The sequence below is a fragment of the Streptomyces sp. NPDC019531 genome (assembly GCF_044903305.1).
Taxonomy (GTDB): domain Bacteria; phylum Actinomycetota; class Actinomycetes; order Streptomycetales; family Streptomycetaceae; genus Streptomyces.
Window position 1 is genome coordinate 163,781 of sequence record NZ_JBJDQL010000003.1, and the last position, 114,360, is coordinate 278,140.

Sequence of the window (114,360 nt, forward strand, 5' to 3'; positions counted from 1 at the left end):
TCACCGGCGATCACCCGCAGCAGCGCACCACCGTCCGGCGAGGTCAGAAGCTGGACCTGGCCACCACGGATGTCCTGGTAGCGCGGGTCCTTCATCTTGTCCTTGGCCGGCAGGTTCACCCACAGCTGGAGGCCGTGGAAGAGACCGCCGGACTTCACGAGCGACTCAGGCGGGGTCTCGATGTGCAGCAGGCCGGAGCCCGCCGTCATCCACTGGGTGTCCCCGTTCGTGATGGTGCCGCCACCGCCGTTGGAGTCCTGGTGGATGAACGTGCCGTCAATGATGTACGTGACGGTCTCGAAGCCACGGTGAGGATGCCAGGGGGTCCCCTTCGGGGCGCCCGCCGGATAGTCGACCTCCCCCATCTGATCCATCATGATGAACGGATCCAGATGCCGGTAATGGATCCCGGCGAACGCCCGGCGTACCGGGAATCCCTCCCCCTCGAAGCCACTCGGCGCGGTCGTCACGCCGAGGACGGGACGGGCCACCGCATCTGCCGTCGCGGCCACGCGAGGCAGGGTCAGCGGGTTGTCGACGGTCACTGCAGGCATGTCGGTACCTCCTTGTGCTTCGAGTTTAGTTGAGCGTTGAACTTTCTGCTACCCCTAACAGCAGAAGCCCGGAGGGCATTCCCTCCAGGCTTCCCTGAGATCGCGCAACTCCTGAAGAGGTCAGGCGGCGAGCTCCGGTTCCCGATCGTTCGCCTTCTCCGGTGTGCGCCGGTCCTCCCTCATCACCAGCGTGGCGAGCAGCGCCGCCGCCAGAACACCGATCGCGCTGACCGTGAAGGTCATGGACATCGAGGCCGTGAAGGCGTCCCGTGCCGCCGCCGTCAGGCGGCTGTCCCCGAGGGCCATCACCCCGGCGATGGAGTGCTTCGCCTGTTCCGGTGCCCCCTCGGGCATCCGGTGCGCGAAGCCGCTCGACAGGAGCGAGCCGAGGATCGCGATGCCCAGCGCGGTGCCGACCTGCTGGACGGTGTCGTTCAGGGCCGAGCCGACGCCCGCCTTGTCCTCGGGGATGGTACTCATCAGCGCCGTCACGGCGGCCGGCATCGCCAGACCCGCGCCGAGCCCGAGGAGACCGAGCGCCACCGCCGGGACGGTGAAGCCGGAGTGCGCCGAGACCGTGGTCAGCAGGGCGAAGCAGGCCACCATCACCAGCATGCCCGCGAGGATCACCCACCGGTTGCCGTACCTCGCGGCGAGCTTGACGCCCACGCCGTTGCCGAGCAGGGCTGTGACGGCCAGCGGCAGGAAGGCCAGGCCGGCCTTGATCGGCGAGTAGCCGAGGACGAACTGCAGGTACTGGGTGAGGACCAGCAGCAGACCGCCGTTGCCTATCTGGACCAGGGCCAGTGAGAGCGAACCGCCGCTGAAGTTGCGGTGCTTGAAGAGGACCAGCGGGACCATGGGGGACTTGGTGACGTTCTCCCAGGTCACGAAGCCGGTCAGGGAGACGAGGGCCACGGGCAGGGCGGCCGTCCACACGCCGTGCTGCGGGAGTTCGATGATCCACCAGACCAGGGCGGTCATCCCGGCCGCCGACAGCAGCGCGCCCAGCGGGTCGGCCTTCTGCCAGGGCGCCCTGGACTCCGGCATCAGCGTGAGACCGGCGGTGATCGCGAGGGCCACGACCGGCACGTTGAGCAGGAAGATCGACTGCCAGGAGAAGTGCTCGATGAGGATGCCGCCCAGGATGGGGCTGCCGACCAGGCCGAGCATCGACACCGAGCTCCAGGTCGCCATCGCCTTGCCGCGTTCGTCCTCGTCGAAGACGGTGATGAGGATCGAGAGGGTGGACGGCATGATCAGCGCGCCGCCGACTCCCATCGCGACACGTACGGCTATCACCTCGCCGGGAGCGGTGCACCAGGTCGCGGCCAGTGAGGCGGCCCCGAAGAGCAGGAGGCCGATCAGCATCACCTTGCGGCGGCCGAACCGGTCGCCGAGGCTGCCGGAGGTGAGCAGGAGGCCGGCGAAGACCAGGAGGTAGGAGTCCAGGATCCACTGGGTGTCCTGGGCGTTCGCCCCGATCTCCTCGGTCATGACCGGCACCGCGACGGTCAGCGCCATGCTGTCGACGACCAGCACCAGGCTGCTGAGGCACAGCACGATCAGGATCCACCAGCGGCGTGGATCACGGGTTTCCAAGGTGTCCATGACAGTTCCCCTCCGGCTGTGCGAGCACCGCTCCTTCGATGCGAACACTGTACGCACTACGGAACACTGTTCGCAACCCCTGATTGCTGTACGCTCAATGCGAACGATGTACGCAGAGGAGGGGCGCGGCAGATCGGGCCCGCGTCAGAAGGAGTGCCGATGTCGACGAAGCCGAGCCCCATCCCCTCCGTCTGGGCTCGCCCCCAGCGCGAGTCCGACCAGCCCGCGCTCAGTCGTACCGCGATCGTGCGCGAGGCGATCGTCATGCTGGACGCGGAGGGCGTCGAGGCGCTGAGCATGCGCAAGCTCGCCAACCGGCTGAACGCCGGGGCGGCCTCCCTGTACCGGCATGTGGCCACCAAGGACGAGCTGATGGAGCTGGCGGTGGACGAGGTCGCCGCGGAGATCCACGTGCCGCGGGCGGACGGCCCGGACTGGCGGGCGGCCGTCACGGACGCGGCCCGTTCCTTCCGTACGACGGCCCTGCGGCACCCGTGGCTGCCCCCGGTGCTTGGCCAGGCGGGCCTCGCCTATCTCGGCCCCAACCTGATGTCGTACTCGGAGCGGCTGGCGGCCCTGTTCACGGCCGCGGGATTCCCGGACCCCGGTACGGCGATCGACGCGGTGCTGTCGTACGTGATCGGCATGAGCACCACGGAGGCCGCCTGGCTCACCACGGTCGCGCGCTCCGGCGACTCCGAGTCGGCCCTCATCGCCCGTCTCCTCCCCGCGGTTCAGGAGGCCACGGCCCCCCACACCCACCTGTCCCGGGGCTACGCAGACACCGAGGAAGCGGTCGCCACGGACCCGGCGGCCCTGAGGGAGGCGAAGTTCACGGCGGCTCTGGACGTCGTACTGGACGGTCTGTCGCTACGGCTGAAGAAGTAAGGCCCAGCCAAGGTGAAGGCACCCCAGCCAAGGTGAGGGCCTGGCCAAGGTGAGGAACCGGCCGAGGTCAGGACCCGGCCAAGGTGAGGACCCGGCCAAGGTGAGGACCCGGCCGAGGTCGTGACCTAGCCGTACATGCGCCGCATCGCGAACTCGACCATCTGCTCCACGGCCTTCGCGTCGAACACGATCCGGTGCTCGCCCTCCATGTCGAGGACGAAGCCGTACCCGGTCGGCAGCAGGTCGAGGACCTCCGCGCCGGTGATCACGAAGTACTTGGACTCCTTGCCCGCGTACCGCCGCAGCTCCTTGAGCGTGGTGAACATGGGGATCACCGGCTGCTGGGTGTTGTGCAGGGCGAGGAACCCGGGGTTGTCGCCGCGCGGGCAGTAGACCTTGGACGTGGCGAAGACCTGCTGGAAGTCCTCGGCCGACATCTGGCCGGTGGTGAAGGCCCGCACCGCGTCCGCGAGCGAGGGCGGGGACGGCTCGGGGTACAGCGGCGGCTGCTGGCCGTATCCGCCCGCGCCGCCGGCCATGGGCTGCTGCGGCGGGACGCCGTACTGCTGCTGGGCACCAGCGCTCTGGTCGTAGCCGTACATGGCACAAAGAGTACTGACCCCGCACGAGGGCTCGGTCACAGATGGCCGGATCTGGGTTGCGACTTATTACCGGCGGGTAGCATCATCGTAGCTACTTGTTGGTATGTGAACTAGCGCGAGGATCGAAGTGCCTCGCCGAACTCTTAACGGAGCCGTCGCCATGGGGCACTACAAGTCGAATCTGCGCGACATCGAGTTCAACCTCTTCGAAGTACTCGGACGCGACAAGCTGTACGGCACGGGCCCGTTCGGGGAGATGGACGTCGAGACCGCGAAGAGCATCCTGGAGGAGCTGACCCGCCTCTCCGAGAACGAGCTCGCGGAGTCCTTCACGGACGCCGACCGCAACCCGCCGGTCTTCGACCCGGAGACCAACACCGCGCCGGTCCCGGCATCCTTCAAGAAGAGCTACAAGGCCTTCATGGACTCCGAGTACTGGCGGCTCGGCCTGCCCGAGGAGATCGGCGGCACGACGGCCCCGCCGTCCCTGATCTGGTCGTACGCGGAGCTGATCCTCGGTGCGAACCCGGCCGTGTGGATGTACTCCTCCGGTCCGGCGTTCGCCGGGATCCTCCACGACGAGGGCAACGACGTACAGAAGCACATCGCGAAGATCGCCGTGGAGCGGACCTGGGGTTCGACCATGGTGCTGACCGAGCCGGACGCCGGTTCGGACGTCGGCGCCGGGCGTACCAAGGCGATCCAGCAGGAGGACGGCTCCTGGCACATCGAGGGCGTCAAGCGCTTCATCACGTCCGGTGAGCACGACATGGAGGAGAACATCCTTCACTACGTGCTCGCGCGGCCGGAAGGTGCCGGTCCGGGCACCAAGGGGCTGTCGCTCTTCCTCGTCCCGAAGTACCTCTTCGACTTCGAGACCGGCGAGCTGGGCGAGCGCAACGGCGTCTACGCGACGAACGTCGAGCACAAGATGGGCCTCAAGGCCTCCAACACCTGCGAGATGACCTTCGGCGACCGGCACCCCGCCAAGGGCTGGCTGATCGGCGACAAGCACGACGGCATCCGCCAGATGTTCCGCATCATCGAGTTCGCGCGGATGATGGTCGGCACGAAGGCGATCTCCACGCTGTCCACCGGCTACCTCAACGCCCTTGAGTACGCCAAGGAGCGCGTCCAGGGTTCCGACCTGGCGGCCTTCGGCGACAAGACCGCGCCCAAGGTCACCATCACCCACCACCCCGATGTGCGCCGCTCGCTGATCACGCAGAAGGCGTACGCGGAGGGCATGCGCGCCCTCGTCCTCTACACCGCCTCCATCCAGGACGCGATCGCCGTCAAGGAGGCCGCGGGCGAGGACGCCAAGGCCGAGCACGCGCTGAACGACCTGCTCCTGCCGATCGTCAAGGGCTACGGCTCCGAGAAGGGCTACGAGCAGCTCGCCCAGTCGCTGCAGACCTTCGGCGGCTCCGGCTTCCTGCAGGAGTACCCGATCGAGCAGTACATCCGGGACGCCAAGATCGACACCCTGTACGAGGGCACCACCGCGATCCAGGGCCAGGACTTCTTCTTCCGGAAGATCGTCCGCAACCAGGGCGCGGCCCTCAACTCCCTCGCCGAGGACATCAAGAAGTTCCTGGCGCTGGGCACGGGCGGCGAAGAGCTCGCGGGCGCCCGTGAGCACCTGGCCAAGGCGGCCGTCGAGCTGGAGGCGATCGTCGGTCTGATGCTGACCGACCTCGCGGCCACCGAGCAGGACGTCAAGAACATCTACAAGGTGGGCCTCAACACCACCCGCCTGCTGCTCGTCTCCGGTGACGTGGTCGTCGGCTACCTGCTCCTCAAGGGCGCCGCGATCGCCGCCGAGAAGCTGGAGACGGCGGCGGCCAAGGACAAGGCCTTCTACACCGGCAAGATCGCGGCGGCGAAGTTCTTCGCGGCCAACGTCCTGCCCGGCGTGACCCTGGCCCGCAAGGTCGCCGAGGGCGTCGAGCTCGACCTGATGGAGCTGGACGAGGACGCGTTCTAGGACACATCTGTACAGCTGCACACGTCCTCCCGAGGGCCCGCTCCCCATCGCCGGGAGCGGGCCCTCGTACGTCGTTATGGTGAACCCATGAGCGCACCCCACCGCCTCGACCGCGGCCACACCGACGACCTCATGACCTTCCTGGCGGCGAGCCCCACGCCGTATCACGCGGTGGCGAACGCCGCCGAGCGGCTGGAGAAGGCCGGCTTCCGCCAGGTCTCGGAGACGGACGCCTGGGAGGGGTCGAGCGGCGGCAAGTACGTGCTGCGCGGCGGCGCGATCATCGCCTGGTACGTCCCCGAGGGCGCGGCGCCCCACACGCCGTACCGAATTGTGGGCGCGCACACCGACTCGCCCAATCTGCGGGTCAAGCCGCTGCCCGACACCGGCGGACACGGCTGGCGCCAGGTGGCCGTGGAGATCTACGGCGGTCCGCTGATGAACTCCTGGCTGGACCGTGACCTGGGGCTGGCCGGCCGGCTGACCCTGCGGGACGGTTCGACGCGGCTGGTGAACGTGGACCGGCCGCTGCTGAGGGTGCCCCAGCTCGCCATCCATCTGGACCGCGCGGTGTCCTCCGAGGGTCTCAAGCTGGACAAGCAGCGGCATCTGCAGCCGATCTGGGGGCTCGGCGACGATGTGCGCGACGGTGACCTGATCGCCTTCCTGGAGGAGGAACTGGGGCTCGGCGCGGGCGAGGTGGCCGGCTGGGACCTGATGACGCACTCCGTGGAGGCGCCCGCCTACCTGGGCCGGGACAAGGACCTGCTGGCAGGACCGCGCATGGACAACCTGCTGTCGGTGCACGCGGGCGTGGCCGCCCTGGCCGCGGTCGCGGGCGGCCCGGAGCCGTCGTACATCCCCGTCCTCGCCGCCTTCGACCACGAGGAGAACGGTTCGCAGTCGGACACCGGCGCGGACGGGCCGCTGCTCGGCGGGGTCCTGGAGCGCTCGGTGTTCGCGCGCGGCGGGTCGTACGAGGACCGGGCGCGGGCCTTCGCGGGGACGGTCTGTCTGTCCTCCGACACCGGGCACGCCGTGCACCCCAACTACGCGGAGCGGCACGACCCGACGCACCACCCGCGTGTCAACGGCGGGCCGATCCTCAAGGTCAACGTCAACAACCGCTACGCCACGGACGGTTCGGGCCGGGCCGTGTGGGCCGCGGCCTGCGAGCGGGCCGGTGTGCCCTTCCAGTCCTTCGTCTCCAACAACTCCATGCCCTGCGGTACGACGATCGGGCCGATCACCGCGGCCCGGCACGGCATCAAGACCGTCGACATCGGTGTGGCGATCCTGTCGATGCACAGCGTCCGGGAGTTGTGCGGCGCGGACGACCCGCATCTGCTGGCGAACGCACTGGTGGCGTTCCTGGAGGGGTAGTTCACGCGGAGTGGGGGTACTCGCGAGTCCGGACCGGAACTACCGGACCGGACAGGGAGGCGACACTCATGGGCCTGGGCGGATGCATCATCCTCATCGCCGTGGGAGCCATCCTCACGTTCGCCACCGACTGGCACATGAACGGGGTCAACCTCGACCTGGTCGGGGTCATTCTGATGATCGTGGGGCTGATCGGTGTGACGACGTTCAGCAGCATCGCGCGGCGGCGGCGTGTGGTGATGCCACCCACGACGCCGACCGTCATCGAGGAGGAGCGGCACGGGCGCCGGGACGGATACTCCGACGGATACGGCGTGTAAGCCGGATACGGCACACAAGTCGGATACACAGGCAACCGTGAGCAATCTGTGATCCGGGTTGACTTGTCTGGTTGTGTGGAAATAGTGAAAACTCGGGATCCTTGAGAGCCCGGGGGGTCTGCAGTGCCGGGCGTGAACCATCAGCACACCCGGGGGCTTTCCCGTGCTCCACTCCACGACGGCCGTCGCGGCACCCGTTCCGGGATCACCGCGCCCCCACCGGCACGCGGCGCGCCGCGCCCACGCCGCACCCGACGAACTCGACGTCCCGCTGCGCCTGGTGGCGCTGATCCCGGCCCACAACGAACAGGACCGCATCGCCGACGCGATACAGGGCCTGTGGCGGCAGGTCCGGCGCCCCGATCTGATCGTCGTGGTCGCGGACAACTGCACCGACGCCACCGCCGAGATCGCCGTCGCGCACGGCGCCCAGGTCTTCGCCACCGAGGGCAACACACACAAGAAGGCCGGTGCCCTCAACCAGGCCATCGCCTGGGTGCTGCCTCATCTGGAGGACCGCGACCTGCTGTTGGTGCAGGACGCCGACACCGTGCTCGACCCGTCGTTCAGCGAGACGGCGATCGGCACCTTCAACCGCAAGGTCGGCGCCGTCGGCGGGGTCTTCTACGGCGAGGACGGCGGCGGCCTGCTCGGTCTGCTCCAGCGCATGGAGTTCCACCGCTACGCCTGGGAGCTGGAGCGCACCGGCGGCAAGGCCCAGGTGCTCACCGGCACCGGCACCATGTTCCGCGCCCGCGTCCTGCGCGAGGTGCGGGCCGCCCGCCGCGACGGAGTGCTCGGCGGCGGCATCGGCTACTACAGTCTCGCCTCGCTCACCGAGGACGACGAGATGACCAAGGCGGTCAAGACCCTCGGCTATCGGGCCATGTCCCCGGCCGGCTGCGCGGTCACCACCGAGGTCATGCCCACCCTGGGCAAGTTGTGGCACCAGCGGCTGCGGTGGCAGCGCGGGGCGCTGGAGAACCTGCGCGACTACGGCTGGACCCGGGTCACCGCCCGCTACTTCGCGCAGCAGTTCCTCATGGGGTTCGGAGCGCTGTCGTTCCTGGTCTATCTGACCTACATGGTCACGTACACCACGCTGTACGGCTGGCCCGGCTTCTCGCCCTTCTGGACCGCGATCGGTCTGATCTTCATGGTCGAGAAGACGGTCTCGGTGCGCCGCGCCGGACCGCGAGCCGTGCTGGTGGCGGCGCTGATGATCCCCGAGATGCTCTACGACCTTTTTCAGCACGCCGTCTACTTCTCCTCGCTGTGGGGGCTGTTGCGCCGCAGCGAGGAGAAGTGGGTGGCTACGTAACCCTCATGGAAACCAACACAGGAGAAGCGCGATGTACGGAAGAGTGATCGGGGCCGGTACCACCGGGACCGGAGGCGCCACGCTGGCGGCGACCGGCCTGTGGCTGAACAGCATGGCGATGGTGGTGGCCGCCACGACGTTGATGGCGGCGGGAGTCGCCTTGTTCAAGCTCGCCCCGCGCAAGCGGTAACAGCTCGCCGCTCGTTCGCGAGGGGCAGTCGGGCGGGTCACCGGTGCAGCGCGTGGCCCGTCGTCACGTCCACATGGGCCGGGATCTCGTCGTGGCGGTCGCCGACGGTGGAGGTGCGAGACCGGACTCAGCCCGTCGGCCTACCGGCGGCGTTTCGGGGCGGGCGCCGGGGAAGCGGTAACGGCATGAGATTCCTCGTACGCGACCGGCTCCTCGGCATCGGTGACGACTACTGGATCGAGGACGACCACGGCAACAAGGTCTTCCTCGTCGACGGCAAGGCCATGCGGATCAGGGACACCTTCGAGCTGAAGGACACCCGCGGGCGGGTCCTGATCGACATCCACCAGAAGATGTTCGCCCTGCGGGACACGATGGTCATCGAGCGGGACGGCGAGCCGCTGGCCACGATCAGGCGCAAACGCCTGTCGCTGCTGCGCAACCACTACCGGGTGGCACTCGCCGACGGCGGCACCGAACTCGACGTCAGCGGCAAGATCCTCGACCGTGAGTTCGCCGTCGAGTACGACGGTGAGCTGCTCGCCGTGGTCTCGCGGCGGTGGCTGCACGTCCGCGAGACCTATGGCGTCGACATCGTCCGCGACGACGCGGACCCGGCACTGCTCATCGCGGTGGCGGTGTGCGTGATCCACCTCGCGGAGAAGGATCGGGAGGAGGACTGAGCGGGAGGACGGCTGATCCTCTGGGCGTCAGAGCACCCGGTCCTTCAGGGCCGGGAACTGCTCCCTGGTCACGGCCACCTTCCCCGGGTCGAACTCCACCGTGAGGATCTCCTCGTCGGCACCCGCCTCCGCCAGCACCTCGCCCCATGGATCCACCACGATCGAGTGACCGGCCTGCGGAACTCCCGCATGCGTCCCGGCCGTTCCACAGGCAAGCACGAACGCCTGGTTCTCGACCGCCCGCGCCTGGGCCAGCAGCGTCCAGTGCGCCCGGCGGCGCTCCGGCCAGCCCGCCGGGATCACCAGGGTCTCGGCACCCGCGTCGACGAGACCGCGGAAGAGTTCGGGGAAACGGAGGTCGTAGCAGGTGGCGACGCCCACGGTCGTCCCGGGCAGACGGACCGTCACCAGGTCCTCGCCCCGGCCCATCAGCACGGCCTCGCCCTTGTCGAAGCCGAAGCGGTGGATCTTGCGGTAGGTGGCGGCCAGGTCTCCCGAAGGGGAGAAGAAGAGGGAGGTGTTGTAGAGGGTGCCATCAGGGGCCCGCTCGGGAATCGAGCCCGCGTGCAACCACACGCCCGCGTCCATCGCCGCCTTCGCCATGGCCTCGTACGTCGGCCCTGCCAGCGGCTCGGCCTCGCGCCCGAACTCCTCGAAGGCGAACGCCCCCGTGCTCCACAGTTCCGGCAGCACGACGAGGTCGGACCCGGCCTGATCGCGTACCAGCGACGCCATCCGACGCCGACGCGATTCAACCGATTCGCCCTCATTCACGGCGATCTGGATCAGAGAGGCGCGCACACTACCACCGTCCTGGCATTCGAGCCGTCCATTACGGGCCTACGATCGTCACACGAAAGCACTGCCGGGGTGCCTCACGGCAGCGTAACTTAGCGTTCCAAGACACCCGCCGACAGCCACCATCTCCACTGGCAACGCCGCCATCACCAGCCCGTGCTCCGACCGCCGAGGGGTCCCGTTCCGTGAGTCTGCATCCCACCCTCCAGCCCTACGCCGACGCCTGGACCCACTCCATCGACGCGATATCCGAGCTGGTGACCCCGCTTGTGGAGGGGGAGTGGAACCGGCGTACCCCGTGCCCCGGCTGGTCGGTCCGGGACGTCGTGTCCCACGTCATCGGCCTGGACTGCGAGATGCTCGGCGACCCGCGCCCCATCCACACCCTCCCCCGCGACCTCTTCCACGTCACCAACGAATACCAGCGGTACACGGAGATGCAGGTCGACGTCCGCCGCCACCACACGGCGCCCGAGATGACCTCCGAGCTGGAATACGTCATCATCCGCCGCAACCGTCAGCTGCGGAACGAGTCCCGCGATCCCGGCGCGAAGGTGCGGGGCCCGCTGAGCACCGAAGTGACGCTCGCGGAGTCCATGCGCCAGCATGCCTTCGACGTCTGGGTGCACGAACAGGACCTGCGCACCGCCCTCGGCCGGCCCGGCAACCTCGACTCCCCCGGCGCGCACATCGCCCGTGACGTCCTCCTCGCCGCGCTCCCCGACATAGTGGCCGGCAAGGCGAACGCGCCCCGCAGCTCCGCGATCGTCTTCGACGTCCACGGTCCCATCGAGTTCCTGCGCACGATAAGGGTCGACATCCAGGGCCGCGGCACGCTGGAGACGGCCCCCGCGCTCGGCCCCGCCGCCACCCTCACCCTCGACTGGGAGACCTACGTCCGCCTGGCCTGCGGCCGCGTGACCCTGGAGTCGGTGGCGGACCGCGTGAAGGCGGAGGGCGACCCGGAACTGACGTCGGCGATTCTGCGGAACTTCACGGTGACGCAGTAGGCACGACTCCGCCAACAGCCGGGCGGACAAGGCCGACGGCCCGCCCCGGCTCACCCGGCTGACCTTTCACGGCCCGCTGTCCGAGGCCCGGGCGGATGCCCTCGTACGGCGGCTCGGCCTCGCGGGGCCCGCGACCGTGCTCGACCTCGTGTCCGGCTGGGGCGAGTTGATGCTGCCGGTCCTGGCGGCCGTCCCCGGGGCGACGGGCACCGGTGTCGATGTCAGCGCCGAGGACCTGGCCCGTGGCCGGCGTAGAGCCGAGGCGCTGGGGCTCGCGGACCGGGCGGGGTTCGTGGAGGAGTCCGGCGCCGACTCCGCGCGGGGCCCCGTCGGCCTGGTCCTGTGCGTCGGTTCACGTCACGTCCTCACCACGACCTGGCCGCCGCGCCACCTCCCTCAGGCCCTGCGGGAACCGCGTCGGTCCCGACCCCCGCCGAGCTGTCCGGAATGTGGCCGGGGGCTTCCGCGGGCGACCATCCCGATCTGGTGAGCCTCGTCGACCTCGCCGTGGCGGCGGGGGTCCGGCCAAAGTGGGTGGAGACGGCGAGCCTCGCGGAGTGGGAGGAGTTCGAGTCGGGCTACCAGGCGGACGCCGAGGCGTGGCTCGCCGATCACGGTGACCATCCGCCGGCCGCCGCGACCTGCGAGCGCCTGGACCGGCATCGCACCCAGTGGATGCGGTACCGGCGTCTCCTGGGACTCGCGTACCTCACCCTCGTTCCCGCGCGCTGACGTCCGTTCAGGCCGGGACGTGCACCGTCTCCACGCGGCTGGCCACCAGCCGTTCCCGCTCCCGGCGCGCCGCCCGGCTCCGCAGCCGCAGGATCTGGCTGATCCCGAGGGCCTGGAGCACGAAGACGGACGAGAAGGCGACGCTGTAGTTGCCGTCCGTCGCGTCCAGGAGGACGCCGACGGCGAACAGGGTGGTCATCGAGGCGACGAAGCCGCCCATGTTCGTGATGCCGGACGCGGTGCCCTGCCGTTCCGGCGGGTTCGCCGGGCGCGCGAAGTCGAAGCCGAGCATCGACGCGGGTCCGCACGAGCCGAGTACCACGCACAGCACGATCAGCAGCCACATCGGCGCGTGTTCGCCGGGGTAGGCAAGCGTGCTCGCCCACAGCAGCGCCGTGGTGGCCACGGTGCCGAGCGCGAGCGGCAGCCGCGCCGCGTGGTGCCGGGCGACGACCTGGCCGTAGACCAGGCCGCAGGCCATGTTGGACAGCACGACGAGAGTGAGCAGTTCGCCCGCCGTCGCCCGGGACAGTCCCTGCGCCTCGACAAGGAACGGGAGCCCCCACAGCAGCAGGAACACCATCGCCGGGAACTGCGTCGTGAAGTGCACCCACAGCCCGAGTCGGGTGCCCGGCTCCCGCCAGGACGCGGCGATCTGGCGCCGTACGAAGGCGGCTCCCCGGTGCGGGAACGGCTCCGGCTCATGCCCCTCGGGGTGGTCCTTGAGGAACAGGAGCATCAGGACCAGCACCACGACACCCGCGAGCGAGCTGCCCGCGAACGCGGCCGTCCAGCCGATGCCGTGCAGCAGCCGGGCCAGGACCAGTGTGGAGATCAGGTTGCCGGCCATGCCGGCGAGCCCGGCGAGCTGTGCGACCAGCGGTCCGCGCCGGGCCGGGAACCAGCGGGTGCCGAGGCGCAGCACGCTGATGAAGGTCATCGCGTCGCCGCAGCCGAGCAGGGCGCGGGAGGCGAGGGCGGTGCCGTACGACGGTGAGAACGCGAAGCCGAGCTGTCCCGCCGTGAACAGCACCACGCCCAGGGTCAGCACCTTCTTGGTGCCGAGCCGGTCGACGAGCAGGCCGACGGGTATCTGCATGCCGGCGTAGACGAGGAGCTGGAGGATCGAGAAGGTCGACAGGGCCGAGGCGTTCACATGGAACCGCTCGGCCGCGTCGAGGCCGGCGACCCCGAGGGACGTACGGAAGATGACCGCGACGAAGTAGACGGAGACGCCGATGCCCCACACGGCCATCGCGCGCCGACCGCCCGGAGGGTCGCCGGGAAGTGCGGAGCGGCTCATCGGACCTCTCCCCGCGCCAGGTGGGAGAACCACTCGACATGCCCGTGGATCAGTCCTACGACCGCCTCCGCGTCGCCGGAGCGCAGTGCCTGGAGGATCTGCTCGTGCTCGGTGAGGGTCTTGGTGATGCGGTCCGGGTGGGTGTGCATCACGGCGACGCCCATCCTGAGCTGACGGTCGCGGAGCTGGTCGTAGAGCCGGCTGAGGATCTCGTTGCCGCCGCTGCGGACGATCTCGGCGTGGAAGCAGCGGTCGGTGACGGCGGCACCGGCCAGGTCCCCGGCGGCGGCCTGCTCCTTCTGCCGTGCGAGCAGTTCCTCCAGGCGCGCGATGAGCTGCGGGGACGCCGGTACGGCCTTGCGGGCGGTGTGCCCCTCGACGAGCTGCCGGGTCTCGACGACATCCGCGATCTCCTGCGCGGAGACGGGCAGGACCAGTGCTCCCTTTTTCGGGTAGAGCTTGATCAGCCCCTCGACCTCAAGGCGCAGCAGCGCCTCCCGCACCGGTGTGCGGGACACCCCGACGGCCTCGGCGAGTTCGCCCTCGGTGAGCAGGCTCCCACCCTCGTAGCGACGGTCCAGGACGCCCTGCTTGATGTGGGCGTAGACACGGTCGGCGGCAGGGGGCTGTTTCACGGCCAAGCTCATGCCCACAGCATAGATACAACACGTACGCATGATGAGTCCCGTCCAGCATGCGGACCCTCGGACGCCACTCTCACCGCGGAAAGCGACACCCGCCCCAGTGACTGCACAACCTTCCGTGCTATCTACGTGTCAGACATGTGCGGCCCCCACCTCTTCCCCTCCAACTCGGCCGCACTTCAGGGGCATTCGACGTATTCGGGGTATTTCAGTTGATTACCGCCACCAAGGGCCTCCGCGTCCGCAGAGCCGCAGCCGTCGCCATCACGACCGGCGCAGTACTCGCCACCGGAGCTCTCACCGCGGCACCCGCGCAGGCGCTCACGACGCCGACCATCACCGCCAAGGGCGGGTTCCTGATGAACAGCGCGACCGGCACGACCCTCTACAGCAAGGCGCCGAACACGAAGCGGCTCACCGCTTCCACCACGAAGATCATGACCGCGAAGGTCGTGCTCTCGCAGTCGAACCTGAACCTGGACGCCAAGGTCACCATCAAGAAGGCGTACAGCGACTACATCGTCTCCAAGGGCGCCTCCTCCGCCCACCTGATCGTCGGCGACAAGGTCACCGTCCGTCAGCTGCTCTACGGGATGATGCTGCCGTCCGGCTGTGACGCCGCGATGGCCCTCGCCGACAAGTTCGGCTCCGGCTCGACGGTTTCCGCGCGCACCAAGTCGTTCATCGCGAAGATGAACACGACGGCCAAGAACCTCGGCATGACGAACACCAAGTTCGACTCGTTCGACGGAATAAGCAATGGTTCGAACGCCTCGACGCCGAAGGACCTCACGCTGCTCGCTCGCAACGTGATGAAGAGCTCGACCTTCAAGGCGGTCGTGAAGACCAAGTCGTACACGGCCAAGACGATCACCAAGACCGGCAGCACCCGCACCATGGCCGCCTGGACGAACACCAACACCCTGCTCGGCTGGAACGGCACGCTCGGCATCAAGACCGGCTCGGGCACCGACTCCAAGTACTGCCTCGTCTTCGCCGCCACGAAGAACGGCGAGTCCGTCATCGGCGCGGTCCTGACCTCCTCCTCGGCGGCCAACCGCACGACTGACGTGAAGAAGCTCATCAACTACGGCTACGCGAAGATCAGCTGACGTACCCGCACCCCACACCACCCGGGCCCGCCGTGCTTCCTGCGGCGGGCCCGTTGCGTCGGCAAGCGGAAACGGTGATCTTCCCTCGGATTGATGAATATCGTCATGTGAATTCGCATATTCGAATTTCTTCGCTCTAGGTTCCGCTGCGGAGGTGGTTCACATGAACGAACCCAGCCAGCGGCCCGAGGCGGGCAAGCGCTATGAAGCGATCGACGTCGGTGACTTCGTCTACGCGGCTACGGGAGATCGCGTCCGGAGGCTGACCATGCCGGACGGAACTCACTGGTTCCCGGCGGTGGATGTCTGCAAGAACCTGGGGTACACCACGCCCCGCAAGGCACTCATCGATCACGTCCCGGAGGAGCATCGAGACAATCTCGAGACAGTGACTGGAAGTCACTGTCTCAGCATTCCTGCAGGTAGGACATGGCGTCGAGACTTGCAGCTGATTGATCTGCAGGGTCTCATCCTCCTCGTCAACGCCTGTACCAAACCAGACTGCGCGCCCTTCAAACAGTGGGCCGCCGAAGTGATCGAGACCGTTCAGCGAGAAGGGTCCTACACCCTCGAAGAGGCCGAGGTGCAGCCTTCCCAGCCGGGTGCCCCCATCGCCTACGCCCTGCCGGAGCAGATCGCCGAGGCCATCGTCCGGCTAGAGGAGCGCAATCTCCACGCGGACGAACAACTCGCCGTCGCCCAGCACAGGTCGATCGCGTTGCAGGAGCAGATCCTGGAGACGCAGAGGGAGATGCTGAGTACGCAGCACGCCACCCTCGCCGCGCAGCAAGCCATCGCCCTGGCCATGGAACGCATCGCGGACCGGCTCGACGCCTTGGCCCTCGAACGCCCTGCACCCACCGCCGACTTGTCCACTCCGCCGACGACGGAGTCCGTTCTGGCCGACTGGCGCCGCCGGTTGTCCGTGACGGAGGACGTCTGGACCGTGGCCGTCGTCATCGCGCCAGTACTCGTCGAGGAGGGTGAGCTCCGGCGGCCGCTCGAATCGATCGCGGCTCGGACGGGACTGTCCGTGCACCGCGTCAACGAATGCCTGCGGCTGTTGCGCAAGCACGCCTGTATCCGCTCGCAGGGCGCTTCGGAGGACGGCGCCCCGGTGTATGTGCTCAACCGGTCCTGACCGACCCCGTGAATGACTGAAGGGGCGGCCGCAAACCAAACTTGCGGCCGTCCCTTCACGGTTGAACAACCTAATCCCTCGGGACAGGTCACGCCCAGGTGATGAGTTTCTTCGGTTGTTCCAGGATCGCCGCCGCGTCGGCCAGCACCTTGGAGCCCAGCTCCCCGTCCACCAGGCGGTGGTCGAAGCTCAGGGCGAGGGTGGTGACCTGACGGGGCTTGACCTTGCCCTTGTGGACCCACGGCTGGAGTTTGATCGCGCCGACGGCGAGGATCGCGGACTCGCCGGGCGGGAGGATCGGCGTGCCGGTGTCGACGCCGAAGACGCCGACGTTGGTGATGGTCACCGTGCCGCCCTGCATCGCGGCCGGGCTGGTCCTGCCCTCCTTCGCAGTGGACACCAACTCGCCCAGTGCCTCGGCCAGTTGCGGCAGCGTCTTCGCGTGGGCGTCCTTGATGTTCGGGACGATCAGGCCGCGAGGGGTGGCCGCCGCGATGCCCAGGTTGACGTAGTGCTTGAGCACGATCTCCTGGTTCGCCTCGTCCCAGGACGCGTTGATGTCCGGGTTGCGCCTGATCGCCACCAGCAGGGCCTTGGCGATCAGCAGCAGGGGGTTCACCCGCAGCCCCGCGAACTCCTTGTCCTGCTTCAGCTCCTCGACCAGCTTCAGGGTGCGCGTCACGTCCACCGTCACGAACTCCGTGACATGCGGGGCCGTGAACGCCGAGCCGACCATCGCCAGTGCTGTGGCCTTGCGGACGCCCTTGACCGGGACACGGGTCTCGCGGACCGAGTCGTACGACGCCGCGGGAGCGGCGGGCACAGGGGTCGGTACCTCCACGGCGGGTGCGGGCACGGGTGCCTCGGTCGCGGTGACCGCCGCGTGGACGTCCTCGCGGGTGATGATGCCGTCCGGGCCGGACGGGACCACCGTGGTGAGGTCGACGCCCAGGTCCTTGGCGAGCTTGCGCACCGGAGGCTTGGCCAGCGGGCGGGACTCCGCCACGGAAGCCACGGGAGCCACGGCAGCCGGCCCGTGGCCGTTCAGCTCGGTCTGGATGGCCACCGAGGCCTGCTGGACCGGGACCTCGACCCCCTTGCGGGGGCGGCGCTTGGTCGAGGAGACGGCCACGCCGTAGCCGACCAGGACCGGCTGACGGCCCTGCGGCTTCTCCTCGGGAGCGGCGTCGGCCACGGTGGCCGCGGGGGCTTCCGGCGCCTCGGACGGCGCCTCCGCGGGGGCCCCGCCCGACACGTCCACCGCGATGATCGACGTGCCCACGTCGACCGTGGTGCCCTCGGGGAAATGCAGAGCGCGCACCACCCCGTCGTAGGGAATGGGCAGTTCGACGGCCGCCTTGGCCGTCTCCACCTCGCACACCACCTGCCCGTCGGTGACGGTGTCCCCGGGCTGGACATACCACTTGAGGATCTCCGCCTCGGTGAGCCCCTCGCCCACGTCGGGCATCTTGAACTCGCGTACGGACGCCTGCGTCATCGTCGTCACGACCCTCTCCTCAGTACGCCAGCGAGCGGTCGACGGCGTCGAGCACCCGGTCCAGGCCCGGCAGGTACTCCTCCTCCAGGCGGGCCGGCGGGTAGGGGGCGTGGTAGCCGCCGACCCTGAGCACCGGGGCCTCCAGGTGGTAGAAGCAGCGCTCCGTGATCCGGGCCGCGATCTCCGCGCCCGAGCCGAAGAACACCGGCGCCTCGTGGACCACCACAAGGCGGCCGGTCTTCTCCACCGAGGTCTGGATCGCGTCGAAGTCCAGCGGGGAGACCGAGCGGAGGTCCAGGACCTCCAGCGACTTGCCCTCCTCGGCGGCCGCGTCGGCGACCTCCTTGCAGAGCTTGACCATCGGACCGTAGGCGACCAGCGTCAGGTCGGTGCCCTCGCGGACCACCTGGGCCTTGTGCAGCGGGCCGGGAATGGCCTCGGTGTTGACCTCGCCCTTGTCCCAGTAGCGCCGCTTGGGCTCGAAGAAGATCACCGGGTCGTCGCTCTGGATGGCCTGCTGCATCATCCAGTACGCGTCCGACGCGTTCGACGGAGACACCACCTTCAGGCCCGCCACGTGCGCGAACAGTGCCTCGGGGGACTCGCTGTGGTGCTCGACCGCGCCGATGCCGCCGCCGTAGGGGATGCGCACGACGACCGGCATCTTGACCTTGCCCAGCGACCGCGCGTGCATCTTCGCCAGCTGCGTGACGATCTGGTCGTAGGCCGGGAAGACGAAGCCGTCGAACTGGATCTCCACCACCGGCCGGTAGCCACGCAGTGCCAGACCGATCGCGGTGCCCACGATGCCCGACTCCGCGAGGGGGGTGTCGACGACGCGGCTCTCGCCGAAGTCCTTCTGCAGGCCGTCGGTGACCCGGAAGACACCGCCGAGCTTGCCGACGTCCTCGCCCATGACCAGGACCTTGGGGTCGGTGTCCAGGGCGCGCCGCAGCGACTCGTTGATCGCCTTGGCCAGTGCCATCGTTTCCGCTGCCATGATCAGGCCCCTTCCCCGTCGGCGAACGACGCCTGGTAGGCGGCGAACCCGGCCCGCTCCTCGTCGACGAGCGCGTGCCCGTCCGCGTACGCGTGCTCGAAGATGGCGAAACGGTCCGGGTCCGGCATGGCACGGACCGCCTCACGCACTCGCCTGCCCAACGCCTCGGACTCGGCGTCCAGTTCCGCGAAAAATCCCTCGTCCGCGTGGTTTGAGGACTCCAGGTACCGGCGGAGGCGCAGGATCGGGTCCTTCGCCTCCCACGCCTCGCGCTCCTCGTCGGCCCGGTACTTGCTCGGGTCGTCGGAGGTGGTGTGGGCGCCCATCCGGTAGGTGTACGCCTCGACGAGGGTCGGGCCCTCACCGCCACGGGCCCGCTCAAGGGCCCACTTGGTGACGGCCAGCGACGCGAGGACGTCGTTGCCGTCGACCCGTACGCCGGGAAAGCCGAAGCCCTGCGCGCGCTGGTAGAGCGGGACGCGGGTCTGCTTCTCGGTCGGCTCGGAGATCGCCCACTGGTTGTTCTGGCAGAAGAACACCACCGGGGCGTTGTAGACCGCGGAGAAGGTGAACGATTCGGCCACGTCACCCTGGCTGGAGGCGCCGTCGCCGAAGTAGGCGATGACCGCCGAGTCGGCGCCGTCCTTGGCGACGCCCATCGCGTAGCCGGTGGCGTGCAGCGTCTGGGAGCCGATGACGATCGTGTAGAGGTGGAAGTTGTTGCCGTTCGGGTCCCAGCCGCCGTTGTTGACGCCACGGAACATGCCGAGCAGGTTGGTCGGGTCGACCCCGCGGCACCAGGCCACGCCGTGCTCGCGGTAGGTCGGGAAGACGTAGTCGTCGTCGCGCAGCGCCCGTCCGGAACCGATCTGGGCGGCCTCCTGGCCGAGCAGCGAGGCCCACAGACCCAGCTCGCCCTGGCGCTGCAGGGAGGTGGCCTCGGCGTCGAAGCGGCGGGTGAGCACCATGTCGCGGTACAGGCCGCGGAGCTCTTCGGGGGTGATGTCCGCTACGTACTTGTCGTAGGCGGCGTTCTTGACGCGCTTGCCCTCGGGCGTCAGCAACTGAACCAGTTCGGGCTTGGTGCTCGGGGACTTCCTCGTCCCGGCGCTGCGTCGCGGCTTGCGCGCGGCAGTGCTCTCCACGGTCACGTGTGCTCCTCCGTCGGTCCGGCCCCCCGGGGTTGCCGGGTACCAGTGCGGCTCACCTGTTTCCCGGCTCCCGTGCACGGGGTGGGTGCAACTCGGCCGGAACAGGCGTGACAGGTGCCCCGGCGAGCGCCCTGCAAGAATCACGTTACCCAGTGCTCCACATTTCTGTGAAACCCCCTTTGACCTGCGATTTTGCTTGGATTTCCAAGTAAATCGGAAAAGGTTTGAAGGGGCGCTGGTCACAGCCTTGCAGCAGGCCGGAGCAACGGCACGTTATCCCGTCTACCCAGGTCACCGGAAGACTTTCCGTGCTTGACTTACCGAGCGCGCCAAGATGGAGAAATCGGGGTATTTCTTCTCGCCGACCATGAGGTCCGTCCGGCGTGGCGTCCATGAACTCCTCTCGTTGGAGGAGGACATCGGGGTGGTCGGCGGAGACGGGTACGGCCGCCGACGCGCTGGTACGGATTCCGGCCACCCCGCCCGACGTGGCGGTCCTCGACGACCGGCCCCGGACGGCAGCGGGGTCGAGGTGTGCCGGGAGATCCGCTCGCGGGACGACTCCGTGCGGCGCCCGATGCTGACCTCGTTCGCCGACAGGTCCCTGCTGGACCCGGTGGGAGCGCCGGATCCTCGACCCCGTCGGCGAGGGCCTCGCTTTCTGTGGGCGCCCGGCACCCTTCACGCACAGTTCCTGTATGCCCACCGCCGAACAGCTCGCCGCCGACCTGCTCGCCCGCCACCGCTACGGCCGCGTCGCGACCAGCATGCGCGCCCAGCGAGCCCGTCCGTCCGGCCGTCGAGCCACAGTTCGGGACCGTGCATCCGACGGACGGCGGCCTGGAACGCCACTTCGAGTACACACCGTGAACGAGTACGACTATCTGTGACAACGCCCAGCTCACAGCCTCGGCTGGTGCCCTAGCATCTGGCGCGTGCCGCGCTCTCCTGTACCACCCCTGATGCCTCACGCGCCCCCGCTGGGCGCCCTCCTCCGCCAGTACGCCGCCGGATCCGCCCTCGCCTGCGACCCCGTCGACCAGGGGCTCCTCAACCGCGGCTACCGGCTTCGCACGACCCGCGGCCACTACTTCCTCAAGCACCACTTCGACCCGGAGACGGCCGCCCCGGAGGCGATCGCCCGCCAGCACCGGGCCACCCAGCGCCTCGCCGACCTCGGCGTCCCGGTGGCCCCGCCGCTCCCCGGCCACGACGGCCGCACGGTCGCGGTCGTCGGCGGCCACGCCTACGCCCTCCACCCCTGGATCGACGGCCGCCACCGCCACGGCACTCAGCTCACCTCCGACCAGTGCGAGCGGCTGGGGGCACTGCTGGGAGTGGTGCACGCGAGCCTGGAACGGGTGATGCCGGGTGGCGAAGGTGTCATACCGGCACACCGAACCCCCGCCCACGCGGAAGCGCCGGCCACCGAGGGCACGCCCGCCCGGAACGCCGGGGCCGACCCCGCCGCCACCTTCGCCCTCATCGACGACCTCCTCGCGCGCGTGCGCCGGCACCGTCCCGCCGACTCCTTCGACGAGCTGGCCCGGCACCGGCTCCTGGAGCGGCGCGCACTGCTCGAACAGCACCTGGGCCGGCGGCCTCCGCACGGTGGGCCGGTGGGCTGGGTGCACGGGGACTTCCACCCCTTCAACCTGCTCTACCGGGGCGAGACGCCCGCCGCGATCGTCGACTGGGACCGGCTCGGCGTGAAGCCCCGCGCCGAGGAGGCCGTACGCGCCGCCGTGATCTTCTTCGTACGGCCCACGGGGACGCTCGAACTGCCGAAGGTGCGGGCGTACGCGCGCGCGTACCGCCGTACCGCGGGAGCCACGCCCTCGGAACTCGCGGCGGCGGTGCACCGCGTCTGGTGGGAACGCCTCAATGACTTCTGGATGCTGCGCTGGCACTACGAGCGCGGCGACACCCGCGCGGACCCCCAGTTCCCGGCGGCCTCGGCGCTGGTGGTGTGGTGGACGCGGTGTGCGACGCGTTCGTGGGGTGACGCGGGGGCCGTACGGCTACGCAAACGGCACGCGCGCGTGGAGCCCGCTCTCGGGGTCCCACGCGCGCGAAGGTCGGGGCTCGGTCAGGAGTCGGCGCCTCCGGTGCTGCCCTCCGTGAGGCTGCCGCCGAGGGCACCGCCGTCGCTCGGATCGCCCGTGTCGCTCGGCTCGGCCGTGTCGCTCGGCTCAGCCGTCTCCGACTCCGTAGCCGTCTCGGTCGGCTCGGTCGCCGTGGCCGAAGGCGTGTACGACGGCGTGTACGACGGCGTATAGGACGGTGTGTAGCCGGAGCTGCCCGAGCTGCCGCTGTCGTCCGTGGACGTGTCGGTCTCCTGGTCCGTCGCCTCCTCGCTCGGCGTCTCGCTGGCCGACGGGTCGTCGGTGGTCTGCGAGGTGGTCGCCGTCGGCGTGGTGTCGGTGCTTGCGCCGCCCCCGCCGCCGTTGTTGAGCGCCAGGGCGACACCCGCGGCGATGGCGATCACCGCGAGGACGGCGAGGATCCACAGCTTGCCGCGGCCGCTGCCCCGGTTGCCATGCCCCTCGAAACCGCCGTCGTCCCCGCCTCCGTAGCCGCCCGGCAGGATCGGCTGCGGGATCTGGGTGGTGCCGGACGCGGCGCCGGGGTGCGGAAGCACGCTGGTGCTCGCGAAGCCCGCGGCGGGCGTGCCGCGGCCGTCGTGCGCCGTCACCGGGCCGGTGTTCCATGTGCCGGTGTGGCCGCCCTGGTCGTACAGCATCTGGAGGCCGTACTGGACGAGCCCGCGCATCTCCTCGGCGGTCTGGAAGCGGTCGTCCGGCTCCTTGGCGAGCGAGCGCATGACCAGGCCGTCGAGCTCCGGCGGGACCGCTTCGGAGACCGCCGACGGGGGCGTCGGGATGTCCTGGACATGCTGGTAGACGACGGAGAGCGGGGTCTCACCCGTGAACGGCGGCCGCAGCGCGAGGAGTTCGTACAGCAGACAACCCGTGGCGTACAGGTCGGAGCGGTAGTCGACCGCCTTGCCGAGGGCCTGTTCCGGGGAGAGGTACTGCGGGGTGCCCATGACCATGCCGGTCTGCGTCATCGTCGTGGACGCGCCGTGCAGGGCGCGGGCGATGCCGAAGTCCATCACCTTGACCGCGCCGTTGTGCGTGATGATCACGTTCGCCGGCTTGATGTCGCGGTGCACGATGCCGTGCTGGTGCGAGTAGGCGAGTGCCTCCAGGACCCCGGAGACGATGATCAGGGCCTGCTCGGGCCCGGGCGCCTCGGCGTTGAGCAGCAGGTCACGGATCGTCCGTCCCTCGACGATCTCCATGACGATGTACGGCACCGACTGGCCGCCCACGAAGTCCTCGCCGGAGTCGTACACGGCGACGATCGCGTGGTGGTTGAGGCCGGCCACGGACTGGGCCTCGCGTGTGAAGCGGGCCTTGGAGGTCGGGTCCTCGGCGAGGTCGGCCCGGAGCAGCTTGACCGCCACGGTGCGGCCGAGCCGTACGTCCTCGGCCGCGAACACCTCGGCCATACCGCCCCGGCCGAGTCTGCGGGTCAGCCGATATCGGCCGTCCCCCACCAGTCCGCCGTTACCCCACAGCTCCGGCGCATCTGACATTCCGCCGCCAGTCGCCTCGGGGTCGGACGGGCCCTGAGCGCGCTGCTGCTGTGCCATCGGTCCTCGCCGTCGTTTCTGCCCGCGGTGCGCGCGGTGTTGTTACGGTCTCCGTCGGCCACGCTACAGCCTTCGCGCAAGCCGCCGGTCCGGGATGAACCCGGGGGCCGGCCCGAGACGGACCGGTCATCAAACCTGTACTACGTCTCGGCGTGCAAATCCTGTGTACCGGCCGTGGGGCAGGTGTAACGCCCGCGCGACCTTTCTTTCGCTTTCGGTCATGGAACGGGCACCGTGCCCGACGCGTCGGCGGACGTCTCCGGACCGGGATTGCGTGGCCAAGGTCACGCTCGTCGGTATCGCCGGGGCGCCGAAGAAAAACCCGAACGAGCGTGTCCCGCAGGCGAAGTGAAGGGCCCGGCAGCATCGGCTGCCGGGCCCTTTGTGGGTCAAGGGGGTCTGACGGGCTCTACAGGTACGGTCCGCCCGAGCGGCCGCCCGGGCGCGGGTCGACGCCGTCCTCGTGGCCGCCGACGCCCGGCGGGAGCGCACGGCGCATCTGCTCCAGCTGGGCCCGCGCGGCCATCTGCTGGGCGAACAGGGTGGTCTGGATCCCGTGGAAAAGACCCTCGAGCCAGCCCACCAGCTGGGCCTGCGCGATGCGCAGTTCCGCGTCGCTCGGAGTCGCGTCGTCGTTGAAGGGCAGCGAGAGCCGCTCCAGCTCCTCCACGAGTTCGGGGGCCAGGCCGTCCTCCAGCTCCTTCACCGAGCTGGAGTGGATCTCCTTGAGCCGGGCCCGGCTGGCCTCGTCGAGAGGAGCCGCGCGCACCTCTTCGAGCAGCTGCTTGATCATGCTGCCGATCCGCATGACCTTCGCGGGCTGCTCGACCATCTCCGTGACCGGCACCTCCCGGGAGTCCTCGTCACCCCCGCCACCCAGCGCCATCCCGTCCTGGCCCACGACCAGGATCTGGGGGCTTTCCGGCGAACCTTCGTTCCTCGGCATCTCCATGCCGCCATTCTCTCGCACCCGTACACCTCACCGCCGGGGTGCCCCCGGTGAGCGCTGATCCACCGTTCACAGAGCAGACCAACGCCAGGGAGCAACCCGGAATGCCGGTATCCACCCGAAGTGCCAGTCTTGTTCCGTGACTCCCTGGCTACGGATGGCGGTACTGGCGCTCGTGGCGGGGGCGAGCACGGCCGTGTTGCCGCAGGGGGGATGGGCCTACGGGGCGGAGCAGGCGTACGCGAGCCAGCCGCGCCCCCTTGTCTCCGCGAGCACGTCGACCTCCCCGGCCGGCATGCCGATGCCGACTCACCGGTCACCGCGCGCGACCGGGGGGCGGTACGGCATCCGGATCCCGCCGAGCACCGCCCCGAACGCATCGGCCTTCCCCCGGGCCGAACGGCCGCCGGGCCTCGTGCCGGCTCACGGGCCCCTGCGCGGCGCCCCGAGGACGGACGCCGTCACCCCCCGGCCGAGCAGCACTCCGAGCACGTCGGCTGCTCGATCCGGTCCCCCGGCCGGCCCGCTGCCGACTCATGGGCCGCCGTATGCCACCGCAAGCCCGCCCCACTTCCCGCCCGGCCGCCCCCCGGGTCCCTCGGCGGCCCGTGGTCCGCTCCGCGGCTCCCCCTCGGCCTCCGTCGCCCCCTCCCCCTCGGCCTCCGTCGCCCCCTCCCCGTCCGCCGCCACGCCCTCCCGGGCCGGGAGCCGGGCCGGTGAGGGGCGGGAGCGGCCGGGGCGCCGGGAGAAACCGGTGGCGGAGGACGCGGACGCCTCCGGTACCGACTCCGCCACCGCCGACTCGACCGGCACCGACTCCGGAGACGGTGACCTCACCGTCGTATCGGAGCCGCCCCGGGAGACCGCCGTCGCAACGCCCGCACCACCGTCACACCCCGCGGAGCGGCCCGTGGCCGGGCCCAGGGTGTTCATCCTGCCGCTCGGCACCGGGCTCATGCTGGTCGGGCTTGGGCTCGGGCTAGGCCTGTTCGCGCTGCGGGTACGACGCGGTTAGGGCGGTACCGGAGCAGCTACCGCGCGACCAGCAGGACCTTGCCGACGTGGCCGCTCTCCTCGACCACCCGGTGCGCGGCCGCGGCCTCGCTCATCGGGAGTTCGCGGTCGACGACGGGACGGATGTGCCCGGCGTCCAGAAGCGGCCACACATGCTCGCGTACGGCCGCCACGATCGCCCTCTTCTCCGCCGGCGGCCGTGCCCGCAGCGAGGTCGCGCTGATCGCGGCCCGCTTGTTCAGCAGCGTGGCGATGTTCAGCTCGCCCTTGATGCCGCCCTGCATGCCGATGATCGCGAGCCGCCCGTTGACGGCGAGCGCCTTCACGTTGCGGTCCAGGTACTTCGCGCCCATGTTGTCGAGGATGACGTCGGCGCCCGCCCCGTCGGTGGCCTTGGCGACCTCCTCGACGAAGTCCTGCTCGCGGTAGTTGACCAGGATGTCCGCGCCCAGTTCGGCGCAGCGGTCCAGCTTCTCCCGCGTGCCCGCGGTCACGGCGACCTTGGCGCCCACGGCCTTGGCGAGCTGGATCGCCATCGTGCCGATGCCGCTGGAGCCGCCGTGCACCAGGAGGGTCTCGCCGGGGCGCAGGTGGGAGACCATGAAGACGTTCGACCAGACCGTGCAGACCACCTCGGGCAGCGCGGCCGCCCGCCGCACGTCGATGCCCTCGGGCACGGGCAGCAGCTGCCCGGCCGGTACGGCGACCTTCTCGGCGTAACCGCCGCCCGCGAGCAGCGCGCACACCTCGTCGCCGACGGTCCAGCCGGAGACACCGGGGCCGACCGCGGCGATCCGCCCGGAGCATTCCAGGCCGGGGTAGGGGGAGGCGCCGGGCGGGGGGTTGTAGAAGCCCTGCCGCTGCAGGATGTCGGCACGGTTGACGGCACCGGCCACCACCTCGACCAGCACCTCGCCCTCACCGGCCACGGGATCCGGCACCTCACTCCAGACCAGCGCCTCGGGCCCACCGGGTTCGGGAATCGTGATCGCATGCATGGGCCGACGCTACTCCCCGGTCTCCGGTCGCAGTTGTCCCCGCCCTTGGACCGGTCCTGCCGAAAATCCCTGTGCACGACCGATGAGTTTGCGCGACGGTAAAGGTCTCCCCATGCGTAGCCCAAGTACGCGGAAGGAAACCCACACATGAGCCAGCACACGTCAGCCCTGGCCATCGAGACCGCGGGCCTGGTCAAGACGTTCGGTGAGACCAGGGCGGTCGACGGAGTCGACCTCGCGGTGCCGGCCGGCACGGTCTACGGCGTCCTCGGCCCGAACGGCGCCGGCAAGACCACCACCGTGAAGATGCTCGCCACCCTGCTGCGACCCGACGGCGGCGAGGCCCACGTCTTCGGCCACGACGTCGTCCGCGAGGCCGACGAGGTCCGCGGCCGGGTCAGCCTCACCGGCCAGTACGCCTCCGTCGACGAGGACCTCACCGGCAGCGAGAACCTGGTCCTGCTGGGCCGTCTCCTCGGCCACCACAAGAAGGCCGCACGCGTGCGCGCCGGGCAGCTCCTGGAGGCCTTCGGGCTCACGGAGGCGGCCGGAAAGCAGGTCAAGCACTACTCGGGCGGCATGCGACGCCGTATCGACATCGCCGCGTCCATCCTCAACACCCCCGACCTGCTCTTTCTCGACGAGCCGACCACCGGCCTCGACCCGCGCAGCCGCAACCAGGTCTGGGACATCGTGCGGGCGGTCGTCGCCCAGGGCACCACCGTGCTGCTGACCACCCAGTACCTGGACGAGGCCGACCAGCTGGCCTCCCGGATCGCCGTCATCGACCACGGCCGGGTGATCGCCGAGGGCACCAAGGGCGAGCTGAAGGCCTCCGTGGGCGCCGGGACCGTACATCTGCGCCTTCGGGACGGCGGACAGCGGCCCGAGGCGGCGGAGATCCTACGGCGGTCCCTGGACGCGCAGGTGCAGCTGGAACCGGACCCGGTCGCGCTGACGGCCCGGCTCGCGTCGGAGGCCGGTGACACCGCCGCCGAACAGGCCTCCCGGGCGCTGGCCGAACTGGCCCGCACCGGCATCACCGTCGACAACTTCTCGCTGGGCCAGCCCAGCCTGGACGAGGTGTTCCTCGCCCTCACCGGACACCCCACCCAGGACGCCGAGGAGATGGCCGCATGAGCACCGTGACCCAGACCGAGACCAAGGACCTCGCCCCCGTCAGCGCCGAGTCACTGGCCGCGCTGCTGGTCGCCGGGGAGCGGCCGCCGCGCCCGAGCGCGTTCTCGGCCTCGCTCACCTTCGGCTGGCGGGCCATCCTCAAGATCAAACACGTGCCGGAGCAGCTCTTCGACGTCACCGCGTTCCCGATCATGATGGTGCTGATGTACACGTACTTGTTCGGGGGCGCCCTGGCCGGGTCCCCGAAGGAGTACATCCAGTTCCTGCTGCCCGGCATCATGGTGATGTCGGTCGTGATGATCACGATGTACACGGGCGTCTCGGTCAACACCGACATCGAGAAGGGCGTCTTCGACCGGTTCCGCAGTCTGCCCATCTGGCGGCCGTCGACGATGGTCGGCTATCTGCTCGGCGACGCCCTGCGCTACACGATCGCGTCCGTGGTGATGCTCACCGTCGGTCTGATCCTCGGCTACCGCCCGGACGGCGGGGTCGGTGGCGTGCTCGCCGGGGTCGCGCTCCTGGTCGCCTTCTCGTTCGCGTTCTCGTGGATCTGGACGATGTTCGGGCTGCTGCTGCGCACCGAGAAGTCGGTGATGGGCGTCAGCATGATGGTGATGTTCCCGCTGACCTTCCTGTCCAACATCTTCGTCGACCCGAAGACCATGCCGGGCTGGCTCCAGGCCTTCGTCAACAACAGCCCGATCACCCATCTGTCCTCGGCGGTGCGCGAGCTGATGGCGGGCGACTGGCCCGCCGACGAGATCGCCTGGTCGCTGGGGTGGGCGGGCCTGTTCGTCGCGGTCTTCGGGCCGGTCACCATGCGGCTCTACAACCGCAAGTGATCAGGCGGGCGGCAAGGGGCGGACGTCGGGTGCCACCTGGGTGCCCGGCGTCGCCCGCACGATGGTGATCAGCCGGTCCGTCAGTTCCAGCGTCCCGACGGCCGGATCGTCGTAGCCGAGCACCCGGTGCCCGCGCAGAACGCTCACCACCAGGTCGTCCGTCTCCCTCGGCTTCCGTCCCACCTCGGCCTTTATGACCGGCCGTTCGACGATGTCGAGCCCGCTGCCCTGCTGGATCAGGTCCTCCATCACCATGCCGGCCGCGGGGCTCAGCACCGACAGACCGAGGAGCCGGCCGGCCGCGCTGGCGCTGGTGATGACGGCGTCGGCGCCGGACTGCTTGAGCAGCGGCGCGTTCTCCTCCTCGCGCACGGCGGCGACGATCTTGGCGCCCTTGTTGAGCTGCCGGGCGGTCAGCGTCACGAGGACCGCCGTGTCGTCGCGCTGTGTGGCGATGATGATCTTCCGTGCCCTGTGCACTTCGGCGCGCTTGAGCACCTCGCTGCGGGTGGCGTCCCCGATGATCCCGGCATAGCCGTCGGCGGTCGCGGCGTCGATCGCCTGGGCGCTGGGGTCGACCACCACGACCTGCTCCCTCTTCAGCCCCGTCGCGCAGACGGTCTGGATCGCGGACCGGCCCTTGGTACCGAAGCCGATGACGACGGTGTGGTCGCGCAAGATGGACCTCCAGCGGTTGAGTCGCCATTCCTCCCGGGTGCGTTCGGTGAGAACTTCGAGCGTCGTGCCGACCAGGATGATCAGGAACAGCACGCGCAGGGGCGTGATGACGAAGATGTTGGTGAGCCGGGCGGCATCGCTGACCGGCGTGATGTCGCCGTATCCGGTGGTGGAGAGGGTGACGGTCGCGTAGTACCAGGCGTCGAGGAAGTCGACGCCGGTGTCGGAGTTGTCGTTGTAGCCGTCGCGGTCGGCGTAGACGATCAGGGCGGTCGCCGCGAGGACCAGCAGGGCCACCAGCACCCGTTTGGCGACCTGCCGGAACGGGTGCTCCACCACCTTGCGCGGCAGCTTCACCTTGTGGGTCACGAGATGCTCGTCCGCCTGGCGGGCGATGGCGTCATGGCCCGGAAGTTTCACGTGAAACACACCCCGATCCCGGCGGACGCCCAGGGCAGATCGAGCAGTTCGGCCTCCTGCCCCGGCCGGGAGCCTCCGGGCGGTACGACGGCGAGGGCGTCGGCGGCCGCGATGCCCCGCAGCATCGCCGGGCCGTTGTAGTGCAGCGGGATCGCACTGTCACCGCGCAGGACCACCGGGACGAGCCGGGTGTCGTACGGGTGACCGTGGGCCTCGTCCCGCAGAGGCAGTGTGTACGGCTCCGGGGCCGGGCGTGCGGCCAGGGTGCGCAGCAGCGGCTCGGCGAGCGTGAGCAGGCCGGAGACGGCGGCCAGAGGGTTGCCCGGCAGACCGACGAGGTGCTGGTTCTCCTTGGTGCGGGCCAGCAGCATGGGGTGGCCCGGGCGCACCTTGACGCCGTCGACGAGGAGTTCGGCGCCGATGCGCTGGAGCGTGGGGTGGACGTGGTCCACGGGTCCGGACGCGGTGCCGCCGGTCGTGACGATCACCTCGGCCTCGGAGGCGGTGACCGCCTTGTGCAGGGCCTCGGCGGAGTCGCCCAGCCGGCGTACGGAGAGGACCTCGGCGCCGAGTGCGCGCAGCCAGGGCGGCAGCATCGGGCCGAGCGCGTCCCGGATCAGGCCGCCCTTCGGGGTGCCCTCGGTGAGGAGCTCGTCGCCGAGGACGAGGACGTCGACGCGGGGGCGGGGGACTGCGGTGAGGGTGTCGTATCCGGCGGCCGCGGCGAGTCCGAGGACGGCCGGGGTGACGAGGGTGCCGGGGGGCAGCAGCTGGTCGCCGCTGCGGCACTCCTGTCCGCGCGGGCGGATGTCCTGGCCGGGCACGACCTCCCGGGTGGCGTGCAGTCGGCCCTTCTCGTCGGTCTGCCCGTGCTCGCTGCGCAGCACGGCGGTGGTGTCCGGGGGGATGCGGGCGCCGGTGGCGATCCGGGCCGCCTCGCCGTCGGTGAGGGGCGCGGGCTCGGCGTGTCCGGCCAGTACGTCCTCGTCCCGCACCTCCCAGGGGCCGGGGCCCGCGACCGCCCAGCCGTCCATGGCCGAGGTGTCGAAGGAGGGGAGGTCGGTGAGGGCGTCGAGGGGAGCGGCCAGGGTGAGGCCGAGAGCGTCGTCGAGCCGTACGGAGATCGGGGCACGGCGCGCGCTCCGGGTGACCACGCGGGCGGCTCGGGCGGCGGTCGCGCGGGCCTCGGGCCACGGGGTGGCCCGGTGGTGGGCGTCCGGGCGGGGCCCGGCGCCGTGCCGGACCCCGTGCTCCGGGGCCGGGGCGCCCGGCGCGGGCACCTGGTCACCCGGGGTGCGGTCGTGGTCTTCCCTCACGAGGGCCAGCGCCTCCTCGACGTCGAGCTCGTCGGCGTCCTCGGCCGGCCCGGCGTGCTCGCCGGTACGCAGCGACCGGGCGGTCATCCGGCGTCCGGGCGGGCGTCGGGGGCCCCGTCGGGTGTGGCGCCGGTGTCCTTGCCGTCCTTGCCGTCCTCGTCGGCCCAGCGCAGGGCCAGGGCGGCGGCCTTGCGGGAGGCTTCGGCGACCGCCTCCGGAGTGCCGCCCGCCTGTGCGGCGGCGTAGCCGACGAGGAAGGTGGTCAGCGGTGCCGCGGGCCTGGCCACGCCGTGCGCGGCGTCACGGGCGAGGTCGAGCAGTACGCCGGTGTCGACGTCGAGGTCGATGCCCAGCTCGTCCTTGACTGCGGAAATCCATTCATCCAACACGTGCCCATGCTCCCTGATACGTGCCCTGGCGGCGGCGATGTCGTCCCAGGTGTCGCAGTCGAAGGACGCGACGGGGTCGGGGACGCGGGTGAGGTCGAGCGCGGCGGTCAGCCGGCGCAGGGGGAGGCCGGTGAGGGTGCCGTGCTCCTTCGTGAGCGCGTTGAGCTCGTGGCGCAGTGAGGGGGCGCGGTACGCGGCCACCAGCGGCTGGTCCCGGCCGTCGGCGTCGGTGAGCAGCACGCCGTCGGCGCCGCCCGTGCGCAGGACGGTCACCAGCAGCCGTACGGTGCCCTCCTGGAGGAAGGGCAGGTCGGCGGAGAACACGAGGACGTACGGTGCCGTGGTGTGCCTCAGTCCGGCGTCGAGGGCGGCCAGCGGACCGCCGCCGGGCGGGTCCTCGCGGGCCCAGGTCACCGGCCGGGATGTGGGGCGGGGGTCGGCGACGACGACCGTGGTGCGGGCGTCGGGGCAGGCGGCGAGGACCCGGTCGAGCAGGGGGCGTCCCCCGACGCGCACGCCGGGCTTGTCGGCACCGCCGAGCCGCCGGGCGGCACCTCCGGCGAGCACGACGACGTCGTATGCGGTCACCCCCCGAGTATGCGTGCCGCCACGATCACAGGGAACGTGCGGGCGGCGCCGCGATCACAGGGGGAGCGGCGGGACCGTTCACGGCGTGCGCGGCGGGACGGTCACAGGGTGCGCAGCAGGACCGCCGGCTGTTCCACGCAGTCCGCCACGTACCGCAGGAAGCCGCCCGCCGTGCCGCCGTCGCACACCCGGTGGTCGAAGGTGAGCGAGAGCTGGACGACCTGGCGCACCGCCAGCTCGCCCTCGTGCACCCAGGGCCTGGGGATGATGCGGCCGACGCCGAGCATGGCCGCCTCGGGGTGGTTGATGATCGGCGTGGAGCCGTCGACGCCGAACACGCCGTAGTTGTTCAACGTGAAGGTGCCGCCGGTGAGTTCCGCGGGGGTGAGGGTCCCGGTGCGGGCCGCCTCGGTCAGCCGGGCGAACTCCGCGGACAGCGACTCGGCGTCGCGCGCGTGCGCGTCCTTCACGACCGGTACGACCAGTCCCCGCTCGGTCTGCGCGGCGAACCCCAGATGCACGGCGTCCAGCCGCACGATCTCCCTGGCCGCCATGTCCACGCTGGAGTTGAGCTCGGGGAACCGGGCGAGGGCGGCGGTGCAGATCCGGGCGAGCAGAGCAAGCAGGGAGATCTTCGGTCCCCCGGAGGTGTTCATGGCGGTACGCGCCCGCATCAGCTCCGTCACGTCGGCGTCCACCCAGCAGGTGGCGTCGGGGATCTCGCTCCGGCTGCGGGAGAGCTTGTCGGCCACCGCGCCTCGGACGCCCTTGAGGGGGATACGGGTCTCTCCGGGCGTTGTCGCGGGGGCTGTCGTCGGAGTGGCGGCAGTTTCGGGCGCCGTACGCCTCGGGACGGCTGCGGCCCGCAGGGCGTACTCGACGTCGGCCCGCAGGATCAGTCCGTCGGGTCCTGAACCGGTGAGCTCCCTGAGGTCGAGGCCGTTCTCGCGCGCGAGCCGGCGCACCAGGGGCGAGATCACGGGGACCGGCCCGTCCACCACGGCCTCGTGCGCACCGGCCCGCCCGATCGCGGTCCCCGCGGACCCGTCGGCCCGTCCCGTCGCCACCGCCCCGGACGTGTCCCGTCCGGCCGTCTCCGCCGGGTTCCCGTCGTCCTGCTCCCCCATCGGCTCGGCGGTGATGCTCCGGCCGTTCGTGGCCGCGGGCACGGCGGGTGTCGGCCGTACCCTCCGTCGCCGCGCGGGTGCCTCGGAAGTGCCGTACCCGACCAGTACGTTCCCCGAGCCCTTGGCCTGCGAGTCCTCCGTCGAATCGCCGGAGGCCGCCGCTCCGACCGCGACCGTGATCAGCGGCGCCCCCACGGGAAGCTCGCTGCCCTCCTCGCCGTAGCGGGCCGTGACGACGCCGGCGTAGGGACAGGGGACGTCGATCATCGCCTTGGCCGTCTCGACCTCGACGATCGGCTGGTCGACCGCGACGACGTCGCCGACCTCCACCAGCCAGCGGACGATCTCCGCCCCGGTCAGGCCCTCGCCGAGATCCGGCAGCCTGAACTCCAGCACCTGGGCCATCAGCTCTCCGCCTCCCACTGCAGACGCCCCACGGCGTCCAGGATCCGGTCCACGCCGGGCAGGTGGTGACGCTCCAGCATCGGCGGCGGGTAGGGGATGTCGAACCCGGCCACGCGCAGCACCGGCGCCTCCAGATGGTGGAAGCAGCGCTCCGTGACCCGGGCCGCGATCTCCCCGCCCGGTCCGCCGAACCCGCCCGACTCGTGCACGACGACCGCTCGTCCGGTCCGCCGTACCGAGGCCGAGACCGTGTCGTCGTCGAACGGCACCAGCGAGCGCAGGTCGACGACTTCGAGGTCCCAACCCTCCTCCCGCGCGGCCTCGGCGGCTTCGAGGCACACGGGTACGGACGGCCCGTACGTGATGAGCGTGGCGCTCCGGCCCGAGCGCCGCACCACCGCGCGGCCTATCGGTTCAACGGCCTGGGGGTCGTCCGGGTTCCAGGAGTCCTTCGACCAGTACAGCCGCTTGGGCTCCAGGACGACGACCGGGTCGTCGGAGGCGATGGCGGCACGCAGCAGTCCGTAGGCGTCGGCGACGGTGGCGGGCGTGACGACATGGAGCCCCGGAGTCGCCATGTAGTACGCCTCGGAGGAGTCGCTGTGGTGCTCGACCCCGCCGATGCCGCCGCCGTAGGGGACACGGATGGTGATCGGGAGTGGCATCGCCCCGCGCGTGCGGTTGCGCATGCGTGAGACGTGCGAGATCAGCTGTTCGAACGCCGGGTAGGCGAAGGCGTCGAACTGCATCTCCACGACCGGGCGCAGCCCGTACATCGCCATGCCGACGGCCGTGCCGAGGATGCCCGCCTCGGCCAACGGGGTGTCCGTGCAGCGGTCCTCGCCGAACTCCTCGGCCAGTCCGTCGGTGACGCGGAAGACGCCGCCGAGGGTGCCGACGTCCTCGCCCATGACGTGCACGGTGGGGTCCGCGGCCATCGCGTCGCGCAGCGCGCGCGTGAGGGCCTGCGCCATGGTGGCGGGCTTGAGGGCGACGGCGGTCATCGGGTCTCCCCCTCCGCCGCCAGCTCGGCCCTCAACAGGTCCCGCTGCTCGCGCAGTTGCGGGGTGGGCTCGGCGTAGACGTGGGCGAACAGGTCCATGGGGTCGAGGGCCGGGTCCTGGTTCATGCGCTCGCGCAGAGCGGCGGCGAACGCCTCGGCGTCCTCGCGTACGGCCTCGATTCCGGCCTCGTCGATGAGGCCGCGGTCGGTCAGTTCGTGCTCCAGGAGGGCGATCGGGTCGTGTCCGCGCCAGGTCTCGACCTCGGCGTCGCCGCGGTAGCGGGTCGCGTCGTCGGCGTTGGTGTGGGCGTCCACGCGGTAGGTGATCGCCTCCACCAGGGTGGGGCCGCCGCCCGCGCGCGCGTGGCGTACGGCGGCGGTGAGGACCTCGTGCACGGCTGCCGCGTCGTTGCCGTCGACCAGGCGCCCCGGCATGCCGTAGCCGACGGCCTTGTGGGCCAGCGACGGGGCCGCGGTCTGCTTGGCGAGCGGGACGGAGATCGCGAAGCCGTTGTTCTGGACCAGGAAGACCACCGGGGCCTGCCAGACGGCGGCGAAGTTCAGCGCCTCGTGGAAGTCGCCCTCGCTGGTGCCGCCGTCGCCGACCATGGCGAGCGCGACCACGTCGTCGCCCTTGAGGCGGGCCGCGTGGGCGAGGCCGACGGCGTGCGGGAGCTGGGTGGCGAGGGGGGTGCACAGGGGGGCCACACGGTGCTCGCGCGGGTCGTAGCCGGTGTGCCAGTCGCCGCGCAGGAGGGTGAGCGCCTGGACGGGGTCGAGGCCTCTGGCGACGGCGGCGAGGGTGTCGCGGTAGCTGGGGAAGAGCCAGTCGCGGTCCTTCAGGGACAGCGCGGCGGCGACCTCGCAGGCCTCCTGGCCGGTGGTGGAGGGGTAGACGGCGAGGCGGCCCTGCTTGGTGAGGGCGGTGGCCTGCGCGTTGTAGCGGCGGCCGCGGACCAGCTCGGCGTACAGGCGGCGCAGCAGGGCGGGGTCGGCCCCGGCGGCCGCGTCCGTGCCGAGGACCCGGTAGGGCTCGGCGTCGGGCAGCAGCGGCGCGGGGTCGGTGCGGGGCTGCCAGGCGGGCGGCGGCGACGGCCGATACGCGCCCCGCTGCTCCATGACCGTCATGACGGCACCTCCTCGTGGGAGACGGCTTCGGGCGCGCCACGGGAGTGATGCGCCTCACCTACCGATTGTTCGGTCGTCGACACATTTTGGCTACAGGCCCCCTCAGGCTGTGGACAAACGGTTCTCCACAGCCTGAGATGGATGCAGTACGTCCATGGTAGGGAGGCGGGGGGACATGGCACCTGAACAAATGGCCGAAGGCCGGGAGAGCGGCGCCCCCCTTCCACCCCCGCGTCCCCTCGACGCCATCGATCAGGACATCCTCCAGATACTCCAGGCGGACGGCCGCGCGTCGATAAGGTCGGTCGCCGAACGGGTGCATGTCTCGCGCGCCAACGCCTACGCACGTATCAACCGACTCATCGAGGACGGCGTCATCCGCGGCTTCGGCGCCCGCGTCAACCACGAGCGGGCGGGCCAGGGCACCTCGGCCTACATCACCCTGAAGATCGTCCAGAACTCCTGGCGCACGGTCCGCGAACAGCTGACACAGCTGCCGGGCGCCTCCCACATCGCCCTGGTCGGCGGTGACTTCGACGTGCTGCTCCTTGTCCACACTCCCGACAACCGATCCCTGCGCGAACTGGTCCTCACCCGCCTCCAGGCGATCCCCGAGGTCCTCAGCACCCGCACCCTGCTGGTCTTCGAGGAGGAGGACCTGGAGCCACAGAGCTGAGCTCAGGACGCCTTGCGCAGTCCCCCGAAGATCAACTGGGCCACCGCGTCCGCCACTTCGCGTTCGTTCATGCCGCGGCCGTCCGGGCGGTACCACTCCACGATGGAGTTGATCATTCCGAAGACCAAGCGGGTCGCGAGGCGTACCTCCACGTCGCCGCGTACGTCGCCGTCCGCCGCCGCCGCGTCGAGGAGTTCGGCGACCCGGTGGTCGAAGTCGCGGCGGCTCTCCAGGGCCCAGCGCTCGGTGTCGGTGTTGCCGCGGACCCGCAGCAGCAGGGTGACGTACGGCAGTTCGGCGATCAGGACCTCCACCATGCGCCGCACGACGAATTCCAGGCGGTCACAGGCACGGCCCACGCGCGCGTGCTCCTCGTCGAGGATCCCGAAGAGGCCGTCCAGGGCCCGGCTGACGGCCCGGCGCAGCAGCTCCTCCTTGCCGGTCACATGGTGGTAGATCGACGACTTGGAGATGCCGGCGGCCTTGGAGAGGTGCTCCATGGAGGTGCCGTCGTAGCCGCGCTCGTTGAAGACCTGGACGGCGACGGACAGCAGCGTCTCCGGGGTGTACGTGTCGCGCTTGGCGGTCGTCATGAGCTGCTGCCCTCCCGCTTGTCGGAGGCGTACGCGTGGCGGTACAGCGCGAGCGAGGGCGCGTACCGCCCGGAGGGGTCACGCATGTGCAGGTCGTCGAGGAGGGCGTAGGCCCAGTTGCGGCCGAGTCTGCGGCTCCACTCGAAGGGGCCGAGGGGATAGTTCACCCCGAGCCGCATCGCGGTGTCGATGTCCTCCTGGGTGGCCACGCCCTTGGCGACGGCGTCGTGCGCGAGGTCGACGATCCGGGCGACCGTACGGGCGACGATCATGCCGGGGACGTCACCGATGACGCTGACGTCCTTGCCGAGCGCCTGGAAGAGCCCGACGGCCTCGGCGAGGGTCTGCTGCGAGGTGTCCTGGGAGGCGGACAGCGCGATGCGGGTGGCCCTGCGGTAGTCCAGCGCGAGGTCGAAGTAGACGACGTCCCGGAACTCCACCGAGGTCTGCCCGTCGGCGAGCGCGAGCTGGCCGCCGCTCGGCATGACCAGCCGGGTGCCGTGGTCCTCCTCGTCCTCGCGGACCGGGATGCCCGCCTCGCGGATCAGGGCGAGCAGTTCGGACGCCGGGCCCAGGTCGCCCTCGACGACGACGTACGCCGGCGCCTGGGCCGGTTCCGCGGTGTGCGGCTCGTCGCGCTCGGCGCCGTCCGTGTAGTCGTACCAGCCCTGCCCGCTCTTGCGGCCGAGCCTGCCCGACTCGACCAGGCGCTGCTGAGCCAGCGACGGTGTGAAGCGCACGTCCTGGAAGAAGGCCCGCCACACGGAGTGCGTGACGGACTCGTTGACGTCCTGCCCGATCAGGTCGGTCAGTTCGAACGCGCCCATCTTGAAGCCGCCGCACTCGCGCAGGACGGCGTCGATGGTGGCGGGCTCGGCGCCCTGGGCCTCGTGGACCGCGAAGGCCTCGGCGTAGAAGGGCCGCGCGATGCGGTTGACGATGAAGCCGGGGGTGTCGGCGCAGGCGACCGGCGTCTTGCCCCACGCGCGTGCCGTCTCGTACGCGCGTGTGGCCGACGAGACGTCGGTGGCGAACCCGGAGACGACCTCGACCAGCGGCAGCAGCGGGGCGGGGTTGAAGAAGTGCAGGCCCACGAGGCGGCCCGGGTTGCGCAGGGCGCCGGCGACGGCCGTCACCGACAGGGAGGAGGTGTTGGTGGCGAGCAGACAGTCCTCGCCGACGATGTCCTCCAGCGCCCGGAACAGCTCCTGCTTGACGTCCAGCCGCTCCAGAACGGCCTCCACGACCAGCGCGCAGTCCGCGAGGTCGGTGAGGTGCTCGGCGGCCACGAGACGGTCGCGCGCGGCGTCCCGGTCGGCGGCGGTGAGCCGGTCCTTCTCGACGAGCCGGTCCAGGCGGGCGCCGATCGCGTCGGCCGCCTCCCGGGCACGGCCGGGGACGGCGTCGTACAGCCGCACGGGGTGCCCGGCGACCAGCGCGACCTGGGCGATGCCCTGGCCCATGGTGCCGGTGCCGACGACGGCCACGGGGCTGCTGAGGTCGAGTGCTGTCATGTGCGCGATCCTCCCGCACGGCGTTTTCCACAGATGCGGCGGACCCCCTTGTCCCGACCGATCGTTCGGTTACTCTAACCCTGTCCGGCTGTTCCTGCCCATGTTTCTGCCCAGGTCATGAGCTCGACGAAGAGTTCGAAAGACGAGGAGTTGGTCCCGCATGGCCGCCGAACTGACCGCCCACCAGCTGATCGCCGAGCACCGGCCCACCCTCGACCAGGCGCTCGAAGCGATCCGCACGCGGGCGTACTGGTCCCCGCACCCCGAACACCCCAAGGCCTACGGCGAGAACGGCAGCCTGGACATGGCGGCGGGCAAGGCCGCCTTCGACGCCCTGCTGGGCACCCGCCTCGACCTCGGCCAGCCCGGCACGGACGGCTTCGTGGGCGGCGAGGTCTCGCCGTACGGCATCGAGCTGGGCGTCGAGTACCCGCACGCGGACGTGGAGGTGCTGCTGCCCGCGATGAAGGCGGGCCAGAAGGCCTGGCGGGACGCGGGCGCGGAGATCCGCGCGGTGGTGTGCCTGGAGATCCTCAAGCGGATCAGCGGCCGCACCCACGAGTTCGCGCACGCGGTCATGCACACCAGCGGCCAGGCGTTCATGATGGCGTTCCAGGCGGGCGGCCCGCACGCGCAGGACCGCGGCCTGGAGGCGGTGGCGTACGCGTACGTCGAGCAGGTCCGCACCCCCGACACCGCGGAGTGGACCAAGCCCCAGGGCAAGCGCGACCCGCTCGCGCTCACCAAGCAGTTCACCCCGGTCCCGCGTGGGATCGGCCTGGTCATCGGCTGCAACACCTTCCCGACGTGGAACGGCTATCCGGGCCTGTTCGCCTCCCTGGCGACCGGCAACGCCGTCCTGGTGAAGCCGCACCCGCGCGCGGTGCTGCCGCTCGCGCTCACCGTGCAGGTGGCGCGCTCCGTGCTCGCCGAGGCCGGCTTCGACCCGAACCTGGTCGCGCTCGCAGCCGAGCGTCCCGGTGAGGGCATCGCGAAGACCCTGGCCACCCGCACGGAGATCCGGATCATCGACTACACCGGCTCGACGGAGTTCGGCGACTGGCTGGAGGCCAACGCCCGCCAGGCGCAGGTCTACACGGAGAAGGCCGGCGTCAACACGGTGCTCGTGGAGTCGGCGGGCGACTACAAGGGGATGCTGTCGAACCTGGCCTTCTCGTTGTCCCTCTACAGCGGCCAGATGTGCACGACCCCGCAGAACCTGCTGATCCCCCGGGACGGCATCCGGACCGACGAGGGCCCCAAGACCTTCGACGAGGTGGTCGCCGACCTGGCCCGCTCGGTCGACGGCCTGCTCGGCGACGACGCGCGCGCGAACGCGCTGCTGGGCGCGATCGTGAACCCGGGCGTGAAGGCCCGTCTGGAGGCCGCGGCGGGGCTGGGTGAAGTCGCCCTCGCCTCGCGGGAGATCGCCAACCCGGAGTTCCCCGGCGCGGTCGTCCGCACGCCCGTCGTCGTCAAGCTGGACGGTGCCAAGCCGGACGACGAGGCCGCCTTTATGAGCGAGTGCTTCGGGCCGGTCTCCTTCGCCGTCGCGGTCGACTCCGCGGCCGACGCGGTGGAGCTGCTGCGGCGCACGGTCCGCGACAAGGGCGCGATGACGGTCGGCGCGTACACCACCGACGAGGAGGTCGAGCAGGCCGTCCAGGAGGTCTGTCTGGAGGAGGCCGCCCAGCTGTCGCTGAACCTGGTCGGCGGGGTCTACGTCAACCAGACGGCAGCGTTCTCCGACTTCCACGGGTCGGGCGGCAACCCGGCGGCGAACTCCGCGCTGACCGACGGGGCGTTCGTCGCGAACCGGTTCCGGGTTGTCGAGGTGCGCCGGGAGGCCTGAGCGCTCGGAAGTGCGGCGAATCGTGCGACCGCGCGGCCGTTGTGGCTGATCGCGCAGTTCCCCGCGCCCCTAAAGGGCGCCCTGCGTGCCGCAGCTCCAGTGGTAAAGGGTCATTCCCACGCTCGTCGCCAAGTTGTAGCTGGAGACCTGCGGGCGCATGGGCAGGGCCACCAGATGGTCGGCACGCGCGCGTAGTTCGGCGGACAGCCCGCTGCGCTCCGAGCCGAAGGCGAGGACGGCGTCGTCCGGAAGCTTCACCGCCCGGATGTCGTCGCCCTCCGGGTCCAGGGCGAACACCGGTCCTGGCGGCAGCTCGGCCACGGTGAGCCGTTCCACGGCGGTCGCGAAGTGCAGGCCCGCCCCGCCGCGCACGACCGTCGGGTGCCAGGGGTCGAGGGTGCCCGTGGTGACCACGCCGGTCGCCCCGAAACCCGCGGCCAGGCGGATCACGGCCCCGGCGTTGCCGAGGTTGCGCGGGTTGTCGAGGACCACGACCGGGGCGCTACGCGGAGTGTGCGCCAGCGCCTTGAGGTGGACCGCGCGGGACGGCCGTACGGCCAGGGCCGCGACAGCGGTCGGATGCGGGCGCGGCACGAGGGATGTGTACGACGACTCCGGGATCTGCATCAGGAGCGCGTCCAGCGTCTCCCGTACGTCCGGGGCCAGCTCGTCGGCCAGGGCGAGGGCCGCGCTCCGGTCCACGGCGACCGCCACCGGCACCTCGGCCCCGAAGCGCACCGCGTGCTTGAGGGCATGGAAGCCGTCGAGCAGTACGGCGGTGTCGGCGAGCCGATGCCAGGCGCTCACGGGGTCGTTCATGCCGTGAAGCCTACGTGCGTGGGCTCGGGGTTCTCCGGGGCCCGCTGCCCCGGCAGCCTCGTGCCCGGGCCGGCTCCGCCCGCGAACCGTGCCCACAGCCGGCCACGCGCGCGTGCGGCCCCGTCGCCGAGCCGGCGCAGGAACGACGTCGGCAGGAAGACCGAGTCCGCGGCGATCATCGCCAGTGAGAAGAACGGCAGGCCGAGGACGACCGCGATCACCGCGTGCTCGGTGATCATCGCCGCCAGCAGGACGTTCTTGACCCGTCGGTTGAACAGTGTGAACGGGAAGGCGACCTGCACGGCGACCGTGCCGTACGTCACCAGCATCACCATGACGCCGTTCGCCGACAGCAGGTCGGCGAGGGCGGGCCACGGCGAGAAGGACTCCAGGTGGAGGGGGTAGTAGACGGCGGTGCCGTCCTGCCAGCGGGAGCCCTGGACCTTGTACCAGCCCGCCGTCGCGTAGATCAGACAGGCCTCGGCCATGATCACGAGCAGGGCGCCGTTGTGGACGATGTCGGCGACGACGTCGAGCATGATCCGCGGCTGGTCGGAGCGGGCGAAGCGGCCGACCACCCACCACAGGGCCTGCGCCAGCCACAGGGCCCACAACAGCGCCGGGACGGCCCAGTCGCCGTTCAGCCTGCCCAGGAAGGTCGCCGACACCAGCGCGAGCCCGAGGACGGTCCACAGGGCCGGGCCGATCAGGTCCGTGACGTGCTCCCCACGCGCGCGTGCCGCCCTGCTGCGCCGGGCCCGGCGCTCGTCCAGCGACCAGACCCGGCCGCAGCGCGTGAAGACGAGGTAGAGGCACATCAGGTGCAAGACGTTGTCGCCGCCGTCGCCCATGAAGACACTGCGGTTCTGCAGCGAGAGCACGCCGACCATGAAGAGCACCGACATCGTGCGGGTGCGCCAGCCGAGCAGCAGCAGAAGGCTCGACAGGACGGCGAGGGCGTAGACGGTCTCGAACCAGAACCGGCCGTCCGACCACATCATGACCGTGAAGGCACCGTTGGTCGAGAGCAGCTGCTCGGCGAGGTTCCAGCTCCACGGGCCGTCGGGGCCGTACAGCTCCTGGCGGTGCGGGAACTCGCGCAGCAGGAACAGCAGCCAGGTCGCGCTGAAGCCGATGCGGATCATCGCGGTCTGGTAGGGGCCGAGGGCGGCACCGGTCACGCGCGCGATGCCGTTCGACACCAGGAGAGCGAATCGGTTCACCGGGCGCTCCCCTCGGTGTCGTCCGCCGTCACGGCCCACCAGGGCAGCTCTCGGTAGACCGGCTGCAGGGAGACCTTCTCCTCACTCCACTTCGGCGGTGGCACGTTGGTGGTCCTGGAGCGGACCTGGACGCTCACCAGGACGCCGCCCCGCGCGGTCACCTCCTCGCGCTCCAGGCGCAGCACCACGATCCGGCGCAGATACGTCTCGGACAGGGTGCCGCGCAGGCCGACCGGGCGGTTGTCGGTGCCGTGCGTGGCGACGAAGAGGTCCCAGGAGCGGCGCAGCTCGTTCTGCTGGGTGTGGCTGGGCAGCAGGTTGCCGTCTATGGCCCGGCCGTCCTGGGCGGACAGGTCGTACCACCCCGTCGTACGGCTGCCGCCGTCGGCACCGCGGATCCGGGCCCGCACCTGTACCGCGATGTTCTGCTGCAGCGGATTCGGCGCGAACAGCTTCCAGTTCTGCTCGAACTCCGGATAGATCCAGTCGTCGACCGCCCTGCCGTGCTGTTTGGTCAGCGTGTTCGGCGGCGCGACATGCAAGAACACCATCCCGATGTGCACACAGACGGCGACCGCGACGACGGCCAGCGCCATGGCGACGCCGATCTGATAGCGGAGGGAGAGGGCGGCTACACCGGTGCGGGGGTCGGGGTGGGGGGTGGGGGTGTCCGGCCGGGGGCCGGAGGGGTGGTGGGTGCCGGCGGGTTCGTGGTGGGTGCCGGCGGTGGTCCGGGGTATCGCGGCGAGGTCCGGGGCGGGATCGGAAGGCCTGGGGGCGGAAGGCCGAGGGGGCGTGAGCCCGGCGTACGGATCGGGGGCGACCGGTCGCACGTCGGCGCGCTCTCGGGCCGGGCCGGGAACGGCCTCAAGCGGCTCAGGCGACTCCGTGGGACGGGTGGGCAGGATCGGTTCCGTCTGCTCGGGCGACTGCGTCGACTCGGTCGGCTCCGTCAGGTCACTCGATTCAGGCGACTCGGCCGCTTCCGCAGGCACATCCGACCCGTCCGCCTCAGGGGCATCGCCCGGCCCGCTCGGGGCGTCCGGTCGTCGCCGGGCGTTCGAGCCTCCGTCGTACGCGTCCATTCCGCCCCGTTCCCGATTCCGGTCCGTCTCCCGGCCGCGCGGCCGGAGGGCTGCGGGCGCCGCAGAGCCCGGTGACCGATTCCGTACCCGCCTCGCCGCGGCGGCTCGCACCGGCACGGTACTCAGGCCCGACCGCCCCGCGCAGCCCCTGCCGACCGGCCCCGCCGTGGCCGTTCTCACTCCCGCCCCGGTTTTCCACAGCGGTGGACACCCTACGGCGCCCGGCCCATCATGGAATCGCGCGAACCTAACGATCGGTTGGGAGCGGGGATGCACGGCACCCCGGCAGGCCGTTCCCTTCTTCTAGAACCTGTTCTATCTTGACGGACCGTCAGATCGGCTGACCGTCGGAAGGACAGTGACCGTGGACTTCACCTTCAGCGAGGAGCAGCAGGCGGCGGCCGAAGCGGCGCGGGGGGTGTTCGCCGATGTCGTACCGGACTCGGTGCCCAGTCCGGCACTGACCACGGGTGCCGTCGCCGACGAGTTCGACCGCGCGCTGTGGGCCAGGCTCGCCGACGCGGACCTGTTGAGCCTGCTGGCGGCCGAGGAGTACGGCGGGGCGGGCCTGGACGCCGTCGCGCTCTGCCTGGTGCTTCGCGAGTCGGCGAAGGTGCTGGCACGGGTGCCGCTGCTGGAGAACAGCGCGGCCATGGCGGCCGTACAGGCGTACGGCAGCCCGGAGTTGAGGGCGGAGTTGCTGGAGCGGGCCGGGCGCGGGGAGGTCGTGCTGACCGTCGCCGCGAGCGGCCGCACCGGACACGACCCGGCCGAACTCGCCGTCACCGCACGGCAGGAGGAGGGGGAGGGCACCGACTGGATCCTGGACGGGGTACAGACGGCGGTGCCGTGGGCGTTCGACGCGGACTTCGTCGTCGTACCCGCGCACACGGCCGCGGACCGGACCGTCCTCGCGCTGGTGCCTCGGATTCATGACGGGCTCGCGCTCGGGGAGCAGTTCTCCACCAGTGGAGAGCGGCTGGGCGAGCTGCGGCTGGAGTCGGCGCGGATCGCCGCGCGGGACGTGATCGACGCCGAGGGCGCGTGGGAGTGGCTGCGGGAGCTGCTCGTCACGGGGACGTGTGCGCTGGCGCTCGGTCTCGGTGAGCGGGTGCTTCGGATGAGCAGTGAATACACCGGCAAGCGGGAGCAGTTCGGGTTCCCGGTCGCCACCTTCCAGGCCGTCGCCGTGCAGGCCGCCGACCGTTACATCGACCTACGTGCCATGGAGGTCACGCTCTGGCAGGCCGCGTGGCGGATCGATTCGGGGGCGCGGGGCACTCTGCCGGTCGCCGGGGACGTCGCGGTGGCGAAGATCTGGGCCTCGGAGGGGGTACGGCGGGTGGTGCAGACGGCACAGCATCTGCACGGCGGGTTCGGCGCCGACGTCGACTACCCCCTGCACCGGTACCACGCCTGGGCCAAGCACCTGGAGCTGTCGCTCGGCCCGGCGGCGGCGCACGAGGAGGCGCTGGGGGAGCTGTTGGCGGCGCATCCCCTGGGGTGACCTCGATCCCCTGAGGTGACCTCGGTTTCCTGAGAGGATGTCGCGGATCACCGCAGAAGAAGGAGATGGAGCATGCTCGTGCTCGCCCTGTCCGGCATCCTCATACTCGTCATCGGAGGATGTGTCTGTGTCTGGTGGGCGGCACGCGGCGGCCCGCGCTGGGTCCGCGCGGTGTCCACCGCGACCCTGGCGGCGGGCGAGGCGGCCCGCCTCGTGAGCCGCGTGGAACGGAATCCGGACGGCAGGGACGACGGCTGAACCCCCACCCCTGAGGCGGCCGGCCACCCATCACCCGCGTAAACAACCCTGCAGGTCAATACACCTAGAGCACGAAGCCCGGCCGACCGTCGTCCGTCACCACGGGGCGGCCCGTCTCGGCCCACAGCTGCATTCCGCCGTCGACGTTCGCGGCGTCGATGCCCTGCTGGGCCAGGTACATCGTGACCTGGGCCGAGCGTCCGCCGGAGCGGCAGATCACATGGACGCGGCCGTCCTGCGGTGCGGCCTCGGTCAGCTCGCCGTAGCGGGCCACGAATTCGCTGATGGGGATGTGCAGGGCCCCTTCGGCGTGACCCGCCTGCCACTCGTCGTCCTCGCGGACGTCCAGCAGGAAGTCGTCGTCCTTGAGGTCCGTGACCTGGACCGTGGGCACACCAGCACCGAAATTCATGGGCCCGACGCTACCTGACGCCCGCGGGGGCGCGGCCGGTCAGTCCTGTGCGAGCAGCTGAGCGAGTTCCGCCTCGCGCGCGGAGACGTCGGCGAGCAGCTTCTCGGCGATCTCCTCCAGGAGGCGGTCCGGATCGTCCGGTGCCATCCGGAGCATCGAGCCGATCGCGCCCTCCTCCAGTTCCCGCGCGACCACGGAGAGCAGCTCCTTGCGCCGGGCGAGCCATTCGAGGCGGGCGTAGAGCTCCTCGCTGGGGGTGGGGCCCTGCTCCGGGGGCTTCGGCCCGGCGGCCCACTCGTCGGAGAGTTCGTGCAGGAGGGCCTCGTCGCCGCGGGAGTAGGCCGCGTTGACCCGGGTGATGAACTCCTCGCGTCGCGCCCGCTCGGTGTCGTCCTGTGCGAGGTCCGGGTGGGCCTTGCGGGCGAGCTCGCGGTAGAGCTTGCGGGCCTCGTCGCTGGGGCGCACCCGCTGCGGGGGCCGCACGGGCTGGTCGGTGAGCATCGCGGCGGCCTCCGGGAACAGGCCCTCGCCGTCCATCCAGCCGTGGAACAGCTCCTCGACGCCGGGCATCGGCATCACCCGCGCACGGGCCTCCGCCGCCTTGCGCAGGTCCTCGGGGTCGCCGGTGCGGGCGGCCCGGGCCTCGGCGATCTGTGCGTCCAGCTCGTCGAGGCGGGTGTACATGGGGCCGAGCCTCTGGTGGTGCAGGCGGGAGAAGTTCTCCACCTCGATGCGGAAGGTCTCCACCGCGATCTCGTACTCGATGAGCGCCTGCTCGGCGGCCCGCACGGCCTGCTCCAGCCGCGCGGTGCCTGCGTCGGCTGTGCCGTGGGGGTCGGCTTCCGGGGACGTCATCCGGACAGCCTAACTGTGTCGGCCTGAAGCAGGCGCCATCCGGGGTGCCGGGCCAGGTTGTCGGGCGGGTGCGGGTGATGTTGTGGCTGGTCGCCCGCGCCGCCGTAACCGCACATCGACACGGCCTCGCGCCCCTTGGATGCGTGCAGCCGGCCCCACCGGTCACGATGTCCCGGCCTCCTCACACCCCCGTCTCCGCCGCCACCCTCCCCGCCCGGATCCCCGCCACCAGCTCCCCGTGATCCGCCTCCGTGCGGTCGGCGTAGGTCACCGCGAACGTGGCGATCGCCTCGTCGAGTTCGTCGTTCTTGCCGCAGTAGCCGGAGACGAGGCGGGGGTCGACGCTGTGGGAGTGGGCGCGGGCCAGGAGCGCGCCGGTCATGCGGCCGTAGTCGTCTATCTGGTCGGCGGAGAGGGCGGCGGGGTCGACGCTGCCCTTGCGGTTGCGGAACTGCCGGACCTGGAAGGGACGGTCCTCTACGGTCGTCCAGCCCAGCAGGATGTCGCTGACGACCTGCATCCGCTTCTGGCCCAGGACGACCCGACGGCCCTCGTGCTCCACGGACGGCGCCTCGAAGCCCGCGGTGACCAGGTGTGGCAGCAGAGCGGAGGCCCTGGCCTCCTTGACCTGGAGCACCAGCGGTTCGCCTCGGTGGTCCAGCAGCAGGACGACGTAGGAGCGCGTGCCCACGCTGCCCGTGCCGACGACGCGGAACGCCACGTCGTGCACCGCATGGCGGGCCAGCAGCGGCAGACGGTCCTCGGAGAGCGTGCTCAGGTAGTGCTCCAGGGACGCCGCCACCGCCGCGGCCTCCGCGTCGGGCACCCGGCGCAGCACCGGCGGGGCGTCCACGAAGCGCCTGCCGCCGTCCTCGGTCGGCTCCGTCGACTTCGCCGCGAAGCGCCCGCTGGTGTTGGCCCGCGCCTTCTCCGAGACCCGCTCCAGCGTGCCGACCAGGTCGTGGGCGTCCGTGTGCGAGACGAGCTCCTCGTCGGCGATGGCGTTCCACGCGTCCAGCACCGGCAGCTTGGCCAGCAGCCGCATGGTGCGCCGGTACGCGCCCACCGCGCCGTGCGCCGCCGCGCGGCAGGTGTCCTCGTCGGCACCGATCTCCCGGCCCGCGAGGACCAGGGAGGCGGCGAGCCGCTTGAGGTCCCACTCCCAGGGGCCGTACACCGTCTCGTCGAAGTCGTTCAGGTCGATGACCAGGTCGCCGCGGGCGTCGCCGTACAGGCCGAAGTTGGCCGCGTGCGCGTCGCCGCAGATCTGGGCGCGGATCCTGGTCATGGGGGTGCGGGCGAGGTCGTACGCCATCAGGCCCGCGGAGCCGCGCAGGAAGGCGAACGGTGTGGCCGCCATCCGGCCCACCCGCAGCGGTGTGAGCTCGGGGATGCGGCCGAGGCTCGACTCCTCGACCGCGCTCACCGCGTCGGGACGGGAGATGTCGAGGTCGAGCGCGGCATGGGTGCTGCGCGGGACGCTCCGGCGCAGGGCCTTGCCCTCGTGCTTGGGTGAGCCCTCGACGGGCCACTGGGCGAAGCCGCGCACCAGGGGCCGCCGTCCGACCGGGGCAGCGGCCGAACCGGCCGAGCCCGAAGCCGAGCCCGGCTCCGAGACCGACGCCTCCTTCGCGTCGGCCCGCGCATCGACCCGCTCATCGGCCCGCGCCCCGGCCTTCGCCTCCATACCGGCCTCGGTCACACCGACCGCCTCCCCCGCAACTCGCCCCGCGTCGGTCGGGTGTCCGGCCCGCGCGTCAAGAACATCAACTCGTGCCGACCGTACAACCACCAGCCGAAACGCGTCAGACCCTGTGGACAACTCCACAGCTGTGGACAACCGGTGCCCGCGCGACGCCGGTGCTCAGCCCAGCTTGTCCACCGCCTGGTAGTACGTCCACGCCGGACACAGGAGTTCGCGAACGGGAAGCCGAAGGGGTTGCTGCCGGGAGATCGTGCAGTAGTCGGTCGACCAGTCGAAGCCGTGCGCGCTCAAGGCGCTCTGGTCAGCCCGGGCGGGAGCCGCGAAGAACGTGTTGCAGCTGCTCGCACCGGTCGGGGTCCAGCTGCTGAGCACGGCGGCCTTGTCCGTGGGGGCGGCCTGGGCGGCGGCCGCCGACAGCAAGACAGCGGTCACGGCGAGGGCGGCGGTGAGCAGACGTGCGGCGGGACGACGGCGCATGGGCTCTTCCTCCGGGCATGGAGGCGCCGTGACGGGGATTCGCCGGGGCGTGGCCCAGAGAAGGCGCGGGCACTGTGCCGTGCGCATGCCGCGTCTATAAAGGGAGGTCACGGGACCGGCCCGAGCACCGCAGGTGACGTCACGCCCGCAAATACGCGAGCACCGCCAGCACCCGCCGATGCGTCTCGTCCGCGGGCGGCAGGTCCAGCTTCGTCAGGATCCCCCCGATGTGCTTGCCCACCGCCGCCTCCGACACGACCAGTTCCCGCGCGATGGCCCCGTTGGACTTGCCCTCCGCTATCAGCGCCAGCACCTCCCGCTCGCGTGGGGTGAGCCGCTCCAGCGGATCCCGGCGGCGGCGCAGCAGTTGCCGTACGACCTCGGGATCCACGACCGTGCCGCCCTCTGCCACCTCGGACAGGGCGTCCACGAACTCCTCGACCTGGCCCACCCGGTCCTTGAGGAGGTAGCCGACACCTGTGCCGTCGCCGGAGTCGAGGAGTTCGGAGGCGTAGGTCCGCTGCACGTACTGGCTGAGCACCAGCACCGGCAGGGCGGGGCGGCTCTCGCGGAGGCGGACCGCCGCGTGCAGGCCCTCGTCCTGGAAACCGGGCGGCATACGGACGTCGGTGACGACGATGTCCGGGCCGTGCTCCTCGACTGCCGCGATCAGCGCCTCCGCGTCACCGACGGCGGCGACGACCTCGTGGCCGCAGCGGCCGAGCAGGCCTATGAGTCCCTCGCGCAGCAGCACGCTGTCCTCGGCCAGGACTACGCGGAGCGATCGGCCGCCTCGCTCAACTCGGTCGCCTCGCAAGGGAACTCCACACGCAGCAGGGTCGGTCCGCCCGGCGGGCTGGACAGGGAGAGTCTGCCATCCAGGACCGACACCCGGTCCGCGAGTCCGGTCAGTCCGGTGCCCGCGGAGGCGTCGGCGCCGCCACGGCCGTCGTCCCGGACTTCGAGCAGCAGCCGTCCGCCCGTGTGCCCGCCGCGCACCTGAGCGCGGCCCGCTCCGCTGTGCTTGGCGATGTTGGCGAGGGCCTCGCAGACCACGAAGTAGGCGGCGGCCTCGACCGCCTGGTCGAAACGGCCCGGGAGGACGAGATCCACGTCGACGGGGACCACGGAGCGGTCCGCCGCGTCGGCGACAGCGGCCCCGAGGCCGTAGTCCGCCAGGACCTTCGGGTGGATGCCGTGGATGAGTTCGCGCAGTTCGGCGAGGGCCTTGCCGGCCTCGTCGTGGGCCTTGGCGAGCTGGTCGGCGAGGGGTCCCGGCGGGGCGTCGAGGCGGGCCAGGCCGAGCGTCATCGTCAGGGCGACCAGGCGTTGTTGGGCGCCGTCGTGCAGATCGCGTTCGATGCGCCGGCGCTCCGCCTCGAAGGCGTCCACCAACCGCACGCGCGAACGGCTCAGTTCGACCACCCTGGCGCCCAGGTCGCCGTCCCGGTCGGCGACCAGCAGCCGGGTCAGTTCGGCGCGGGCGCCGGCCGCGACGCCCAGGACGTAGGCGCCGAGGGCGAGCAGCAGCAGTCCGAGTACCGCGACCCCGAAAGCCGTCGGCCAGGTGGTGACCGTCCACTGCTTGAGGACCTTCGTCTCACGGCCCTCGCCGATCGTGGCCATGAGCAGCGGGGTGGCGGCCATGGAGAGGGGGAAGAGCAGCGCGACCGTGAACACGAGCGCGTCCAGCGGCCACAGCAGGACCGCGAACAGCACGGTGTACGCGAGTTCGCGCCAGGTGACCTGCTCCCTCAGCCGGGTCCTGAGCCACGACATCAGTCCCTCCGCGGCCGGTGCCTGGTGCGGGTCGGGCGCCGGGTCCAGATCGACCAGAGCCAGCCTGCGCCGCTCGACCCAGGCAACCGGCAGTCCGGCGACGGCGAGCACCACCAGCAGCGGCAGCCCGACGAGGACTATGGCCAGCGCCCCGCCGACGGCCGCCAGCGTCACCAGGCCGACCAGGACGAGCACGCCGGTGACCGCTCCGGTCAGCAGATAGCCGACCGAGCGCCAGGGCCACGCCGACAGCAGGAAGCCCGGCCGGGACATGGCCTGCCACACATTCCGAGGGTGCATGGGAATCACCGTAGAAGGGCGGTCGGGGGCGGGGCCATGGGTCCAGGGAGCGGTCGGGGGGTAGGGCCAGCCATACCCCCCGCGCCGGGCACGAAGGGATCCGGCCAGGTCAGCGGCGGGGCACAGGCCCGTCGGGCGCCCGCCCCGCCGGTCGTACGACGATCTCGGCCGCCCCGGCACGGGGCACGGCCGTCCGCTCGCAGGCTCTTGCCACGGCAGGCTGCTGCCACATTGAAGGCACGACTCCGCCAGCGTGCGGTGCGAGCAATGTCCGGAGAACGACGCTTCGGCGTTCCGCGCCGGCCGGGCCGCTCGACGGGTCGTGGCCACACGAGATGGGGGCTCACACGTGGAGTCCACTTCTCGGACCGGTCGAGACGAGAGACGGGGCACGGCGTATCGCGCTGTCGGGCTCCAAGGCGCACACGGTGCTCGCCGTGCTGCTGCTCGCCCGGGGACAGGTGGTGAACGACGGACGACTGAGCCAACTGCTGTGGGGATGGAGTCCGCCCGCCACCCTGCCACCGCCGCGGTGAACGCTCACGGCGACCGTTTGAGCCTCAGTTCCACGTCCGTCAGGACGCGCTACGCGGTTTGATCCGCTCCTCCTCGGGGGCCCGGTGAGCCCGCCCGAGCCCCGTGGGTATGCCCAGCCCTACCCCAAGTCTCGTCCCTGCCGCACTGCGCCCGAGGGTCTCCGCGCGGTTTCGTGGAGTCACCGAGAGGACGAGAGAGGCGGCACCCGGATGACGGCTTGGCCGGCGGAGCAGATGGCGGCGCACGGCGGCGTCGGCATTCTCGCCGTGGTGCTGCTGCCCGCGCTGGAGGCGGCTCTGCCGGTGATCGGCGCGCTGCTGCCGGGCCGGACGGCGGTCGTGTCGGGCGGGATGCTCGCCTGGCAGGGTCATGTGACGGTCGAGGCGGCTCTGTTGACCGCACTGACCGGCGCCGTCCTCGGCAACCTGGCCGGATACGCGATCGGGCGGCGCTGGAAGAAGCGAGTGCTGGCACCGCTGCGGGCGCTGGCGGGCCGACGCCGCTACACCGAGCGGGCCCTCCGGCTCATCGAACGCCGGGGCACCGGAGCGGTGTTCGTGGGCCGCTTCACCACCGTCCTGCGCACCCTGGTGCCGACTTTGTGCGGGGCGACGCGGATGGCCCCTGCGGCGCTGTCTGCTGTGGTCCGTGGTCAGCAGCGCGGTGTGGGCCCCGGTGTTCGTGCTCATCGGCTATGTCATCGGGCCTGCCGGACCCGGGTGACATCACCTGTCGACGACCCGCGCAGCCTCTCGCCACGGCAGCCACCTGCCATACGCAACGCCGGACCCGGTGCCCCGGCCGCGCCCACCACGGCCGCGCCGACGCCGGCTCCCCGGACCCCGAACCCTCCGTCCCGCCCAGGTGCGCGGGAGGACCGACACCGAACGAGTGGGGACAGATGAACAACGACGCCATCCAGTTGCGCTCCGTCAGCAGGAGCTACGGGGCGGGCGACAGCGCCGTGACGGCCCTCGACCAGGTCTCCCTCTCCTTCCCTCGCGGTACCTTCACCGCCGTCATGGGCCCCTCCGGCTCCGGCAAGTCGACCCTGCTGCAGTGCGCCGCGGGCCTGGACCGCCCCACCTCGGGCTCGGTCTCCGTGGGCGGCACCGAGCTGACCAAGCTCAGCGAGACCAAGCTGACGCTGCTGCGCCGCGAGCGCATCGGGTTCGTGTTCCAGGCGTTCAACCTGCTGCCGGCGCTGACCGCCGAGCAGAACGTCGCCCTGCCGCTGCGGCTGGCCGGGCGGCGGGTGGCGAAGTCCCGAGTCCGCGAGGTGCTCCAGCAGGTCGGGCTCGGCGAGCGCGCCCGGCACCGGCCGACGGAGTTGTCCGGCGGCCAGCAGCAGCGCGTCGCCCTGGCCCGCGCCCTGATCACCCGCCCCGAGGTCCTCTTCGGCGACGAGCCGACCGGTGCCCTGGACTCGCAGACCAGCCGTGAGGTGCTGGCCCTGCTGCGCTCCATGGTCGACGCCGAGGACCAGACGATCATCATGGTCACCCACGACCCGGTGGCCGCCTCCTACGCCGACCGCGTGGTCTTCCTCGTCGACGGCCGGGTCAACGGCGAGCTGATCGGCGCGAGCGCGGACGACATCGCGGGGCGCATGACCAAGCTGGAGGCCGCGCCGTGCTGAGCGTCGCCCTGCGCACCCTGCGCACCCGCTGGGTCACCTTCGTCGGCAGCTTCGTCGCGCTCTCGCTGGGCGTCGCGCTGCTCGCCGTGATGGGCCTGGCCCTGGCCTCCTCCCTGGACGCGCCCGAGCGGCAGCCGGAGCGGTTCGCCGCGGCGCCGGTCGTCGTCCAGGGGCAGGACACCCTGTCGGTGCCGACCCCGATCGGCGACCGCACGCAGAAGCTCGCCCACCCGCGCGCGGTGCCCGAGACGACGGTGGCGAAGCTGCGCCGGCTCGGCACGGTCGTCGCGGACCGGTCCTTCTCCCTGCGGGCCGCCAAGGGTCCCGGCGATCTGGTCGGCCACCCCTGGTCCACGGCCGCCTTCGCGCCCTACGAGATCGAGACGGGCCGTGCACCGGCTTCCGCCGACGAGGTCGTCGTCACCGGCGACTGGGCGCGGACCGGCGAACGCGTCACCACCGACCGGGGCACCGTGACGGTCGTCGGTACCGTCGCCTCGCGCGGCTTCGAGGACGCCGTCTTCTACACGGACGCCCGCGCCGCCGAACTGTCGCCGATGAGCACACAGTTGGTGGTGAAGGCCGCCGCGGCGGACGTACGCGCGGCCGTCGCTGGCCTGGACCTCCAGGTCCTCACCGGCACCGACCGCCGTCTCGCCGACGCCGACCCGGACCGCGACAGCGAGGCGCTCACCGCGATGAACGCCATGTTCGGCACCGCCGGCGGGGTCACCGCCTTCGTCTCGGTGTTCGTGGTGGCCTCCACGTTCGCCTTCGCGGTCGCCCAGCGGCGCCGGGAGTTCGGCCTGCTGCGCACCGCGGGAGCCACACCCGGCCAGATCCGGCGGATGGTGTTCTCCGAGGCGCTGATGGTCGGCGTGCCGGCGTCGGCGGCCGGCTGTGTGCTCGGCGCGTACGGCGCCCCGAGGCTCGCCGCATGGGTTGTCGACGGCGGGCTCGCGCCCAGCTGGTTCACCATCGGCGACTTCACCTGGCCGTACCACATGGCCTTCTGGACCGGTCTGCTCGTCGCACTGCTCGGGGTGATCGCCGCGTCCTGGCGGGCCGGCCGCACCGGACCCACCCAGGCGCTGCGCGAGGCGTCCGTGGACACCAAGGCGATGACGTGGGGCCGCTGGCTGTTCGGGGCGGGCCTGCTGCTGACCGCGGTGGTGACACTGGGCGTGGCCCTGGTCTCCGACCCCGGTGAGCTGCTGCACCGCAAGACCTATGTGAGCCGTCCGATGCTGCTGATCACCGCGATCGCGTTGCTCGCGCCGGTCCTGGTGCGCCCGCTCACCCGGCTGATCGGCTGGCTTCCGGCCCAACTGCCCGGTGCGGGCGGGATGCTGGTACGGGAGAACGCGGCCGTCGGCATCCGCCGTACGGCGGCCATCGCGGCGCCCATCCTGGTCACGGTCGCCCTCGTGGGTTCACTGCTGGGCGCCACGGCCACCCTGAACGAGGCGAAGGCCACCGAGACGCGCGAGCAGACCACCGCCTCGTTCGTCGTCACCCCAGCCGGGGACGCCGGGTTCGACGCGGCCACGGTCGCCGAGCTGCGCAAGACAAAGGGCGCCGTGGTCTCGGCCACCTCGTCGAGTGCCGTGTACGTCCTGGAGGAGGGCGTCGCCCTGATCAAGTCCGAGGCCCGCGCGGCCGAGGCGGGCCCGCTCGCGAAGACCGTGGAACTGCCGCTGGCCGCCGGGAAGGTGAGCGACCTCGACGACGACTCGATCATCGTCAACGAGGAGTGGGAGAAGCACACCGTCGGGCAGGAGGTCGGCGTGTGGCTGGGGGACGGCACCAGGAAGTCGCTGCGGATCGCCGCGGTGATGACGACCGGCACCGGCAACAACGGCGCCTACGTCACCCCCGCCAACGCTCCCGGGGCGAGCGTCGACCGGGTGGACGTGGCCCTCGCCGACGGTGCCGATCCGGCCGCCGTGGCCGCCGCGCTCACCAAGGCGGGCGGACACGTCTTCACCCAGGATCAGTGGGTGCAGGCCAGTTACCCGAAGACCAACCGGACCACGCGGTACGGCTTCATGCTGGTCCTCGGTATCGCTCTCCTGTACACCGGGATCTCCCTGGCCAACACGATGGTCATGGCGACCTCCGACCGGGTCCGCGACCTGGCCGTCCTGCGGCTGGCCGGGGCCACCCCGTGGCAGGTGCTGAGGCTGGTCGCCGGTGAGGCCCTGATGGTCGTCGCGGTCGGCGGAGTGCTCGGACTCCTGGTCGCCGCACTCAATCTGGCGGGCATGTGGAGCGCGCTCGGCCTGCTGTCGGTGTGGAGCCCGGTGGAGATGCCGTGGGCGGAGCTCGGGGCGACCGTGGGTGCGTGTGCCGTGCTCGCGGTGGCGTTCTCCATCGCCCCGGCCGGGCTGGCCATGCGACGCCGGGCGGTGGAGCTGGCCGGGATGCGCGAGTGACCCCCTGACCGGCGCCGGTCGACACCTCCTCCGTCCCGGCCGTCGTACAGCTGCAACTCGCTGGGTCGCCAAGGCTGTTCAGACGATGTTTCACGTGAAACGACGCACTACAGCCGCTCACGTAGATCGTTTCCCACCGCGGAGAAGCGGCGAGCCCTCGACAGTTGACCTCGGACATCAAGATCACCGAAAGAGTCAAGGCTCAGGCCGGGCGCACGCCATGGTTTTGTCCGCCGCTCCGCAGCAGTGCGGCACCCGTGGGGGTCAGTGTGTGCAGGACGGCTGGGCCGTGGCGCTGGCTGACGAGGAGACCCGCGTCGCGCAGGACGGTCGTGTGACGGGTGGCGGACGCCGCGGAGACGCCCGCAGCGCGGGCGAGTTCGCTGGTCGTGGCGCCAGTCGCAGTTGCCTGGAGAATGACGGCGCGTGTCGCGCCGAGGAGCGCGGAGAGCGGGGCCCACGGCTCTTGACCATTGGCATCGTCCGTGCGGGGGGCGGCGTGGCGCAGTGGGTATGCGAGGACGGGCGGGAGACCGGAGTCAGCCAGCGACACCGGGCCGCCCCAGCAGAAGTACGAGGGTACGAGCGTAAGGCCGCGCCCCTGTAAGTACAGATCACGGTCCTCGGCGTAGTCGACCTCCAGCATGGGACACCGCCAGCGCACGTGCGGCCCGAACCCGGCCAGAAGCTTGTCGGTGCCGCCGTCGAGCAGGGCTCTGGCGCGGAGGGAGCGGTCGGCGTCGACGTGCGCCTGTATGCGATCGCTGTTGGGAAGGATGGCGACGTCGTAGTAGGCCCGGACCGTTCGGACGAACTTGCGGCGCGCTTCGTCGTCGGCCAATTGCCGGGCCCAGGCAGGGGCACCGCTCACCCGGTCCAGGATGGCCAGTTCATGCAGCACCCGTCGGCGCGGGGTTCCGAGGATGGCGTCCAGGCCGGCGTCCAGGCCTTCGGACGCTTCACCGGGCGTGAGGAAGTCCGGGAAATAGGTGCCCACCGGATAGAGGGGCAGCAACACATTGCGGACGGTGGGCGCAAGGCCCTTGCCGTGCAGAGCCGCGCGAGCGGTCCTATGCCAGTCGGCATAGGACCACAGACCTCGGCGGCGCTGGAAGCGGATCAGGCTGAAGAAGATTTCCCAGAGCGGATCCGGTCTGGACGCGACACGGACGCGCGCGAGATCGGCATCCGTGAAGTGGATGCGAAGCATTCAATTCCCCTTGTTGCCCAGGGCTTTTGCGCTCAGACGCAAGAGTATGTCGATGCCGCAGGGGCCATGACAAGGTGCACCGCATCTGCTTCAACAGGGAGGGACACAGTGAGAAACTCATCCGTTTCCGGCACATGGGCACGACGGATCGCGGTCACCGCAGCGGCAACCCTACTGGCAGGAGCGGGGCTGGCCTCTTCGGCGCAGGCGAGCGTGGCCCAGGGCGGCGTGTACGGCACCGGTGTGGTCACGGACGACTGGGGGGACGAAGGCCCGCTCTCCATGTCGAGCAACTCGCACAACAGCGTGGTAGGCCTCTGGCAAGCCATCCTGGCAGCTGACCTGTACCTGCCGCCGGAAGACATCGACTGCTATTTCGGGGAACAGACCGCGGCAGCAACGAGGCTGTGGCAGAAGGACCACGACCTCGGCAAAGACGGGATCGTCGGCCCACTGACGTTCGGCAAGGCGGACAACTCCCTCTACTGGGTCGGCTCCGAGATCCGTTACAGCGGAAGCCACCTCACCCTGTACAGCATGCACAGGACGAGCTCCGGCCGATGGTATGCCAACGGCGGCGGCACCACGGTCTACTTCTCGTACACCAACGCCGACTTCTGCGGCTGAGCCTGAGCAGACGGGCCCCGGCCACCCCGGCCACCACCCGAAAATGGCCGCCGGCGCCACCGCCCGTACGTGGAACCATGACCGCCACCCACCTGGGGGAGACACCATGCGCACACGCATCCACCGCTTGGCCCTCGTCTGCAGCACCGCCGTACTGGCCGCCGGGGGGCTTCTCACCGGCGCTCCCACGGCGAACGCTGCGGCGGCCGCGGACAACTGCCCCTACATCGACGCCTCCGCCCGGCCCACGGTCAGCCCCGGCGACGCGGGGGACGCGGTTCGCCAGGTGCAGTGCCTCATAAACAACTACAGCAAGTACCCCAACTGGGTTGAAGTGGACGGTAGTTACGGCCCGAAGACCCTGGAGGGCGTGCACTGGGTGCAGACCTGCAATGCCACCACGGGCGGTGCGGACGGCATCGTCGGCCCCAGCACATGGTCCGCGCTCTACACCCCCAAGCCCGCCTGTGCCCTCCAGCTCTCGTGACAGCCCCATCCTGCGGATCCAACCCAACAGGGAGAACCACACGATGAGACCCTCGGATGCTTCCCCGCTTTCGCGACGCACGTTACTGACAGCCCTCGGAGCCACTGCCGCGTTGAGCGCGGTGCCTCGCACGGCCTCGGCAGCGGCTGCCACAGCCGTCGCATACACACTGCTGTCCCGTGCGGACTGGGGCGCCAACGAAACACTGCGCTTCGCCGCCGACGGCACCGAACTCTGGCCGCCGCAGTACTACCCCGTCCAGACCATCACCGTGCACCACAGCGGCGACAACATCTACAACCCGGATCCGGCCGCATGGGTCCGCTCGATCTACCGTACCGACACGGTCGACGACGGCTACGGTGACATCGGCTACAACTACCTGATCGACGACAACGGCCGTGTGTACGAGGGTCGTTGGTCCGGTACCGATGGCACGGTCGCCCATGATGCCGCGGGGCGGCTCGTCACCGGCGCACATGTCCTGGGGTACAACACCGGAAACATCGGCATATGCCTTCTGGGAACGTTCATCGACACGTCCCCGTCGCCCTCCGCACGCAGCACGCTCATCCAGCTCCTGGCCGAACTCGCCGAGCGGCACGCGCTCGCCCCCTTGGGCAAGGTGGTCTACCTCAATCCCGTCAGCGGAGTCAGTCGGCCCGCGCCGGTCATCGGCGGGCACCGCCACTGGGCGGACACGGACTGTCCCGGCACGGTGTACACCGACATGCCGGCAATCCGTGAGGAGGTCGCCGCCCTGATCGCCGGGTGAAGCTCACATGGCGGCGCGGGCTCCAGCGTGACCTCAGCGGCGCAGACCTTGGAAGGTCTGCGCCGCTTGACTCGTCCCCTCTTGCCGAGGGCATACCCGCCACCGCAGAGGTATGGCCGCACCCGACCACCAAGGCCACCAAGGCCACCAAGGCCACCAAGGCCACCAGCGGATGTCCTGCCCTGCCACCGCCGGACACGTCCAGTGCCCGCTCAACGCCTCCAGCCTCGGCCGCGACCCCCGCCTGCCCCTGGCCGACCCCAAGCCGAGCCCCACCGAACCCGTCAAGATCCGCATCCGGCGGTTGATCACCATCCCGCCCGAAACCGGAGCCCAGCACCACCAGGCCCTCGCCCATGGCAGCCCCGACTGGCGACGCGTCTACTTCCGGCTCCGCAACAGCGCCGAGGACTTCAACGGGTTCTCCAAAGACCCCACCTACGAGGCGATCAAGCAGCCGGGCACCCGCCGTATCCGCGGCATGGCCGCCCAGACGATCCTGCTGGCCTTCCAGCTCGCCCACGCCAACCGCCGCAAGATCGACCGTCGGCTCTCGCCACCATCCCGCCCGACGGTCATCCACCCCGCCGACGTCCCACTCGCCGCCGACCGACCAGACCACTCGGCAGCTGGCCCCCCACAGCCCGCCTCACCACCCAGTGAGAGATACCTCACACAGACAGGAAAATCACACAGCAGACAGCCCTACCGGGCGCCACAGGTCCCTTGGCCAACCAGCCACGCGCCCGCACCACCGATCCCGCCCCCACCCACAACACCAAAAAGGAACGGTCCGCATCGTGATCACGATGCGGACCGTTCCGTCACTGCTCAGAAACGCCTGACGTCGGTGCTCCGTGGTGGTGGGGAACCGACGGAATTCGCTGGTCAGGGGTCGGATCCTCGTTCGTGGCCCACGGGAGAGGAATCGCCCGGACCCTTCACCACCGTGCCGTGAGGGAACTACCGTGCGGTGAGTCTCCACAGGTGGTCGGCGGTTCCGTTGTCGGACCACTGGAGGACCTGGGCACCGGAGGAGGTGCTCATGTTGGTCACACCCAGCAGGAGCCCGCTGTTGTAATTGGCGATCTTGTAGTAGCCGCCGGCTGCCGGTATGAGCTGCCAGAGGTGGTCGGCGGTGCCGTTGTCACTCCAGATCAGGGCGGTGCCGCCGTCACTGGTACTCATGTTCTGGATGCCGAGGAGCAGACCGCTCTTCTGGTTGACGATCTTGTACAGGCCCGAGCCGGCGGACACCAGGGTCCAGTTCTGGTCGGTACCGGTGGTGGACGTGGACTGGACGACCGTAGTGCCCGCGGCGGTTCCCGCGTTTTGGGTGTCCAGGGCCAGGCCGCTGTTCTTGTTGGTGATCTGGTAGCGCCCGGCCAGCGACGTGGAGGTGCCGCTGGGGGTGATCACCAGGTGGTAGCCGTCGGTGGCGTTCATCGTCACCGGCACGGTGACGGAGCCGCCCGAGACCGTGTAGTCGGCGTCGGAGATGGTGATCGGGCCGGAGGAGGCCGTCGTACGCCCGGTGCCCGGGCTGTACTCCAGCTTGACGTGGACCGTGCTGCCGAAGGCGGACAGCGAGGACAGGCCGTTGACCTTGACCGCACAGGAGCCGGTGCAGCCGCCCGCGACGACCCTGATCTGGTTGGCCGAGCCGTTCAGGGAGGCCAGGCCATCGATGCCCGTCTGGGCGGGTGGCGTGGTGACCAGCATGTTTCCGGACATCTCGCCGTACCACTTGTACGTCCAGTACGAACCGTTGGGCGATCCGCCGGTGTCGACGAGGGTGTCGCCGAGGGTGCCGTAGTGGTTCCAGAACGCGAGTTCCGCGTCGTGGACGCCTGCCCGCTCGAACTTGGCGGCATAGCCGATGAGGGCGCCGGAGTTGCCCATCTCGGAAGGCGTGCCGTCCTCCTCGATGGAGATCGGACGCGGGCTGATGCCGAGGCTCGACTCCAGCGACCGGTACGCGGCGATGTGGGCGGCGACGTCCTGGCTGCCCGAGAGTTCGTGCCAGGCGATGACGTCGGGGACGGTGCCGCTGGCCTTGGCGTCGGTGAGGAAGGTGGTCATCCAGGACTGGTTGTAAGCCGAGTAACTCGGGCCCTGGATCGGCATGCTGGTGTCCTTGGCGCGCACCTCCTTGTATGTGCGTGCCCAACCTGCGTCGAAGGCACCGGCGTTGGTGGTGTCCCAGGTCCAGTCGGGCTCGTTCCAGAGCTCGTAGCCGGCGATGTTGGTGGCGCCGGAGGACTTCACGGACGCGACCTGCATGTCCACGGCCGACAGCCAGTCGCTCCAACTCACCCACTTGTAGGGGAAGTTCGGATACCAGTCCGGCATGCGGACGACGACCTTGGCGCCGGCCCGCGCCGCCTTGGCGGCCACCACGAGTGCGTCGCCGGCAGGCTTGGGCTCGCCGTTGGGCAGTTGGGAGCCGCCCGGGGCCATCTGCACGAAGGTGTTCGGCTTGAGCGGGGTGACCAGGCTGTCGGCGGGGGTGCTGTCGTCGGCGAGGCCGTAGAGGCTGCCGGTCGCCACGTGGGTGACGGAGCGCAGGGTCTGGTCGGCGTTGACGACCAGGGTGGTCGACGCGGTGGGGGCCGCCTGCGCGGGTGCGGCCATCGCGAGGGCGGCGGCGGTGAGGGCGATCGCGCCGGCGCCCGCGATCAGGCGTGCGGGAACAGGGGGTCTCGTGCGGCTCATGACAAGGCTCTCCTCGACGAGGAAGAAGGGGGGTGGGGGGTGGATCAGTCCTTCACGGCGCCCGCGGTGACGCCCGCGGCCACATAGCGCTGTGCGAGGACCAGCAGGACAGCGGCGGGGACGGACGCGATGACGGCGGTGGCCATGATCGCGTTCCATTCCTGGTTGTTGTTGCCGATGTACTTGTAGATGCCGAGGGTGATCGGGCGCAGGTCGCCGCCGCCGTCGAGGGTGTTGGCGAAGACGAAGTCGGACCATGCCCACAGGAAGCTGAACAGCGAGACGGTGACGAGGGCGTTGCGGCTCACCGGCAGCACGACGGACCAGAAGGTGCGGAAGGTGCCGGCGCCGTCGATGCGGGCCGCGGAGATCAGCTCGCCGGGGATGCCCGACATGAACGCCGTGAAGATCATGACGCCGAAGGGCACTGCGATCGTGGAGTCCGCGACGATCAGGCCCCACCAGGAGTTGAGCAGACCGAAGTCCAGGAAGATGCCGTAGAAGCCCATCGCCATGACGATCCCGGGGATCATCTGGGCGACCAGGAGGAGAAGGCCGAGCAGTCCGCCGCCGCGGGGCCGCAGCTTGGCCAGGGCGAAGCCGGCCGGTGCGGCGAGGACGAGGGTGAGGGCGACCGTGCCGAGACCGATCAGCAGGCTGGTGCCGAGGTAGGGCATCTGGTCGTCGAGGACGGCCCGGTAACCCTCGAAGGTGGGGTGCAGCGGAAGCAGGTCGGGCGGGTCCTTGCGCATGTCCTGCTGCGGGGTCAGGGACACGTTGAGCATCCAGTACACCGGGAACAGCATCAGCGCGGTGAGCAGGACACCGATGGCGGTGTTGCGGCGTGAGCGCCAGGTGCCGGCGCGGGGGGAGGTCATGCTTCCTGCCTCCTCTGGACGCGGATGTAGAGCAGCCCGAAGACGAGCGCAATGAGGATGAGGATGTTGCCGACCGCGGCGCCGGGGCCGAACTTGGGCAGCAGCGTGCCGAAGCCGAGCTGGTACGACCAGGTCGCCAGGGTGGACGAGGAGTCGCCGGGACCGCCCTTGGTCATGATCCAGATCAGGTCGAACACCTTGAGCGTGTAGACGAGCCCGAGCAGCAGCGTGATCGCCGACACCGGGCGCAGCAGCGGGAAGGTGATGCGCCGGAACTGCTGCCAGGCGCTCGCCCCGTCCAGTGAGGCCGCCTCGTACAGCTCGCCGGGGATGTTCTGCAGGCCGCTGTAGAGGATGACCAGGTTGAACGGGATGCCGATCCAGATGTTCGCGATGATCACCGAGGTCAGTGCCCAGCTGGGCGAGGTGAGCCAGTCGACCGGTGCGACTCCGCCCAGGTGGAGGACGTAGTTGACGACACCCGACTCGCTGTTGAGCATCCACGACCAGGTCGACGCCGACACGATCAGCGGCAGCAGCCACGGGATCAGGAACAGCGCGCGCAGGGTGGGCGCGAGCCGGAAGTTCCGGTTGAAGAAGACCGCCAGGGCGAGTCCGGCCGCGTACTGGAACACGATCGACACGAAGGTGAAGATCATCGTGTGCCGCATCGCCGGACCGAAGGTCGGGTCGTCGAGCACCGTACGGAAGTTGTCCAGGCCGGAGAACGGAGCGTCCCCCGCCACGAACGACCGGACGGTGTAGTCGCGCAGGCTCAGGTCCAGGTTGCGGTAGAGCGGATAGACGTAGAACGCGGCGAGGTAGGCGACCAGCGGGGCGACGAAGGCCAGCGCGGTCAGCAGGCTTCTGCGGCTCCGGCGGCGCCGGCGCGCCGAGATGACCTTCCGGTCGTCGAGGCCGGGCGCCCCGGGGCTGGCCGGGGACCGCCTATGACGGCGGTCGACGCGGGCGAGGGTCATGCGAACTCCTGGGTGCGGATGGGGATGCCCGGGGCGGGCGCGGCTCAGGGGGCCGGGCGGGGATCCGGCGGCGGACGAGAACACAGTCCTTCACAGTCGTGCATCGACCGCCCCTTCCCCGATCCCCCCGGGTTGCTGCGAGCGCGACGGGCCCCGCAGTCGTCGGCCGGGGGTCAGCCGTTGCCCTTGGCGGCGGCCGTCTGCGCGGTGTCCAGGGCGTCCTGCGGGCTCTTGCTGCCCGACAGCGCGCCCTGCACGGCGGTCCACATCGGCTGGGAGATGGTCGGGTACTTGGTGCCCAGACCGCCGCTGGTGCGGCCGCGCGCCGCGGCCACCGCGTCCACCCACGGCTTGAGCTTCGGGTTCTGCTTGACCTGCTCGGCCTGCACCGCGGCAGTGGGGGCGACGTACGCGAGGGTCGTGTCGGTGGGCAGCAGGTTCGCGTCGCTGGTCAGACACGTGACGATCTTCTTGGTGACGTCGTAGCGCCCGGTGTCCTTCTGCACGGGCACCGTCACGAACTCGCCGCCCGTCGGGACCGGCGCCGAACCGCCGTTCTGCCCCGGGATGCTGATCACGCCGTACCCGAAGCCGGCCTTGTCGGCGTTGCCGAGCTGCCAGGTGCCGTTCTCGCTGAACGCGTAGTCGCCGGTGGCGAACTCCTGCCAACTCGTGGTCTGGGTGTTCTGCAGGACGTCCTTGGGCGCGTAGCCCTCGTCCACCCACTGCTTCCACAGCGACAGCGCGGCGGCTCCCTTGGCGGAGTTGAGCTTGGTGAGGTCGGCGCCGGCGCCCCAGAACCAGGGCAGGAACTGGAAGCTGCCCTCCTCCGTGTTGATCGCCGAGAAGGTGATGCCCTTCTTGCCCGCGGCCTTGACCTTCTTCAGGGCGGCCGTGAGCGAGGCCCAGTCCTTGATGGAGGCGGGGTCGACCTTGGCCGCGGCCAGGACCTCCTTGTTGTAGTAGAGGGCGAGGGTGTTGGCGCCGATGGGGACGCCGTAGGAGGAACCGTCGATGGTGCCGGCCCCGATGATGTTCTTCTGGATCGACGACGTGTCCAGACCGAGGTCACTGGTCTTGTTGAGGATGCCCGCCTCCACCAGCGTGGAGACGACCGGGTTGTCCACCAGCATCACGTCGGGCGCGTTGCCCTGCTGGGCGGCCAGCAGCGCCTTGTTGCCCAGGTCCGAGGTGTCCATCCCGGTGCGCTTGATCTTGACGCCGGCGTCGGTACCGCACTTGGTGACGAGCTTGCCCCAGGCCGAGGAGGCGTCGAACTGCGGGTACGGGTCCCAGAAGGTGTACGTCTTTCCGGACGCGCCGGAGGAGGAGTCCGAGGAGCTGGAGCCGCCTCCGCAGGCGGTGGCGGAGGCCAGGGTGCCGATGACGGCGAGGGCGGCGATCAGGTTGCGGCGGGTGTTTCTCACGGGTGACCTCGTTGTCTTTGGGGTGGTGCGCGGGGAGTGAGGAGAGGGGAAGGAGACGGCAAGGAGCGATCAGGAGGAGAAGGGAGTGTTCAGGAGGTGGGCAGCCAGACGCGCATGCTGCCGTCCTGGCGGTTGGCCCAGGCGTAGTACGGGATGGCGGTCAGTTCGACGGGGTCCCCGGCCGATGTTGCGTCGGTGGAGGCGTCGGGCTCGGCGGACACATAGGGCCACCAGCCCTGGTCGGGGATGTGCCGGCGGTGTCCGGTGGCCACGACGGTGATGACACCGCCGAGCAGGTCGGGGCGGTCCTTCACGGCCGGCGGCACTGTGGTGTCGATGACCATGTCGTCCAGACCACCACCGGGGTGGTCGACCTGCTCCAGGCAGTACACGAGCGGTCCGCGTTCGATCGCGACGCAGCCGCGTACGGCGTCCACGCGGGGGTCGGCCTCGGTGAGGCGGGGTGCGAGGACGAGTTCGAGGACGACCTGGTCACCGGGAGCCCAGGTGCGCTCCAGACGCAGCCAGCCGTCGGCGGCGGGGGCGTCGGCCTGGTCGTAGACGGTGTCGCCGCACCGGACCCGGTACTCGCGGCACCACTGAGGGATGCGCAGGGACAGCGTCCAGGGGCGGTCGGTGGGCGTCTGCTCCACGGTCAGACCGATCGTGCCGTGCCAGGGGTAGTCGGTCTCGGCGGTCACCGCGACCGGCGCTCCGTCCAGGTCACCCGTGTAGCGGCCGGTGACGTACTGGTGGATCTGCAGGCCGCCGGTGTCGGTGGAGGCGAGGTAGTGCTCCAGCGAGGCCAGCAGCCGCATGACGTTCGGCGGGCAGCAGGCGCAGCGGAACCAGCGGGTGCGGCGGGCGGACTGGTCGCCGCCGGTGTCGGTGTGGCCGTCGCGGACCTGGAGCGGGTTGACATACAGCCAGCGCTCGCCGTCCAGGGAGACGCCGGCGAGGAAACCGTTGTACAGGGTGCGCTCGATCAGGTCGCTGTACCGGGTCGCACCGGTGAGCAGGGCCATGCGCCAGCTCCACTGAATGGAGGCGATGGCGGCGCAGGTCTCGCAGTAGGCACGCTCGTTGGGGAGTTCGTACGGGTCGCCGAAGTCCTCCTCGTCGTGGTGCGCGCCGAGCCCGCCCGTGAGGTGCGTCTTGGTGGCGGTCATCGCCTGCCACAACCGCTCGGCGGCGGACCGCAGTTCGGCGTCGCCGGTCTCGGTGGCGAGGTCGGTGGCGGCGGCCAGCAGGTACAGCTGGCGTACGGCGTGGCCCTCGACGTTCGTCGCCTCACGCAGCGGCACGCGGTCCTGGCAGTAGGCCTCACCGCCGAGCAGACCGTGGCCGAAGCGGTCGACGAAGTAACCCGCCAGATCGAGGTAGCGGCGCTCGCCGGTCTCCCGGTACAGCTCGACGAGGGCGGTCTCGACCTCCGGGTGGCCGTCGATGCCGTCGAGGGGCCTGCCGCTTTCCGGGAGACCGAAGACCGTGTCGATGTGATCGGCGAACTTCCGTGCCACGTCGAGGAGTTCGGGGCGACCGGTGGCCCGGTGGTGGGCCACTGCGGCCTGGATGAGATGGCCCGCGCAGTACAGCTCGTGGCCCCAGCGCAGGTCCTGGTAACGCTCGCCGCCCTTGAGCAGCTGGAACCAGGTGTTCAGGTAGCCGTCGGGCTGCTGGGCGTCAGCCACCAGCGCGACGATCCGCTCCACCTCGTCGGCGAGCCGGCCGACCTGCTCGTCGTCGGCATTCGACGCCCACTGGGCGAGCTGCCAGGACGCTGCCTCCAGCCACTTGTAGACATCCGAGTCCACGAACGGATACGCGCCCTGGAACTCGCCCTCGGCCGTGCCCGCCACCACGCGCAGGTTGTTCAGATTCCCCGCCGACTCCAGCAGGCCGGGGCCCTGCGGCACCGAGGTCCGCGCGTTCACCTCGCGGCGCCCTTCCCAGAAACCGGCACGTACCTCGACAGTGGCAGGAGCGAGGGCGGTCGTGGCACCCTCGCCGAGGCGGACCGGACCCGTGGGGGTGCCGCCCGTTTCGAGCACGGTCGAGCGCTCGGCAGAGGGAACGGCGGGACGTGTGCGGGGCATGGCTCTCCGAAGAAGTGAAGGGGACGCGATCGAGGATCCGGCGTGCGTCTGCCGCATCGTCCGGGAATCCGACGGGCGGTGCTCCGCCTCGTGAATCCGCTTGAGCAAACGTTTTTCTGTCCCGAAAGGTAGGGAGGTGGCGATCGGTAGTCAAGACATATACGGAAGTATTTTCCGCACCCCCCATCAGGACTGGTCAGAGGCCACGAACGATGTCAGGATGCGATCGTCGACGTCATCTAGGAAAAGGATTGCGCAGTGACCGCCGTCTCAGGTTCCCCGACAAACGGGCGGGCGAAGCTCGCTGACGTCGCCAAGCTGGCCGGCGTCAGCGTCGGAACAGCCTCGAAGGCGCTGAGCGGCAGCGGCAGGATGCGGCCCGAGACCCGACAGCGGGTGCTGGCCGCCGTGGAGGCCCTCGACTTCCGGCCCAACCAGTACGCGCAGAGCCTGCACACCGGCCGCAGCTGGACCGTCGGGCTGATGACGACCGACGGCATCGGCCGCTTCAGCACCCCGGTGCTCCTCGGCGCCGAGGACGCGCTCGGCGCCGGGAAGATCTCCGTGCTGCTGTGCGACACCCGCGGCGACGCCATCCGCGAGCAGCACCACCTGCGCAACCTCATGGACCGCAGGGTGGACGGCATCATCGTCACCGGTCGGCGCACCGACCCGCGGCCGCCGCTGAAGGGCGTCGAGCCGATCCCGACGGTCTACGCGCTCTCGCCGTCCAACGACCCGTCCGACATCTCCGTGGTCTCCGACGACCGCAGCGGAGCCCAACTGGCCGTCGAGCACCTGTGGGCGACCGGCCGTACCCGGATCGCGCACGTCACCGGCCCGGCACACCATGCGGCCGCCAGCGACCGCGCCCGACACACCGTGGAGTTGCTGGAGCGCTCCTCACTGGAGCTCGCCACCGGCCGGGTCCACTTCGGCGAGTGGAGCGAGGCGTGGGGACGCCGCGCCGCAGAAGCGGTGCTGCGCACCGCCCCCGACACGGACGCCTTCTTCTGCGGCAACGACCAGATCGCCCGGGGGGTCGCCGACGCCCTGCGCGAGAACGGCGTGGACGTCCCGGGACAGGTCGCGATCGTGGGTTACGACAACTGGGACATCATGGCCCTGGCCTGCCGCCCGCCCCTGACCACGATCGACACGGACCTCACCGAGATCGGCAGGCAGGCGGCCCTGCGTCTGCTGAGCGCCATCGGCTCCGAGCCGGAACCCGGCCTGCACACCGTCCCGTGCCGTCTCGTCGTCCGCGAATCCACCTGAGCCTCGTCGTCCGCGAATCCACCTGAGCTTGTCTTTCGACCTCTGGGCTCGAACGTCGTCTCGGACGTGCTCACTCGGCGGGGAGTTCGCCGGGCCGACGCGCGCTGGTGTCACTCGACAGTTGGTCGGCCTTGCCGCGCGCTCTCACCTCGTTACCGGGCCGGCCGGAGCACCGGCGCCTGGGGCGCCACGGACCGACTGCACGGCACGAGCCGACTGGAGTACCGCACGCAGACAGGCGGTTCCGGCCGGACCTGCCAGGTCCAGTCAGAACCGCCTGATGCGACGGACACAACGGTCACACTCGAGTCGCGGCCTCCGCGTTGCCGTAGTAGGCATCGGGGCCGTGCTTGCGGGTGTAGTGCCGGTCGAGAAGGTGACGGGGCGGCGGGGTGGCGGGGCCCAGCGCCATGGTGTGGATGGCGATGTCGGCGACGGCTTCGCAGATGATCGCGTGTTCCAGGGACTTGCGGGCGGTGGCGCCCCAGGCGAAGGGGCCGTGGCCCGCGACGAGGGCGGCGGGGACCTCGACGGCCCGCCGGTCGTCTTCGTCGAGCAGGTCGACGATGACGCGGCCGGTGTTGTACTCGTAGTCCTTCGCGCACTGCTCCGCCGTGAGGTCGGGGGTGCAGGAGACGGGGCCGTTGAAGGTGTCCGCGTGCGTGGTGCCCAGTACCGGGATCTCCCGGCGCGCCTGGGCGAAGGCCACCGCGTGGGTGGAGTGGGTGTGGGTGACCCCGCCTATGGACGGGAACGCCAGGTAGAGGCAGCGGTGGGTCTCGGTGTCGGTGGACGGGCGCAGGTCGCCGTCCACGATGCTGCCGTCGGACAGGCGCACCGTCACCAGGTCGTCCATGGTCAGGTCCTCGTAGGGCACTCCGGAAGGCTTGATGACGAACACTCCCGCCTCCCGGTCGATACCGCTCACGTTGCCCCAGGTCAGGGTCGCCAGGCCGACTTGGGGGATGGCGAGGTTGGCCGCCAGCACCTCCTCCCGCAGGCCGCCTCGGACAGCTGAGGTCATCGGTCGTCTCCTTCTTGCCGGCCGCGGGTCACAGGGCCTGTGCGAGGCGGTGGTAGGCGGCGTTCCAACGGATTTCCTTGGCGAGCTGGTCCGACGTGGTGTTCTCGTCGATGGTCAGCAGTTCGACGCCGGTCATGGCCGCGTAGTCGGTCAGGGTCTCGAGGTCGACGGCCGAGCTGAGGACGTTGTGGTGGGGGGCGCCGGCGAGCAGCCAGCTCTCGGCCGACTCGGCCAGGGACGGACGCGGCTTCCATACGGCTCTGGCGACCGGGAGTTGGGGCAGCGGCTGGCTCGGTGCCACGACGTCGACAGCGTTCGCGGTCAGGCGGAAGCGGTCGCCCAGGTCCGCTAGGCCGACGACCAGGGCGGGGCCGGGTGCGGCGTCGAAGACCAGGCGGACGGGGTCCTCGCGGCCGCCGATGGACAGGGCGTGGATCTCGCAGCTGGGCCGGCCGGCCGCGATGGAGGGGCAGACCTCCAGCATGTGGGCGCCGAGGATGCGCGGGGTGCCGGGCCCGAAGTGGTAGGTGTAGTCCTCCATGAAGCTGGTGCCACCGGGCTGCCCGACACCCATGACCTTCATCGTGCGCAGCAGCGCGGAGGTCTTCCAGTCGCCCTCGCCGCCGAAGCCGTAGCCGTCGGCCATCAGCCGCTGCACGGCCAGTCCGGGGAGCTGGCGCAGGCCGCCGAGGTCCTCGAAGTTGGTGGTGAAGGCGGTGAAGCCGCCCTCGGTCAGGAAGGTGCGCAGGCCGAGTTCCTGACGGGCCGCGTACAGCAGGGAGTCGTGACGGATTCCGCCGGGACGCAGTGCCGGGACCATGTCGTAGGACTCGACGTATTCGGCCGCGAGTTCGGCGGCGGCCTTGTCCTCGACCGCGTCGACGACGGCGACCAGGTCGTTGACGGCGTAGGTGTTCACGGAGAAGCCGAACCGCAGCTGGGCCTCGACCTTGTCGCCCTCGGTGACGGCGACGTCGCGCATGTTGTCGCCGAAGCGGGCCAGCCGCAGGGTGCGCGCCACGTGCTGGCCGGCGGCGGCCCGGGACCAGGCGGCGATGCGCCCCACGACCCGGGGGTCGGTCGCGTGACCGGCGACGATCTTCCGGTTGACGCCGATACGCGCCTCGACGTGGGCGAACTCGCGGTCGCCGTGGGCGGCCTGGTTGAGGTTCATGAAGTCCATGTCGATGCTCGACCAGGGCAGCGACAGGTTGTACTGGGTGTGCAGGTGCAGCACCGGCCGGTCCAGGGCGCTCAGCCCGGCGATCCACATCTTCGCCGGGGAGAAGGTGTGCATCCACACGATCACGCCGACGCACGTGTCGGAGGCGGTGGCCTCCAGGCACAGCCGGCGGATCGACTCGGCGTCGGTCAGGACCGGCTTCCACACGATCCGCAGGGGGATCTCGTCCGCGGCATCGAGGCGTTCGGCGATCTGCCGGGACTGGTGGGCGACCTGGGCCAGGGTCTCGTCGCCGTACAGGCCCTGGCTGCCGGTGAGAAACCAGATCTCGTGGCTGTCGTACGGCTGGGCTTGCGTCGTCATGGTGGTTCCTTTCACGAAGATCTGGGGTTACGCGGAAGCCTCGGCGCGGATGCGGCGCAGGCGGTGCATGACGTCGTTGCCACCGCGACCGAAGTAGTCGTGCAGCAACCGGTATTCGGCGTACAGCGAGTCGTAGGCCGCGGCACGTTCCGGGTCGGGCCGGTACACGCCCCGGTCGGCTTTGCCCATGGACCGTGCGGCGGTCTGGATGTCGGGGTACGTCCCGGCAGCCACCGCCGCGTGCATCGCCGCGCCGAGAGCGGGCCCCTGTGCGGAGCCGATGACGCCGAGGGGACGGCGGGTGACATCTGCGTAGATCTGCATCAGCAGCGCGTTCTTCGTCAGACCGCCCGCGATGATCAGCTCGGCGACCGGCACCCCGGCCGCCTCGAACGCCTCGATGATGGTCCGCGTACCGAACGCCGTGGCCTCCAGCAGCGCCCGGTAGACGTCCTCCGGCCGGGTCGACAGCGTCAGACCCAGGACCAGACCGCTCAGATCGTGGTCGACCAGCACAGAGCGGTTTCCGCTGTGCCAGTCCAGCGCGATCAGACCGTGCTCGCCCACCTTCTGCCCGGCCGCGAGCGCGGTCAGGTACTCGTGCGCGTCGCGGCCGAGGGCGGCGGCCTGTTCGGCGTACGCGGCGGGGAATCCGGTGCGCACGAACCAGCCGAAGATGTCTCCCACGCCGCTCTGCCCGGCCTCGTAGCCCCACAGCCCCGGCAGGATGCCGCCGTCCACGACACCGCACATGCCCGGCACCGTGCCCTGCTGGTCCGAGCTCATCACATGGCAGGTGGAGGTGCCCATGATGGCGACCATCTGACCCGGTTCCACCGCGGTCGCCGCGGGCGCCGTCACGTGGGCGTCGACGTTGCCCACACACACCGTGATGCCCTCGGGCAGGCCCGTCCAGGAAGCGGCCTCGGCGGTCAGCCGCCCGGCTGCAGCGCCCAACTGCCCGATCGGCTGGTCGAGTTTGGCGGTCACGAAGTCGGCGAAGCCGGGGTTCAGTGCCGCGAGGTAGTCGCGGGACGGGTAGGCGCCGTCCTGGTACTGGCCCTTGTAGCCGGCGGTGCAGGCGTTGCGGACGTAGGTCCCGCACAGCTGCCACACGATCCAGTCCGCCGCCTCCACCCACCGCTCCATGCGGTGGTAGATTTCCGGGTCCTCTTCCAGCAGCTGCAGCGCCTTGGCGAACTCCCACTCCGAGGAGATCTTCCCGCCGTACCGCTGAAGCCACGGCTCCTTGCGTCCGGCAGCCAGCTCCGTGATCCGGTCGGCCTGGGCCTGGGCGGCGTGGTGGCGCCACAGCTTGACGTAGGCGTGCGGACGGCCGGAGAGGCCGGGCAGCTCGCACAGCGGCGTGCCGTCCGCGAGTACCGGCAGCACCGTGCACGCGGTGAAGTCCGTGCCGATGCCGATGACCTGCTCCGGCCGCACACCGGCGGCTGCCAGCGCCGCCGGCACCGCGTGGCGCAACACGTCGACGTAGTCCGACGGCACCTGCAGGGCCCAGTCCGGGGGCAGCCGACTGCCGTCCGGCAGCTCCCGGTCGAGGACCGCGTGCCGGTACTCGTGCTGCGCCGTCCCCAACTCCGCGCCGTCGCGCACCCGGACCACCACCGCCCGCCCGGACAGCGTCCCGAAGTCGACTCCTACGACGCAGGGGGTGAGGCTCATTGATTCATCGTGCTCTGCGTGCACAACCGGCCGTCCTTAGTGCTCTCGAACAGGTTTGAGGTGGCCGATGAAACCGGCCGCGTATTCGATATATCGATCAACGTTCGGAGTTACGAATGCGCGAGGGTACGCCTCGACAGACAGGAACCCTTCATCCCCGACTCCCGAACCAGCCGCACGACTCCGACCACGCCGGGCCGGCGACCGCGAACCAGGTGACCCCCACCCCCATCGATGCCGCAGGGGACATGCACCCCCGCGATATCACTGAGAAAATGATTGCTCAATCTTGCTCAGGCTCATAGTGGCCCGTCGGAGCCTCCACGTAAACCCCTACGCCTCTGGTGGTTGCAATCGGCAGTCCTGCACGGCGGTCCTACGGGTCACTACTGCCTGCGTACTGCACGAACAAGGGGTGGCGATGCCCGCCATCCTGCTTCGCCCCGCCCGCCGTGGGCGCCGACGGAGCTTGACGGAATGGACGCTCTACCCCTACTTTCATCGAGAAACCGTTTGCTCAATGTCGACTGCTTCCGCGTTCGATGGACCGGATGCGGCCTCGACTCCGCATGCCCCGCACCTCGGCGTTCGGGGGCGAAGGACAAGGCGCCCCGCAGGAGCGGGAGTTCGCCACACCCTTGCGGGTCGAGGGCCGCGAAATCCTGAGAGGCCGGATCGGCCCTGGCGTTACGGACCCCGCCGGGCGCACCCCACGGACCTCGTCGGGAAGGACCTGCTCCGCAGGCCCGGAACCGTAGGCGCCGAGTTGCGCCACGCCTGCCGCAGAACCGCACCCTCGGCGCGACCGCACCAGTGCTGCGACACGTCTGCCCGCCCCGGCTCCCCCGGACACCACACTCTTCACCGCCAACGGCCAGGTCGCGGTCTCCAACGACCCGCTCGTGGTCGCGCGGTACACGCCGCTGCTGATCGGCGCGCTCATCGGCGTTCTGCCGCCCGCCAGGGGACACGAGCAGCGGACCCTTCCGCCGGCCTGGGGCCGGCCGTCCCCGCGATGCGCCGTTGTGAACCAAGACGGCCGCACGGCGGACCGAGCACGCGAGGCCGGACGCTGTCCCTGCCGTCGTGGCTCCGCATCCGGATCCGGCCGGCCTGCGTCCACGCGCTTGCGTCGGGGACCACCTGAGCCGACAACCTGAGCCGACCGCCGGCGCTGACCGGCAAGCACATCATCTGGTCCGGCCCAGCAGGTCCGGCATGGCCGCACCCACGAGGAAGCGTTTTCTCAGAGTTGCGCAAGGCGACTCTCGCTACATGGCTTTCAGTCTATTGACACTGCCCTCACCGTCAGGAAATATCGCCGCAACACTGATCCATGATGGCCAATGACCTGGGTTCATACCTCTCGCTCAGCCCGGCAGGCCACTGACCTCCCCTTGCTGCGCCACGCTCCGAAGAAGCCGTGCGCCGGTGGGGAAACGATTTCTCAATCGAGTCCACTCGACCTTCGTACAGGAAGGGGCACTCAGATGCTCCGACTACGCCGCCGTGCGCCGCGCACCGTGATAAGAACCGTGTTGCGAACCGTGATCGCGGCCCTGATGGTGGTCCTCGGTGTCGTCGTCACGACACCGGCTCACGCCGCGGGCAACACCCTCACGGTCAATGTCGGAACGACGGTCCGCCCCGTCACCCACGTGGCCTCCGGCGGACTCTACGGCGTCGACAGCGGCAGCAGCACTCCGTCGCTGAGCCAGCTGTACCCCCTGCACGTCAACAGCTTCACCCAGCCCCCGCCGGGCACCCAGCAGTTGGGCAACGGGGCGACCTCACCCTGCTGTGACGCGCTGTCGGTCGCCGGCAAGGTCACGGCCGCGGGCGGTCAGCAGTACGTCCGTCTGCCCGACATCTTCAGCCAGTGCTGTTACAACTGGGTGAGCTGGGCGGACTGGGAGTCGAAGGTCTCGACGATGGTGCAGGCACGGATGAACGCGACCGGCAGCACCAACATCGCGGGCTACGAGATCTGGAACGAACCGGACCTGAACTGGACGAACAGTACAGGTGGTAACGCAGGCACCTTCAACGCCATGTGGACGCGTACCTACGGCGACATCCGGGCCATCGACACGAGCACACCGATCGTGGGGCCGGGCGCGGGCCGCTACAACCACGCCTGGATGTTGGACTTCATGACCAACGCCAAGAACACCAACACGCTTCCGGCGGTCGCGGTGTGGCATGAGCTGCTGACCTCGGGCCCGACGGACATCCCGGTGGACGTGGCCGACTTCCGCGCCATCGAGACCTCGCTGGGCCTGCCGCACCGGCCCATCTCCATCAACGAGTACGGCGCCAAGGACTACATCGACGCACCGAGCCTGGGCGTGCGCTACATGGCCGCCTTCGAACGGGCCGGTGTGCACGACGCCGAGCGCCCGTACTGGTACGAGGCGGGCACGGTGAACGGCCTGCTCTACAACGACCAGCCGACAGCGTCCTACTGGGCGTACAAGTGGTACGGAGACCAGTCCGGCAACATCGTCGAGACGGTCCCGCAGTCCACTCTCGACGGTGTCGCCTCCTACGACGCCAGCCGCAAGCAGGTCAACGTGGTCTTCGGCGGCGACAGTGGCAACAACACGGTGAAGGTGAACGGCCTCGGAGCCCTCGGCTCGCAGGTCACCGTGGCGCTCTCGCGCACCGAGAACACCGGGCGCCGGACGAACGAAACCGCCCCGGTCGCCGTTTCCACGGGCACGTACACCGTAGCGTCCGACGGCAGCATCTCGGTGCCGGTGAACGGCATGGACGCCCTCGACGGGTACCAGCTGCTCATCACGCCGACGACGGGTACGCCGACGTGGCAGCAGACGTACGAGGCGGAGAACGCGACGGTCGTCAACGCGAACAGGCTCAGCGCCGGCAGCGCCTCGAACGGCGGCTACGTCGGTCAGATCGACAACAAGACCGACATGCGTGACGACAGCTTCGTGGACTTCCTCGTCAACGTGCCGACCGCACGGTCGTACACGATGACCGTCAAGTACGCGAACGCCACCGGGGCCAACTCCACGCAGGGTCTCGCCTACAACGGCGGTTCCTGGTCGACGGTCACCTACCCGCCGACCAGCTCCGGATGGGGTCATCCGACGGGCACCGTCACCGTCACCGTCAACCTGCACGCGGGTTACAACATGATCCGTCTCGCGAAGGGATCGCCGGGCTTCTCCGGAGGCGTGGGCTACGCCGAACTGGACAACATCACGCTCGCCTAGTTCTCGCGCTCCTTGGGGTGTTCCCGCTGCGGGAACACCCCAGGGAGACCCATGGAGGGCGAAGGAAACAGCCGTGTCGGGCCGTACGCCAGGTCATCCACCCTGGTTTTCTCCGGACGGTGCGCCGAGTGACGGCCGTCAGGCAGGAGTGCTGACGTGGTGGTTCCGGCGACGGTCCGACGTGGTATCGCCCGCATGCACGACGTCGCGGCTCCCGGCCGGAGCCGGGAGCCGCGACGTCTGGGTCAGTTGCTGTTGTCGGTCAGGTCATACGGCGATCAGTTCTTGCCCTTGCTGACGACCCACTTGCCGACCACCCAGTTGCCGACCGTCTCGTAGCCGGAGCGGAAGGAGCCGAGCCCGTTCAGCGTCAGGCCGGCCTCGGCGGTGGACTTGACGGGGGTGTAGCTGCTCGCGTCGGTGTCCGGGCCGCCCGTGGTGTTCTTGGCGTAGTAGGGGAAGGGGTAGACCGGGCGGGTGGCGGTGGTGTTGCCGCTGCTGTCGACCGACTTGGTTCATCAGGCGCAGCCTCGCGGGGATGCCGCTCGCGGCCCGCTTGGTGCTCAGGCCCGTGGTGGTGCCGTACGCCAGTGCTCTGCCACGTCCCTGGAGTCTCTTGCCGTGGCGCCCTGTGCGCCGGTTCTTGCTGTGCAAGGGAGGTCTCTCTTCCCCGTAGTCGCCCGAAGTGGGTGCGTGGCCGTCGTTGCTCGTTCCCGCGCGGTTCGCGTACGCGGGCACGGGGCGGCCCCGAGCCTCGTGGCGCTCGGGGCCGCCCGGAGCGGGCCGGTGACGGAGGATTGCCGCCAGCCGGAACCGGGTCCTGGCCGTCGGGGAATTTGTCAGTAGCCCCCGCCCAGGGCTGAACAATCGAGCGGAGGACCAGGTCAACGGGGCGGGACCCCGGGGGCGGGAGGAGTCGTTCAGCCGCTGTCGCGCGCGTTCCTGCGGCGCAGGGCGACGAGGCCTCCCGCGATGGCCAGCACGCCGGTGGCGGCGACGGCCGCGACTGGGCCCGTACCCGTGGCCGCCAGGTCGTCACCTCTGCCGCCCTGTGCCTCGGTGCCGGTGGACGGACCGGTGGCGGGCGTTCCTCCCGTGCCCGCGGCGGCGCTCGGAGACGAGGCCGGCGTCCCAGCGGGGACGATCGCCTTCGGCCGGGTGAAGGCCAGGGTGCCGAAGCCGAGTTGAGTACAGGTCGAAGCCCGGATAGCCGCGCATGATCTCGGCGGCACTCACACGGGCCGGCCCGGCAGACCGCCGCTGTGGCCCCGCCGTCGCCCGCCGCCTCCGTAGCACCGGCACCGAAGGTGTCCGCCTCACCGACGCACGCGGTGTCCGCCTCCCCGACCCCCACGGCTGTGGCGCGGCTTTCAGGCCGGCATGCCCTGCGGTCGGTCGACGACCCCGGCGACCACGTGAGCCAGTCCGGCCGCCTGGGCATCCTTGATCCGGTCGGCGCCACCACTTCCGCGGCCCCCCGGCGGGCCGCCACGTTCACGTTCGTGCCCGGCATCGCCGACTCCCGCTGCTACTCGCTCAGGGACGCCGCCGGCCGGTACGTGCGGCACTTCGCCTTCCGGATACGCCTGGACGTCAACGACGGATCCGCCATCTTCCAGAAGGACGCCACGTTCTGCGCCCGCCCCGGCTCCGCCGACGGGTCGGTCTCTCTCGAGTCGTACAACTACCCCGGCCGCTACCTCCGCCACCGGGACAACCTCCAACTCTGGCTCGACCCCGCCGAGAACACCGCCGCCTACCGAGCCAGCCGTTCCTTCGTCGTCATCGCACAGTGGGCCTGAGCACGAGGCACCTCGGGAACGACTGACGGGTCGGCGGCGCCCCGTCCACGCGCGGTGCGGTGAACGCCACAAGTACGCCGTGTCGTCCGCCTATCCGATCCCTTGCTGCCCTACAAGGCGCGTGAACTGCTCTCCGGCGGATCGCAGCCCGCCGAGGCGGGCAAAGCCCAGTGTCCTGCTCACCTTCCAGCTGGCCCACGTCAACCGCCGCAAGATCAGGAAGCGGCTGGACACTCTTGCCCTCAACGGCGAGCCCCCACGTCGACGCACGCACCATCGTCGCCAGAAGAACAAACCACGACCTGGACCCCTACCGGCCACGTGGCACAGGCCGCGTAGACCCACCGCTCCAAGGACCATCCAGCACTACGCAGAAGAGGGCCCCAGCCCGTGAGGTATCTCACGGGCTGGGGCCCTCAGAAGTGTCCGAACGCGGACCGTGTGGCATCTCACAGCCACCCGCGCAACGAGAAACGGGCCCCGCCTTGACTTTCGCCACTGGCAGAGACCCGTTTCGTCGGTATCTCGTGGTGCGCGAGGGGGGAGTTGAACCCCCACGCCCTTGCGGGCACTGGAACCTGAATCCAGCGCGTCTGCCTATTCCGCCACCCGCGCATTGGGTGTGTCCTCGGGCCCCTCGCCTCGCGGTGCGGCGCCCTCCGACACGCAGAACATTAGCACGCAGCAGGGGGTGGGTTCACATCCCATATCCCGGGGCAGCCGCCCACCAGCGGGTTCGGACACGGTCCACCGAACCCGGGTCCCGTCGGCTGCGTATCAACCTGTGCTGGTTCACGTATCAACCTCGTACCGGTAGCACCTGTCTCCCCAGGAGCCGGTCAGGGTGCACAGTCAGGTGCGGGACACTTGTCTGCGGCCGCCTCTACGATCCTTGACAGAGGAGTTCGACAGCGGAGTTCGAAGGGGAGCTCCACAGGGAACTTCGGAGGCGTCGACACCCGTCGACCGTGCCGACAGGGGGAACCAGCCGATTCACCCGGGCGTGGATACGATCAGTAAGCAGTACCAGGTAAGCAGCAGCCAGCGCAGTACCCAGGACGGCAAGGACGGAGGAGGTGCCTCATGGGAGTCCTGAAGAAGTTCGAGCAGCGTCTCGAAGGTCTGGTCAACGGCACCTTCGCCAAGGTGTTCAAGTCCGAGGTCCAGCCCGTGGAGATCGCCGGAGCGCTCCAGCGCGAGTGCGACAACAACGCGACCATCTGGAACCGCGACCGCACGGTCGTACCCAATGACTTCATCGTGGAGCTGAGCACTCCGGACTTCGAGCGGCTCAGCCCCTACTCGGGCCAGCTCGGCGACGAGCTCGCCGGCATGGTGCGCGACTACGCCAAGCAGCAGCGCTACACCTTCATGGGCCCGATCAAGGTCAACCTGGAGAAGGCGGACGACCTCGACACCGGTCTGTACCGGGTACGCAGCCGTACGCTCGCAGGCTCCACCGACCAGCAGGCCCCCGGAACCGCGGCCCCGGCCGGCCGCCCCGGCGCACCGGCACCGGGCGCGGGTCCCGGCGGTTACGGCTACCCGCCGTCGGCCGCTCCGGCTAGCGCCCCGCCCATGCCGTCCGCCCCGCCGCCGCCCGGCGGCCGTGGCGGCCCCGGCGGCGGCTACGGCTACCCGCAGCCCGCCCAGGCCCAGCGCCCCGGCGCCGGCGGCCCGGTCGGCGCGCCCGCGCCTGGCTCCCGCACCCGCCACTGGATCGAGATCAACGGCACCCGCCATCAGATCTCCCGCGCAACGCTGGTGCTGGGCCGCAGCACCGAAGCTGACGTGCGGATCGACGACCCCGGCGTCTCGCGCCGGCACTGTGAGATCCGGACCGGAACGCCCTCGACGATCCAGGATCTCGGGTCCACCAACGGCATCGTGGTGGACGGGCAGCACACCACCCGCGCTACGCTCCGCGACGGCTCGCGGATCGTCGTGGGCAGTACCACCATCATTTACCGGCAAGCCGAAGGGTGAAGCGGGGGCAATGTCAGAGCTGACCCTGACGGTCATGCGGCTGGGTTTCCTGGCCGTACTGTGGCTGTTCGTGATCGTGGCCGTACAGGTCATCCGCAGCGACCTGTTCGGTACGCGCGTCACCCAGCGCGGCTCGCGCCGGGAGGCAGGCCGGGCCCAGCAGGCCCAGCGCCAGGCGCCCCCGCAGCAGCGCCAGCAGCCGGCCGCCGGTGGCCGACAGCGCCGTAACGCGCCGACCAAGCTGGTCGTGTCCGAGGGCACCCTCACCGGCACCACCGTCGCGCTGCAGGGCCAGACCATCAGTCTGGGCCGGGCGCACGACAGCACCATCGTGCTGGACGACGACTACGCCTCCAGCCGCCATGCCAGGATCTACCCGGACCGCGACGGCCAGTGGATCGTCGAGGACCTGGGCTCGACCAACGGCACGTACCTCGACCGAACGCGGCTGACGACTCCCACACCGATTCCGCTGGGCGCGCCGATCCGTATCGGCAAGACCGTCATCGAGCTGCGGAAGTAGTGCTACATCATGAATAGGCGCGAGCGGAGCGAGCACGCAGCGTGGGCCCCCACCGCGGGCCCCGGCGCGCTCCCGACCGGAGGGTGGGCACCGTGCGGATGTACCCGGAGCCGACGGGCGAGGTGCGCATGAGTCTGTCACTGCGCTTCGCCGCCGGATCGCACAAAGGCATGATCCGGGAGGGCAACGAGGACTCCGGGTACGCCGGACCACGCCTGCTCGCCATCGCCGACGGCATGGGCGGCGCGGCCGCCGGTGAGGTCGCCTCCTCCGAGGCCATCTCCACCATCGTCGCCCTCGACGACGACGTCCCCGGCTCCGACGTCCTCACCTCCCTCGGCACCGCCGTCCAGCGCGCCAACGACCAGCTGCGCGCCCTGGTCGAGGAGGACCCCCAGCTCGAAGGCATGGGGACCACCCTGACCGCCCTGCTGTGGACGGGTCAGCGCCTCGGTCTGGTGCACGTCGGCGACTCACGCGCCTACCTGCTCCGGGACGGCGTACTGACCCAGATCACCCAAGACCACACCTGGGTGCAGCGCCTGGTCGACGAGGGCCGCATCACCGAGGAAGAGGCCACCACCCACCCCCAGCGCTCCCTGCTGATGCGGGCGTTGGGCAGCGGCGAGCATGTCGAACCCGACCTCTCCATCCGCGAGGTCCGCGCCGGCGACCGCTACCTGATCTGCTCCGACGGCCTGTCCGGCGTGGTCTCCCACCAGACCCTGGAAGACACCCTCGCCAGCTACCAGGGCCCCCAGGAGACCGTGCAGGAGCTGATCCAGCTCGCGCTGCGCGGCGGCGGCCCCGACAACATCACGGTCATCGTGGCCGACGTCCTCGACCTGGACACCGGGGACACCCTGGCCGGGCAGCTCTCCGACACCCCGGTCGTGGTCGGCGCGGTCGCCGAGAACCAGCACCAGCTGCACGACAACGGCATCATGCAGACCCCCGCGGGCCGTGCCTCCGGGCTCGGCCGGCAGGTGCCCGGGCAGGGCGGCGGCGAGTTCGGCCCGCCCGGCTCCGGCGACACCACCGGGTACATCCCCGCGGGCAGCTTCGGCGACTACACGGACGACGACTTCGTCAAGCCCCGCAAGGGCCGCAGGTGGCTGAAGAGATCCTTCTACACGGTCCTCGCGCTGGCCGTCATCGGCGGTGGCCTGTACGGCGGCTGGCGCTGGACGCAGACGCAGTACTACGTCGGCACCAACGGCGAGCACGTGGCGCTGTACCGGGGCATCAGCCAGGATCTGGCGTGGGTCTCGCTCTCGAAGGTGGAGAAGGACCACCCCGAGATCGAACTCAAGTACCTGCCGCAGTACCAGCAGAAGTCGGTCGAGGGCACCATCGCCGAGGGCGACCTGAAGACGGCCCAGAAGAAGATCGACGAACTGGGCGTCCAGGCCTCCGCGTGCAAGAAGGAATCCCAGGCGCAGGCCACGGAGAGCGAGAAGAACTCCAAGACGGGCGAGGGCGAGGCCGGCGGCACCACGGGAACCACTCAGTCCTCCCTCACGTCCAAAGCCACACCGACACCGACCGGCACGACCGCGCCGTCCCCGAACGCTTCCGCATCCCCGACCGCGCCCACGCCCACCCCCGGCCCCACCCTCTCGGACGAGGAGAAGCAGGTCGTCGGGAACTGCGGTACGCAGTAGGCAAGCCGTGAGAGGCCCTGTCACACGATGAGCAGCAGTACTACGAACACCTCGACGCACCACACGTCCACGATCGGCGCGATCGGCGCACCGAGCCGCCGCAACACCGAGCTGGCACTGCTGGTGTTCGCGGTCCTCATCCCGGTCTTCGCCTACGCCAACGTGGGGCTGGCCATCGACGACCAGGTCCCGTCCGGGCTGCTGAGCTACGGCCTGGGCCTCGGCCTGCTGGCCGGCGTCGCCCATCTCGTCGTACGCAAGTTCGCGCCGTACGCGGATCCGCTGATGCTGCCGCTCGCGACCCTGCTCAACGGCCTCGGGCTCGTCGCGATCTGGCGCCTCGACCAGTCCAAGCTGCTCCAGCAGATCCATGTCGCCGGCGGCAAGGCCACCAACCAGCTGATCTACACGGCGATGGGCATCGCCCTCTTCGCCGTCGTCCTGATCTTCCTCAAGGACCACCGCGTCCTCCAGCGCTACACCTACATCTCCATGGTCGGCGCGCTGGTCCTGCTGCTCCTCCCGCTGGTCCCGGGCCTCGGCGCCAACATCACCTACGGTGCCAAGATCTGGATCCAGGTCGGCAGCTTCACCATCCAGCCCGGTGAGTTCGCCAAGATCGTGCTCGCCGTCTTCTTCGCCGGATACCTGATGGTCAAGCGCGACGCGCTCGCCCTCGCCAGCCGCCGCTTCATGGGCCTGTACCTGCCGCGCGGCCGCGACCTCGGACCGATCATCGTGGTCTGGATGATCTCGATCCTCATCCTGGTGTTCGAGACCGACCTCGGTACGTCGCTGCTGTTCTTCGGAATGTTCATCATCATGCTGTACGTCGCCACCGAGCGGACCAGCTGGATCGTCTTCGGTCTGCTGATGTCCGCGGCCGGCGCCGTCGGTGTGGCCAGCTTCGAACCGCACGTCCAGACCCGTGTCCAGGCCTGGCTCGACCCGATGCGCGAGTACACGCTGAGCCGCAACGGCAGCAGCGACGGCATCGTCCACTCCGAACAGGCCATGCAGGCCCTGTGGGCCTTCGGCTCCGGCGGCACCCTCGGCACCGGCTGGGGACAGGGCCACTCCGAGCTGATCCGCTTCGCCGCCAACTCCGACTTCATCCTCGCCACCTTCGGCGAGGAACTGGGCCTGGCCGGCCTCATGGCGATCCTGCTGCTCTACGGCCTGATCGTGGAACGCGGCGTGCGCACCGCCCTCGCCGCCCGCGACCCGTTCGGCAAGCTGCTCGCGATCGGCCTGTCCGGCGCCTTCGCGCTCCAGGTCTTCGTGGTGGCCGGCGGTGTGATGGGCCTGATCCCGCTGACCGGTATGACGATGCCCTTCCTGGCCTACGGCGGTTCCTCCGTCATCGCCAACTGGGCCCTGATCGGCGTCCTGATCAGAATCAGCGACACCGCGCGCCGTCCGGCGCCCGCCCCCGCCCCCAGCCCCGACGCCGAGATGACCCAGGTGGTCCGCCCGTCATGAACAAGCCCCTGCGCCGGATCGCGATCTTCTGCGGCCTCCTGGTCCTCGCCCTGCTCATCCGCGACAACTGGCTCCAGTACGTCAAGGCCGACAGTCTCAAGGAGGACCCCGACAACCGTCGCGTCCTCATCGCCCGGTACGCCACGCCCCGCGGCGACATCATCGTCGACGGCAAGGCCATCACCGGGCACGCGGAGACCACGTCGGGCGACTTCAAGTACAAGCGCACCTACAAGGACGGCGCGATGTGGGCGCCGGTCACCGGCTTCGTCTCGCAGTCCTACGGCGCCAACCAGCTGGAGTCCATCGAGGACGGCATCCTCACCGGCAACGACGACCGGCTCTTCTTCCGCAACACCCTCGACATGCTCACCGGCAAGGCGAAGGAGGGCGGCAATGTCGTCACCACCCTCAACGCCGCCGCGCAGAAGGCCGCCTACGACGGTCTGAAGAAGCAGGGCGGCAAGGGCGCGGTCGCCGCCATCGAGCCGTCCACCGGGAAGATCCTGGCGCTGTCCTCCTACCCGTCGTACGACCCCTCGACGATCGCCGGCGGCAGCGACTCCGACGCGGAGGCCTGGAAGAAGCTCGACAAGAAGAACAACCCCGACGACCCGATGCTCAACCGGGCGCTGCGCGAGGTCTACCCGCCCGGCTCCACCTTCAAGGTCGTCACCGCGGCCGCCGCGCTGGAGAACGGCCTGTACACCTCGGCCGACGAGAAGACGGACACACCGCTGCCGTGGACCATGCCCGGCACCACGACCCAGCTGAAGAACGAGGGCAACATCCCCTGCAAGAACGCCACTCTGCGGGTCGCGCTCCAGTACTCCTGCAACACCGTCTACGGCAAGATCGGCTCCGACCTCGGCAACGAGAAGATGCTCGCCGAGGCCAAGAAGTTCGGTTTCACCGACGAGCAGTTCACGCCGGTCCGCTCCAGCGCGCCGGTCTTCTCCGACGACATGAACCAGTCGCAGACCGCACTGTCCTCCATCGGCCAGTACAACACCGCCGCGACCCCGCTCCAGATGGCCATGGTCGCCTCGGCGGTCGCCAACAACGGCACCCTGATGAAGCCGTACATGGTCGACTCCCTCCAGGCCCCGAACCTCGACACCCTGGAGAAGACCGAGCCGGAGAAGATGAGCGAGCCGCTGTCGGCGGAGAACGCGCAGATCCTCCAGTCGATGATGGAGACGGTCGTCAAGGACGGCACCGGCAAGAACGCGCAGATCAGCGGCGCCACCGTGGGCGGCAAGACCGGTACCGCCCAGCAGGGCGAGAACAACAGCAAGAACCCGTACGCCTGGTTCATCTCGTACGCCAAGGTCGGCGACAGCGCGCCGGTGGCGGTGGCGGTGGTCATCCAGGACGACGACGCGGTCCGCGAGAACATCTCCGGTGGCGGTCTCGCGGCGCCGATCGCGAAGAGCGTGATGGAGGCGGTCATCGACTCCAAGAAGTGACCCCGCTCACGTCCCCTTCACATCGGTGCACGTTGCGATACCGGTCCTGTATCGGGTGACGCACTTGGCCAGGTCACACAAAGCTAGCCGGGTACGGTAGGCCCGGAGTGCAGCCTCCGACGGCACACACGTGCCGGTCGGGACCGACGGAGAGGGCTGGTAGGAAGCTATGGAAGAGCCGCGTCGCCTCGGCGGCCGGTACGAGCTGGGCCAGGTGCTCGGCCGTGGTGGCATGGCGGAGGTCTACCTCGCCATGGACACGCGCCTCGGCCGCACAGTGGCGGTGAAGACGCTGCGCGCGGACCTCGCGCGCGACCCGTCCTTCCAGGCCCGGTTCCGCCGGGAGGCCCAGTCGGCCGCCTCGCTCAACCATCCCGCGATCGTGGCTGTCTACGACACGGGCGAGGACTACATCGACGGGGTCTCGATCCCGTACATCGTCATGGAGTACGTCGACGGCTCCACGCTCCGCGAACTCCTGCACTCCGGCCGCAAGCTGCTGCCGGAGCGCTCCCTGGAGATGACCATCGGCATCCTCCAGGCCCTGGAGTACTCGCACCGGGCCGGCATCGTCCACCGCGACATCAAGCCGGCCAACGTCATGCTCACGCGCAACGGCCAGGTCAAGGTCATGGACTTCGGCATCGCCCGCGCCATGGGCGACTCCGGCATGACGATGACGCAGACCTCCGCGGTCATCGGTACCGCCCAGTACCTCTCGCCCGAGCAGGCCAAGGGCGAGCAGGTCGACGCGAGGTCCGACCTCTACTCGACGGGCTGTCTCCTCTACGAGCTGCTGACGGTACGTCCGCCCTTCGTGGGCGACTCCCCGGTGGCCGTCGCGTACCAGCACGTACGCGAGGAGGCGCAGCCTCCGTCGGTCTTCGACCCCGAGATCACGCCCGAGATGGACGCCATCGTCCTCAGGGCCCTGGTCAAGGACCCGAACTACCGCTACCAGTCGGCCGACGAGATGCGCGTCGACATCGAGGCCTGTCTCGACGGCCAGCCGGTCGCGGCCACCGCGGCGATGGGCTCGGTGGGCTACGGCGGCTACCCGGACGACCAGCCGACCACGGCCCTGCGCGCCGACGCGGGCGCCACCACCATGCTGCCGCCGATGAACCCGGACGACAGCGGCTACGGCTACGACGACCGCCCCGACCGGCGCCGCCAGAAGAAGTCGAACACCTCGACGATCCTGCTGGTGGTGGCGGGCATTCTGGTGCTCGTCGGCGCGATCCTCATCGGTAAGTGGATCTTCAGCGGAGGAGGCACGGGCAACGACCAGGTGACCGTGCCGAACCTCATCAACCAGTCGCGGTCGGCAGCCGAGCAACAACTGACCAACGTCGATCTGAAGATCGGCCAGGTCACCCAGAAGGCCTGCGAGAACACGGCCAAGGGCAATATCTGCGACCAGGACCCCGACCCCCAAGCCTCAGTGGCCAAAAACTCCACCGTCAACCTGGTCGTGTCCACCGGAGCTCCGAAGGTCGCTGTCCCCAGTGTCCTCGGCCAGAACGTCGACGACGCCACGGAGACGCTGGAGGGCGACAAGTACCAGTTCGTCGTCAAGACCAAGCAGGAGGTGTCCACCGAGGCGGCGGGCACCGTCCTGAAGCAGGACCCGGAGCTCGGCGAAGAGGTGGAGAAGGGTTCCACCGTCACCCTCACCATCGCCAAGGCCGAGGAGAAGTCCACGGTCCCGGACGTCACCGGCCGGTCCTGTGACGACGCCAAGGCACAGATGACGGCGAACAACCTCGTCGGCAACTGCACCGAGGTGGAGACCGACGACACCAACCAGATCGGCAAGGTCATCTCAACCTCGCCGCAGGCCGGCACCCAGGCCGACAAGAACTCGTCGGTGAACATCCAGATCGGCAAGGCGAAGGACAAGACCGAGGTCCCGAACGTCGTCGGCCAGACGGTCGCCCAGGCCCGGCAGATCCTCAACAACGCCGGCTTCACGAACATCCAGTTCGCGAACGGCAGCGACCAGAGCGACACAGCGGTCGTGGCCCAGCAGAACCCGAACGCGGGCAACGAGGTCGACGATGCCGGCAGCACCCAGATCACCCTGGCCACGGTGAGCACCGGCAACGGCAACGACAACGACGGCAACAACGGCGGCGGCTTCTTCGGAGGCGTCGCCGGAACCGCGTACCGGACGGAGGACTAAATTCAGGCACTTGAGCTCGCAGCTCCGGACCATCTCGGTGACCAAACTGCGAGTTCCTGCCCGGTTTCGGTGGCCCGGTCTATGCTTCGGCTCTTCGCCCCCTGTAGGGCACTGCGTCGATTGCATGCCGAAGCTTGGGAATCGTTCACATTGTTGGGGTCTGTACGGTGAGCGATATAACTCCCCAGCTGGAAGCGACAGTTGATGATTGACGTGACGAGTGACATTGAGGCCGGTAAGGCCGCTATGAGTGCGACGAGCGCAGTGGATGACGGGCTGGTCGCCGACCTGGTGGTCCGGCCCCCATGTCGGTGGGGTGACGCTCACCGGGGGGGCGGATTGTTGCTGAAGTTCCCCCACTGAGCTGGACAGCCTGATACTGGGACGGATCGTCCCGGAGGAAGCAGTCCAGGTTGAGTGGCAAGAGCAACATGAGCAAGCGGTACACGCCCGAGTTCAAGCGGGACGCGGTGGAGCTGGTCCGCTCTTCCGGGCGGAATGTCACCGAGGTCGCCCGCGAGCTCGGCGTGAGTCCCGAGGGGCTACGCGGCTGGGTCAAGCAGGCGAAGACCGATCAGGGCGAGGGCCCGGCGGGCGCGCTGACCACGGCGGAGAAGCAAGAGCTCCAGCGGCTGCGCAGGGAGAACCGGGAACAGCAGCAGACGATCGAGATCTTGAAAAAAGCAGCGGCCTTCTTCGCGAAGGAATCGATGAAGTAGGCACGCTGTGCCGCTTCATCGATGCGGAGAAGGCCGCCGAGGCGCACCCCGGCGGCTACAGTGTCGCGCTGCTGTGCCGCGTGCTGGGCCTGCCCCGCTCCACCTATTACGCCTGGCTCGCCAGCCGGCCGGCAGCGGCCGAGAGGCAGCGTGCCGAGGACGAACTCACCGAGGAGATACGGGAGATCCACGGGAAGTCGCGCGGAGCGTACGGCGCGCCGCGCGTGCGCGCCGCGCGTGCACGCCGCGCTGCGGCGCGGCGGCCATGCGGTCAACCGGAAGAAGGTCCGAGCGGATTATGCGGGAGCGCGACATCCGGGGCGTGACCCGCCGCAGACGCCGGCACCTGACGAAGCAGGACACCAAGGCCGCCCCGGCCCCGGACCTGGTCGGGCGCGACTTCACCGCCGCCGAGACCGGCACGAAGCTCGTCGGGGACATCACGTATCTCCCGACGCTTGAGGGCTGGTGGTACCTGGCCACCGTCATCGACCTGGCGACACGCGAGGTGATCGGGTACGCGATGGCTGATCACCATCGGGCCGAACTGGTCACCGATGCCCTGCGGATGGCCGTCGGCCGGGGCGGCCTGGAGCCCGGCTGCATCATGCACACCGACCGTGGCAGCGAGTACACGAGTAGCGAATTCCGCTGCGAGCTAAGGAAGTTGAACCTGAGGCAGAGCATGGGACGAACCGGCATATGCTACGATAACGCCGCGGCCGAGAGCTTCTTCGGATTGCTGAAAGCGGAGATCGGCACCCCTGTCTGGGAGAGCCGCGAGGCTGCCCGCGCCGATGTCTTCCGCTTCATCGAGGTCGAGTACAACCGCACCAGGCTCCGCAAGCACCCCGAATTCGGGTACCTCACCCCACTCGAAACCCGAGCCAGGCTGCAGCAAGACTTCACCCCCGCAGCGTAAGTAATCGCTGTCCAAGATCAGGGGGGGGGGGAACTTCACTCCTCCGCCTCGCCCGCCAACGCATCAGCGTCCTGTTCGCCATGCTCCGAGACGGCACCTTCTACGAATCCCGCATGCCCGCGGACGTCGAGCTCGCCGCATGACCCCAGCAAGCCCGAACCATCCCAAACACGGACAAGGGTGCCTTGACGAAGGACATAGAGGCCCCGTTACCTTTTCTGTGGCCCCGCAATGGGGCGCCTGGCCCCCGGGTCCGGTATGGCTGTTTGCCCCCTGTCGTAGGTATGACCTGGGGGGTGTTGCCGCCGGGCTTCGGGGCACCGCTTGACCGCTGATGAGGGGCCTGACGACCGCCTGGTCCGGCGCAATGCCGGGCCGCTTCACGGGTGGGGATGTCTGCGTAACGTGGTTGCCGGCGTGTGGTGCCGCAGGGACGGCCGGGAGTTGAGGAGACGAGTGGCGAGGGGCGCGCGCACATGGTGGACACGACCGCGAGGCCGGGCACGAGAGTTGTGGATCACGTCGCGGACCCAGTCATCGCTGGTGCATGTCACCTCGGCGATCTTCGCCACGGCCACACCCTGTGCAACGGCAGCACCATTTGGGCCCGCCACTAGGGCACCAACGACCCCCTGCCACAGCAGATGATCCGTAGCAGCCGTCTGCCCTCGTCGTGGTCGATCTCCCGTATGCGTACTCGCGATCTGCCACTTGCACCGCCCGACGGCCGCACACACCCCAGGGCAGGATCCGGGCGGTACGTTGCAACAGGGGAAACGTTGCGTGATGCGGCAGTAGTCGAGCAGGCCCGCGACTATATCGGCGTCTGGAACCAGAACCCGAAATTCATCATTTGGACCGCGACCACCGGTGAGCCTCGCAAAGGTCCGACTCATCGCGACCAGCGTAAGGGAAGTCATCAATAACAACCCGAATTTGCGCGAACCGGATCATATGATCCTAGCATGCAAGGCTTCCACACCCTTGACAAGGAGCAATATTTTACGATTAGACGCAGAGACCTACAGCTTTCCAATACCCCAAAAGAAGAGGACACCATGAAATTCAAAGGAAATATAATACGTGGCGCAGCAGCAGTCTCATGCGCGTTCGGGCTAGCGATCGGAGTGACGGGATCGGCGATTGCCGCACCAGAGAATTATACCGTATATGACGGTTTTGGCAGGACGCTTGGTTACGGGCAATGGAACGATGATCCCTACGGTTCCATCCTGGGCGATTCCATCAGAGCATGCGACAGCTATTCGGATGGGATGTGGATGGTTGCCGTACTTGACATCGACCGGGACGGATACAGAGAGAGCAGTGACCGCATTGCCAGCACACGGGGACTTGTAGCTGGACAATGCTCCTCCTGGAAGAGCGGTGACTTGCCGGAGAATACAAGCTACACTCTTTGGGTTTCAAATGAGGAGAGCGGATGGACAGGCAACAACATCACGGTGACTGTTCATACGTAGAGCGCTTTGACAGGTCCTAGAATCTCTATCCCTTCCCGCCGCCAGTAAGCGATCGGAAAAAAGCGCAGCTCTTGGGTTTTCGAGCCTCAGGGCGATGAGGGTCCGTCACTAGTGACGGACCCTTTCCACTACTCGACGTAGCAATTTCGCCTTTTAGGCATGTTTACGACCCGACCATTGCAGCACTGCTTAGTACTCCAGCCGGACTTCTGTTTTTCTCCTGGTCAGCGGCCTGGCGGTGGGGAGTGTAGCGAGGGTTTGGCATGTGTGGGACGGTCTTGGACGGGCTGTCCCACCAACGTGTGCCCGCGCCGCATGTAATGGCAGCGTCGGGCACGTGCTTGGTGGCGACGCCGCCATCGCGACCAGTTCACCGCGTGGTCGCGGCGTGCAGGAGGGCGGCGGGGTTCAGTTGCCAGCAGACGACGGATTTCGGCTGGCGTGAGGTCCACGAGGTCGGGCGTGTCGGCCTCGGCACCCCCTTTTCGCGCTCCTGCACGGCCATCACCGCGAGGAACGTGTGGGCGAGCATGGCGAGTGTGATGTGCCGGTACCAGCCCACGTAGCGACGGACCTCGTACTGGTCCAGGCCGCACTCATTCTTCGCGCTCTGGAAGCACTCCTCGATCTTCCAGCGGCAGCCGGCAAGTCGGACCAGGTCGGCGACGGTGGCCTCCAGCGGGGCGTAAGCGAGGTAGTAGGCGATCTCGTCGGGCTTGCTGATGCTGCGGCGTGCCAGCATCCACCGCTGCCGGGTCGGCTCGTCGCCGTCGAACTCCCACACTGCGGGCAGACGGGCTGCGGCCCAGTCGTGGAACCGTTCGCCCTTGGCTCCCGGACCCGCCGACAGACGCTGCCATGCCTCGGGCGGGGCCTGGGCGAGGACGTGGTCGATACGCGGGCCGTGGACGGGCTGGGACTTGGGCACGGCGACGACGTAGGAGAGGCCGTGGCCCTCGAGGAATCGCCGGAAGTGCGAGTCCTGTCCGTAGGCGGAATCCGCGGTGACCCAGGCGATGGGGAGCGGGGAGGCCAGGGCCCGACGGATGATGTCTCGGGCGAGGTCGCCCTTGGTAGCGAAGGTGCGCTCGTCGGGGACGCGGGCCGCTTGGCAGCGTTCCCGGTCGGCTGTCCAGGACTTGGGCAGGTAGAGCTCGCGGTCGACCAGGGCGTGGCCGCGGCTGGTGGCGTAGGCGGCGAAGACACCGATCTGGCAGTTCTCGGTCCGTCCGGCGGTGCCGGAGTACTGGCGTTGCACTCCGGCGGAGGTGGTGCCCTTCTTCACGAAGCCGGTGTCGTCGAGGATCAACACACCGTCTGCCCGAGGCCGCCTGGGAGACCTCCGTGCACCAGGACGGCAGCCTCCAAGAGGGCTACTTCGTGGCGGAGCTGACCGGGCTGAACACCCGCGAGGGCTGGCCCGAGGGCATGCGGCTGATCGTGCGCCGGGTGCGTCCGACCCGGCGGCACCTGAAGAAACTCACCGCGTTCGAGAAGAAGACCGGCTGGCGCTACTGCATCACCGCCACCAACATCCGCCACCTGTGGGGCATCGCCGGCTCGGGCCATGCCCAGTTCCTGGACGTGCTGCACCGCTCCCACGCCGGCGTGGAAGACCGGGTACGCACCAACAAGGCCATGGGACTGGACAACTTGCCCTCCGCCGCGTGGGAAGTGAATCGCGGCTGGATGCTCGCCGCGAACCTCGCAGCCGACCTCGACGCGTGGGTGCGGCTGCTGGCCTGCACGACATCGAGGGCCTGGCCGACGCCGAGCCGGACACCATGCGCTTCCGCCTCTACCACCTGCCCGCCCGCCTCGCCGATCACGCCCGACGCCGCTGGCTGCGGATCGAGAAAACCTGGCCCTGGGCAGAAGCATTCACCACCTGCTGGCAGCGGCTGACCGCCCTGCCAGCCATCACCTGACCACAGCCAACAGCCCCTGCGGAACAAGGGAAGGAGTACGCCCGCACGACCTCCGGGTGCCGTGGAACCCCGGCGCAGCCGCCGCGACACGCGAAGGCCCCGCCCGCGATCACGCGGAACAAACAGGGCGAACCGACAGCCTGGTCATGCCCTCACGACCGCTGACGAATCGAGGTTAGTACATCGCTCCATCGACATACAGACACAGATAGAAGATTTAGTTGCTATCACCAGTACCTGCCCGGACTGGGTGGCGGTAGCCGATCATTGAGCCGCTGTAGATTCTGGGTGGCGGCTGATAGCCACGAAAACGAAGCCGCAAGAGGATGTTGCGACATGGGCTTCCACAATTCCATATGGCTGCTCCTCACTGAATCCCCAGCAATCAGATGACTTCTTCGAAGGAGGGAACGGCTAGCTCCACGAAGAACTCCGCACAGAGATAAGCCCCCGACGCCCATAAGAGAGCGACGGGGCTTTGTCATGTTGACCCGCGTCCGCATCGCGGGTGCACTCGGTGGCCGGCCGCTGGCGTGTTCGCATACCGATCGTGTCTTCCTATGTGACGACTCGTTGTCCCCGTTGGGGTGGGGTGACGAAGCTCTGCCCTGGCCATGGGGCCACGCCTCAACCGGAAGGGCAGAACATGATCAACGAATCGGCACTGCTGGAATCCAAGACCCTGCGCGACGGCGTGCTGGAACGGACGGACGTACTCGACAGGGTCAAAGCGCTGTCACTGCTGCCGGACGGGATGCATGTGACCACGGCGATGGTGGCGGCCTACTTCGAGGTGGGTCTCGAAGCTGTCAAATCGCTCGTCAAGGACCACCGGACAGAACTGGAGACCAATGGATACCGTCTGCTGACCGGTGAACAACTGAGGTCCTTCAAGAACCTCAGTGGGATTCAGTCGCGCACCGCATCCCTCGCTCTCTTCTCCCGCCGAGCCGTCCTCAACGTCGCCATGCTCCTCCGCGACAGCGAAGTCGCACGTCAGGTGCGTGTGTACCTCCTGGACATGGAGTACCTGGCCCGCACCCAGCCTGTGGATAACCCTGTCCACGCGGACACCGTCTCCCTCGACGACCGCATCGACCAACGCATCACCCACATCCTCGGCAAGACCGTCGTACCTATGTTCAACGCCCTGATCGAAACATCGGGCGAGCACCGCAAGGAACTGATCGCCCTGCGGGCAGGAGTCCAGCGCATCGAGCGACGTCTCCACCAGCACCGCACCCGCCTTCAACGACTCGAAGGCGTACGAGACGACCGGCCCGCCGTCGGAGTCATGGCCGCCATGGACGCCATGAACGGCCGCACGTTCGAACACCACATCGCCAAGCTGCTGCGCCGCGACGGATGCACCAACGTGACTGTGCAGGGCGGCCACGGAGACCGGGGTATCGACGTCAGCGGGCTCACGGCCGGTGGACGGCGCCTTGTCGTCCAGTGCAAGCGGTTTGCGCCGTACCTCAACATCACCAGCTCCGACATGCAGAAGTTCGTCGGGGCGGCCAAGGTTCTCCACAGGGCGGAGGTGGCGCTCTTCGTGGCCACTTGCCCGTTCACCTCGGAAGCCCTGAGCATCGCCGCCGAGACCGGGATCCACGTTGTGCACCGTGGACTCCTGGAAGAGTGGGGCTCCGGGGAACCACTGGAAGTCCTGCAGTAGACACGGCCTGACGCAAAGAGGCCCGAAGCCGCAAGAGATAGTTGCGGCTTCGGGCCTCCGCCATGCTAGGTCAGTTCCTTCGGCAGCGTCCGCTCGCTGTCCACCTTCTCGGTGCGCACCAGCTCGCCCCAGACGACATAGCGATAGCGGGACGTGTAGACCGGCGTGCACGTCGTCAGGGTGATGTAGTGGCCGGCCTTCTTCTTGCCGGAGTCCGTGGGGATCTGGCCGAGGACCTTGACGTTGTACTTCGAGGTCTCGGCGAGGACGGCGTAGACCTTGTAGACGTACCACTCGTTCTTGGTCTCGAAGACGATCGCGTCGCCCGTCTTGACCTTGTCGATGTTGTGGAACTTCGCGCCGTGGCCGTCACGGTGGGCGGCGAGGGAGAAGTTGCCCGTCTTGCCGCTGGTGGGCAGCGTGGCCTTGACGGGGTCGGTGTAGTAGCCGGCGACGCCGTCGTTGAGGATCTTCGCCGAGGTGCCCTTCTCGACCAGGACCACGCCGTTCTGCATCGCGGGGACGTGCAGGAAGCCGATGCCGTTCTTGGTGTCCAGCAGGCCGGGGCCGCCGGTGTTCCGCTCGGTCCAGCTGTCGCGCACCTTGTCGGCCTGTTTGTCCGCCGCGCGGTCGGCGACGACGTTCGTCCACCACAGCGAGTAGACGACGAACAGGCCCAGCACCAGGCCTGCCGTGATGAGGAGTTCACCGAAGACACTGACCGCCATGGCGATCCGGCCGGTGCCGCGGCGGCGCGCCGGTGACACGGTGTGCTGCTCTTGCTCGGTGGTCGCTGCCACTAGTCATCTGCCCTTACTGGACGAGCGCATCCGGCTTGCCCTTGCTGCGCGGCCGTTCCTCGACCATCTTGCCCCAGACGATCAACCGGTACTTGCTGGTGAACTCCGGCGTACAGGTGGTGAGGGTGATGTAGCGGCCGGCCGTGGTGAAGCCGGATCCCTTGGGAACGGGATCGATCACGCTCGTGTTGCTCGGAGAGGTCACCGGCAGTGTCGACGACATCTTGTAGACGTAGTACTCGTCCTGCGTCTCGACGACGATCGAGTCACCCGGGCTGAGCTTGTTGATGTAACGGAAGGGCTCACCGTGTGTGTTGCGGTGGCCGGCGAGAGCGAAGTTGCCCGTCTTGGCGTCGGGCATCGCCGTCTTCAGCGCGCCCTCGCTGTAGTGCCCGACCATGCCCTTGTCGAGCACCTTCTTGTTGCTGACGCCCTCGGCGATCGGCACGACCACATCCAGCTTGGGGATGTGCAGAAGGGCGAAGCCCTGCCCCGGCTCGAAGGTGCCCGGAGCACCCTTGCCGCTCGCCCAGTCGTCCTGGAGGCTGCTCGCCTCCTTGTCCGCCGCCGCGTGCGCCCGGACGTTGGTCCACCACAACTGGTAGCTGACGAACAGCAGCATCAGTACACCGGTGGTGATGAACACCTCGCCGATCGCCCGGCTCGCGAAGACGGCCGCGCCGGGCTTGCGCGCCTTGGCCTGCCGACGGGCCTCGACACGGGAGAGCGGCCTGCCGTCCGGTGACTCCTGCTCCGGCTGCGACTCGGAAGCGGCACCACCGCCGTGACGCCCGTGACGGCCCTTGGCGGCCTTTCTGCGGGCCGCGCGGCCGCCTTGCGGGGATCCAGTGGCGGATGTGGCGGAAGAGGCCGCAGAGGCGGATCTGAGGGGAGGGGGCGGATCGGGTATCCGCAACGCCACCGTCTCGTCGTCGGCGGGGGGTACATACGGTGCCTGTGCCCCGCCGGAGGGATCGCCGCCGTAGGACTCGTACGGCGCGTCGCCGTACAAGTCCTCGCGCTCGGGGCGCAGGGCCGTCACGCCGTGGCCCTGCCCACCACCGGGGCGAGCCCCGCCGACCTCGCCACCGCGCCCTGGTCCCCGCACTCCACCAGCCAGTTGGCCAGCATCAGGTGCCCGTGTTCCGTCAGCACCGACTCGGGGTGGAACTGCACGCCCTCGACCGCCAGTTCACGGTGCCGCAGCCCCATGATGATCCCGTCGTGCGTCCGCGCGGTGACCTCCAGCTCGGCCGGGACCGTCGCCGGCTCGGCGGCCAGGGAGTGGTACCGGGTTGCCGTGAAGGGCGTCGGAAGACCAGCGAAGACACCCTTGCCCGCGTGTTCCACGAGGGAGGTCTTGCCGTGCAGCAGCTCCGGGGCGCGGTCCACGACGCCGCCGTACGCCACCTGCATCGACTGCATGCCGAGACAGACGCCGAAGACGGGCACCCCGGTCGAGGCGCAGTGGCGGACCATGTCCACACACACGCCCGCCTCCTCCGGTGTCCCGGGGCCCGGCGACAGCAGTACGCCGTCGAAGCCGTCCCGGGCGTGCGTCGTCGACACCTCGTCGTTGCGCAGCACCTCGCACTCGGCACCCAGCTGGTACAGGTACTGGACCAGGTTGAAGACGAAGCTGTCGTAGTTGTCGACAACGAGAATGCGTGCGCTCACTGGTTGTCCACCGTCACATCGTTGAAGGGCAGCAGCGGTTCGGCCCACGGGAAGACGTACTGGAAGAGGACGTAGACCACAGCAAGCGCCAGCACCAGTGAGAGCAACGCCTTCACCCATACGTTCCCCGGCAGATGCCGCCAGATCCAGCCGTACATGCCGTCCCTTCCGTCGCACCACGGCACCAGACACACGCCGTACCGCACCAGACTAACGGCGCAGGGCCACAGGCTTGCCGTCCTCCACAGGCTGTGTGGAGTCCAGGTGTGCCCAGACGATCAGCCGATGACTGTGTCCCCACTCCGGATCGCACGTGGTCAGCGTGAGATAGCGGCCGGGCCGCGTATACCCCGACTTACGTGGCACAGGATCGATCACCTCAATGTCGGTGGGCACGGTTTTGTAAGGCCCTTTGTCGATCCGATACGTGAACCAGGACGTACCGTCCGTCAGCACCACCGCATCCCCGCGCCGCAGCTTCGGGAAGTCCTTGAACGGATCGCCGTACGTCCGCCGGTGCCCCGCGACCGAGAAGTTGCCCTCCTGCCCGAGCCGCGCGGTGTTCGCGTAGTGCCCCAGGCCCTTCTTCAGGGTGCCGACCTCGGTGCCTTCGAGCACGGGCTTGTTCCACGTGAAACCAAGCCGCGGGATGTACATGATCGCGAAGGGCTTCCCGCTCCGGTACGGCGCCGGCTGGGCCTCGGACGAGGACGGGGACGCGGACGCACCGGCCGTCACCTCGGGCTGCTGGATGCTCCCCTGCGACCACTGGTTCTGTAACTGGTCGATCTGGTCGTCCATGACGGTGTCGGCCTTCACACCGGTCCAGAACAGCACATAGGCGACGAACAACACGATCAGGGCGCCGACGGTGATGCACAGCTCGCTGACGGTCCTGACGACGACACGCACCGGCGGCTCCAGGGACTCACACCGTGCTCACTCCACGGGCTTGGCGTACTGCAGATCCACTGTGCCCGAGTAGCCCGGAAGAGTCACCGTGCCGTCGTCGACGACGTTCCAGCCGAGGCCGTAGACATTGACGTAGACCATGTAGTTCTGGATCGCCTTGGAGTCCGCGAGCGCCTGCTTCAGCTTCTCGGGGTCGCCCACCGCCTGGATCTTGTACGGCGGTGAGTAGACGCGGCCTTGGAGGATCAGGGTGTTGCCGACGCAGCGCACAGCGCTGGTGGAGATCAGCCGCTGGTCCATGACCTTGACGCCCTTGGCGCCGCCCTTCCACAGGGCGTTGACCACGGCCTGGAGATCCTGCTGGTGGATGACCAGGTAGTCGGGCTGCGGCTCGGGATAGCCGGGGAGCTTGGCGGTGGCGTTGGGCGGGGCGTCGTCGAGCGTGACCGTGACCGCGTCGCCCTTGATCTTCTGGGTGCCCGCCCGGTCCTCCAGGGCGGCGAGCTTGTCGTCCTCGGCCTTCGTGCTGCCGTCGTCGCGTTCGGCGAGCGACTCGACGTCCCGGCGCAGTGAACCGTTCGCCTCGTCGAGCCCGGCGTTGTTGTGGCTGCGCTCCTGGATGAGGTCCGAGAGCTTCAGCATGGACGCGTCCGTGCGGATGTCGGTGCCCTTGGCCGTATTGAAACTCGTGAAGAAGATGAGCCCCGCGAGAGCGAAGACACCCGCCGTGAGCACCCTGACCGGCCGGAAACCCCGCCCTCGGCCAGGGCTGGATCCGGACTGGGGGGAGTCGGCAGAATTGCTCAACGTACCCTTATCTCCTTCGGCGCCGCGGAAGCACTACGCTAACGGACGCCCGGGGGAGCACTAAGTGTCCCCTTGTACGCTGCCCCCGAGCCCGACCGAGTTCCCTGCGCGGCCACGCAGCGCATCGACAGGAGAGACCCTCGTGCCGAAGTCACGTATCCGCAAGAAGGCCGACTACACGCCGCCCCCGGCGAAGCAGGCGACCGCCATCAAGCTGAACAGCCGCGCCTGGGTGGCCCCCGTGATGCTGGCCATGTTCCTCATCGGGCTGGCCTGGATCGTCGTCTTCTATGTGACCGACGGCTCGCTGCCCATCGATGCTCTGGACAACTGGAACATCGTGGTCGGCTTCGGCTTCATCGCCGCCGGATTCGGCGTCTCCACCCAGTGGAAGTAGCTCTGCCCAGGGGTATCCGCTGAGTTATCCACAGCCCAGGTGCATTTCCACAACGGGCTGGGGAAAAGACGACGATCTGTGGATAACCCATCTGGTGTTGACGCCGGTACGACCATCGGACCAGCCTCCGCAAGCTTGTTCGCCCCCTGCCTGACCTGCATAGACACGGGTCAGCGACAGGGGGCACAGCTGTTCCCGCACTGTATGCACAAGATCCGGCACTCGCTGTGGACAACGTGCTGCTCAGGTGAGCTGCGCGGTCCTCACCAGGATCATGACCACGACGACCAGCAGGACCAGCGCACAGGTGCCGTACTGCACGAGCGCCCGCCGCTCACGCGGGGCGTGGACCATGCCGTAGCCCGTGATGAGCCCGGCGACGAGGCCGCCGATGTGGGCCTGCCAGGAGATGCCGCTCCAGCCGAAGGTGAAGATCAGGTTGATCACCAGGAGCGCGATGATCGGCCGCAGATCGTAGTTGAGCCGCCGCATCAGGACCGCGGTCGCGCCGAAGAGGCCGAAGATGGCACCGGAGGCGCCGAGGGTCGGGGTGGTCGGACTGGCCAGCAGATAGACCAGGGCGCTTCCCGCGAGACCGGAGACGAAGTAGACCGCGAGATAGCGGGCACGGCCCAGGGCCGCTTCGAGGGGGCCGCCGAGCCACCACAGGCTCAGCATGTTGAAGCCGATGTGCCAGATCTCCTGGTGCGCGAACATCGAGGTCACCAGGCGGTAGTACTGCCCGTCCGCGACGCCCTCGGTGATCGGGAACGGCGCCGACGGATAGGCACCGACAAGGCTGAGATCCGCCGCCAGGGACGCGTTGGCCTGGATGGCGATGAACACCGCGAGGTTGATCCCGATCAGGATCTTCGTGAACAGCCGGGGATCGGCCGTGACGCTACCGCCCGCGATGGTGCGCGGCCTCGCCGCGGACGGAGCCGGTCCGCTGCCGCCCCCGTCGCGCACGCAATCGGGGCAGTGGAAGCCGACGGAGGCGCTGACCATGCACTCGGGGCAGATCGGGCGCTCGCAGCGGGTGCAACGGATGCCGGTCTCACGGTCCGGATGCCGGTAGCAGCCGGGCAGGCTCTGGGCCTGAGGTGAACCGCCTGCCGCCTGTTCCATGACATCCCCTAGGTCGTCGTACGCACATGCACCGCCCCGCTCATCCTTACGGTTGAGCGGGGCGTTTGGTTCCCTTCGCGCGGGTTCCCGCGGGGCCTCAGCGGGTCTCGACGACGACCGACTCGATGACGACGTCGTTGACCGGCCGGTCGTTGGGGCGGGTGGTCTTGACACCGACGATGGCGTCCACGACCTTCTGGCTGGCCGCGTCCGTGACCTCGCCGAAGATGGTGTGCTTGCGGTTCAGCCAGGCCGTCGGGGAGACGGTGATGAAGAACTGCGAGCCGTTGGTGCCCGGACCCGCGTTGGCCATCGCGAGCAGGTAGGGCTTGTTGAAGGCGAGGTCGGGGTGGAACTCGTCCTCGAACTCGTAGCCCGGACCGCCGATGCCGGTACCCAGGGGGTCACCGCCCTGGATCATGAAGCCACTGATGACGCGGTGGAAGATCGTGCCGTCGTAAAGCCTCTTGGTGGACTTCTCGCCGGTACCCGGGTGCGTCCACTCGCGCTCGCCCTGGGCGAGTTCGACGAAGTTCTTGACCGTCTTCGGGGCGTGGTTCGGCAGGAGCCGGACTTCGATGTCGCCGTGGTTCGTCTTGAGGGTGGCGTAAAGCTGCTCGGCCACGATCTGCCTTCCGTTGTCTTGTTGTGCCCCTCCGATCCTCGCATGAATCAGGCCGAGGAGGCTCCGGGCAGAGGCGCCGGGCGGCGATCCGTGGCATTGTCGTCGACAAGCCCCTGTTGCCACGTATTCATCCGCTATTGATCCGGATGCCCGCCCTCAGGTGCCGGACTGTGCCCCGGCAGGCATGATCCGTAAAAGGGTGGAAAGTCGAAATACCGTACGCCACCGAGGAGGAGGATCCCGTGACCCGCATCGACAGCGTGCGCGCCGCGACCGGCTCGGCGAAGGACAGCGTGCTGCACGCCGCGGAAGTGGTGGCGCCCTACGCCGACACGGCCAAGGACAAGGCTTCGCACTATGCGGCAGAAGCACGCGTACGGCTCGCGCCGAAGGTCTCTCAGGCGGCCGAGCAGGCGCGTGTCCAGTACGGCGCCCATGTCGCGCCGCGTCTGGAACAGGCCCGTACGCATGTTCCGCCGAAGGTCGACCACGCCGCCCACGAGGCAGCCGTCCGTACCCGCAAGGCCGCCAGGCAGGCCGCCGACTATTCACGTCCGAGGATCGAGCAGGCCGTCGCCGTGGCCGGACCGGTCGCCGAGGAGGCCACGGCCCGCAGTGCGGCCGCGCTGGTCGCGCTGCGTGGCCAGGTCTCGCCCAAGGAGATCCAGAAGCTGGTCCGCAAGCACGAGCGGCGGGCGCGGGCCGGACGGCTCGCCAAGGCCCTCGCGGTCGCGGGCATCGTCGCGGGCGGCGCCTTCGCCGCCTGGAAGTGGTGGGACAAGCAGGCCAACCCGGACTGGCTGGTCGAGCCCCCCGCCGCGACCGAGGTGCCCGAGACGGGTCGGCTGACGTCCGTGGACGGCACTGGCCAGTCCGCCCTGGACCCGGAGGTCCAGGCAAAGGAGGCCGAAGAGGACGCCGCCCGGCACGACGAAGGGCGCTGACGCCGGTCCGACGGCGTGTACCAGTGGTGGGGCGGAGCGTTCTCCGCCCCACCGTTGTGCTCACCCCACGGGCCGAACCGGTGTGACGGGCTCCCGTGCGGCAGTCGCGGGGACACGTCTCCCGCACCGAAGGGCCGCCGCCCTCATGAAGCCCTCGCACCGTGGGCTGCCCGCCCTGGCCGGCGTACTGCTGCTCGTACCCGACGTACGTCGGGTACGTCGGGTACGAGCCCGCCGACGTACGGCGTCTCGGCGAACTCGGCGCATGGCTCGGCGGACCCGCGCCCCGGGTCGGGCACGTGTATCCGCCCGGCGACCGCTGGAGCAGCATCGAGGGAGCGTCGGGCTGTCCGAAGGCCTGGGCGGCCTGGCGACGGGCCGACCCGAAGCGGATGTTCTGCCTAAACGTGCCGCAATGTGCCGCTGCTTGCGCGGGGCGTCCAGGTCCGCCGCAGCATCTCGTCCACCAGCGACTTGAACGGAGCGAGCCGGGTCGCCCGGGGCGGGAGTTCTTCCGTGGCCGCGGCCACGCGGAGCCCAACGCCTTCTGCACCGTGGGGTGCCCGACCCCGTACTTGCGCATCAGAGCACGCTTGCCCAGCCCGGCACGGTGGTCACGGCGGATCGCCGCACATAGCTCGGTCCTCGACTTCGACGCCATCGGCGGTCCCCAGAGGTATGGAGCGCCCCAGGAGCACCCCCGTCCCCACCGCAAGCCCCCAGGTGTTGCTGGAACTCGTGCGGGGCGGCAGTAGACCGCACGGGAGCCCTGCCCGAGAACGTCATCCGGTTTACCCGCGGCCTGGAGGCAGCCCAGCGCTCCGGCACTGTCGAACATGTACGCCGCCTGCACGCCGGAAGACACGAGGACTACCAGCAACGCGTCTTCACCGACCTCGCCAGAGCCTCCGAGAGGCGGGCCTGGGACGTCCGCTCCCAGCTGCAGATCGCCACGACCCTCACCCGGCGCGGCGCCAGCGCCTCCGAGCAGCGCGTCCCGGCCGCAGCCCGCACCTTCCTCCGCCAGCAAGACCACATCCCCGCCGCCAGCGCGGGCCCGACGATCCTCTATCTCCCTCCCCCGCCCCCGCCACAAACGCGAACGGCCCGGCCCGCCACGCGAGGGCCCTCAAGCCGCAGCCGCCGCGCCGACAGCAATCCCCAAAGGAGGCACCGGAACAACACCTCGACGGCGCACGCCAGGAGCGCCGTCAACGCCGAGCTGCGCTAGTCGCCCAGGGCCTCCGCGTCAGGCCCAGCGTCCTGCCCTCAGGCCCAGCAGAAGCCGGACATGGACGGCACGTCGCCGGAGCGGCTCGGAGCGGGCAAGTTTGCGCTGATCACCAGCTACCGCAAGAACGGCACCCCGGTCGCCACCCCGGTATGGGTGGTGCGCGACGGCGACACACTCGGTGTGTGGACGACCGCCGACTCCTGGAAGGTGAAGCGGATCCGGGCTTGCGGCGACATCCTCGTCGGTCCCTGCGACCTGCGCGGCCACCCGACCGGCAGCCAGGTCCCCGCCACCGCCGAGATCGGCGACGAGGCGACCGTCGCCCGCTACCGCGAGCTCATCGTCCGCAAGTACGGGATCACCGGCCGGCTCACGCTGCTCGGCAGCCGCCTGCGCGGCGGGCTGAAGGGGACCGTCGGCATCCGGGTGAGGCTCCAGCCCTGAGACGCGTACGGCCGCGCGGTCCCCTCGGGGAGAACCGCGCGGCCGTCACCACGGTGCGTCCCGTCCTACGACGCGTCCAGCACCGTGCCGCTCACCACCGGTCCGCCGGGCTGCGGGTCGCCGTTCTCGCCGGCCAGCTGGAACCGAACCGACTCGGCGGGCTCCGCCACCTGGTCCTTGACCGTGGGCAGCGTCAGCTCCGCGCTCGGTTGCCCGGCCGGCACGCTCGCCCACAGGGACAGGAGCGTCACCGACGACAAGGGGCGCTCCGGATCGGGATCCTCGCTGGTGGAGTCCGTGAACCACGCCGGGTCCACGTCCTTCGTGGACAGCTCCGGGCCGTCGGTGACGGGTACGACGACGTAGTCCGCCCCGACGTCCACGTCCGCCACCGCGGACAGGGACACCTTCCACCGCAGGGGCTGTCCCTCGGTCACCCGGTCCGCGACCGGCGTCACGCTGATCGTGGGCTTCGGGTCGTCGTTCTGCACGATGACCCCGCCGGCGTACGAGCCGATGACGGAGCCCCGCACGGCCTTCACCAGCACCGTGGTGTCCACGTCGCCGGAGAAGCGCGTATTGCCCTTCGCCTCGACCGGCACTCTGATGTCATGGCCGCCCGGCCGCACCGTCACCAGGTGGTCCTTCGCCTCGCGGGTGGCCGTGTCGACGACGTAGACGCGTACCTGGCCGCTGCCCTGCCCGGACACCTGCACGGGCACCTGGTACGTACGGGTGCCCGAGTTGCCCTCCTTGACCGAGAGGCGGCCGATGTCGACGCGCGGCAGTGCGGCCGCCCGCACCGCGGGGGTGCCGGGGCGCCAGCCCCAGGCGTCCATCAGCCAGGCCTGCCCCTTGGGCGAACGGGGTGTCAGTTCAAGGGACTTGATGTGCTTCAGGTCGAGACCGGCCCGGGATGCCGCAGTCAGGGGCACACGGACTTCGCGTGCCCAGTAGGAGCTGGTCCGTTGAGTGCCGGGCAGTCCGTCGACGCGAACGCGGCCGAGTGCGGCGCGCTTGCCGTGGGTGTCGGTGAGGGACACGTCGAGGCGGGTGTCCGTCGAGTTCGGCGGCACGATCACGCGGAGCGCCATGTCCTTGGCACCTGCGAGCCCGACCGCGTTCGCGGGACTCAGCCGCACCGCCGATCCGGCCGCGGACCAGTCCAGGGCGACCGCGCGGCGGCCGACCTCACGGTCCGTCTCCCACGACGCGAAGTGCGGGGAGGCCCCCTGAACGTCGGGTCCGAGGCAGGCCACGTGCTCGTCCGGGTCCACGGCCGAGCACAGCCGTCCGCCGGTCACCGTGACCTTGCCGTCCGGCAGGAACCCGCCGGTGCGGTTCGCCCCGACCGCGTGGGTGAGCACCCGCGCGGGATCGGCCGAGGGCGCCCGCCTGCCCGAACCGTCGAGCAGCGGCCGTACCCGGTCGTCCCCGGCGACGAACAGCCGGGCCGCGGCGGCGATGTAGGTGCTGCCCGCCTTGTGCTGCTGGTCGGCGGACAGCCGGGTCGCGGTGCCCGGCGAGCACACCGGGTCAGGATTCTCGGTGTCGTCGTAGAAGTCGTCGGCCGAGGGCGCCTCGGACTGTCCGGGCGTCCACTCCGAGTTGAAGAAGTTGTGGTCGGCGCCCACCACGTACACCGCGCTGTGCAGCGCGGCACCGCGGCTGACCGAGCGGGTGCCGTCGACGTACACCTCGCCCTGCAGGTCGGAGACGTCGCCGTCGCAGCCCGGCAGGATCGTCGCCGACGGCACGTCCGCGACGGGATTCTGGCCGAAGTTCGTCGGTCCGATCAGGACGGTGCCACGGATGTGCCAGCGCACCGGGCCGTGATAGCCGTCCTGCGCGGTCGGCGGCGGATAGAGGCTGTCCATAGCCGCCCGGTTCACGCCCTCGCCGCCGCGCGAGTGGCCGACGAGCAGGACGCGGGACAGGTCGGCCTTCGGGGCGTTTCGTACGACCGCGGGGGCCGAGCCGGGGTGGGCGGCCCAGTCGGCCCAGCGGGCCAGGTGCTGCCGCACCAGGGACGAGCGGGCCTGGGCGCCGCCGTCCTCGACGTCGTCCTGGCCGTTGATGCCGTTGGCGGAGATGGAGACCGTCACATAGCCCTGTGACGCGAGGAGTTGCTGGTCGCGCAGATAGCCGCGGTAGCTCGGGATCTCCTTGGTGCCGGTCGGGCAGGGCCAGACGAGACTCGTGTCGTCGCCGGAGTAGCAGGTGGGGTGGCGGCCGTGCAGGAACAGCGCGAGCGGCCGGCTGCCGGTGGCGGCCTTGGGCGCGACGACCACGGCGCGCATCTCGACGGGCTGGGGGAAGTCGGGCAGCTTCACCGGGGCGAGGTCGTACTCGCCGGTGGTCGTGCGGTACTGGCCCGGCTTGCCGGGGTCGACGGAGTTCGCCGGGAGCCGGGCCGGCGGCTGTGCCGCGTCACGCCGGGCTCGCGGGGCCTCGGTGCGGCCCGCGGCGTCCAACTGCCGCCCACCCGCGCGTACTTCGAGCCCCTTCAACGTGCTCGTCGACTGGCCGTGTTCGAGGCCGAGCCGGAATGTGCGCCCGTCCTTCCCGGGTGTCGGGTGGCCGAGCAGCCGGTCCCCGGCGTAGAAGTCGACGCGTGCGTCTCCTATCGGCACTGGTGCCGTCGAGCGCCACACCAGCTGCCGCGCGGCACCCTCGCCGGCGATCCGCCAGCCGTGCGGGAGCGTGCCGTCGCCGCCTTCCGTCACCGCAGTCGGTCTGCCGGCCGACGGCGGTGCCGCCTGTGCCAGCCCTGGTGATCCCCCCGCCACCGCGAGCACCGCCGCAGCGGTCACCCATATTCGCCGGGCACGGAACAAGGTTGCCCTCCTCAAGTACGGAGCACAGGCGCCCCGTTGGTCAGCGGGGGCCTCTCGCGTCCCGGAGGACGGGCTGGGGAGTTTGTGGGTTGCCTGTGTCCGGGGATTCGTCCGGTGTCCGGCCGTGCGATCAGGCCCACGGGGGCGGCCAGGCATGGGCGCCCGGCCTTCGGGACAGGAGCAAGGCGGTCACGGCCGCGGAGGCTCAATGAGCCGAACTCCGTTGCGCGCCGCCGTCGTCGGCACCGGCCACTGTGCCCAGACCTTCACCCGGAGCCTCGTCGCACGCCCCGCCCACCACGTGGTTGCGCTGTGCGACCCGAGCCCGACACGGATGGCCTTTCACAACCGCCTGCTGGCCGCCGTCGGTGAACCCGCCGCCACCGAGTGGGAACCGGACGGCTTCGCGGACATGCTCGCCAAGGAGGACATCGACGAGGTCGTCGTCACGACCGTCGATTGCCGCACACGAACGCTACATCGTGCCCGCTCAGCAGGCGGGCTGCGGTGTGGTCACAGAGAAGCCGATGACCGTCGCCGCGGGCCGGTGCGCGCGCATCTCGACGCCGTGAAGACGACCGGCAACCCCGCACTGTCGCCTTCAACTCCCGCTTCAACCCGGTGCACGAGACGGTGCGCGCCCTGCCCCCAGAGGTATGGAGCACCCTCATGCTCTCACCGCAAACCCCCAGGTGTTGCCGGCACTCGTCAACAAGTTCCCCGCGAACCCCCGGTGTTGCCCAGGCTGAACGACAGACGTTCCAAGCCAACTCAATGGCCGGGAGCCGGCGCAGGCGACGGAACGTTCCTGCATCCCACTTCCCGCCTACCGGACCTGTGAGGAGCAGTCCGTCACGGGCCAGCCCCTTGGCTCGACGCCCAAGCATCTGGTCAAGCCGGTGGGTAATGACGATCGTCCGCCGACTCATCTTGGTCTTCGGCGGTCCCATGTACTGCTTGCCGTCCTCGTCCCGCTTTCAGGCCCTCTGTACGCGAATGGCAGGCCGTCCATGGCGGTGCCCCAGATCGCGGGGTTGAAGGTCGGTGGCCTCGCCTGGGAGCCGGGTGTAGTCACACGGGGTTCGTGGCGCGGAGCGGCGCTCTTGAACCACGGTTGACATGTTCTGTTCGACCAACCGCCGGTACTTGGCCTTGGTGTCCCCCTGGATGCCAGTGAGCAGATTGATCTGCTTCATGGCGTAGGGCTCGAACATCTCGTCCTACGGATGTCCTGGATGAAGCCGCGGCCACGTATCCACCCGGGCGGCCACTGCTGCCCGTGGCCGTTCACCAGGTTCTAGAAGCGCTCATCAGCTTCGGACTCCGTGAAGATCTCGGATTCGTTCTTCCCGCCGTGGGCCCCGCCGGCTCGCCACCGAACGATGTACGAGACCTCTCCGTCCGTGCGCTTGCGTTCCGCACTTGGGCAACGAGAAAGCCCCCCTGACCCACGTTTCCGCAGGTCAGGGGGGCTTTCTCGAAGTGGAGCCTAGGGGAGTCGAACCCCTGACATCTGCCATGCAAAGACAGCGCTCTACCAACTGAGCTAAGGCCCCGAGAAGAGATACGTCCGCCGGAAGAACCACTCACCGGTGGGCGACGCAGACCAGAGTACCGGGTCTCCCCGGGTACTCCGCAAAAAGATTGGGGGTCCCCGCGAACGACCACTCTCCGTAAGATGCTCGGCGTGGTTCGCTGTCGCGAACCACGGATTTTTTGGGGAAGCGATGGGGAGACGCACATGGACGCCGCACAGCAGGAAGCGACCGCAAGAGCGCGGGAACTGCAGCGGAACTGGTATGGGGAGCCGCTGGGGGCGCTCTTCCGTAAGCTCATAGACGACCTCGGCCTCAACCAGGCTCGTCTCGCGGGGGTCCTGGGACTGTCCGCTCCGATGCTCTCGCAGCTGATGAGCGGTCAGCGGGCGAAGATCGGCAATCCTGCCGTGGTCCAGCGGGTGCAGCTGCTGCAGGACCTGGCGGGGCAGGTCGCCGACGGCAGCGTGAGCGCGGCCGAGGCGACTGAGCGCATGGACGAGATCAAGAAGTCGCAGGGGGGTTCGGTGCTCAGCAACACCACGGCCACGACGAGCAGTTCGGGTGCGCCGACGGTCAAGCGGGTCGTCCGCGAGATCCAGTCGCTGCTGCGCTCGGTCGCCGCCGCCGGAGACATCATCGACGCGGCCGACACCCTCGCCCCGACCCACCCGGAACTGGCAGAGTTCCTCCGTGTCTACGGCGCCGGCCGCACCTCCGACGCCGTCACCCACTACCAGTCCCACCAGAGCTGAGCCGTCCGCCCGGCCGCCGAAGGGGGTTCGGCAGCCGGGCCGAGGGCCGTGCGAGCAGCACGGAGGGGCGCGAGGGGTCGCGCTCCTCACCGGGGGGTGACACACGGGGGTGTGTCACCCCCCGAGGAGACGAGGAACACGGGGCCGTATCTCTCATCCGGGAGGCCACGAGGGGTCGTATCGCTCAGCGAGGGGGAAGCAAGGGGGGTAACCGCAGGGGGAGGAGCGACACACAGCCATGGGTGAGGTGTTCGCCGGCCGGTACGAACTGGCCGATCCGATCGGGCGTGGAGGCGTGGGCGCCGTCTGGCGTGCCTGGGACCATCGGCGCCGCCGCTATGTGGCCGCCAAGGTCCTGCTGCAGAGCGACGCGCACTCCCTGCTGCGCTTCGTCCGCGAACAGGCTCTGCGGATCGACCACCCCCATGTCCTCGCGCCCGCCAGCTGGGCCGCCGACGACGACAAGGTCCTGTTCACCATGGACCTGGTATCCGGCGGCTCGCTGGTCCATCTCGTCGGGGACTACGGCCCGCTGCCACCAGCTTTCGTCTGCACCCTGCTCGACCAGCTCCTCGCGGGGCTGGCCGCGGTGCACGCGGAAGGCGTCGTGCACCGGGACGTCAAGCCCGCCAACATCCTGCTCGAAGCCACCGGCACCGGCCGCCCCCGGCTTCGCCTGTCCGACTTCGGCATCGCCATGCGGCTGGGCGAACCACGCCTGACCGAGACCAACCTCGTCGTGGGCACGCCCGGCTATCTCGCGCCCGAACAGATGATGGGCGCCGAACCGGACTTCCCCGCCGACCTGTTCGCCGTCGGCCTGGTCGCGCTGTACCTCCTGGAGGGCGCCAAGCCCGACACCAAGGCACTCATCCAGTACTTCGCCGCCCATGGCACCCCCAGCGCGCCCCAGGGCGTCCCCGACCCGCTCTGGCAGGTCGTGTCCTCGCTCCTCCAACCGGACCCCCAGGCACGCTTCCGCACCGCCACGGGGGCCCGCAAAGCACTCGCCGCCGCCAGGGAACTCCTTCCGGAGCCCGGCCCCGACGACGAGTCGATCGAGATCTTCGACCAACTCGGCCCCCTGCCCCCGGGGTTCGCCCCAGAGGGCCCACTCAAGCGGGCGCCGGGAGTGGATCCCAGCCGGACACGCAACGGGGGCGCCGGGACGGGGGGCGAGGTGCGTCTTCCGGCCGATGACGCGCGTGGTGGGGCATTCTGGCCTGGCGTCGGTCCTGGTGCCGGTGTCGGTTCGAGTTCTGGAGCCGGTGCAGCTCCTGGTGCCGGTTCCGGGGCGGCTTCCGGTTCCGGAGGGGCTTCCGGTCCCGGTTCCGAAGCCAGTACCGGTTCCGGAGCCAGTACCGGTTCCGGAGCCAGTACCGGTTCCGGTGTTGCTTCCGGTTCTGTTCCTGGTTTCGGTGCCGGCGCCGGTCCCGGTGCTGGTTCCGGCACGGGTGAAGCGGGTGGGGTGCCGTCCTGGTCCGGCGAGGGCGGCGGAGCGGCATCCCGGCCGGCTGAAGCACGTGGGGCGTCCTCCTGGTTCGGTGAAGGAAACGCACGGTCCTCCCAGCCCAGGGAGCCAGGCAGTGCGCCCTCCTGGCACAGCGAGGGAAGCGGAACGCCGTATCAGCCTGGAGTAGCCGGCGAGGCGCCGTACCAGCCTGGAGGCGTGAACGGGGCGGTGTCCCGGCCTGGCGAGAGGAACGAGGCATCCGGGCACGGCGACGGAAGCGCACGGCCCTGGCCCGGGGAAGCGAACTCGACATCCTGGCCGCGGGAAGTGAGCCAAGCGTCCTGGTCGGAACAGGCCAACCCCTCGCCCTGGTCCGACCAAGCCGACCCACAGTCCTGGCCGGGCCAGGCCAATCCGTCGTCCTGGTCCGGCGAGACAAGCCCCCCGCCCACCCCGGGTGCCGGGCCCCTCGACCCAGGCGGCGATGTCCCCGCCCCTCATTCGAGCACCGGGGCGGGGGCTGCCCATCGCGGCCCGGACGCGTCCTCCGCGACCGCCGGCCCCGGAACGAACCCCCAGGCCCCATGGCCCCCGCACCACACCCCGCCCGCTCCCACCGGGCCGCCGTCGATGTCGGAGACGGGCAGCTTCCATCTGCCACCGCCCCAGTCCACGGGCCCCCGCTCCCAACCTCCCACCCCACCGGAGCCCCAGGCACAGCCGCACGAACCCCGCCCACAAGCCCAGGCACAGCCACACCAGCCCGCCCCGGCCCACTCCGCCTACATCTACCCCCACGACCCCACACCCTCCACCCACGCCCTGCCCACCCCCCAACCTCCCGCCCCACGCTTCCCCACGCAGGCACCGGCACGGATCCCGCACCAGCTCCACGCTGACGCCTCTACTGCTTCGTACACCGCTCAGAGCCCGCAGGTTCCACCCCCCGCCCGGTCAATTTCGCGAGCACGCCGCAGCGGCCCACCCGCAAAGGTGGCGATCACCCTCCTGCTTCTGGCCCTGGCCTGCTACGCCGTGGGTTTCTGGGCACTCACCCAGATCTGAGTTCACGGTCTCCCGAAGCGACCCACAGCCCTGAGTCGCCTGCGCCATGGGGGAAAACCGTGTCCCTGCAGAGTCACCGGCAAACCGAGAACGTCAGCCCCAAGCCACACACCACCCAGAGAATCCTGAGAATCCACAGCCCCACAGCCCCACAGCCCCACAGCCCCACAGCCCCACAGCCCCACAGCCCCGAGGCACAATCCCAAGGCCCAGCCCAGCCCCAACCCGAGCCCGCCCCCCTACACCCCGGCAGCCCTCCGCCGCCCCACCACACTCCACACCCCGAGAACCACCAGCACCACGGTCCCCACCCCAATCCCCCCGACGGCCACCAGCTTCATCCCGGCGTCATCGCCCCCACCGCCCCCACCGCCATCGGCACCCGCGGCCACCCCGCCCGCCCCCGCCGAGCCCCGCCCGAGAATCCCCACCTGGAAGACTCCCGAAGGCTCGGACTGCCCCGCGTAACCGGGCCCGGCCGTCGCCGCCCCCTTGACCCGCACGCGCAGCGTCAGCCCGAGCGGCCCGTCGCCGAACTCCCCCACCCGCGCGGCGAGATGCACGACGAGGTAGTAGGCCCCGGCGAACCGCATCCCGCTCACCCGATCGGGGAGGGCGTACCGGTTGGCATACCCGACCGGCGGCAAGGCGGCGAGAGCTCCCGACTTCTGGCTGCCGTTGTAGCTGATGCTCGTGGCGTCGACGAGTCCGCGCACGGGGTTGTACAGGGCCAGGTTCACGGCCCCCGGCACGAACCCGCCCCCGCCCGATCCCCCGCCGCTCGAACTGCTCAGGTCGGCGGTGGCGTATACCTGCTGCCCCCAGTCGACCGGCACCTCATAGAACAGCGTCTGCCCGGGCCGTACGTCATCGCGCCAGACCCCCTGTTCCAGCGCGGTCGCCGAGTCGAACCCCCCGCCGCCCCGGAGCTCTGCGGCTTCCCCGCCGGGAGGCGAGGGCGTGGCGGAGTTCCAGGCTTCGGGCGCGCTCGTCGAGCCCGCCTGCCGCAGCCGGGGTTCCAGCACGGGCGCGAGCTCCAGGGCCCAGTCGTCAGACAGGGACTCGGTGCGCAGTACCCGCTCGACGACGACGTAGTACGTACCCGTGCCCTGGCACAGCGACCGGCTCGACGGCAGCTCGCGCGCGCCCCACGCGGTGAGGGGACGGGGGCTGCGGCCGGCGCCGATGGTGGCGGTGTCCGCAGCGGAGCAGGACCGGCCGTCGGCGTCCTGCACGGACACCCTCACGCCTTCCGTGGCGGTGACCGTGGCACCCGTCGGCGGTACGGCCGTCGCGGCGACGTACACGGTCGAGGTGCCGTCGAGTTCGAGACGGTAGTAGACCTTGCCCTCGCTCGGCAGCGAACTCCGGTATGTCGTGCCGGGCTCCAGGCGCTCGGCGTGCGCGGTGCTCACCGCTCCCGCGACCGACGGGGCGCCGTCGGCGAAACCGTACGAGAAGGCCGTAGCAGAGGAAGAAGAAGGGGAGGCGGAAGAAGGGGAGGCGGAAGAAGCGGAGGCGGAAGAAGCGGAGGCGGAGAGAGAGGGAGAGCCGGAGGCTGCGAAGCCAGGAGCTCCCGCCGAACCGGCCACCGCGCCCAGCACGAGCCCAACGAGGGCCACCCGCCGCCACGCCGTACGCCGCCCCATCCCGCGCCACCCCTCCGTGCCCCCGCCCGAGCTCCTACGACCGTCCCTGCAACGTCCCTGCGGCGCGACCCCGGTACGGCGGGTCGGCCGTGGGCCATCCTGCCCCGCCGGGCCACCGCCCACCCTCTCAATCCGCACGGCCGTCCGAAAACCCCGACCCACAGTCCGACCCGGCCCGGGCAACACAAAACCCCGACCGCAACCACGGCCGGGGTCTGTTCAGAATCGGATGTCGGTACTCACGAACCCGTGGGCACGGAGTCAGTCGCCTCCGTCCACAGATCCTGCTCGGCGCGATCCGCCTGGATCTGGCGGTACACGAGGAGCCCGCCGATGGCGGCCAGTGCGACCAGGAGAAGCTTCTTCACCGCGCGACCTCGTCTTTCCTTGACGTAAGGGACCTCTGCCGCCCGACTATACACACCGACCGATACCGATCGGTGACCTGCGTCGTGGCCCTCAACTCCCCCACGGAACAGCCCAGTAGAAGCGGAATAAGGATCTCCGATCAGAGGGTGATCACACCTCAACGGACGGTCACTTCAACCCCTCTCGCCCCGCTTCTTCTCCTTATCGACCTCCTTGCACCCATCCGTGTGGTGTTCATCTGAAGATCGACGCGTCACAGGCGCCGGTCCGTGATTTCGCGGCGCATATACACATCATGAGGAAAGTACGCAAATCGCCCAACCCGAAAGTGAGGGATCATGGCCCGGAACAAGGTCACGCAGCTGTGGACGGCCGTCATCACGGCCTTCCTCGCGCTGTTCACGGCGCTCGGACTCATCACGACGACCGCCGCCGCGGCCGTACCGCAGACCCAGCCGACCCGCAACAGCACCGTCACGCACCCGGAGCCTCAGGCGATGCCCCAGGGACTCCGGGCCGGCGCCAGATCCCTGCCGCCCACAATGAAGCAGCGCATCCGCGCCGAAGCCCACGGCAAGACCCCCAGCTGCCGTTCCCGCTCCCTCGACGACACGGACACGTCCGCGGAGACAGGCAAGGACCCAGCCGAACCGGACACAGCGGACTGCCCCTGACGGCACGCAGCGCCCCACCCGAGAGACACCGATGATGCGACGAAGCGACGAAGAAGTACCGATGATGCAGCACGGAACGCACCGCGAATCGCACCCCCAAACGCCGAAGACCCCCAACCGGAACCGGCTGAAGGTCTTCGTGTCTGGTGGGGCTAACAGGATTTGAACCTGTGGCCTCATCCTTATCAGGGATGCGCTCTAACCAACTGAGCTATAGCCCCGCCGCGCTCTGCGGCGTATGTCCCGCGCGCTGACTCCTGAAGATTAGCGCACGACGTGGGCAGTCCCAAAATCGGTTCTTGGGGGACCGCCCCCACAGGTTTGAAGCAGGGTTACTCGTCCTCGGCCAGCGTCAGCTCGACGCCGCCGACGAAGCCCGCGGAGAGGTTGTAGATGAACGCGCCGAGGGTCGCGAGCGCCGTCGCGAGGACGACGTCGATGACCGCGATGATCGACGTGAACATCAGGACGTTCGGCAGGGAGAGGAACGCCTGGAGGTCGAAGCCGTTCGACTCGTTCGAACCGGTCGCCTCGGAGATCGTCCCGCCGACCGTCGAGAAGACGCCCATCGCGTCCATGACCATCCACAGCACGGTGGCAGCGACGATGGTGCAGATGCCCAGCGCGATGGAGAGCAGGAAGCTGACTTTCATGACGGACCACGGGTCGGCCTTGGCCACCCGCAGACGTGCTTTCCGGGTGCGGGGCGTGGTGCGCGCGCCGGTGCGCGGGCGACGTACGGCGCCGGCCGGGGCCTGCTGGGTCGGGTAGGCCTGCGGCGGGTGGTACGGACCGGCCTGCTGCTGCGGCTGCCGTTCCCCCGGCAGCGGAGAGGGCGAAGGCTGGGGCTGCGCGGCAGGCTGAGGCTGCGGCTGGGCTGCCTTCGGCGGTGCGGCGGGCGGCGCCGCCGGCCGGGCCGGCGGCTGGGTGTCCGTCACAGGTCCCCCCTGGGATCCATGAGTCTCGGGCGAGCGCGACTGGGTCGCGGGCGGCTTGATCGCCTTGAGTTGCGTCGTGTGCGTATCCGGCGTGTGCGTTTCTGTCGCATGCGCGTCTGTCGCACGCGCGGCAGAGCCACGGCCGCCGCCGTCCGCCTCCGTGCCGGGGGAGGACCCCCTAGAGGTTCCGGTCGATCCGGCGCCCGTGGCTCCGCTCACGATGACTCACTCCTCGTGCTACTCGGACGAGGGCGACTCACCCTCGTCCGTGCCGATGGTCTCGGCGACACCCTCGACGGTCTCGTCGTCGGCCACATCGCCGTCGACCTCCTCCGCCTCGCGTCCCGCCTCGGCGTTACGTGCGATACCGACCACGGCATCGCGCTTGCCCAGGTTGATCAGTTGGACGCCCATGGTGTCACGGCCCGTCTCCCTGACCCCGCTGACTCGCGTACGAATCACACCGCCGGACAGCGTGATGGCGAGGATCTCGTCGGTCTCCTCGACCACCAGCGCTCCGACGAGCGATCCGCGGTCCTCCACGATCTTGGCGGCCTTGATGCCGAGGCCGCCGCGACCCTGGACGCGGTACTCGTCGACGGGGGTCCGCTTCGCGTACCCGCCGTCCGTAGCAGTGAACACGAACGTACCGGGTCGAACAACATTCATCGAGAGCAGCTCGTCGCCCTCGCGGAAGCTCATGCCCTTGACACCCGAGGTGGCACGGCCCATGGGACGCAGGGTGTCGTCCGAGGCAGTGAACCTGATTGATTGGGCCTTCTTGCTGATCAGAAGCAGATCACTGTCGGCCGAGACGAGTTCGGCACCGATCAGTTCGTCGTCCGAACCGTCCTCGCGCTCACGCAGGTTGATGGCGATGACGCCACCGGAACGCGGAGAGTCGTAATCCTTCAGTGATGTCTTCTTGACCAGACCCGCCTTTGTGGCGAGCACCAGGTAGGGCGCCGCTTCGTAGTCGCGGATCGCGAGGATCTCGGCGATCGCCTCGTCGGGCTGGAAGGCCAGCAGGTTGGCGACGTGCTGCCCGCGCGCGTCGCGCC

98 protein-coding genes, 3 tRNA genes and 6 pseudogenes (2 of these 107 only partly in view) are annotated in these 114,360 nt (G+C 69.7%); 49 read left to right on the forward strand and 58 right to left on the reverse strand.

Annotation, left to right across the window (positions count from 1 at the left end; translation table 11 throughout):
* Together ACI2L1_RS05045 and ACI2L1_RS05050 are read right to left on the reverse strand one after the other, a co-directional pair.
* Positions 1–554 carry the 5' portion of a pirin family protein gene (locus ACI2L1_RS05045; RefSeq protein ID WP_404737915.1) on the reverse strand. Its footprint begins 418 nt before the window's first position, so only the first 554 of its 972 coding nucleotides appear in the window; its start codon is at positions 552–554; its stop codon lies off the left edge, out of view.
* A 120-nt stretch (positions 555–674) separates the two neighbouring features.
* On the reverse strand, positions 675–2,165 hold the full coding sequence (locus tag ACI2L1_RS05050) for an MFS transporter (RefSeq protein ID WP_404737916.1): 1,491 nt from the start codon (positions 2,163–2,165) through the stop codon (positions 675–677).
* 159 nt (positions 2,166–2,324) lie between these two features.
* On the opposite strand from ACI2L1_RS05050, the gene ACI2L1_RS05055 reads away from it, so the two are divergent.
* Positions 2,325–3,053, forward strand: coding sequence for a TetR/AcrR family transcriptional regulator C-terminal domain-containing protein (locus ACI2L1_RS05055; protein ID WP_404737917.1), 729 nt, complete (start codon positions 2,325–2,327; stop codon positions 3,051–3,053).
* A 125-nt stretch (positions 3,054–3,178) separates the two neighbouring features.
* On the opposite strand, the gene ACI2L1_RS05060 is transcribed toward ACI2L1_RS05055, so the two are convergent.
* On the reverse strand, positions 3,179–3,655 hold the full coding sequence (locus tag ACI2L1_RS05060) for an SseB family protein (protein ID WP_326666706.1): 477 nt from the start codon (positions 3,653–3,655) through the stop codon (positions 3,179–3,181).
* A 160-nt stretch (positions 3,656–3,815) separates the two neighbouring features.
* Here ACI2L1_RS05060 and ACI2L1_RS05065 point away from each other — a divergent pair, with 160 nt between their 5' ends.
* The 5 genes from ACI2L1_RS05065 (at position 3,816) to ACI2L1_RS05085 (ending at position 8,856) form a co-directional block, all read left to right on the forward strand.
* Positions 3,816–5,642, forward strand: a complete 1,827-nt coding sequence (locus tag ACI2L1_RS05065; protein ID WP_404737918.1) for an acyl-CoA dehydrogenase — start codon at positions 3,816–3,818, stop codon at positions 5,640–5,642.
* A gap of 87 nt (positions 5,643–5,729) precedes the next feature.
* Positions 5,730–7,025, forward strand: a complete 1,296-nt coding sequence (locus ACI2L1_RS05070) for a M18 family aminopeptidase (protein ID WP_404737919.1) — start codon at positions 5,730–5,732, stop codon at positions 7,023–7,025.
* Between the two features lie 68 nt (positions 7,026–7,093).
* On the forward strand, positions 7,094–7,345 hold the full coding sequence (locus ACI2L1_RS05075) for a DUF6458 family protein (protein WP_404737920.1): 252 nt from the start codon (positions 7,094–7,096) through the stop codon (positions 7,343–7,345).
* 163 nt (positions 7,346–7,508) lie between these two features.
* Positions 7,509–8,666 carry a glycosyltransferase gene (locus ACI2L1_RS05080; protein WP_404737921.1) on the forward strand — a complete coding sequence of 386 codons (1,158 nt, stop codon included), beginning with the start codon at positions 7,509–7,511 and terminating at the stop codon, positions 8,664–8,666.
* A 31-nt stretch (positions 8,667–8,697) separates the two neighbouring features.
* A complete protein-coding gene (locus ACI2L1_RS05085; RefSeq protein ID WP_404737922.1) occupies positions 8,698–8,856 on the forward strand; it encodes a hypothetical protein in 159 nt (52 codons plus the stop codon).
* Between the two features lie 37 nt (positions 8,857–8,893).
* On the opposite strand, the pseudogene ACI2L1_RS05090 reads toward ACI2L1_RS05085, so the two are convergent.
* Positions 8,894–8,971, reverse strand: a pseudogene (locus ACI2L1_RS05090) (cupin); the annotation flags it as partial.
* A gap of 70 nt (positions 8,972–9,041) precedes the next feature.
* On the opposite strand from ACI2L1_RS05090, the gene ACI2L1_RS05095 reads away from it, so the two are divergent.
* A complete protein-coding gene (locus ACI2L1_RS05095) occupies positions 9,042–9,539 on the forward strand; it encodes an LURP-one-related/scramblase family protein (protein WP_404737923.1) in 498 nt (165 codons plus the stop codon).
* Positions 9,540–9,566: 27 nt separating this feature from the next.
* Here ACI2L1_RS05095 and ACI2L1_RS05100 read toward each other — a convergent pair whose 3' ends face one another.
* Positions 9,567–10,340, reverse strand: a complete 774-nt coding sequence (locus tag ACI2L1_RS05100) for a carbon-nitrogen family hydrolase (RefSeq protein WP_404737924.1) — start codon at positions 10,338–10,340, stop codon at positions 9,567–9,569.
* 182 nt (positions 10,341–10,522) lie between these two features.
* Between ACI2L1_RS05100 and ACI2L1_RS05105 the strand changes: the two genes are divergently transcribed.
* Positions 10,523–11,347 (forward strand): maleylpyruvate isomerase family mycothiol-dependent enzyme, encoded by an 825-nt coding sequence (locus ACI2L1_RS05105; RefSeq protein WP_404737925.1) that lies wholly within the window; start codon positions 10,523–10,525, stop codon positions 11,345–11,347.
* A 58-nt stretch (positions 11,348–11,405) separates the two neighbouring features.
* Positions 11,406–12,079, forward strand: a pseudogene (locus tag ACI2L1_RS05110) (SAM-dependent methyltransferase).
* Between the two features lie 7 nt (positions 12,080–12,086).
* Here ACI2L1_RS05110 and ACI2L1_RS05115 read toward each other — a convergent pair.
* Both ACI2L1_RS05115 and ACI2L1_RS05120 read right to left on the reverse strand, forming a co-directional pair.
* The gene (locus tag ACI2L1_RS05115; RefSeq protein ID WP_404737926.1) at positions 12,087–13,382 is read right to left on the reverse strand and encodes a nitrate/nitrite transporter; all 1,296 of its coding nucleotides are present in this window, start codon (positions 13,380–13,382) and stop codon (positions 12,087–12,089) included.
* Entirely contained in the window at positions 13,379–14,029 is a 651-nt protein-coding gene (locus ACI2L1_RS05120) for a GntR family transcriptional regulator (RefSeq protein WP_404737927.1), read from the reverse strand. The genes ACI2L1_RS05115 and ACI2L1_RS05120 overlap by 4 nt, the downstream gene beginning before the upstream one ends.
* Positions 14,030–14,238: 209 nt before the next feature.
* Between ACI2L1_RS05120 and ACI2L1_RS05125 the strand changes: the two genes are divergently transcribed.
* Both ACI2L1_RS05125 and ACI2L1_RS05130 read left to right on the forward strand, forming a co-directional pair.
* Positions 14,239–15,138 carry a D-alanyl-D-alanine carboxypeptidase family protein gene (locus ACI2L1_RS05125; RefSeq protein WP_404737928.1) on the forward strand — a complete coding sequence of 300 codons (900 nt, stop codon included), beginning with the start codon at positions 14,239–14,241 and terminating at the stop codon, positions 15,136–15,138.
* Positions 15,139–15,301: 163 nt separating this feature from the next.
* Positions 15,302–16,279 carry a Bro-N domain-containing protein gene (locus ACI2L1_RS05130; RefSeq protein WP_404737929.1) on the forward strand — a complete coding sequence of 326 codons (978 nt, stop codon included), beginning with the start codon at positions 15,302–15,304 and terminating at the stop codon, positions 16,277–16,279.
* An 88-nt stretch (positions 16,280–16,367) separates the two neighbouring features.
* Here the strand turns inward: ACI2L1_RS05130 and ACI2L1_RS05135 are convergent, their stop codons facing one another.
* From ACI2L1_RS05135 to pdhA (ACI2L1_RS05145), 3 genes are read right to left on the reverse strand one after another with little or no spacing between them, the layout of a single operon-like run.
* Positions 16,368–17,786 (reverse strand): dihydrolipoamide acetyltransferase family protein, encoded by a 1,419-nt coding sequence (locus tag ACI2L1_RS05135; protein WP_404737930.1) that lies wholly within the window; start codon positions 17,784–17,786, stop codon positions 16,368–16,370.
* Between the two features lie 10 nt (positions 17,787–17,796).
* Positions 17,797–18,777: an alpha-ketoacid dehydrogenase subunit beta gene (locus ACI2L1_RS05140; protein ID WP_404737931.1), complete on the reverse strand. Its 981-nt coding sequence runs from the start codon at positions 18,775–18,777 to the stop codon at positions 17,797–17,799.
* A 2-nt stretch (positions 18,778–18,779) separates the two neighbouring features.
* Entirely contained in the window at positions 18,780–19,928 is a 1,149-nt protein-coding gene (pdhA, locus tag ACI2L1_RS05145; protein WP_404737932.1) for a pyruvate dehydrogenase (acetyl-transferring) E1 component subunit alpha, read from the reverse strand.
* A gap of 312 nt (positions 19,929–20,240) precedes the next feature.
* On the opposite strand from pdhA (ACI2L1_RS05145), the pseudogene ACI2L1_RS05150 reads away from it, so the two are divergent.
* The 3 genes and pseudogenes from ACI2L1_RS05150 to ACI2L1_RS05160 all read left to right on the forward strand — a co-directional run.
* Positions 20,241–20,553: pseudogene (locus ACI2L1_RS05150) on the forward strand (response regulator transcription factor); the annotation flags it as partial.
* A gap of 73 nt (positions 20,554–20,626) precedes the next feature.
* Positions 20,627–20,818, forward strand: a complete 192-nt coding sequence (locus ACI2L1_RS05155) for a hypothetical protein (protein WP_404738132.1) — start codon at positions 20,627–20,629, stop codon at positions 20,816–20,818.
* Between the two features lie 72 nt (positions 20,819–20,890).
* A pseudogene (locus ACI2L1_RS05160) lies at positions 20,891–21,910 on the forward strand (phosphotransferase); the annotation flags it as partial.
* A gap of 107 nt (positions 21,911–22,017) precedes the next feature.
* Here ACI2L1_RS05160 and ACI2L1_RS05165 read toward each other — a convergent pair.
* Together ACI2L1_RS05165 and ACI2L1_RS05170 are read right to left on the reverse strand one after the other, a co-directional pair.
* Entirely contained in the window at positions 22,018–23,586 is a 1,569-nt protein-coding gene (locus ACI2L1_RS05165; RefSeq protein WP_404737933.1) for a protein kinase, read from the reverse strand.
* 409 nt (positions 23,587–23,995) lie between these two features.
* On the reverse strand, positions 23,996–24,538 hold the full coding sequence (locus tag ACI2L1_RS05170; protein WP_404737934.1) for a bacterial proteasome activator family protein: 543 nt from the start codon (positions 24,536–24,538) through the stop codon (positions 23,996–23,998).
* 751 nt (positions 24,539–25,289) lie between these two features.
* Between ACI2L1_RS05170 and ACI2L1_RS05175 the strand changes: the two genes are divergently transcribed.
* Positions 25,290–25,550 (forward strand): hypothetical protein, encoded by a 261-nt coding sequence (locus ACI2L1_RS05175; protein ID WP_404737935.1) that lies wholly within the window; start codon positions 25,290–25,292, stop codon positions 25,548–25,550.
* Between the two features lie 16 nt (positions 25,551–25,566).
* Here ACI2L1_RS05175 and ACI2L1_RS05180 read toward each other — a convergent pair whose 3' ends face one another.
* On the reverse strand, positions 25,567–26,547 hold the full coding sequence (locus ACI2L1_RS05180; RefSeq protein ID WP_404737936.1) for an NAD(P)H-quinone oxidoreductase: 981 nt from the start codon (positions 26,545–26,547) through the stop codon (positions 25,567–25,569).
* 147 nt (positions 26,548–26,694) lie between these two features.
* On the opposite strand from ACI2L1_RS05180, the gene ACI2L1_RS05185 reads away from it, so the two are divergent.
* Both ACI2L1_RS05185 and ACI2L1_RS05190 read left to right on the forward strand, forming a co-directional pair.
* Positions 26,695–27,687 carry an ATP-binding cassette domain-containing protein gene (locus ACI2L1_RS05185; RefSeq protein WP_404737937.1) on the forward strand — a complete coding sequence of 331 codons (993 nt, stop codon included), beginning with the start codon at positions 26,695–26,697 and terminating at the stop codon, positions 27,685–27,687.
* Complete coding sequence (locus ACI2L1_RS05190; RefSeq protein ID WP_404737938.1) at positions 27,684–28,532, forward strand: ABC transporter permease; 849 nt, start codon at positions 27,684–27,686, stop codon at positions 28,530–28,532. Before ACI2L1_RS05185 ends, ACI2L1_RS05190 begins: the two co-directional genes overlap by 4 nt.
* Here ACI2L1_RS05190 and ACI2L1_RS05195 read toward each other — a convergent pair whose 3' ends face one another.
* The 6 genes from ACI2L1_RS05195 to pdhA (ACI2L1_RS05220) all read right to left on the reverse strand — a co-directional run bounded on the left by ACI2L1_RS05195 (position 28,533) and on the right by pdhA (ACI2L1_RS05220) (position 35,586).
* Positions 28,533–29,630 (reverse strand): potassium channel family protein, encoded by a 1,098-nt coding sequence (locus ACI2L1_RS05195; RefSeq protein WP_404737939.1) that lies wholly within the window; start codon positions 29,628–29,630, stop codon positions 28,533–28,535.
* Complete coding sequence (locus tag ACI2L1_RS05200) at positions 29,627–31,033, reverse strand: molybdopterin molybdotransferase MoeA (RefSeq protein ID WP_404737940.1); 1,407 nt, start codon at positions 31,031–31,033, stop codon at positions 29,627–29,629. Before ACI2L1_RS05200 ends, ACI2L1_RS05195 begins: the two co-directional genes overlap by 4 nt.
* Positions 31,030–31,923, reverse strand: a complete 894-nt coding sequence (locus ACI2L1_RS05205) for an NTP transferase domain-containing protein (protein WP_404737941.1) — start codon at positions 31,921–31,923, stop codon at positions 31,030–31,032. The genes ACI2L1_RS05200 and ACI2L1_RS05205 overlap by 4 nt, the downstream gene beginning before the upstream one ends.
* A gap of 101 nt (positions 31,924–32,024) precedes the next feature.
* Positions 32,025–33,455, reverse strand: a complete 1,431-nt coding sequence (locus ACI2L1_RS05210) for a dihydrolipoamide acetyltransferase family protein (RefSeq protein WP_404737942.1) — start codon at positions 33,453–33,455, stop codon at positions 32,025–32,027.
* Positions 33,455–34,459: an alpha-ketoacid dehydrogenase subunit beta gene (locus ACI2L1_RS05215; RefSeq protein ID WP_404737943.1), complete on the reverse strand. Its 1,005-nt coding sequence runs from the start codon at positions 34,457–34,459 to the stop codon at positions 33,455–33,457. Before ACI2L1_RS05215 ends, ACI2L1_RS05210 begins: the two co-directional genes overlap by 1 nt.
* Entirely contained in the window at positions 34,456–35,586 is a 1,131-nt protein-coding gene (gene pdhA, locus ACI2L1_RS05220) for a pyruvate dehydrogenase (acetyl-transferring) E1 component subunit alpha (RefSeq protein ID WP_404737944.1), read from the reverse strand. The genes ACI2L1_RS05215 and pdhA (ACI2L1_RS05220) overlap by 4 nt, the downstream gene beginning before the upstream one ends.
* Before the next feature lie 175 nt (positions 35,587–35,761).
* Here pdhA (ACI2L1_RS05220) and ACI2L1_RS05225 point away from each other — a divergent pair, with 175 nt between their 5' ends.
* Positions 35,762–36,262, forward strand: coding sequence for an Lrp/AsnC family transcriptional regulator (locus ACI2L1_RS05225; RefSeq protein WP_404737945.1), 501 nt, complete (start codon positions 35,762–35,764; stop codon positions 36,260–36,262).
* Between the two features lie 2 nt (positions 36,263–36,264).
* Here the strand turns inward: ACI2L1_RS05225 and ACI2L1_RS05230 are convergent, their stop codons facing one another.
* Together ACI2L1_RS05230 and ACI2L1_RS05235 are read right to left on the reverse strand one after the other, a co-directional pair.
* Positions 36,265–36,855, reverse strand: coding sequence for a TetR/AcrR family transcriptional regulator (locus tag ACI2L1_RS05230; protein WP_404737946.1), 591 nt, complete (start codon positions 36,853–36,855; stop codon positions 36,265–36,267).
* Positions 36,852–38,369, reverse strand: a complete 1,518-nt coding sequence (locus ACI2L1_RS05235; protein WP_404737947.1) for a 3-hydroxyacyl-CoA dehydrogenase — start codon at positions 38,367–38,369, stop codon at positions 36,852–36,854. Before ACI2L1_RS05235 ends, ACI2L1_RS05230 begins: the two co-directional genes overlap by 4 nt.
* Positions 38,370–38,529: 160 nt before the next feature.
* On the opposite strand from ACI2L1_RS05235, the gene paaN reads away from it, so the two are divergent.
* Positions 38,530–40,221 (forward strand): phenylacetic acid degradation protein PaaN, encoded by a 1,692-nt coding sequence (gene paaN, locus ACI2L1_RS05240; RefSeq protein ID WP_404737948.1) that lies wholly within the window; start codon positions 38,530–38,532, stop codon positions 40,219–40,221.
* A 69-nt stretch (positions 40,222–40,290) separates the two neighbouring features.
* Here paaN and ACI2L1_RS05245 read toward each other — a convergent pair whose 3' ends face one another.
* Genes ACI2L1_RS05245 through ACI2L1_RS05255 form a run of 3 tightly spaced genes read right to left on the reverse strand, consistent with a single transcriptional unit; the run spans position 40,291 to position 43,348 of the window.
* The gene (locus tag ACI2L1_RS05245; RefSeq protein ID WP_404737949.1) at positions 40,291–41,040 is read right to left on the reverse strand and encodes a TrmH family RNA methyltransferase; all 750 of its coding nucleotides are present in this window, start codon (positions 41,038–41,040) and stop codon (positions 40,291–40,293) included.
* The gene (locus ACI2L1_RS05250; RefSeq protein WP_404737950.1) at positions 41,037–42,263 is read right to left on the reverse strand and encodes an HTTM domain-containing protein; all 1,227 of its coding nucleotides are present in this window, start codon (positions 42,261–42,263) and stop codon (positions 41,037–41,039) included. The genes ACI2L1_RS05245 and ACI2L1_RS05250 overlap by 4 nt, the downstream gene beginning before the upstream one ends.
* A complete protein-coding gene (locus ACI2L1_RS05255) occupies positions 42,260–43,348 on the reverse strand; it encodes a DUF5819 family protein (RefSeq protein ID WP_404737951.1) in 1,089 nt (362 codons plus the stop codon). The genes ACI2L1_RS05250 and ACI2L1_RS05255 overlap by 4 nt, the downstream gene beginning before the upstream one ends.
* Before the next feature lie 364 nt (positions 43,349–43,712).
* On the opposite strand from ACI2L1_RS05255, the gene ACI2L1_RS05260 reads away from it, so the two are divergent.
* Together ACI2L1_RS05260 and ACI2L1_RS05265 are read left to right on the forward strand one after the other, a co-directional pair.
* Complete coding sequence (locus tag ACI2L1_RS05260; protein WP_404737952.1) at positions 43,713–44,855, forward strand: acyl-CoA dehydrogenase family protein; 1,143 nt, start codon at positions 43,713–43,715, stop codon at positions 44,853–44,855.
* Between the two features lie 72 nt (positions 44,856–44,927).
* Positions 44,928–45,113, forward strand: a complete 186-nt coding sequence (locus ACI2L1_RS05265; protein WP_404737953.1) for a hypothetical protein — start codon at positions 44,928–44,930, stop codon at positions 45,111–45,113.
* Positions 45,114–45,177: 64 nt separating this feature from the next.
* Here ACI2L1_RS05265 and ACI2L1_RS05270 read toward each other — a convergent pair whose 3' ends face one another.
* From ACI2L1_RS05270 to ACI2L1_RS05295, 6 genes and pseudogenes are all read right to left on the reverse strand, one after another.
* Positions 45,178–45,507 carry a rhodanese-like domain-containing protein gene (locus ACI2L1_RS05270; protein WP_404738121.1) on the reverse strand — a complete coding sequence of 110 codons (330 nt, stop codon included), beginning with the start codon at positions 45,505–45,507 and terminating at the stop codon, positions 45,178–45,180.
* Between the two features lie 57 nt (positions 45,508–45,564).
* Positions 45,565–46,380 (reverse strand): J domain-containing protein, encoded by an 816-nt coding sequence (locus ACI2L1_RS05275; protein ID WP_404737954.1) that lies wholly within the window; start codon positions 46,378–46,380, stop codon positions 45,565–45,567.
* Positions 46,381–46,561: 181 nt separating this feature from the next.
* A complete protein-coding gene (locus tag ACI2L1_RS05280; protein ID WP_404738122.1) occupies positions 46,562–48,067 on the reverse strand; it encodes a DUF2252 domain-containing protein in 1,506 nt (501 codons plus the stop codon).
* 215 nt (positions 48,068–48,282) lie between these two features.
* Positions 48,283–48,562, reverse strand: a pseudogene (locus tag ACI2L1_RS05285) (hypothetical protein); the annotation flags it as partial.
* A gap of 139 nt (positions 48,563–48,701) precedes the next feature.
* Entirely contained in the window at positions 48,702–49,316 is a 615-nt protein-coding gene (locus ACI2L1_RS05290; protein ID WP_404737955.1) for a LuxR C-terminal-related transcriptional regulator, read from the reverse strand.
* Between the two features lie 17 nt (positions 49,317–49,333).
* Complete coding sequence (locus ACI2L1_RS05295) at positions 49,334–50,614, reverse strand: sensor histidine kinase (protein WP_404738123.1); 1,281 nt, start codon at positions 50,612–50,614, stop codon at positions 49,334–49,336.
* A 362-nt stretch (positions 50,615–50,976) separates the two neighbouring features.
* On the opposite strand from ACI2L1_RS05295, the gene ACI2L1_RS05300 reads away from it, so the two are divergent.
* From ACI2L1_RS05300 to ACI2L1_RS05315, 4 genes are all read left to right on the forward strand, one after another.
* Positions 50,977–51,177 carry a hypothetical protein gene (locus ACI2L1_RS05300; protein ID WP_404737956.1) on the forward strand — a complete coding sequence of 67 codons (201 nt, stop codon included), beginning with the start codon at positions 50,977–50,979 and terminating at the stop codon, positions 51,175–51,177.
* Between the two features lie 210 nt (positions 51,178–51,387).
* On the forward strand, positions 51,388–52,083 hold the full coding sequence (locus ACI2L1_RS05305) for a DedA family protein (protein WP_404737957.1): 696 nt from the start codon (positions 51,388–51,390) through the stop codon (positions 52,081–52,083).
* Positions 52,080–52,817, forward strand: coding sequence for an ABC transporter ATP-binding protein (locus ACI2L1_RS05310; protein WP_404737958.1), 738 nt, complete (start codon positions 52,080–52,082; stop codon positions 52,815–52,817). The genes ACI2L1_RS05305 and ACI2L1_RS05310 overlap by 4 nt, the downstream gene beginning before the upstream one ends.
* Complete coding sequence (locus ACI2L1_RS05315) at positions 52,811–55,252, forward strand: FtsX-like permease family protein (RefSeq protein WP_404737959.1); 2,442 nt, start codon at positions 52,811–52,813, stop codon at positions 55,250–55,252. Before ACI2L1_RS05310 ends, ACI2L1_RS05315 begins: the two co-directional genes overlap by 7 nt.
* Positions 55,253–55,454: 202 nt before the next feature.
* Here the strand turns inward: ACI2L1_RS05315 and ACI2L1_RS05320 are convergent, their stop codons facing one another.
* Positions 55,455–56,462 carry an ArsR/SmtB family transcription factor gene (locus tag ACI2L1_RS05320; RefSeq protein WP_404737960.1) on the reverse strand — a complete coding sequence of 336 codons (1,008 nt, stop codon included), beginning with the start codon at positions 56,460–56,462 and terminating at the stop codon, positions 55,455–55,457.
* Between the two features lie 108 nt (positions 56,463–56,570).
* On the opposite strand from ACI2L1_RS05320, the gene ACI2L1_RS05325 reads away from it, so the two are divergent.
* From ACI2L1_RS05325 to ACI2L1_RS05340, 4 genes are all read left to right on the forward strand, one after another.
* Complete coding sequence (locus ACI2L1_RS05325) at positions 56,571–57,089, forward strand: peptidoglycan-binding protein (RefSeq protein ID WP_404737961.1); 519 nt, start codon at positions 56,571–56,573, stop codon at positions 57,087–57,089.
* A 106-nt stretch (positions 57,090–57,195) separates the two neighbouring features.
* Positions 57,196–57,576, forward strand: a complete 381-nt coding sequence (locus tag ACI2L1_RS05330; protein WP_404737962.1) for a peptidoglycan-binding protein — start codon at positions 57,196–57,198, stop codon at positions 57,574–57,576.
* Positions 57,577–57,697: 121 nt separating this feature from the next.
* Complete coding sequence (locus ACI2L1_RS05335) at positions 57,698–58,351, forward strand: peptidoglycan recognition family protein (protein WP_404738124.1); 654 nt, start codon at positions 57,698–57,700, stop codon at positions 58,349–58,351.
* Positions 58,352–58,523: 172 nt separating this feature from the next.
* Entirely contained in the window at positions 58,524–59,309 is a 786-nt protein-coding gene (locus ACI2L1_RS05340) for a hypothetical protein (protein WP_404737963.1), read from the forward strand.
* A gap of 5 nt (positions 59,310–59,314) precedes the next feature.
* Here ACI2L1_RS05340 and ACI2L1_RS05345 read toward each other — a convergent pair whose 3' ends face one another.
* The 5 genes from ACI2L1_RS05345 to ACI2L1_RS05365 form a co-directional block, all read right to left on the reverse strand.
* A complete protein-coding gene (locus tag ACI2L1_RS05345; RefSeq protein WP_404737964.1) occupies positions 59,315–61,066 on the reverse strand; it encodes an RICIN domain-containing protein in 1,752 nt (583 codons plus the stop codon).
* A 44-nt stretch (positions 61,067–61,110) separates the two neighbouring features.
* Entirely contained in the window at positions 61,111–61,944 is an 834-nt protein-coding gene (locus tag ACI2L1_RS05350; RefSeq protein WP_404737965.1) for a carbohydrate ABC transporter permease, read from the reverse strand.
* Positions 61,941–62,924 (reverse strand): carbohydrate ABC transporter permease, encoded by a 984-nt coding sequence (locus tag ACI2L1_RS05355; RefSeq protein ID WP_404737966.1) that lies wholly within the window; start codon positions 62,922–62,924, stop codon positions 61,941–61,943. Before ACI2L1_RS05355 ends, ACI2L1_RS05350 begins: the two co-directional genes overlap by 4 nt.
* 173 nt (positions 62,925–63,097) lie before the next feature.
* Positions 63,098–64,351 carry an extracellular solute-binding protein gene (locus ACI2L1_RS05360; protein WP_404737967.1) on the reverse strand — a complete coding sequence of 418 codons (1,254 nt, stop codon included), beginning with the start codon at positions 64,349–64,351 and terminating at the stop codon, positions 63,098–63,100.
* 89 nt (positions 64,352–64,440) lie between these two features.
* Positions 64,441–66,447 carry a glycoside hydrolase family 127 protein gene (locus ACI2L1_RS05365; protein WP_404737968.1) on the reverse strand — a complete coding sequence of 669 codons (2,007 nt, stop codon included), beginning with the start codon at positions 66,445–66,447 and terminating at the stop codon, positions 64,441–64,443.
* A 258-nt stretch (positions 66,448–66,705) separates the two neighbouring features.
* Here ACI2L1_RS05365 and ACI2L1_RS05370 point away from each other — a divergent pair, with 258 nt between their 5' ends.
* Complete coding sequence (locus ACI2L1_RS05370) at positions 66,706–67,725, forward strand: LacI family DNA-binding transcriptional regulator (RefSeq protein WP_404737969.1); 1,020 nt, start codon at positions 66,706–66,708, stop codon at positions 67,723–67,725.
* Between the two features lie 298 nt (positions 67,726–68,023).
* Here ACI2L1_RS05370 and araD read toward each other — a convergent pair whose 3' ends face one another.
* From araD to araB, 3 genes are read right to left on the reverse strand one after another with little or no spacing between them, the layout of a single operon-like run.
* Positions 68,024–68,749: an L-ribulose-5-phosphate 4-epimerase AraD gene (gene araD, locus ACI2L1_RS05375; RefSeq protein ID WP_404737970.1), complete on the reverse strand. Its 726-nt coding sequence runs from the start codon at positions 68,747–68,749 to the stop codon at positions 68,024–68,026.
* 28 nt (positions 68,750–68,777) lie between these two features.
* Positions 68,778–70,295 (reverse strand): L-arabinose isomerase, encoded by a 1,518-nt coding sequence (araA, locus tag ACI2L1_RS05380; RefSeq protein ID WP_404737971.1) that lies wholly within the window; start codon positions 70,293–70,295, stop codon positions 68,778–68,780.
* Positions 70,296–70,322: 27 nt separating this feature from the next.
* On the reverse strand, positions 70,323–71,978 hold the full coding sequence (gene araB, locus ACI2L1_RS05385) for a ribulokinase (protein WP_404737972.1): 1,656 nt from the start codon (positions 71,976–71,978) through the stop codon (positions 70,323–70,325).
* Positions 71,979–73,513: 1,535 nt separating this feature from the next.
* Here araB and ACI2L1_RS05390 point away from each other — a divergent pair.
* Positions 73,514–75,217 carry a hypothetical protein gene (locus ACI2L1_RS05390; RefSeq protein ID WP_404737973.1) on the forward strand — a complete coding sequence of 568 codons (1,704 nt, stop codon included), beginning with the start codon at positions 73,514–73,516 and terminating at the stop codon, positions 75,215–75,217.
* 920 nt (positions 75,218–76,137) lie between these two features.
* On the opposite strand, the gene ACI2L1_RS05395 is transcribed toward ACI2L1_RS05390, so the two are convergent.
* Positions 76,138–76,449 carry an LPXTG cell wall anchor domain-containing protein gene (locus tag ACI2L1_RS05395; RefSeq protein WP_404737974.1) on the reverse strand — a complete coding sequence of 104 codons (312 nt, stop codon included), beginning with the start codon at positions 76,447–76,449 and terminating at the stop codon, positions 76,138–76,140.
* A 126-nt stretch (positions 76,450–76,575) separates the two neighbouring features.
* Here ACI2L1_RS05395 and ACI2L1_RS05400 point away from each other — a divergent pair, with 126 nt between their 5' ends.
* Complete coding sequence (locus ACI2L1_RS05400; protein ID WP_404737975.1) at positions 76,576–77,019, forward strand: AbfB domain-containing protein; 444 nt, start codon at positions 76,576–76,578, stop codon at positions 77,017–77,019.
* Positions 77,020–77,547: 528 nt separating this feature from the next.
* Here the strand turns inward: ACI2L1_RS05400 and ACI2L1_RS05405 are convergent.
* Positions 77,548–77,634, reverse strand: a tRNA-Leu gene (locus tag ACI2L1_RS05405).
* Between the two features lie 468 nt (positions 77,635–78,102).
* Between ACI2L1_RS05405 and ACI2L1_RS05410 the strand changes: the two genes are divergently transcribed.
* The 8 genes from ACI2L1_RS05410 (at position 78,103) to ACI2L1_RS05445 (ending at position 87,969) form a co-directional block, all read left to right on the forward strand.
* Complete coding sequence (locus tag ACI2L1_RS05410; RefSeq protein WP_404737976.1) at positions 78,103–79,005, forward strand: FhaA domain-containing protein; 903 nt, start codon at positions 78,103–78,105, stop codon at positions 79,003–79,005.
* 10 nt (positions 79,006–79,015) lie between these two features.
* A complete protein-coding gene (locus ACI2L1_RS05415) occupies positions 79,016–79,528 on the forward strand; it encodes an FHA domain-containing protein (RefSeq protein ID WP_356021544.1) in 513 nt (170 codons plus the stop codon).
* A gap of 98 nt (positions 79,529–79,626) precedes the next feature.
* Positions 79,627–81,192, forward strand: a complete 1,566-nt coding sequence (locus tag ACI2L1_RS05420) for a Stp1/IreP family PP2C-type Ser/Thr phosphatase (RefSeq protein ID WP_404738125.1) — start codon at positions 79,627–79,629, stop codon at positions 81,190–81,192.
* Positions 81,193–81,219: 27 nt separating this feature from the next.
* Positions 81,220–82,674, forward strand: coding sequence for an FtsW/RodA/SpoVE family cell cycle protein (locus tag ACI2L1_RS05425; protein ID WP_404737977.1), 1,455 nt, complete (start codon positions 81,220–81,222; stop codon positions 82,672–82,674).
* Entirely contained in the window at positions 82,671–84,143 is a 1,473-nt protein-coding gene (locus tag ACI2L1_RS05430; RefSeq protein ID WP_404737978.1) for a peptidoglycan D,D-transpeptidase FtsI family protein, read from the forward strand. Before ACI2L1_RS05425 ends, ACI2L1_RS05430 begins: the two co-directional genes overlap by 4 nt.
* 169 nt (positions 84,144–84,312) lie before the next feature.
* Positions 84,313–86,328: a Stk1 family PASTA domain-containing Ser/Thr kinase gene (gene pknB / locus ACI2L1_RS05435; protein ID WP_404737979.1), complete on the forward strand. Its 2,016-nt coding sequence runs from the start codon at positions 84,313–84,315 to the stop codon at positions 86,326–86,328.
* 431 nt (positions 86,329–86,759) lie between these two features.
* Positions 86,760–87,047: a transposase gene (locus ACI2L1_RS05440; RefSeq protein ID WP_404737980.1), complete on the forward strand. Its 288-nt coding sequence runs from the start codon at positions 86,760–86,762 to the stop codon at positions 87,045–87,047.
* 73 nt (positions 87,048–87,120) lie between these two features.
* On the forward strand, positions 87,121–87,969 hold the full coding sequence (locus ACI2L1_RS05445; protein WP_404737981.1) for an IS3 family transposase: 849 nt from the start codon (positions 87,121–87,123) through the stop codon (positions 87,967–87,969).
* A gap of 500 nt (positions 87,970–88,469) precedes the next feature.
* Here the strand turns inward: ACI2L1_RS05445 and ACI2L1_RS05450 are convergent.
* Positions 88,470–88,702: pseudogene (locus ACI2L1_RS05450) on the reverse strand (hypothetical protein); the annotation flags it as partial.
* Positions 88,703–88,934: 232 nt separating this feature from the next.
* Between ACI2L1_RS05450 and ACI2L1_RS05455 the strand changes: the two are divergent.
* Positions 88,935–89,450 carry a hypothetical protein gene (locus ACI2L1_RS05455; protein ID WP_404737982.1) on the forward strand — a complete coding sequence of 172 codons (516 nt, stop codon included), beginning with the start codon at positions 88,935–88,937 and terminating at the stop codon, positions 89,448–89,450.
* 370 nt (positions 89,451–89,820) lie between these two features.
* Here ACI2L1_RS05455 and ACI2L1_RS05460 read toward each other — a convergent pair whose 3' ends face one another.
* Positions 89,821–90,759 (reverse strand): IS701 family transposase, encoded by a 939-nt coding sequence (locus tag ACI2L1_RS05460; RefSeq protein WP_404737983.1) that lies wholly within the window; start codon positions 90,757–90,759, stop codon positions 89,821–89,823.
* Between the two features lie 35 nt (positions 90,760–90,794).
* Here ACI2L1_RS05460 and ACI2L1_RS05465 point away from each other — a divergent pair, with 35 nt between their 5' ends.
* Complete coding sequence (locus ACI2L1_RS05465) at positions 90,795–91,355, forward strand: hypothetical protein (RefSeq protein WP_404737984.1); 561 nt, start codon at positions 90,795–90,797, stop codon at positions 91,353–91,355.
* Positions 91,356–91,895: 540 nt separating this feature from the next.
* Positions 91,896–93,056 carry a restriction endonuclease gene (locus ACI2L1_RS05470; protein ID WP_404737985.1) on the forward strand — a complete coding sequence of 387 codons (1,161 nt, stop codon included), beginning with the start codon at positions 91,896–91,898 and terminating at the stop codon, positions 93,054–93,056.
* Positions 93,057–93,121: 65 nt separating this feature from the next.
* On the opposite strand, the gene ACI2L1_RS05475 is transcribed toward ACI2L1_RS05470, so the two are convergent.
* Genes ACI2L1_RS05475 through ACI2L1_RS05500 form a run of 6 tightly spaced genes read right to left on the reverse strand, consistent with a single transcriptional unit; the run spans position 93,122 to position 97,252 of the window.
* A complete protein-coding gene (locus ACI2L1_RS05475) occupies positions 93,122–93,856 on the reverse strand; it encodes a class E sortase (protein WP_404737986.1) in 735 nt (244 codons plus the stop codon).
* A 13-nt stretch (positions 93,857–93,869) separates the two neighbouring features.
* The gene (locus ACI2L1_RS05480; RefSeq protein WP_404737987.1) at positions 93,870–94,898 is read right to left on the reverse strand and encodes a class E sortase; all 1,029 of its coding nucleotides are present in this window, start codon (positions 94,896–94,898) and stop codon (positions 93,870–93,872) included.
* Entirely contained in the window at positions 94,895–95,533 is a 639-nt protein-coding gene (locus ACI2L1_RS05485; protein ID WP_404737988.1) for an aminodeoxychorismate/anthranilate synthase component II, read from the reverse strand. The genes ACI2L1_RS05480 and ACI2L1_RS05485 overlap by 4 nt, the downstream gene beginning before the upstream one ends.
* Positions 95,530–95,739: a hypothetical protein gene (locus tag ACI2L1_RS05490; RefSeq protein ID WP_404737989.1), complete on the reverse strand. Its 210-nt coding sequence runs from the start codon at positions 95,737–95,739 to the stop codon at positions 95,530–95,532. The genes ACI2L1_RS05485 and ACI2L1_RS05490 overlap by 4 nt, the downstream gene beginning before the upstream one ends.
* Before the next feature lie 4 nt (positions 95,740–95,743).
* Positions 95,744–96,445, reverse strand: a complete 702-nt coding sequence (locus ACI2L1_RS05495; protein WP_404737990.1) for a class E sortase — start codon at positions 96,443–96,445, stop codon at positions 95,744–95,746.
* Between the two features lie 27 nt (positions 96,446–96,472).
* Entirely contained in the window at positions 96,473–97,252 is a 780-nt protein-coding gene (locus ACI2L1_RS05500) for a DUF881 domain-containing protein (protein WP_404737991.1), read from the reverse strand.
* 142 nt (positions 97,253–97,394) lie between these two features.
* Here ACI2L1_RS05500 and crgA point away from each other — a divergent pair, with 142 nt between their 5' ends.
* Complete coding sequence (crgA, locus tag ACI2L1_RS05505) at positions 97,395–97,649, forward strand: cell division protein CrgA (protein ID WP_020119474.1); 255 nt, start codon at positions 97,395–97,397, stop codon at positions 97,647–97,649.
* Between the two features lie 243 nt (positions 97,650–97,892).
* Here crgA and ACI2L1_RS05510 read toward each other — a convergent pair whose 3' ends face one another.
* Together ACI2L1_RS05510 and ACI2L1_RS05515 are read right to left on the reverse strand one after the other, a co-directional pair.
* On the reverse strand, positions 97,893–98,777 hold the full coding sequence (locus ACI2L1_RS05510; RefSeq protein WP_404737992.1) for a rhomboid family intramembrane serine protease: 885 nt from the start codon (positions 98,775–98,777) through the stop codon (positions 97,893–97,895).
* A gap of 97 nt (positions 98,778–98,874) precedes the next feature.
* Positions 98,875–99,402: a peptidylprolyl isomerase gene (locus tag ACI2L1_RS05515; protein WP_404737993.1), complete on the reverse strand. Its 528-nt coding sequence runs from the start codon at positions 99,400–99,402 to the stop codon at positions 98,875–98,877.
* Positions 99,403–99,644: 242 nt separating this feature from the next.
* On the opposite strand from ACI2L1_RS05515, the gene ACI2L1_RS05520 reads away from it, so the two are divergent.
* Both ACI2L1_RS05520 and ACI2L1_RS05525 read left to right on the forward strand, forming a co-directional pair.
* Positions 99,645–100,346, forward strand: a complete 702-nt coding sequence (locus ACI2L1_RS05520) for a DUF5324 family protein (RefSeq protein WP_404737994.1) — start codon at positions 99,645–99,647, stop codon at positions 100,344–100,346.
* 1,291 nt (positions 100,347–101,637) lie between these two features.
* Positions 101,638–102,024, forward strand: a complete 387-nt coding sequence (locus ACI2L1_RS05525; RefSeq protein WP_404737995.1) for a PPOX class F420-dependent oxidoreductase — start codon at positions 101,638–101,640, stop codon at positions 102,022–102,024.
* 65 nt (positions 102,025–102,089) lie between these two features.
* Here ACI2L1_RS05525 and ACI2L1_RS05530 read toward each other — a convergent pair whose 3' ends face one another.
* Together ACI2L1_RS05530 and ACI2L1_RS05535 are read right to left on the reverse strand one after the other, a co-directional pair.
* A complete protein-coding gene (locus tag ACI2L1_RS05530) occupies positions 102,090–104,861 on the reverse strand; it encodes a hypothetical protein (RefSeq protein ID WP_404737996.1) in 2,772 nt (923 codons plus the stop codon).
* Positions 104,862–106,344: 1,483 nt separating this feature from the next.
* A tRNA-Ala gene (locus ACI2L1_RS05535) sits at positions 106,345–106,417 on the reverse strand.
* Positions 106,418–106,602: 185 nt separating this feature from the next.
* On the opposite strand from ACI2L1_RS05535, the gene ACI2L1_RS05540 reads away from it, so the two are divergent.
* Both ACI2L1_RS05540 and ACI2L1_RS05545 read left to right on the forward strand, forming a co-directional pair.
* Positions 106,603–107,151 (forward strand): helix-turn-helix domain-containing protein, encoded by a 549-nt coding sequence (locus ACI2L1_RS05540; RefSeq protein WP_404737997.1) that lies wholly within the window; start codon positions 106,603–106,605, stop codon positions 107,149–107,151.
* A gap of 238 nt (positions 107,152–107,389) precedes the next feature.
* A complete protein-coding gene (locus ACI2L1_RS05545; RefSeq protein ID WP_404737998.1) occupies positions 107,390–109,669 on the forward strand; it encodes a protein kinase in 2,280 nt (759 codons plus the stop codon).
* Between the two features lie 239 nt (positions 109,670–109,908).
* On the opposite strand, the gene ACI2L1_RS05550 is transcribed toward ACI2L1_RS05545, so the two are convergent.
* Both ACI2L1_RS05550 and ACI2L1_RS05555 read right to left on the reverse strand, forming a co-directional pair.
* Positions 109,909–111,318: a hypothetical protein gene (locus ACI2L1_RS05550; protein ID WP_404737999.1), complete on the reverse strand. Its 1,410-nt coding sequence runs from the start codon at positions 111,316–111,318 to the stop codon at positions 109,909–109,911.
* Positions 111,319–111,557: 239 nt separating this feature from the next.
* Positions 111,558–111,686, reverse strand: coding sequence for a DLW-39 family protein (locus tag ACI2L1_RS05555; protein WP_003999697.1), 129 nt, complete (start codon positions 111,684–111,686; stop codon positions 111,558–111,560).
* A 339-nt stretch (positions 111,687–112,025) separates the two neighbouring features.
* On the opposite strand from ACI2L1_RS05555, the gene ACI2L1_RS05560 reads away from it, so the two are divergent.
* Positions 112,026–112,361 (forward strand): DUF6344 domain-containing protein, encoded by a 336-nt coding sequence (locus ACI2L1_RS05560; RefSeq protein ID WP_404738000.1) that lies wholly within the window; start codon positions 112,026–112,028, stop codon positions 112,359–112,361.
* Between the two features lie 144 nt (positions 112,362–112,505).
* On the opposite strand, the gene ACI2L1_RS05565 is transcribed toward ACI2L1_RS05560, so the two are convergent.
* The 3 genes from ACI2L1_RS05565 to gyrA all read right to left on the reverse strand — a co-directional run.
* Positions 112,506–112,582 (reverse strand) — tRNA-Ile (locus ACI2L1_RS05565).
* Positions 112,583–112,693: 111 nt separating this feature from the next.
* The gene (locus ACI2L1_RS05570; RefSeq protein WP_404738001.1) at positions 112,694–113,518 is read right to left on the reverse strand and encodes a DUF3566 domain-containing protein; all 825 of its coding nucleotides are present in this window, start codon (positions 113,516–113,518) and stop codon (positions 112,694–112,696) included.
* Positions 113,519–113,536: 18 nt separating this feature from the next.
* On the reverse strand, positions 113,537–114,360 hold the end of the coding sequence (gene gyrA / locus ACI2L1_RS05575; protein WP_404738002.1) for a DNA gyrase subunit A. The gene runs 1,789 nt beyond the window's last position; the window shows 824 of its 2,613 coding nt (coding positions 1,790–2,613); its start codon lies beyond the right edge, outside the window; the stop codon is at positions 113,537–113,539.

Bases quoted from the DNA above. Each gene is read 5' to 3' on its own strand.
- ACI2L1_RS05050 (WP_404737916.1), bottom strand. From the start codon at position 2,165: ATGGACACCTTGGAAACCCGTGATCCACGCCGCTGGTGGATCCTGATC.
- ACI2L1_RS05055 (WP_404737917.1), top strand. From the start codon at position 2,325: ATGTCGACGAAGCCGAGCCCCATCCCCTCCGTCTGGGCTCGCCCCCAG.
- ACI2L1_RS05060 (WP_326666706.1), bottom strand. From the start codon at position 3,655: ATGTACGGCTACGACCAGAGCGCTGGTGCCCAGCAGCAGTACGGCGTC.
- ACI2L1_RS05065 (WP_404737918.1), top strand. From the start codon at position 3,816: ATGGGGCACTACAAGTCGAATCTGCGCGACATCGAGTTCAACCTCTTC.
- ACI2L1_RS05070 (WP_404737919.1), top strand. From the start codon at position 5,730: ATGAGCGCACCCCACCGCCTCGACCGCGGCCACACCGACGACCTCATG.
- ACI2L1_RS05075 (WP_404737920.1), top strand. From the start codon at position 7,094: ATGGGCCTGGGCGGATGCATCATCCTCATCGCCGTGGGAGCCATCCTC.
- ACI2L1_RS05085 (WP_404737922.1), top strand. From the start codon at position 8,698: ATGTACGGAAGAGTGATCGGGGCCGGTACCACCGGGACCGGAGGCGCC.
- ACI2L1_RS05095 (WP_404737923.1), top strand. From the start codon at position 9,042: ATGAGATTCCTCGTACGCGACCGGCTCCTCGGCATCGGTGACGACTAC.
- ACI2L1_RS05115 (WP_404737926.1), bottom strand. From the start codon at position 13,382: ATGAGCCGCTCCGCACTTCCCGGCGACCCTCCGGGCGGTCGGCGCGCG.
- ACI2L1_RS05120 (WP_404737927.1), bottom strand. From the start codon at position 14,029: ATGAGCTTGGCCGTGAAACAGCCCCCTGCCGCCGACCGTGTCTACGCC.
- ACI2L1_RS05130 (WP_404737929.1), top strand. From the start codon at position 15,302: ATGAACGAACCCAGCCAGCGGCCCGAGGCGGGCAAGCGCTATGAAGCG.
- ACI2L1_RS05140 (WP_404737931.1), bottom strand. From the start codon at position 18,777: ATGGCAGCGGAAACGATGGCACTGGCCAAGGCGATCAACGAGTCGCTG.
- ACI2L1_RS05155 (WP_404738132.1), top strand. From the start codon at position 20,627: ATGCCCACCGCCGAACAGCTCGCCGCCGACCTGCTCGCCCGCCACCGC.
- ACI2L1_RS05165 (WP_404737933.1), bottom strand. From the start codon at position 23,586: ATGGCACAGCAGCAGCGCGCTCAGGGCCCGTCCGACCCCGAGGCGACT.
- ACI2L1_RS05170 (WP_404737934.1), bottom strand. From the start codon at position 24,538: ATGGAGATGCCGAGGAACGAAGGTTCGCCGGAAAGCCCCCAGATCCTG.
- ACI2L1_RS05180 (WP_404737936.1), bottom strand. From the start codon at position 26,547: ATGCATGCGATCACGATTCCCGAACCCGGTGGGCCCGAGGCGCTGGTC.
- ACI2L1_RS05185 (WP_404737937.1), top strand. From the start codon at position 26,695: ATGAGCCAGCACACGTCAGCCCTGGCCATCGAGACCGCGGGCCTGGTC.
- ACI2L1_RS05190 (WP_404737938.1), top strand. From the start codon at position 27,684: ATGAGCACCGTGACCCAGACCGAGACCAAGGACCTCGCCCCCGTCAGC.
- ACI2L1_RS05200 (WP_404737940.1), bottom strand. From the start codon at position 31,033: ATGACCGCCCGGTCGCTGCGTACCGGCGAGCACGCCGGGCCGGCCGAG.
- ACI2L1_RS05210 (WP_404737942.1), bottom strand. From the start codon at position 33,455: ATGGCCCAGGTGCTGGAGTTCAGGCTGCCGGATCTCGGCGAGGGCCTG.
- ACI2L1_RS05215 (WP_404737943.1), bottom strand. From the start codon at position 34,459: ATGACCGCCGTCGCCCTCAAGCCCGCCACCATGGCGCAGGCCCTCACG.
- pdhA (WP_404737944.1), bottom strand. From the start codon at position 35,586: ATGACGGTCATGGAGCAGCGGGGCGCGTATCGGCCGTCGCCGCCGCCC.
- ACI2L1_RS05225 (WP_404737945.1), top strand. From the start codon at position 35,762: ATGGCACCTGAACAAATGGCCGAAGGCCGGGAGAGCGGCGCCCCCCTT.
- ACI2L1_RS05230 (WP_404737946.1), bottom strand. From the start codon at position 36,855: ATGACGACCGCCAAGCGCGACACGTACACCCCGGAGACGCTGCTGTCC.
- ACI2L1_RS05235 (WP_404737947.1), bottom strand. From the start codon at position 38,369: ATGACAGCACTCGACCTCAGCAGCCCCGTGGCCGTCGTCGGCACCGGC.
- paaN (WP_404737948.1), top strand. From the start codon at position 38,530: ATGGCCGCCGAACTGACCGCCCACCAGCTGATCGCCGAGCACCGGCCC.
- ACI2L1_RS05245 (WP_404737949.1), bottom strand. From the start codon at position 41,040: ATGAACGACCCCGTGAGCGCCTGGCATCGGCTCGCCGACACCGCCGTA.
- ACI2L1_RS05255 (WP_404737951.1), bottom strand. From the start codon at position 43,348: ATGGACGCGTACGACGGAGGCTCGAACGCCCGGCGACGACCGGACGCC.
- ACI2L1_RS05265 (WP_404737953.1), top strand. From the start codon at position 44,928: ATGCTCGTGCTCGCCCTGTCCGGCATCCTCATACTCGTCATCGGAGGA.
- ACI2L1_RS05275 (WP_404737954.1), bottom strand. From the start codon at position 46,380: ATGACGTCCCCGGAAGCCGACCCCCACGGCACAGCCGACGCAGGCACC.
- ACI2L1_RS05280 (WP_404738122.1), bottom strand. From the start codon at position 48,067: ATGGAGGCGAAGGCCGGGGCGCGGGCCGATGAGCGGGTCGATGCGCGG.
- ACI2L1_RS05295 (WP_404738123.1), bottom strand. From the start codon at position 50,614: ATGTCCCGGCCGGGCTTCCTGCTGTCGGCGTGGCCCTGGCGCTCGGTC.
- ACI2L1_RS05300 (WP_404737956.1), top strand. From the start codon at position 50,977: ATGGGGGCTCACACGTGGAGTCCACTTCTCGGACCGGTCGAGACGAGA.
- ACI2L1_RS05305 (WP_404737957.1), top strand. From the start codon at position 51,388: ATGACGGCTTGGCCGGCGGAGCAGATGGCGGCGCACGGCGGCGTCGGC.
- ACI2L1_RS05310 (WP_404737958.1), top strand. From the start codon at position 52,080: ATGAACAACGACGCCATCCAGTTGCGCTCCGTCAGCAGGAGCTACGGG.
- ACI2L1_RS05320 (WP_404737960.1), bottom strand. From the start codon at position 56,462: ATGCTTCGCATCCACTTCACGGATGCCGATCTCGCGCGCGTCCGTGTC.
- ACI2L1_RS05330 (WP_404737962.1), top strand. From the start codon at position 57,196: ATGCGCACACGCATCCACCGCTTGGCCCTCGTCTGCAGCACCGCCGTA.
- ACI2L1_RS05340 (WP_404737963.1), top strand. From the start codon at position 58,524: ATGTCCTGCCCTGCCACCGCCGGACACGTCCAGTGCCCGCTCAACGCC.
- ACI2L1_RS05345 (WP_404737964.1), bottom strand. From the start codon at position 61,066: ATGAGCCGCACGAGACCCCCTGTTCCCGCACGCCTGATCGCGGGCGCC.
- ACI2L1_RS05350 (WP_404737965.1), bottom strand. From the start codon at position 61,944: ATGACCTCCCCCCGCGCCGGCACCTGGCGCTCACGCCGCAACACCGCC.
- ACI2L1_RS05355 (WP_404737966.1), bottom strand. From the start codon at position 62,924: ATGACCCTCGCCCGCGTCGACCGCCGTCATAGGCGGTCCCCGGCCAGC.
- ACI2L1_RS05365 (WP_404737968.1), bottom strand. From the start codon at position 66,447: ATGCCCCGCACACGTCCCGCCGTTCCCTCTGCCGAGCGCTCGACCGTG.
- araD (WP_404737970.1), bottom strand. From the start codon at position 68,749: ATGACCTCAGCTGTCCGAGGCGGCCTGCGGGAGGAGGTGCTGGCGGCC.
- araA (WP_404737971.1), bottom strand. From the start codon at position 70,295: ATGACGACGCAAGCCCAGCCGTACGACAGCCACGAGATCTGGTTTCTC.
- araB (WP_404737972.1), bottom strand. From the start codon at position 71,978: ATGAGCCTCACCCCCTGCGTCGTAGGAGTCGACTTCGGGACGCTGTCC.
- ACI2L1_RS05410 (WP_404737976.1), top strand. From the start codon at position 78,103: ATGGGAGTCCTGAAGAAGTTCGAGCAGCGTCTCGAAGGTCTGGTCAAC.
- ACI2L1_RS05415 (WP_356021544.1), top strand. From the start codon at position 79,016: ATGTCAGAGCTGACCCTGACGGTCATGCGGCTGGGTTTCCTGGCCGTA.
- ACI2L1_RS05420 (WP_404738125.1), top strand. From the start codon at position 79,627: ATGTACCCGGAGCCGACGGGCGAGGTGCGCATGAGTCTGTCACTGCGC.
- ACI2L1_RS05425 (WP_404737977.1), top strand. From the start codon at position 81,220: ATGAGCAGCAGTACTACGAACACCTCGACGCACCACACGTCCACGATC.
- ACI2L1_RS05430 (WP_404737978.1), top strand. From the start codon at position 82,671: ATGAACAAGCCCCTGCGCCGGATCGCGATCTTCTGCGGCCTCCTGGTC.
- pknB (WP_404737979.1), top strand. From the start codon at position 84,313: ATGGAAGAGCCGCGTCGCCTCGGCGGCCGGTACGAGCTGGGCCAGGTG.
- ACI2L1_RS05440 (WP_404737980.1), top strand. From the start codon at position 86,760: ATGAGCAAGCGGTACACGCCCGAGTTCAAGCGGGACGCGGTGGAGCTG.
- ACI2L1_RS05455 (WP_404737982.1), top strand. From the start codon at position 88,935: ATGCAAGGCTTCCACACCCTTGACAAGGAGCAATATTTTACGATTAGA.
- ACI2L1_RS05510 (WP_404737992.1), bottom strand. From the start codon at position 98,777: ATGGAACAGGCGGCAGGCGGTTCACCTCAGGCCCAGAGCCTGCCCGGC.
- ACI2L1_RS05525 (WP_404737995.1), top strand. From the start codon at position 101,638: ATGGACGGCACGTCGCCGGAGCGGCTCGGAGCGGGCAAGTTTGCGCTG.
- ACI2L1_RS05540 (WP_404737997.1), top strand. From the start codon at position 106,603: ATGGACGCCGCACAGCAGGAAGCGACCGCAAGAGCGCGGGAACTGCAG.
- ACI2L1_RS05545 (WP_404737998.1), top strand. From the start codon at position 107,390: ATGGGTGAGGTGTTCGCCGGCCGGTACGAACTGGCCGATCCGATCGGG.
- ACI2L1_RS05550 (WP_404737999.1), bottom strand. From the start codon at position 111,318: ATGGGGCGGCGTACGGCGTGGCGGCGGGTGGCCCTCGTTGGGCTCGTG.
- ACI2L1_RS05560 (WP_404738000.1), top strand. From the start codon at position 112,026: ATGGCCCGGAACAAGGTCACGCAGCTGTGGACGGCCGTCATCACGGCC.